Here is a 115,343-nt window from a genome sequence, read left to right on the forward strand (position 1 = left end):
TGTACGTAGACCAATCATCTCATCAGCGCGGTAACCAAGCAGGCGTTCAGCGCCCCGATTGAAGATCGTGATCAGACCATGAGGGTCGGTTGCGATGATGGAGATTTCGGTGGCCGAATCGAGCACGCTGCGCAACAGGCCACTGGTACTGCGTAGGGCTTCTTCAGCCTGTTTACGCGTTGTAATGTCCATATGGGTGCCTGACATCTGCAGTGGACGCGCAGTGGTTGTCCAGCGGTTGACCTTACCGCGGGCCAGTACCCAGATCCATGCGCCATTCTTGTGGCGCATGCGCATTTCGCATTCGTAGTCGGGCTGAACGCCATTGAAATGCAGATTCAACTGCTCTTCCGCTAATGGCAGGTCTTCGGGGTGAATCAACGCCTTCCAGATATCTATATTGAGCGGGGACGGCTCATCTTTGTTGTAGCCAAGGATCTCGGACCAGCGATCATTGATGACAACATCCCCGCTTGGAACATGCCATTCCCACGTTCCGGCACTGGTGCCGGCGAGGATGGCATCCAGGCGTTCTCGCTTTGTCGCAAGAGCCTGCTCAACATCTTTGATACTGGACTGGTCGAGCATATAGCCACGCAGGCCGAGCAGGTTGCCCAAGTCATCACGATCCGCGGTATTGAAGTCATAAAACCATCGATAGCTGCCATCCTTACAACGGAGGCGATAACTCAGTTCGATATGGCTCTGGTTACTGGCAACAAATTGCGTGATGGCGGACTGTACTTGTTCGGCTTCCTCTGGGTGCAGGAGCGTGGCAAATCGAAATCCCTCCGCGGTGATTTCATCTGTGGCATAACCCAGCACAGTGACCGCATTGCGGGATACGTATTCAATAGGCCAACCGGTACTTGGTTGCCAGATGCGTACCAGTACCGGCCCACCGGCAAACAGGTCGCGCTCACGTTGTACTTCTTCTGCCGCCAGTTTCTGTTGGGTGATATCTTGAATCTGGACCACGAAGTAGAGCACCTCGTCAGCCCTGTCGCGTACTGCGGATGCGGATAGTTTCACCCAGACCAACTCACCGTTCTTACAGATGTAGCGGTTGTCCAGATGATGACTGCCGCGTTTACCGTTCAGGATATCTTCCAGCAATGCTTGATTGGCTGGCAGATCGTCATGGTGGGTAATGCTGCAGAAAGTGAGATGACTAATTTCCTCGATGCTGTAGCCAACGATATCAGCCAGCGCTTGGTTGGACTGAATGATGCAACCCTCTCTGCTGACCAATGCCATGCCGATGGCAGCGCCATCGAAGGAGGACCGGAAACGTTCTTCCGCTTCCCGTAGCAGATCGGCGGCTTTGCGTTCTTCTGTGACATCTTCATTGGTGCCCACCATTCGTACGGGTTGACCTTGTTCATCCATGATCAGTTGCCCATGCGATTGCACAATGCGCAATTGACCATCGTTGTAACGCTTCATCCGGAAGGTGGCATTAAAGGGGTGTTTGCCCGCGATGGCAGACGCCAGGGCGGCTTCGGCTTCGGCAACGTCTTCAGGTGGAACCAATCGTTCCCACATTGCATAGTTTGCATATGCGGGATCTTTGGGCAGGCCGTATAGCTGGTACATGTTTTCATCCCACTGCGACTCGCGGGTGATCAGGTCATACTCCCATACGGCTACACCGGCAGCCTCGGTTGCCAGCTGTAAGCGCGCTGCACTTTGCTGCAGGGTATCGGCGGCTTGTTTCTGTATGCTGATATCTCGAAATACCATGACCCAGCTATAGGTATGTGCTGCCCCCTGATTGGCGGTACAACTGATGCTGACCGGCAGACGTTTACCCATCGCTACCGGTAACCATGTGTCCGGTAGTTCGCGGATTTCTCCTTCGTAGGGTTCTGGGCGTAACAACTGCGTCAGAGTTGGCTGCCCTGATTGTTCGAGTCGGGTAAAGAGGCTCTCCTTATCGAGACTATCCTCTGTCCATCCGGTCAGCTTTTTAGCTGCTGCGTTGATGTAGCTGGTTCTACCCGCGGCATCGAAATAAATCACCCCTTCATTGGCAATGTCGAGAATACGGCGATGATTTGCCCTGAGGTTAGTGAATTGGCGGCGACGGCGTTGAAGCAGGATCAGGCTTCCCACCATCAAGCAGGTAAGCAGCAGATACAACAGTACTTGTGATCGTAAGCTGTCATACCAGGGCATCAGTATGGTCGACTGGAGATGGCTTACCGCGATAACCAGCGGTTTGTTCATCTGTAAATCGGGTGGCGAGACAGTGTACTGGGCGACCTGCCGCCACTCGCCAGTCATATAAAGTTTTCCGCTCATCAAAGACTCTTGTTTGCCTCGGTTGCGATGAAGCGTGAAGAGGCTGCTCGGTACTGCAAGGTTCTTCCCTAGCAGGCTGGTTTTCTGGGACGGTGTCATCAGGAAGATGAGGCCATCACCATGTGCTATGGCGCTCCACATATCGGATGTGAAGAGCACCGATGACATCAATGTTTGGAAGTAGTGACGGTCCAGTGTCGCCATGACCACACCATTAAACTCGCCTTGTGGTCCCGATATGATTCGCGACAGGCTAAGTGCATAGCTATAACCGCTGTCGCTACGAAACGGTGGGGAAACGTATAGGTTATTGGTATTGCGTTCGCGGCGTGGAACAGAGAAATACGAATAGCTGGCAAGTTCTCTGCCCATGAGTTTTGGACTGCTGGTTGCCTTGACTATGCCATTACGGTCCAGCACTGAAATGTTATGGATGCCTGGTTGTGCGTTGGCCAGGATGGGCAAGTACAAACCGATATGCGACCAGTCTGCCCCGTCTTTCATTTGGGAGAGCCGAATGCTGAGGTCTTTTAACAGCTTATCAGTGGTATGCAGTTGGGCGTCCATATTCTGGGCGATTACCCTTGCCTGATTCTGTAGACGTGCGCCTGCGCGGCTTTCAACTGCTTGTTTGTCCAGGTAGAGTCCGGCACCCATGCTTATGCCCAGCAGCAGCAGGCATAGCAGTACCAAAAGCCACTGCATGCGGAATGGGGACATAGAAGTCATATCGTTGGTCTGGTCCTGCTTGGGAAGAAAGTACGCCTGGAATCTGTGCAAGGTTTGTCGAGCGAAGGCGTTACGGCGTTGGAAAGGAACCTGTTCACGATCTTACTGTGCGGCAGTGATCAGGGTTTACTGTGCTGCTCTGCACTCCGCTGACAGCAGTTCGTGATAGATCTGGGGCAGGTTCTAAGACATTGACGCGTTGATACCCATAAGTTGAGAGAGAATGATTGCCGTACTGTCTAACTTGCGCTGATGGGCTGTATATGGATACTTGCGTGTTCTCTCGTAATACATAGTCCAAGGAACACTATGAAACCTGTTGTTTCCCGTATGGAATCGTTCATTTTTGCAAGCCGTTGGCTGCAAGCACCGCTGTACCTGGGCCTGATCGTTGCGCAGGCTGTGTATGTATTTAAGTTTATGCGCGAGCTCATGCATCTGGTTACTGCCGCCAACAGTATGGATGAGACGGCGATCATGCTGATCGTACTGGGCTTGATCGATGTTGTGATGATCGCCAATCTGCTGATCATGGTTGTGATTGGTGGCTACGAGACCTTCGTATCCAAGATTGATTCCTTGGAAAAACACGAAGATCGGCCCGAATGGCTTTCGCATGTGAATGCGGGTGTGCTCAAAACCAAGTTGGCGCTTGCGTTGATCAGTATTTCCTCTATTCATTTGCTCAAGACTTTCATCGGATTGAGCCTTCCAAATGTCACTCATCCTGCGGACTACCACAGTAATGTCATGTGGCAGGTGCTGATCCATTGCACTTTCCTTATCTCGGCAGTGGTCATGGCGTTTACTGATAGGTTGATGCAGCCTAAGGGACACTAAGAATCTGTCTAAAGTCTGCTGTGCGTCAGCAATACGGCGTTGAAAACACCCTCGGAATGCTCATTTACCACGCGTAAGCTCCGCTTCCTCGGCTGTTTTCGTCTTGTCTTGCTCTAGCTCGCGAGACTTTAGATAGGTTCTAAGAGCCTATTTACGATCTTACTGCGCAGCTGTGATCAGGGCTTATATGCTTCTGCGCCCTGCTGGCAGCTGCTCGTGATAGACCGTAAACAGGTGCTAAGGACCTAGACACTTTCGACAAGTTTGGGGAAAGGTCAGTTTGTTACTCGGAATGTTCTGCAAAGGCGCAGCTGACAATATGGCGCGCTTGCTGAGCGTGCATTTGGCCTTGAGCGCTGCTGTATTTGAACACCTCATCTCAGCCACGATGGGCAGCAAATAGGTGCCAAGTAGGAATAGACGGGAGGATGTTCTTTTTGTTTCAAACTTCTGCGCGGCGTAACCAACCTGTTACCGACCAACGAGGGCGTGTTGCAGGTTGGACTGCGTGCCAGAAGCGCTCTGAAGTGAACAGCACCAGGCGTCCAGCCTGAGGGGCGATATCCCGGTATTCCGCTTGGCCTTCGGCATCAAGCCATAAGCGCAGGTGACCGCCATCTGTGTCCTGCCAGTCTTCGTTCAGATAGAACACGCAGGAAATCACGCGCGCAGAATTATCGCGGAACCGATCGAGATGGCGTTGGTAAAAGCCCCCGGCAGGGTAATGAGCATAATGAAATTCGCCCTCATGAATTCCCAGATACAAACTGCGGTTCAGCTCGGTCTGCAAGGCTTCAATATTTGCCCAGTATGGTAACTCGGCGGGTTGGCGGTCGATCGGGTCCAGCCAGCGTACCGCATCGCTCCGGATATCATCCCGAATCTGTTGTTGGGTAGCCCGGCCGATACCGGCACGGTGAAATTCTCCGGCAGCGTAACGTCGCTCACCCTCGACTCTCAAAGCGGTGATCTGGGCGGGTGTCAGGAATCCGTCCACCACAACCCATCCTTGTTCAGCAAGCGCATCGATAATGGCTGGCAGGCGGTGAGTGAGTTCAGTCATGGTGTAGAGATCAATTAGAAAAACAAACAGCTGCTACAGGTTGCTTTGTTACTGTCGTTCGAAGCGAACCAACGCCAGGCTGCCAAGTAGATTGGGCAGGAAGGTAATGCGGCGTCCTTGATGCATCACGATCTGGCTGGTAATACGCGCACCATGCTTGGCCAGAAGGGCGTCAAAGTCATTCAAGGTACATAGGTGAATATTGGGTGTGTTGTACCACTGGTAGGGAATGGTCTCGGAGACTGGCATGCGGCCAAGCGCCAATTGATATCGGTTTTCCCAGTAGCCGAAGTTGGGAAAGGTGACGATCCCAGTCCGACCAACACGCAGCATTTCGTCGATGATGGCCTCTACATGCTTCATCGACTGAATGGTCAGTGAGAGTACGACATAGTCAAAGCTGTTGGCCTCAAAGCCCGCCAAGCCTGATTCGAGGTCGCGCTGGATGACGTTTACACCGCGTGTGGTGCAGCCAATTACTCCCGCCATATCGATTTCGATGCCGTAGCCACTTGCCTGCTTATTGGTATGCAGGTGTGCCAGTAGCTCGCCATCGCCGCAGCCAAGGTCCAGGACGCGGGTACCTGGGGCGATCCAGCTTGCGATGCGCGCAAGGTCTGGCCGGAGTTCGCTGATGGTATTCATGCGTGCACCTCATCCGCTACACGATTAAGGTAGGCATGCATCAGTTGCATATAGGGCTCGTCAGTCATCAGGAAGGCATCATGGCCGTGAACTGATTCAATTTCCGCATAACTGACAGATTTCTTCGCATCAAGCAGGGCTTTGACCGTTTCACGCGAACGTTCTGGCGAAAAGCGCCAGTCGGTAGTGAAGCTGATCACCAGAAATTTGGCATCGGTAGCGGCCAGCGCGGCAGAAAGGCTGCCACCAAAGTGGCGGGCAGGGTCGAAGTAGTCCAACGCTTTGGTCATCAATAAATAAGTGTTGGCATCGAAGACGTCGGCAAAGCGATCGCCCTGGTAGCGCAGATAGCTTTCAATCTCGAATTCGGTTTCGTAGCTGAACTGGTACCCATCACTTTTCAACTGGCGCCCGAACTTACCTCCCATGCCTTCATTCGAAAGGTAGGTGATATGGCCCAGCATCCGCGCCAGCCGTAGACCACGACGCGGTACCACACCATGTTGGTAGTAGTCCCCACCATAAAATTCCGGGTCCGTAAGAATGGCATTACGGGCAACATCGTTAAAGGCAATGTTCTGTGCCGTGAGCTTGGGGGCCGAGGCGATGTTGATACAATGCCGTACGCGATGTGGGAAGGTGACTGTCCAACGTAATGCCTGCATGCCACCGAGGCTGCCGCCAATCACTGCAGCCCATTTATCGATGCCGAGCCTGTCAGCGAGTTTGGCCTGCGATTGCACCCAATCATTGACCACGACGACAGGAAATACTGCTCCCCAAGGCTTGCCTGTTGCCGGGTTGATGCTGACCGGCCCGGTTGAGCCATGACAGCCGCCCAGATTATTCAAGCCCACCACGAAGAAACGATTGGTATCAATCGGTTTGCCGGGGCCGACCATGGTGTCCCACCAGCCTGGGTATTTGTCATCTTCGGCATAGCGGCCTGCCACATGATGGTTACCCGACAACGCGTGGCAAATCAGCACGGCATTTGATCTGTTCGCATTGAGGGTGCCGTAGGTTTCATACATCAGCTGGAAACCAGGCAGGACAGCCCCCCCTTGTAGTGGGAAGGGGTCATCAAAAACAGCACATTGGGCGGTAACGAGGTTGAGGGAGCGAGCGTCTTGGTTCATGGAGTGCTACGTTACAGCAGCCAACGTCACAATGCTTGCTTTACCGCAGCGATAACAGTTTGTACATCAGCGTCGCTCATAGTTGGGCCGATGGGTAGGCTCAATACTTCAGCATGGATCCGCTCGGCGATGGGTAGGCTGCCGGCAGTAAATCCGAGCTCTGCGTAGGCTGGCTGCAAGTGTGGTGGCGTTGGGTAATGGATGACAGTGCCAATACCCAGCTCAGTGAGTTTCGCCTGTAAGCGATCGCGATTTGGATGTCGGATGACAAAGAGATGCCAGACGGGCTCCATGCTATCAGGGACAACCGGGAGCGCAATCGGGAGGCCAGCTAATCCAGCCATATACTGGCTGGCAATGTCGCGCCGTCTTGCGTTATCCGTATCCATGAAGGGCAATTTGACGCCCAACAAAGCGGCTTGCAACTCATCCAGGCGGCAGTTGAAGCCTTTTACCTCGTTCACATACTTGGTTCGCGACCCGTAATTGAGCAAGACGCGAACCTGCTCGTCCAGCGTTGCGTCATTGGTGGTAATGGCGCCGGCATCACCCAATGCGCCCAGGTTTTTGCCCGGGTAGAAGCTGAATCCGGCTGCGTCGCCCAGTTTGCCTACCCTCCGGCCCTTGTAATAAGCACCATGCGCTTGTGCGGCATCTTCAATCACCTTCAGGCCATGCTTTGCCGCAATTGCCATGATGGGGTCCATATCGGCAGGTTGGCCGTACAGATGCACGGCCATGATCGCCTTGGTACGGGGCGTGATTGCGGCTTCAATCAAAGCAGGGTCAAGATTATAGGTGGCTTCGATGGGTTCGACCGGTACAGGAGTCGCTCCTGCATAGGTTACGGCCAGCCAGCTGGCGATGTAAGTATTGGATGGGACGATTACTTCATCTCCTGCACCAATGCCGTACGCCCTTAAGATCAAATGCAAGGCATCCAAACCGTTGCTTACGCCCACCGCATGCTGACTGCCACAGTAAGCCGCAAAATCTGCTTCAAACCGCTTTACTTCCGCACCCAGGATATACCAACCAGAGTCGAGCACACGGGCAAAGGCGGCCTTCAATGCGTCGGATTGGCGTTGGTTGATGGATTTGATGTCGAGGAAAGGAATGGACATAACAATACTTACTAAAAAATTACAAAGTTCGCACTACACGGGCCGGGTTGCCGATGACTACCGAACGAGGCGGTACATCACGGGTGACAACGCTTCCCGCACCTACCATGGCTTCTTCACCGATAGTGATGCCGGGGAGGATCGTCGCATTTGCACCGATTGAGGCGCCTCTCTGTACCAGAGTACGGGGAAAGCTCTCCGGATATTGGCGGGAGCGAGGGAATGGGTCATTGCTGAATGTGGCATTAGGTCCTACAAAGACATCGTCTTCCAGCGTTATACCATCCCATAGCTGTACGCCAGACTTCACCGTGACACGGTCACCGACGACGACATCGTTCTCGATCAGACAATGTGCGCAGATGTTTGAGTCTTGCCCGATGCGAGCACCAGCAAGAATGACCACATACTGCCATATGCGGGTGCCTTCACCGATGGCTTGAGTTTGAACATCGCTAAGCGGGTGAATCATAATTGGTTTGCCGGCTTTGTCATTGCCAGGAACTCGGCCTTATCACGGACGTAGTCGCTCTCATCGTAGAGTGAGTCTGCCAGTACCATCAGCACACAGTCCTCGGAAAAGTCATACATTTCTCGCCAGACCATCGCCTCAAGCAATAGACCTTGTGCGGGATTGTCCAGAAAAAGCTCAATTTGTTCGTTGCCATCATCGAGCAGGAAACGGCAGCTGCCACGGACGGCGATAACCAATTGCTTAAGGTTCTTGTGCGCATGAAAGCCACGCCGAACCCCTTCCTTGGTTTCGAACATGTAATACACCCGACGTACAGTAAAGGGGACATTTCTGCCCTCCTCTAGCGCAATCAGTGAGCCGCGATCATCGCCGTGTTTTTGAAGTGGTAAGAGTTTGATGTTCAATTTGGTATATTGGGCTGAAAACTAGATTAGGGCGTGGGTAAGATACTGTCCCATGTTAACCGCCAGAAGACTAAGAACCTGTTCAAAGTCTGCTGTGTGTCAGCAAATACGGCATTGAACACACCCTCAGAACGCTCATTTACCATTCGTAAACTCCGCTTCCTAGGTCATTTCTGCCTTGTCTTGCTTTAGCTTATGAGACTTTGAGCAGCTTCTAAGAGTTTAAATCAAAGTTAATTAATGCTTCTCGAATGTGGGCGCCATCAATAGTGTAGTTTCTATGATAAAGGTCATGACTTGATTTTGCCCCGGTATGAAAAGTAAGGTATCGCATATCTACGCCGCTAATTTTAGCTAGTGTAGAGAAAGCTGAAAAGTCAGCATATTCCTCAGCCATCCAGCAGAGTGCTTTCGTGCCTTCCTGGCAGAATAGGATGTTTGACCAAGCTGCACCTGTTGGTCCTGCAATAACCTCAGCGCTTTGCATAAGCGCTACTTGCTCTGGGAAGCTAAGCTCCTCAGTAAAAACCTTTTCAAACCCGAAGCCGGCTAGAATAGAAAAAACTTCATCCTGATTGTAGTTCCTGCGATTCCCTTTGCGGCATAGAAAAACCCTTCTTCCTACACCGGGATTGGCAGCTTGAGTTTGCAAGCTGGCTACTGCTGTGTTTCTTAAGGCTTCTATCGTCGTCGGGTTAATAAAGAAATCCCCAGCTTCTAGATTAATGCCTTCTTCCAGATTGAATGGCAGGATGTTGGCAGAGTTTATGTAGATTAATTCTGTGATGACATAGCTGTGTTTAGGATCCAGAAAAGTAATACTTTTTTTCTGAGAAAATAACGCCAGGCTCTGTTGAAAACTCGGGAAATTAAGGGCTTCAGCACTTATTAATAAAGGATGGTCTTTATATTCTTGAGGTATCAGGTCAAGGAAAATCAATTTTGGTAGTATTTCTACTAGCCAGTGGTAATAGTTGGCTGCGCCATTTCCAGCAAGAAATATCCCCTTGTCGATGTAATCAATTCTCCCTATACGGACTTTAGCAACTTGCTTGTTATGACTAACCAGGTTTCCAGCTTCATAGATATAAGAAGCTAGGTTAGGACCCAATGGCCGCTCAATGATTACTTGACCTGTACTTGTTAGTATTGAAGAGGAATCTGCCTCAATACAAACGCGTTGGAAAAAATAGGCGTATACAGCAGGCAGCTGGACAGGCACAACCTCCTGACGTTGGGCTCCATGGCGGTATGGGCCATATGCCATGCCAGATGAAGCGGCGAGCAATGGTATCTTTTTGACACCAGTAAGCTCATCCAGCCAAGTAATTGTTGCTATTACGCGAATTTTCCTGTTTGCCAGCAGAAAGAGAAGTTTGATAAAACGTTTCTGGGTTTCGTTGCAATGCAGTGCAAAGCGCATGACCCTAGCTAAAAGCTGGTTCTTCAATGAATGGATGTTGAGAGTATCTTTTGGCATTCAATAATTCATTTAATATAAATATATTACTTGCTGCAGTAATTGAAAGCAGTCTAATAACGGCCAAAGGCGGCGGCAATCGCCTTCTGGTATCGCCAGTACCATGGAAGTCCGGAATGCTGTGCTGCTGTTCTTAGCAAAGATAAAAGACTACTCTGGTTGTTCAAGTCCAATAAGAAGGTTTTTCTACGTAGAGGGATTTGATAACAGGCTTGTACTAATGCCTCATGGCCAGCTATGCGAGCATCGTGCAGTACTTGCTGGGCTTCGATAATTTCCAGGCGAAGCTTTTTATTTTTCCAGCGTCGTTTTTCATCCATGGTTAAGCGTTGTGGTTTGCTGGAAATTCCACCCTCTCGGTAGTGCACGAGCGCTTTATCCAAGGTGATTGCCCCGCCAAGGCAGAGGGCCCTGAATACGGTGACCTGATCTTCATTCACCATTCCCGGGATGAAAGGTCCAAAGTGCTGATGCAATCGTCGGGTGAATGCATGTGTCGCACCAACTATATGTGGTTGTTTTGCTAGCCACTCAGTTGGTGTCATGCCATCAAGCTTATCTGTGTGAATCTGTGGTCCCAAACGACCGTCGTAATACATATGAATACATTGGCTGGTGATCAGGTCAGCACGTTGCTGAGTATTCTCCCAAGCTTCAATTAGACTGCGGGCTCGATTAGGTAGAGAGATATCATCGCCTGCGGATGCAATCAGCAAATCACAGGAACTCGCGGCGATCAAGGTATTCCAATGCTCACCGATCCCAAGGTTTTTCTCATTGCGGCGGACAGTAAGACGATGTGGTCCTTTATAGGTGGTGGCTACAGCCTGCAGTACGGCGAATGTGTCGTCAGTTGAAGCGTCGTCGGAGAACACGATATCCAGGGGTTCCGAGTCTTGCGCCAATGCAGCCAAGGCGGACTCTTTCACTAATCCTGCTTGGTTGTAAGCCAATAAGAGAAATGCAACCCGCGGTTGAGTCATGTACGAGAAATTCCTGCGTTTATCAAAATTCGAACTTGCTTGGTGAGTATTGCATTACAGACAACTAAGCATTCAGTATGAAAACTAGTTGCGCATAAGGTATGCATGGCCTCTTAGAGCCGGTTCAATAGTCTGCTTGCGTCAGTGTTGAAAACAACTTCGGAGTGCTCATTTGTCGCTTGTAAGCTCTGCGTCCTCAGTTGTTTTCGCCTTGCCTTTCCCGGGTGAGAGGTGCTGAACAAGCGCTTAAGTAACCAGTTGTGAGATAGACGCAGCTAAGGTAGAGCACCAAAAAAATGCAGAGTTTACGAAGAGTAAATGTGCATTCCGAGGACGTTTAAATACTGTGTCGTTAATGCGCAGTAGATTTTGATCAAGTCCCGAGATGTTGTATTGAAGTCTGTCTTGGTGATTGCGAGAGATCGCGTTATAGCCGGCTCCGTATGACCTGGCTGAGTCTAATGAAAATCCTTCTCGGGTTGGTTCAGGTATAACTTTGCATATACCCCGCTGCGAGCAAGTAGTTCCGCATGATTGCCGATTTCCGCAATCTTTCCGCCTTGCATCGCCACAATCCGGTTGGCATTTTCAATCGTGGAAAGACGGTGCGCGATGATGATCGTGGTGCGGCCTTTCATCAGCACATCCAGCGCTGCCTGCACTTGGCGCTCCGATTCGCTGTCGAGTGCGCTGGTGGCTTCATCCAGAATCAGAATGGGTGCGTCTTTGTACAGTGCGCGGGCAATGGCCAAGCGTTGGCGCTGGCCACCGGATAGCCGTACACCGTTTTCACCAACCTGAGTCTGGTAACCCTTGGGCATGGCTTCGATAAATTCGGCTGCATATGCGGCTTTTGCGGCGGCTTCAACGCGCGCCATATCGATGTTACTGCCCGAGCCATAAGCGATGTTGGCGGCCAGTGTGTCATTGAACAGCACAACATCCTGGCTCACCATCGCGATCTGTTGGCGTAGGTTGGACAACTTATAGTCTCGCAAATCGATGCCATCGAGCTTCACCGCACCTTCCACTGGATCGTAAAAGCGGGGCAGCAATGTAGCTGTCGTGGTTTTACCGCCACCAGAACTGCCCACGAGTGCCACGACTTCACCTGGTGCAATCGTCAGGTCGATGCCATCGAGTGCCCAGCGTTCTGACTGAGCATAACGAAAACGCACCTGCTCGAATCGAATCTCGCCTTGGGCGCGTGCAATGGTATGTTGACCATTGTCGGGCTCGATTGGTCGATCAATCAAACCGAAAACGGTCTCCGCTGCAGCCAAGCCGCGCTGCAGCTGTTCATTGACTTTGGTCAGGCTCTTGATGGGCTGCTGTAGCTGCATCATCTGCATGATGAACATAATAAAGGCGCCGGCAGTCAGCACCGCGGCCTGGCTGCGCAGTGAGGCAAAGTAGATGATGGCTGCCAATACGGTAGCCACTATCAGCATCACAACGCCTGAGTTCAGCGCAGAGGTGGTATCGAGTTTCACCACCGCATGCCGAACATGCTTGGCGGCACGGTCGAAGCGTTCCTCCTCGTATCTCTGCCCACCAAAAACCTTGACGATGCGTTGGCCGCCCAGTGATTCGTCCAGGATGCGCACCAGTTCTGCCACAGCGCTTTGGCCAAACAAGCTCAGGCGGCGCATACGTTTACCCATCAAAGAAACACAAATGGCGATGGCTGGGATAACCGCAAAGCAGAGTAGGGTGAGTTGCCAGTCGATAATAAACAAGGATGCCAGCAAGAAAATAACCGTCAGACTGTCTTTGAAAAGGACGGTCAGTATCTGGGTATTGGCCTGGGTGATGGCGCCTACGTCGTTGGCTACCCGCGAAAGCAATACGCCAGCGGATTCATGGTCATATGTCGCAACCGGCAGACGCATCAGCCGGGAAAACATTAAGCCGCGCAAGTCGTGTTGTACTCGGGCTGCCAGCCATGATGAGGAGTAGGCATTCGCATAGTTGGCAATAAAGCGTAGGAAAGCCACGATCAGTAAGGCAACTGGTACTCCCCACAACGGCCAGTGCTGAGACATGTTGATTGGCAATATCTTGCCAATCAACGGTAATTCTCCGGCCTTGCCACCGAAATTATGGTCGATCAGGGGTTGAATCAGCCAGCCAAAACTTGCTTCGGTTAGGGCTACTAATCCTAACGACACCATTGAGATGACCAGGGGCCATTTGTATATCAGGGTGTGGCGGAGAATGCGGAAATAGAGTTCGCGGCTGCTTGGCACAGATGAGGATTGGGCAATTGAAATCACCCCGCATTGTAACCGCGTTCGCTGGAAAAGCTGATAGCGTGATTCGAACGCTTGTCAATCACTACGAAGAGCGGGGAGGTCAGTAACTAATGTTGATCTGCTTCTGGGCAGATTATGCGGGTTGTTCAGTTAGCCAGGTATGTAAGGCTTCATATACTTTTGGATGCTTAAGTAAACCCATATGGCCAATGCCGGCCAGCTGCACTACAGCTACGTCGCCATCAAGGCCAGGATCGCTGGCGCTGGGCAGTGGTACCATGCCATCGCCAAGTATTTGTGCTGTTGGGTGTTGCAGGCTGGGTAGCAGGCTGCTGGCAACAAATCGGTAAGGTACGCCAGGTAGTATCGGTTGGGTTCGACCGCTCTCGGGGTCGAGCAGGCCGTCGTGTAGATCCTGTACGCCTTGGCTACGTTGTTGGGCAAGTGCAGCGAAAGGTGTGCTGATCTGATTAAGCTGCATCGCCACTGTTAATAGTCGGCCAATTCTCTCTAGTGGTGCACCGCGATGTGGTGCGCCAAGACAGACCACCATATGTAGTGCCTGTAGCCAGCCCATCCCTGCTTCTGCGGCGTGGTAGACAGCACTGCGTGCCAATAGCCCCCCCATGCTGTGCCCAACCAGAAGCAGATCGTTCAGATAGGGTAGATTGGCATAGCATTCATGCAGGCAAATTGCCAGGGCTGCAGCATTGGTCTGTATCGATCGTCCGCTGTTGTAGCGCAGATAAATCGGCGCATAGCCGAAGTCTGCGCTCAGTCGTTGGCCAAAATCGGCTTCACCCTGCCAGCAGTGTTCATCAAGCCCTAGACCGTGGATAAACACACATAGGCGGCCGCCGCTTGCAACGACCTTCTGAGCCAAGGCTATTTGATCCAATGGCGATTTGGAACCCGCTTCGTAAAAGCTCATCTCGTAGGCTAAAGGGTTGGCGCCAGCCTCCAATGTGTCGCCAAATGCGCCATTGAGTATGCTTTGCAAGCGGCTTACTCCTGGTGGTGGGGAACTGGGCCGTAATGCTAGCCCGACTAATGAGAGCAACCCTACGCCACCTAGTCGTACAGCGCTATAGGCTTTGCCCAGCATGGCGTTATGTATTTGATGTACTGCTCGCACAGGTAGTTTCAGTAATGGAAACCGTAGCAGGGGTTCGAAAGAGGTTTCCGCAATCAACAGATGTACAGTCTCCACCTGTTTGGCGGTGTGGATAAAGGCAGCCTTGGCTGCCGGTAGATAGCCCGCGCTGGGCGTTGAGGAGTGTAACGACCTGGGCATGGGCATCCTTTGCGGCAGAGCCAGCTGTTACCAAGCGCTATCAACTGTGGTGTGGCGATTCTGAGAACCTATTCACGATCTTACTGCGCAGCGGTGATCAGGGATTATGTGCTGCTCAAAATCCTCATGTACCCCATGTACATTCCGGTTTTTGCGCTGCTCTGCACCCTGCTGACAGCTGTTCGTGACAGATATTGAACGGGTTCTGAGGTCGGCGAATCCCGCTAAACCAACCAATTACTATATGTAGCCTAGACTTACTATCTGGCAAAAACGCTAACTAACCAAACCCGATTATTCATTCGCTTCCTACCTTTCTAGCCGACATGATCCTCGACTTCGAAATCTCACCATCTGACGATGCCCGCAAGGAAATCGCGGCTGTTCTCACCCGTATCGATAAGTTTCTGCAAGACCGCGAAAACGGTTTGGCCCATGCCAGTAAGCAAGATCTGGAAGCGTATTTGAAACAGATGTTCAATTTCTCCACCGACGTGATCAGCATGGTGGTGCACAAGGAAAGCTACGAGTTGACCCTTGAGCTGGGTTACGTGAAGGTGGATTGCAAACTCAAGCGGTATTGATACTTAGCTAATGACTACTTCTTCATGAAGTTGGGGGCTGAAGATACAGAACCGATTGATTCAGTGAACTTTCTCTACACTTGAGTGGACAAAGAATACGCCTCTCATTGCCACACCCCGACGATATCCCTCTCGTACCCCGCTGCGTCTTTTGGCCAGCTCGTGTGTCGCGCTACACTGCTAGGCTTCTCCAATAACAACAATCATTTAATAGAGGAATCCCGTGTTTAGCTGGTTTGAATCACGCGTCAATGTTTATCCTGACGCCCCCCCGGCTCAGCCTCCAAAGGGCTTTTTGCCATTCTTATGGGCCGGTACGCAAGGAATGCGTGGGCTGATTTTCTGGCTCATTGTTTTGACTTCCGCTATCGGTGCCTTCGAAGCATTGCTATTCAGCATGCTTGGTTCGGTAGTCGATTGGCTCAGTTCTGTCCGGCCTGATCAATTGTGGGAGAAGGAAAAGACCCACTTATTAATACTTGCGGGTATTTTGCTCGCCAGTCCGTTGTTGATTGCCCTTCAAGCCTTATGTAAATACCAAGGCTTGGCGGGTAATTTCGCCATGCTGCTGCGCTGGGATTACCACCGCCATCTGCTTGGCCAGAGCATGGGCTTTTACCAGGACGAGTTCGCTGGCCGTGTTTCGGCCAAGGTGATGCAGACCGCATTGGCGGTACGGGAAACCGTGATGATCGTCTGCGACATCATGGTTTTCATCGGTATCTACTTCATCACCATGATCGCGGTTGTCGGTAGTTTCGACGTGACACTGTTATGGCCTTTCCTGGCGTGGTTGGTTGCGTATATCGGTACCTTGTATTTCTTTGTGCCACGGCTTGGGAGGGTGGCGCAGCAGCAGGCCGATGCTCGTAGCCTGATGACGGGGCGCATTACGGATGCCTATACCAATATCGCCACGGTAAAGTTGTTCAGCCATACCCAGCGCGAAGCCCAGTTTGCCAAGAGCGCAATGCAGGACTTCATGCAAACCGCTTATGCACAGATGCGTTTGGTGAGTGCGTTTGAAATCATCAACCACATCCTCAGCATGGCGCTGGTTGCAAGTACAGCAGGTGTAACCTTGTGGTTATGGATGGAGGGCCAGGTAGGCGTAGGGGCCGTTGCTGCCGCTACAGCCATGGCGTTGCGCCTCAATGGTATTTCGCACTGGATCATGTGGGAAATGGCCAGCTTGTTTGAAAACGTTGGTACCGTGCAGGATGGTATCAATACCCTGTCTCGCCCGATCACGGTGAAAGATGCGCCGGACGCCAAGCCGTTGGTAGTCAGTCAGGGGCAGGTGCGTTTTGATAACGTTACCTTTGCCTATGGAGGCGAGCAGCCGGTGATCGATAACCTCAATCTCACTATTAAGCCAGGTGAAAAGATTGGGCTTATTGGTCGATCCGGTGCGGGGAAAAGCACACTGGTCAACCTGTTGTTGCGGTTTTACGATCTTGAGCAAGGCCGCATCTATATCGACGACCAGGACATTGCCCACGTCACACAAGACAGCTTGCGCTGGAAAGTCGGTATGGTGACGCAGGATACAAGCCTGTTGCATCGTTCAGTACGGGACAATCTGCTTTATGGCCGCCCCGATGCTACGGATGAGGAGATGGTCGCTGCCGCTAGGCGCGCTGAGGCTTACGATTTTATCCAAACCCTTACCGACCCTAAAGGTCGCAAGGGGTTTGAAGCCCATGTCGGTGAGCGCGGTGTGAAGCTCAGTGGTGGGCAACGCCAGCGAGTTGCCATTGCCCGCGTCATGCTTAAGGATGCGCCCATCCTGCTGTTGGATGAAGCCACCAGTGCTTTAGATAGCGAAGTTGAAGCTGCAATCCAAAGCAGTCTGTATAGCTTGATGGAAGGCAAGACCGTGGTCGCGATTGCCCATCGTCTATCAACTATTGCTGCGATGGACAGGTTGATCGTGATGGATGGCGGCAGGATTGTGGAAGAGGGTACCCATGCTGATCTGCTGGAAAAAGGCGGTCTCTATGCGCGGTTGTGGGCGCATCAGAGTGGTGGGTTCTTGGGTGAGGAAGCCAATTAACGTTAAGAACCCGCTTACAAGAGATCTTGAACAGGTTCTTAGTTAACAGTGGCCCATATCGAGTTTCTTGATATGGGCCACTGCCATATGTGACATTGGTGCTTATCGTGGAAGGGACTGAGCTACTTCCACATAAGGCGCCATGATGCTGCATAGTGACCGTTTACGGTTTTCCAATGACCACGAGATTTCATGGTCGGTCTGTTCTTCTTCGAGGTGAGGGATGAGCTTCATTACCTCGGCGTGTAATACCGGCAGGCTATACCACGGCGCCCAAGGGAAAGCATGATGAGCAGTATGCAGATTGAAGTTCAGCAGCACATACTTGGACCATATAGGTAGACTTTTGCATGAATGCGTTACCTTATGTTGTTCCCAATAAGGCAAGGCTTTGTCTGTCTGGCCAATAAGTGGCTTTTCAGCATGGTGAGGTAGATTTGCAAGCTCTTCTAAAAAGAAAAGTATGAAGAGTGCCAAGAAATAGGTGCCCAGAAAATGGAGCAAGATGCCTTGTTGTATGAGCAGGGCTATGCATGCGATATATCCGGCCGCATATGTATAGACAAATTGAATTTCCTTTTTAATTCTTGGTGAAGCATTTCCCTTTTGTCTTTCCTGGAATGCATCTTTCCAGAGCCCTACTCTGTCATTCAGCGTGAACAGCGGCATCCAACTACTCCAGATGCGCTCCAGGTTTCTGGTTTTCTTCTGTGTGATGGTAGAAAAGAACTTGATAAGCCGTTTATTGGCTGGGTCGCCTTCTGGGTGCCCTGTCCACGCATGGTGTAGTAGATGAGATCTTTTCCGGGCAAGAAAAGGCATGATAATAATCCACCCACAAATATGGCCAATCAGGTCATTAAGAAATTTGGAGTGTGAAACTGCAGAGTGTGTTGCTTCATGTAGTAGTAAGTAAAAGTGAAGAAACACGATGCTTAGCAGAAGTACACCGGGTACTGTATATAGCTTCCCAATCAAGATTAGGTAAGTAGCGGCGAACAGTAAGAAAATATCCAGCCCGATTATGCCAAACGTACGCCAGCGTTTCTCAGTATTGCGAAATTGGGCATTGCAACGACTCCATTCCTGTTTGTTCATGGTCAATTTGCCTCTGCCGTATCTTCGCGATATAAATCATCTTCCAATGCGGTGACGGCATTCTTTTGATGCCATGCGACAATGGTTTCGAACCTGGCATCAGGAAAGGGGAAAGGAGGAATACTCATCTCTCTGGTAAAGCCTAATGGTTCACCGAGATGTTTAAAGGTACGAATCTGGGTAGTGCCCACCACACCAGAAAACCCCTGGGTATAACATTCTAAGACAGCTCGAGCCATAATCTCTTTTGCCAGAGTACGTCCGGAATATTCGGCAGCAACCCATAAGCCCCGCAATTCACAAATATTGGGCTCTACTCGGATAATGTCTCGATATTCCTCCGGCAGAAAACTTTCTTCTGATTCCAGGGGCAGGCAATGGTTCTCACTTCTGGTATAGATCCTCATCCCCCCTATCATCTCACCTGTGGTGCTTAGAGATGCGGTTACGGCATACATACCAGGAATGATTTCCAGATCTTCCTGTTTTACTATCGCGTCCTTCAAACCAAATCTGTGCAAAGAAAGTCTTTGTCTTTCCAGTAATTCATGTAGCAATTCATTGCTATTCAGATCTTTGACAGAAATATGCCAATCCACTTTTTTCTCCTTATTGTGGAATTTGCAAAGAGGATCTTATGATCTGCTTGTATAGTCGTGCGGGTGCCATAGCCAGAATTAGCATTGGTGTGAATCTTCTAATGGTTATCCGAGAGTGTGTGCACAATAACTCGACCAGTATTTACTGGCAAGTTATTCAGAAGGATTTAATTCGTTGTTATTCTATATTAACAATTTAATGATTAAGTGATTATTTGTGAGTTAATTCTTGTATCTAAAGATAGAATATTGGCTTTAATTTTTTTCCAAATCTGTTTGGTGGGTTGTAAATGTCTTTGTTTGAATAAGAAGCATAATCAACTGGACATATATCGATTGTTAGCCGGCGCTTCTTTGTACTGGCTAAACTGAGAGAAACGGATACTTATGAGTGTCAGAACAGTTGATTAACAACCAAGTCGAGTGCATGGCTGGCCTCAACTCGGTACTGTAGATGAGCGCGCTTGGCAAAAGTATCTTTTGTAGGTTGTATGGGGTTTGAGCTTGTCATGGGTTGCTCACCAACCTTCAAGACAGTGACCTGATGAGTGTCCTCAAAGCCAGATCACGGTTGTGTCGCAAGAGTGTGGTTCTCACCGACTTGTGATGGTTTCTAGGAGAAGTGTCATGTACCGCCTGCTTTTATTTATTACGCTTTGTCTTGGCGTGGTGGTACATGCTGAGACACTGGAGGCAGGCTTCTTCAAGATTTCGCCCTGGGCATTTGTTGGTGATGATGGCAAGGCGAAAGGTGTGCTGGTGGATTTCTTTGACCAGGAGGTGGCACCCAGGGCAGGGGTTCAATTTGTATGGAACCAGCCGGTTACACCTCCTCGCCTAGTTGAGAATCTGCGTACGGGCACGCTTCATTTCGCACCAATTTTGAATCGAGAAGGTGAGGAGCGAATTCGCTCAATACGCTTTGGTCAGAACGAGGTAGTAAGTTTTCATCCTAGTTTGGTGGTAAATGCCAATTCGGTATTGAAGAATGTTGATAGGCCTCAGGACTTGGCGGGTATGACGGTCGCGTGGGTACTGGGCGCCAATTACACCGATTTCCTGGAGCACCCTGATATTCGTGTAGATAGGACAGGAGTGCCCGATTGGGAAGAAATCAATCTAGGGAAGTTGCGGCTTGGACGGGCTGATGCAGCCCTTTTTTCTAATCCTTATACACCCAGATATGTCGCCGGTAACAATATCAATCAGTTTCGGTTGCTGATGTTGCCAGTACCGCCTATTAAGCTTTTTTCGGTCTTCTCACCCAAACTGGACCCAGCTGTAGTTGCACGCGTTGACAAGGCTATAGGTGCTGCGGTTGCAAACGGGCGGTTGACATACTACTTGGCGAAATACGTGTCGGTGCGCTAGATACCGCTCATATCAGTATTCATCTGATTCATGGTTCAGCTGTCTGCTTTTATTGTGTACAAATCTTATTTGCTGGCTTTGACTTCAACCGGCTTTAAAGAAACGCTGTCTGTGGTTGGCAGACCTTCCTGTTGCCAGCGATCAAACTCCGCCATGACGGTTTTGTAAGTATCTTCACTAATCTGTGGCAATTGGCCGCCCAATTCTTCGCGCGCGGCATCAAAGCCTGCTTGTACGGCTGAACGGACTTTATCCAGTTTGCCTGCATCACCCCCGGCGGTGAACAGGGCAAAGTTCAGGATGCGTTCGGCAGTCTTGCGTACTCCCCATTCTCCATCTTCAGCAATGGCTTGCTTGGCGGCATAAATTTCTTCGGCACTTGCGGTCAGCTTTTGTTCGCCACTGAATACCTTGTTCCAGCTCAACCCTTGCTCATTGATGATGCCGCGTAGTTGGGACATAAAACGGGCAACCTCTTTTTCCGACTCTTCCAACATAGTGGCGAGGTCGGGCCGAGCTGTGCGAAGCAGGCTGCGAGGGTCCGAATAAGTTTGTGAGACATCATCAGTATTGCCATCGCCAAGGCTGACTTTATCGGTCGACGGCGGTGTGGCTGTATCACTTGTTGCCGGGGTTGCTGTTTGTGCACGTATGCGTGCTTGACTGGCATAGGAGGCGTTGCTGGCTACGGTTGAGATGGTATTGGACATTTTGTCTCTCCTGTCGCGCTGGTTCACCACAATCTATCGTCATTGGTGTCATCTGCTTTAGCCCGTCTGGCGGGAAAATGACGAGAGGGGCTTATTGCTTATGGGAGCAGAAACTACCAACGCAACATATGATTTCTAGAAGGACCTGTCCGTGATCTTTCACGAGCATTAGCGAGGACATCATCATCTGTCGGGATTTTCCGATAGATCACGAAGGAGAGAGCTGAATGCCTTCAATCTGTTTCTTAGGATCTGTTTCAGGGCTGATTACTCGTACGCTATCGGTACATAGGTTCTTAACTGCCATATTCTTACTATGTACCTGGCCGTGTGAAGCAGCATCTACAGTGATCTACCCTGCCCCGGATTCGCCTAGCGATACAAGGCATGCAGATAAGCTGGAATTTCTGAAGGCCGCACTTGAGCGCACCGTACCCCGCTATGGCGCATACGAGCTAAAGCCGGCCACGGTACCCATGAATAAGGTACGACAGCTGGCAGCTATACAAAAGGGTGATGAGTTGACCCTGATCTGGGGAAGCACTTCACCTGATCTGGAGCAGGATTTATTGCCTGTTCGTATCTGCTTACGTAAAGGCTTGATGGGTTACCGTATTGCATTGATTGCCAGGGAGAGGCAACCGGAGTTCGATAAGGTCCAGAATGTTGAAATGTTGAAGAAGTATCTGATCGGCCAGGGCAATGGTTGGGGGGATGTCCCAGTGCTGCGGCGTGCAGGGTTGAATGTACTGACGGGCAACTATCCCAATCTATTCCGCATGGTGGCAGCCAACCGCATCGATCTATTTCCGCGTGGGGTGACCGAAGTATTCAATGAGTGGGAGGCTAATCATACGGAACTCCCGAATCTGGCTATCGAGAAAGGATTGCTGATTCATTATCCCAGCCCGTATTACTTTTTTGTCAGCAAGCAGAATATGGCGTTGGCAGGCAGGTTGGAAGAGGGGCTTCGTATGATGTTGAAGGATGGCAGCTTTGACGAGATATTCATGCGTTACAACGGTGAGAGCATCATGAAAGCCAAGTTCAATGAACGCCGGATTATTCGGCTGGAGAACCCAACCTTATCACCCGAAACGCCACTGAAAGAGAAAGCATTGTGGTTTGACCCTGCCAGCGTAAAAGGTAAGTAACCATTGCAGGCTTGCTCTACTTGGCGCATTGCTATCAAAGGGCCGGTAAAAGCCGGCCCCACAAATCTAGGGCAATTATTTTTGTTTGTTGGTATCAGCTGGCTTGGTTTGAGCAAGGAAAGAGCCTGCCGGTGAAGTAGCTGGTTTTTCTTTTTTGGGTTTCTTTGCTTCCTTATTGCTTCGCATTTGACCTTTGGCCATGGTGTGTTCTCCTTACAGCGTGGGTTGGGAATCTGCAGTGATACAGAAGGAGTTTTTCGCAGGTACTTGTGGAATGTCACGATGGGTAATCTGCGCTGTTTGATCATAGATGTATGCAGGGAAGAGCGTTAGCTCTAGAGCTTGCCGGGTAGTGACGTGATACGACTTGAGCGCATTTTATGTGCGGTGAACAGCAGCAAAAAAGGGCGCAATATCGCGCCCTTTTTTCAGTTTACAACGTGCTGACTTATTGCTTCTGGAGGCGATACGGAGTCAATGTCATGGTGACATTGCTGCCTGCGCCAGCCCAGTCCGTGTAGGTACGGTTCTTCTCGAGCGTGTAGAAGCTATCGACATAGTCGTCACTGTTCTCAAACCACTTCGATGGCATGGCTTGGATGATCGCGCTGGCTACTGTGGCAATCACAGCGTATTCCGGTTTGAAAACGCCCAGAATTTTCTCTACGCCGGAAGTAACGGCCACCACCAAATCCTTGTAGTTGGTATTGTCATCGTGTTCAAAGAACTGGATATTGGCTGCCGCAAAGCGGTAGTTGCTCCAGAAGAACAAGATTTGATTCGGTGTATAGGTCTGGCCGCTGTAGTCGAGGTAAGGCATCTCGATCAGTTCGATTTGAGCTTTGGACTGATCTGGCTGGACACCGGAGACCATGGCATAGATTTCGGCAGCACCGGAAATCCAGGGTTCCATATCGTCTTTCAGCTGAATGCGGTCCAGTTTGGCTGTCTCGATATAGTTATGGCTGTTGCGATTGCTGGCTGCAGCGTTTACCCCTGAGCGTGTGTTACTGACTCCGGGTAGATCACTGACTCCTGGCTCGGTAAGTGCACTGTTTGCAACTTGCTTGCTTTGCATGCCGCGCTCTACCAGGGTGCGGTTGGCAAGCTGCAAGCCGGCGCGCAGGTCCTCGCGGCTATCGATGTCTGCTACCAATACAGGCACTTGCGGCGCAACGCGGGCGTCGAAAGTATGGACTTTGCCATTGCGATCGTAGGCTTCCACCACGCGCCATTGCTTTTCGTTACCTGCTGGTTCGAACGCAACCAATGTCTGGCTCAGGTCGACAGGTACAGTAGTTTTCTGGTTGGCGGGCTGATAAAGCCGTACTTGCAGTAAACCGTTGCTGAGGCCGGAAAGGCCTTTGGACTGCAGAACGGATTTTTCCAACTGGCGTAGTCCGGCGTCGGTGCTTTTCCCTTTAACCATGCCTGTAGCGAGTTGGCTTTGTTGGAAGTCATCCAACACGCTGCTTAATTTGGCGGCTTGTTCCCGACCTACTTTGGGGCTTGTGTTGAGCTGTTTGCTGAGGCTGGCGGCAAACAGGGGGTCGGCCAGCATGCGAGAGATCTGCTTCGCAGCTTGGCGTTTTGCGGTGTCGATGGCAGTGGGCTGAACAAGTATGCCGTTAAGCATTTCAGCGGAGAACTCAGGCCGGATTTCTTCGGCCTGGCTGGTGAAGGCAGCAAAACACAGTGCGCCGATGCTCAGTTGGCGCCATACAGCAGTGAATTTCATAACAGCTCCCCAAACATAGTCTCTTTATTGATCGTCCGTTGTTGGCTGGACGTGAAAGCCAGGCAGACAAGCGCTTGGCAGGGACTAAGCTAGAGGTAGTTACGAAGGCTGGCAATGACAATCGCATTTGCATGAAGAATATTTGCACTAATGCGACGGATTATTAAACTTTCATCGCTTTATCTTCTCGATTCGCATCGGAATGCGGCTTGTCGATAAGTCGGCGGTATGCAGATGAAATCATGCGAATCTGTTTCGGGACGTATGGCTAGGAATGTGCGCCATTGAATTATGCGCAATGAATAGACGCAAGTACCCAATGCCGCGGCTTGTGATGGAAGCTTGGGGAAATGCTGAGGGTGAAGGCTTTTGGGCATGCTAAGTTTAAGCATGCGTGTTGGAACCTGCTTACGATCTGTCGCGAGCAGCTGTGCTTAGAATCTGTCCACGATAGAGATGAACATACTCCGAGGCGTTGGTTTCCAGGCAGAGAGACGATGCGTGTACTGCGTAATTGGTTGTTAAAACCGGTTCACGGTACCGTTGTACGCCTCTTATCGAGGTGCGCATGGTGCTTGAAAGTTGCTACCAGTGGGGCACTGGGCAGCTATGTCTTTACCTGCCAGGAGATTCCCAACCTGATGTTTCACAAGTGTACTTGTTTCAATGGCTTGTTCCGCCTGGCTAAGGTGTGTTCGTTGCCGGCTTTGAGCAGGTTCTTGATCTGCATACTGTTGCAAATGCCGCTGGTTTGGTCGGCTGATCACATCCGATTGGCGAACGGTGAATGGGCACCGTATCTCTCGGAGAAGTTACCGCATGCTGGTTATGCCTCTCATATCGTGACAGAGGCATTCAAGGCTGTTGGTGTGGAGGTGCAATATGAGTTTTACCCTTGGGCGCGCGCTCAGGAGTTGGTCAAGGCGGGCGCAATTGATGGGTCATTGGTGTGGTCGATATCGGCAGAGCGTGAGAAATTCGCCCTGTTTAGTGACCCAGTCATAGTGGATGACGAAGTTGTGTTCTATCTACGTGCCAAACCTTTGGTATGGCAGCGGGTGGAGGACTTGAACGGACTAGTCATGGGTATTCCGCTGGGGTCCAAGCTGGGTGTGTGGGAAGCACAGGTGAAGAGTGGTGCAATACGCCGTGAATTAACTATCGATGTGCATTCTGGTTTCTTGCAGCTACTGGCTCGCCGGATCGACTTTTTTCCCTTGGTAAAGTCTGTTGGTTTGCATCTGTTACGTAATAAATTCCCTCCCGATGTGGCGGAGCGAATTACCTACTCTTCAATTGTGACGGAGCGCCGTGAGTACCGATTAATGTTAAGCCGTCAATTGCCAAGAAATGCAGAACTGGTAAAGCGATTTAATGAAGGTCTGGCTAAGTTGCAAAGTAATGGCAAGCTGGCCAAGATGGAAAAAGATTACTACGCAGGCCGGTACGATAACTAGGCATTTTAATACCCAGTATATATCGTGAACGATATAAATTTCTTAGTGTTATTCTAGCTAAGACTGATGTGCCTAGCTGATAGGTGATTGATTTACGGTGCCGTTACTCTAGAGATAGGCATATTACCTCAAAATGCCTATCTCCTTTGACTGTGACCAAACTATGCTGATTTCCCAAGTAGTTGTTGTTTAAGGGATTTATCGGCTGGTTTTTCTCCAAGCCATACTTTCAACAAGGCTGCATAAAAATTATTGTCCGGTAATGGCTCGCCCAGTCTTTTACCATTCAGTTGAATAACGGTACCTGTGCCGGGTATCCAATCCAAGGTCATGACATCGTTAGGTTTTATGTAGCGATGCGTTCCAAAAATCTCTCCTATTGCTAGCATCTGGTTAAATAGGCGAGCCTTCTCTTCGCTCGTACAATTGTTATTCAGGCCATCTAATAATGCTTGGCTCAGTGTATCGGCACTGACCTCGCGCAACATGGTAATGGAAAGACGTTTAGGGCCTGTAGTAGTGATTACTTCGGCAGTAGTGGATTTGCGGTCGCTTTGATATAGCGCGGCTACATACACTTTAAAAAATGCTTTAGTACGAACACCTGCGCCGTTTAGTTTCAGCTCGGTGTTGGCGACCTTCACACTATCCTCCACCATAATGCCGGAGACTTCGGTATTTGCCATGGCGGATAGGTTGAGGACTGATAGACAGCCAATCAACGCTAGCCACTTTCTAGTATAACTACTCATTATTTACGGTTCCTTCCTTAGATTCACTCATCCAGCAGAGCGCATTGTTGTGTAGGGCTCAATGTTCCGCTCCTGGCTAAGGATCTGCTCAAAGTAACCTGCGAGTCAGCAATACGACGTCAGAAACAACTTCGGAATGCTCATTTACAACTTGTAAACTCTGCTTCCTCAGCTGTCTGAGCTTTGTTTCGCAAGGCTTTGAACAAGTTCTAAGAGGGGGTGGAACAATTACTCTATGATGCCTGAGTTACTGAGAATTAAACAAGCAAGCGCTTGAATAATTATAAGAGAGTTGCGTAACGAGGGTATACCTGTCGGTATTGCACAACAGCTACGTTACAGGACAGGGGATGACTTACCCGAGATCATCCCCCGTTCTGAAGCATCACAAGAATTAGTTAGCGCTTCAAACAGATTTCACCTACGTAGCTACCCTTTTTATTAATGCCGATGAAATCGCCAAAAGCATAAATATGGCCAGTTGCGCCAGCAAAGTAACCTCTTCCGTCCACGATGATGGCTTGCTCTGTTGAACCGACCCCACTCATTGCACCAGCTTCCGCGCTAAAAATCTTCCCGTAAGGGGTGTTCAGTACGGTTCGGCCAGTAAACATTTGCCGTGTTTGTGTCGCCTTGGCGCTGGGAATCGGGGGGATGTCTTTCTCCTCCAGCGTGCTGGGTGTTGCGGTTTGTACTCTATCTATGCCGAGTACGGGTTCTATGGTGAGGCCAGAGAAGCCAGTTCCTAAGCCACTGGCGATTGTTTTGAAACAAACGGGAGGAGCTGCTGGATCCTTATTTTCTTTGGATCCTAAATAATTATTGCCTGGATAGGCTGTAATAATTTGGCACTGTGGATCAGGAATTAACTGAATTGTTCCAAATACAGGAAAGCATCTTCCCGTCGCTTGTGCAAGCATAGGAAGGTTAGCTAATACAATAGCAAGAATAGCGGTCGATTTTTTCATTTTTATTTCTCAAGTGGTGAATGATGTATACAGAGTGCCCCAGTCTTTAAATACAAACATCCTTCAAACGAGGGATATTAGGTTACGTATTTCAGATAATATTCACAATGCCTATGTATAAAATAGTGTGCGCTATGCCTTTATCTGGTTAATTAAATTAATATTAATATGCAGATTGATTAAAAGCGCTACTTATTATTCAAACATCGCTGTGTAGGCAGTCCTGGTAGCCGGATGAGCAGGTGGCGTAGCAAGAGCAAAATATTTTGCTCAACGGGTGTGGCAAATCGTGCGTGGGTAGGCTTAGATGAAACCAGCCTTTAACAAGGAGTTCACACCATGCAATTCGATGAAGTCAAAGCCCAGCATTTCTCCTCACTATCTCGCGATCCTTTCCCGCATGTGCTCATCGAGCGTGCGTTACAGCAGATTGCGGGGGGGGATGCTGATGGGGCACAGTTCCGTAAAGATGTTCTGGCCGCAGCAGGCTGGACGCATAGTGCACTGATTACCTTCGGCAAGTACCCTGACCAAGCCGCTGCGGCGCTTAACCGTATACGCTTGGTGCTTCAAGAGAGCGAAGATCCGGCAACGATTCTGGCTAAGCTCAAGCAATCGAAGTGAGGGCGTATCACAAGCGGTGGTGCGGTACCTGCCCACCGCTTGATAGCAGACCGAATAGGCAAAACAAATACTTAGCGACAATGCTACAAGGCTTGTGTTAAAGTGCGCGCCGTTGGCTGGTTTACTTCGGCCAAAGCTCCTGTACAGTTTTCAAGCTTTTCGTTCCTCCGGTAGTCCTTTCGCACTTCTGCGAATTCTCTTCCCCTGATACCCAAGCTTGCTGCAGAACAGCGCTATCCCTTGCGCTTTGTCTGCTTACTGTCTGAGGCTTCGCGCCAAGACAAAGCATTTGCGCTGGCAGTGCGCCTTTTCCGTTTTGTCCTGGTTTTTTGATTGGCATGGTGAACGCCATGCCTGCGGTGCATGCACAGGGACACTTGACTGTTAGACACAGATTTGTGGTCTGAGTGGTTCCTTTTCATGCTGCTTGCTCGGAACTTGAGCCTTTTGTGTTTGACAAACCTGTCGACACTGGTAGGTTTCAAGCTCGCCAGGCAACGCAGCTTGTGATGCTGCAGGCCCCGCAATAAAAATAACTAAAGGAAAATGCATGATTATTCGAGATCTGAAAGCAGGTGACTACTTCACCCAGGAAATCCATGGTGAGCAGATTCAGTTCAAGGTACTGGCAGTCGAGCCTATCGGCCGGCAAGTGCAGGTTGAACTGGAGTCGCGCCTTGGACGTGCTACAGCTCGCTATATGAGCTATGCGTACTTGCCCGGTACTCGGACACGTAGCGCACGTAGCAACAGTGTGAACTAGGATCTACTGCAGGTTCAGCTTCCACCTTTGATGTTTGCATCAATCGACCTCAATGCTGAGGCCGTTGTGTTTGGGTGGGAAGCTGATCTTGATTTAACGATGAAAAAGAAGGCTGTCTGTTTTTGCATGTCAGCCTTTTTGTTTCTCTCAGAGTCTGTGCATTTTAGGCAGCTTAATGCCTGTTTCTTTGTTCCCGCCGTTAGATTCTGCTTACGGTCCTGCTGCACAGCAGTGATCAGGATTTGCCGGGATATGGATGTTGTGGCCGGGTGCTGATAGGCGCTATAAAGCTTGCGCTGAATACTTAAATGGATTGGTATGAGTCATAGTCATCTCGGGCCATTGTTATGCCTGCGGCGCATTGTGTCCGTTTGCTTTAACATCGCCGCATTCGATTGCCGGATAACACGATGAATAGACCCAAACCTTTTTCCATGATCCGCGAGTTTCACCTGGCTGATTGGTTTACGCTCTCCAACGCTTTTTGTGGCGTGGGCGCGCTATTCGCAGTGATGACCTACCTGCAGACGAATATGGAGCTTCATCTCTATTTCGCATGTGGCCTGATTCCGTTTGCATTGTTGTTCGATGTATTGGATGGGCGTATTGCGCGTTGGCGTCAGCAAAGTTCCGCCATGGGGCGCGAACTGGATTCGCTGGCTGATGTGATTTCTTTTGGTGTTGCACCGGCAGTAATTGCTTATGGCTGCGGCATGCAGGGTTTGTTTGATCGCATTGTGCTGCTGTTCTTTGTGGCCGCAGGTGTTTCGCGCTTAGCCCGGTACAACGTTACCGCGGAGAAGTTGGCGGATGCTGGCGACAAGGTGAAGTACTTCGAAGGCACGCCTATTCCTACTTCATTGTTGCTTGTTGGAATATTGGCATACGCAGTATCGCAGGATGCAATTGGTGAACAGATGTGGTTCGGTGTGATCTATATCGGCGGCTTCCAATTCCACCCTCTTGTATTGATGTTCGCGGTGTCGGGCTCACTAATGATCAGCCGGATAAAGATCCCGAAACTGTAGTGCCAATTTGATCCCCAATAAAAAACGACCGCAGTATCAAGCGGTCGTTTTTTATTCGTAAACAGTATGTGGGTACGATAAGTCTTAGTCCTCTAAGATCATGAATAGGTTCTAAGCGTTGTAAGCAAGGTTGGGTGCCAAATCTCGCTCTGCCTGCTCGACACTGACACCGCGGCGGTTGGCATAGTCTTCAACCTGGTCTTTCTCCAGCTTGCCGATTGCAAAATACTGCGATTGCGGATGGCTGAAATAAAGTCCGCTGACCGCAGCGGTAGGCAACATGGCATAACCCTCGGTCAATTGCATACCGATGCTTTCTGCGCCTAGTACGCGGAACATATCGGTCTTGGTTGTATGGTCCGGACAGGCTGGGTAGCCGGGCGCGGGGCGGATGCCGCGGTAGCGCTCTTCAGTAAGGTCATCCACTGTCAGATCCTGTTCTGTCGCATATCCCCATATCTCACGTCGCACTTTGGCGTGCATCAACTCGGCAAAGGCTTCTGCAAGCCGGTCGGCCAGCGCTTTGACCATGATGGCGCTGTAGTCGTCGTTTGCATCTTCGAATCGCTTTACATGCGGGTCGATATTTAACCCGCCCGTCACAGCAAACAGCCCGACATAGTCAGCCTTGCCCGTGGTTTTGGGTGCGACGAAATCAGCAAGACACCAGTTGGGTTTGCCTTCGGATTTGCGGTTCTGCTGACGTAGGCAGTGCATGCTCATCAGCTTCTCGCCGCTAGCAGGGTTGTAAAGTTCAATGTCATCGCCAACACTGTTGGCTGGAAATAAACCGATCACGCCATTGGCTTGCACCCAGTTGTTCTCGACTATCTGCTTGAGCATGGTTTGGCCGTCTGCAAAAAGTGCACGGGCTGATTCGCCCACGACAGCATCGCCGAGAATCTTCGGGTACTTGCCGAACAACTCCCAGGCATTGAAGAACGGACTCCAATCGATGTATTCGGCAATTTCCGCCAGCGGGTAATTTTCGAACTTGATCAGCCCCAGCTGCTTTGGCTTTGGCGGGTTGTAAATAGCCCAGTCGTATTCACCGGTAGCTTGGAACCGGTTGGCGCGTGCATCTGCCAACTTGAGCAGATCAAGCTTTCCGCGACCCGCATGTATCGTACGGATATTCTCGTACTCGTTGGCTACCCGGCCAACATAATCAGTTCTCAGTTCTTCCGAGAGCAGGTTGGAGCACACGCCAACGGCACGTGAAGCGTCGGGTACGTAGATAACCGGTTGGGGATAATTTGGCGCGATTTTGACTGCGGTATGTACTTTGGAGGTGGTAGCGCCTCCAATCAGCAAGGGAATACTGAAGCCCTGGCGCTGCATTTCCTTGCCTACATGGGCCATTTCTTCGAGGGATGGCGTGATCAAACCACTCAGCCCGATGATATCGGCTTTGGTTTCGCGTGCGGTATCCAGAATCTTCTGCGCAGGCACCATCACACCAAGGTCGATTACCTCGTAGTTGTTACAGCGCAGCACCACGCCGACAATGTTCTTGCCGATATCATGGACATCTCCCTTTACGGTTGCCATCACTATCCGGCCCTTGGCGGAGGTGTCAGCCAAGCCCAGCCGTTGTTTTTCCTCTTCAATGAAGGGTTCGAGATAAGCAACAGCGGCTTTCATCACCCTGGCTGATTTGACCACTTGCGGGAGAAACATCTTGCCTGACCCAAATAGATCCCCAACGTGATTCATGCCATTCATCAACGGGCCTTCGATAACGTTGATGGGGCGCGGCAGACTTTGGCGGGCTTCTTCGGTGTCTTCAACGATATAGGTGGTGATGCCCTTGACGAGAGCGTGGGTGATGCGGTCTTGCAGTGTACCGTTACGCCAGCTTAGATCTTCACCCTTCTGGGCATTCGTATCACCCTTGAAACGCTCGGCCAGCGCGATTAACTTTTCGGTGGCATCTATACCGTCCGCCGTGGGGCGGTTGAGCACTACATCTTCAATAGCATCACGCAACTCAGCATCGACTTCCTCATACACCTCAAGCGCGCTGGTATTGACGATGCCCATGCTCATACCGCGCTGGATTGCGTGGTACAGAAAAACTGCATGTATGGCTTCGCGCACCTTGTTGTTACCGCGGAAACTGAAGGAGACATTGGATACCCCGCCGGAAATCTTGGCGTGCGGCAGGTTCTGTTTGATCCAACCAGTGGCTTCAATGAAGTCGAGGCCGTATTTGGCGTGCTCTTCGATACCGGTGGCAACAGCAAAGATATTGGGGTCAAAAATGATATCGGCAGGGTCGAACCCTACTTGGTCAACGAGGATGTGGTAGCTCTTCTGGCAGATTTCGATCTTGCGCTCAAATGTATCGGCTTGGCCAACTTCATCGAATGCCATGACGATGACAGCTGCACCATAACGTCTGCACAGTTGAGCATGCTTGATGAATTCTTGTACGCCTTCCTTCATCGAGATCGAATTGACGATGCATTTGCCCTGCACGCATTTCAGGCCAGCTTCGATGACGCTCCATTTGGAGGAGTCGATCATCACCGGTACGCGTGAAATATCCGGCTCGGATGCAATCAGGTTAAGGAAGGTGACCATGGCTTTTTCGGCATCCAGCATGCCTTCATCCATATTTATATCAATGACCTGGGCACCTGCCACAACTTGCTGGCGAGCCACTTCGAGCGCAGCTGGGTAATCACCTGCCAGAATTAGCTTCGCGAATGCGCGCGAGCCCGTGACGTTTGTCCGCTCGCCCACATTCACGAACAGGTCGTTATCGCCAATATTGAAGGGCTCAAGGCCCGACAGCCTTGACATCGGCGTGAGCTGTAGCAACCGCCGTGGCGGCATGCTGGCCAGTGTATCAGCCATGGCTTTGATGTGATCTGGCGTGGTGCCGCAGCAGCCACCGACAATATTGACGAGGCCAGTAGCGGCCCACTCGCGAACATGCTCGGCCATCACCTCGGCGGATAAATCGTAGCCACCAAAGGCATTGGGTAAGCCGGCATTGGCGTGAACTGATACATAGCTTTCCGAAACACGCGCCATCTCTTCCACATAGGGGCGAAGCAGATCTGGGCCTAAAGCGCAGTTAAGGCCATAGCTGATGGCATCGGCATGGCGCAGCGAGTTGTAGAAGGCTTCGGTGGTCTGCCCTGTCAGCGTACGGCCCGACTGATCGGTAATGGTGCCGGAGATCATCACCGGAAGGCGCTCAATATCGGGGCGATCATCAAAATACTTGTGGATGGCGAATACAGCTGCTTTGGCATTCAAGGTGTCGAAAATTGTTTCGACCAGCAGCAGGTCTGCACCGCCAATCACTAGGCCATCAATGGCTTCGGTGTAGCTTTCCACCAGCGCATCGAAGGTGACATTGCGAAAGCCCGGGTCATTCACATCGGGGCTGATTGAGCAGGTTCGGTTGGTCGGGCCCAATACCCCGGCACAGAAACGCGGCTTGTGCGGCGTCTTGGCGGTTTGCGCCACGCACAGTTTTTTTACCAGTTTGGCTGCTTCGACATTCAGCTCGTGAACCAGCGATTCCATGTCGTAATCGGCCATGGCAATGCTGCTAGCGTTGAAGCTGTTTGTTTCGATGATGTCCGCGCCAGCATCAAGATAGGCTTGGTGGATGCCGGCGATGATGTCCGGTTGGGTCAATACCAACAGGTCATTATTACCCTTCAGGTCGCTAGGCCAATCCTTGAAACGTTCGCCACGGTAATCCATTTCCCCCAATGCATGCCGCTGAATCATGGTACCCATGCCGCCATCGAGAATCAGGATGCGGTTTTTCAGCAGGGTGGAAATCTGGTCACGGCGCGAGGTCATGGTAGGTGCCTGATATTGCGGGGAAAGTGCGCAATTTTACCACGTGCAATGTTTCCACCCGGCTATGGAGGGCATTGTGTACATGAATGGTTCTCATGCAGCACGGTCCTATGATCTTCAAGACCTGTTGAAGTGATTTGACTTCCCTTGCCTCATTTGTCGAGTTTCTTCTGCACTTAGAACCTGTTTACGATCTGTCGCGTGCAGCTGTCAGCAGGGCGCAGAGCAGCACATAAGTCCTGATCACGGCTGCGCAGCAAGATCATGGACAGGTTCTTAGAGTCGCTAACAAAACTCAGCGAAGTGATTCTGGCTAGGCGTGCAAGCGTAGGCAGTACGTGGGTACGACAAGCTTGCGCAACAACGCCAGAAGGGTTTTGTTAGCGGCTCTTAGAGGGCTCTGTGCATGAACAGGCTTAATGGGTCTGGTCGATAGTCGCCAAACGGATCACACTCGGTAAAGCCGTAATGCCGATATAGCGCGATGGCTTCGGGCTGGTGTATTCCAGTCTCCAGCTTAAGGGCTACGAGGCCCCGTTGCTGCGCGGCGGATTCCAATCTGGTCATCAACGCCTTGGCGACACCTTGGCCTCTGCATGTAGGTTCGACATACATACGCTTGATTTCAGCATAACCGGGTTTGGCGACGATGGCGGCGCAGCCGACAGCTTTGTCACCCAGCCAGGCCAGCTGAAAATCCACCTCCGGTTGGGCCAGTGCTTCGATACTGAGAAGGTGATTAGATTCCGCAGGGTAAAGGGATCGTTGATATTCATCGAGGGCGCTGATGAGGCGTCGAGCTTCTGGCAATAGCGGTGAAGCAGATTCAATTCGCAGCATGGTTTTTATTCCCCACCTATTTCCCGTTCCAGGTCCAGTTCCTGAATCTTGCGTGTCAGGGTATTTCGCCCAAGGCCAAGCCGCTCAGCCGCTTCGATACGTTTGCCACCGGTTGCAGCCAATGCCCGGAGTATCAACGTCCGTTCGAATTGTTCAGTCAGTACTTCGATAAAGCCGCGCTCCCCTTCGCGTAAGCGACGGTCCGCTTCGTTGGCAAGCTGGGTTACCCAGTCACCGCTGGCATTGGAAAGACCGGCTTCGCCTTTGAGTTCTGGCGGTAGATCAACAGGGCCAACGGCCTGACCGGGCGCCATGACGGTAATCCAATGGCACAGGTTTTCGAGCTGGCGCACGTTGCCAGGAAAATCGAAGCTGGCCAGTATGCGCATTGCCTCGTCGGTCAACCGTTTGGGGTCGGTACCCAGGCTGCGCGCAGAGGTGACCAGAAAGTGACGGGCCAGAAGCGGAATATCTTCGCGGCGTTCGCGTAAAGGCGGTAGGCGTAAGCGGATTACATTCAGGCGGTGGAAAAGGTCTTCGCGGAACAAGCCGTTTTTTACCCTTTCCTCCAGTGCTTGATGGGTGGCGGCAATAACCCGCACATTGGCCTTGATAGGAATATGGCCACCTACCCGGTAGAAATAGCCGTCGCTCAATACCCGCAATAGACGGGTCTGCAACTCTGGTGGCATATCGCCGATTTCATCAAGGAAGAGCGTGCCGCCTTCTGCTTGTTCAAAGCGGCCGGTGCGTTGATTCTGTGCGCCAGTAAAGGCGCCACGTTCGTGGCCAAACAGCTCGGATTCAAGCAGATCCTTGGGAATGGCAGCAGTGTTGATGGCAACCAATGGCTTGGCGCTACGCGGGCTATGTCGATGCAGTGCACGGGCCACCAGCTCCTTACCAGACCCCGATTCGCCGGTAATCATCACCGTAGCGGCACTTTGGCTTAGCCGGCCGATGGCACGGAATACATCCTGCATGGCAGGAGCCTGGCCTAGCATCTCTGGCGTTTCTTCCGGTATAGGCTCGACGACTTCCTGCTTGAGGCTTTCATCAAGCGCCCGGCGGATCAGCTCCACCGCATGGTCTACATCGAAAGGTTTGGGCAGGTATTCGAATGCGCCCCCCTGGAATGCGGCAACCGCACTTTCCAGGTCGGAGTGGGCAGTCATGATGATGACGGGCAAGCGCGGGAAACGTGTTTTCAGCTCTGCAAGCAGGTCGAGCCCCGACTCGCCCGGCATGCGGATGTCGCTGACTACCACGGCGGGCATTTCCAGTTTCAGAGCATCCAATGCGGCGGATGCCGAGGCGAATGCCTGGTGGGCGATGCCTTCCCGGGCTAAGGCTTTTTCAAATACCCAACGGATTGAACGGTCGTCGTCAATAACCCAGACAGATTTCATAGGCAGGAATCTTCGCTTTATTTATTGTTATTGCCGTCGATCGGTGTCCAACCATTCAGCGGCAGGGTGATGGTAAAGCTGGTGCGGCCAGTCTCGCTCTCGAAGGCGATCATGCCGTTGTGTTGCTGTATGAAGGTGTGCGCAAGGTGTAACCCGATGCCTGTACCACCCGGCCGTGCTGAAATCAGCGGATAGAACAATGTGTCGCGAATATGCTCGGGTATGCCAGGGCCGTTGTCGGTAATTTCCAGGGTAAGGCCGAGTGGGAAGCGACGCCGGTTCAACGTTACCTGCCGGGCTACACGGGTTTTAAGCACGATCTGGCCGGCGCCATGCATGGCTTGCGCAGCGTTGCGGACGATATTCAACACGGCTTGGATCAACTGTTCCTTGTCGCCGAAAAGATCAGGAGCACTGGTGTCATAGTCTCGCCGCACAGCCAACCCATTGGGAAATTCGGCCAGTAATACGGTGCGTACCCGTTCCAGGACTTCGTGGATATTCACTTCCCCGACCTGGGGCAGTCGATGGGGCGTCAGCAGTTGGTCCAGCAGGCTTTGCAGGCGGTCTGCCTCGTCCACGATCACCTGTGTGTATTCGGTCAAAGCAGGGTCAGGCAGTTCTTTCTTCAAGAGCTGTGCTGCACCGCGAATACCGCCAAGTGGATTTTTAATTTCGTGCGCCAGATTGCGGATCAGCTGGCGATTCGCCACTTGTTGGGCTGCCAGTCGCTCTTCATTGGCGATCTTGCGTTGCTGATCGGTCTGGCGAAATTCCAATACGGTGTACGCAGGCGATTCGATATCCCGTACGGTGAAGCCGACATGGATGGTGTATCCCAGCCTGACAGCCAAGGCGACATCATGCTCGGTCACGCTGGCGTTTTGTTTCTCCGCTGCTTCCAGCGCAGCCAGGATCTCGCCCGGTTCTGAAAAGCAGGCCGATAAGGGGCGCCCGATGGTTTCGCGTGCCGACAGCTCGAACAGGTTTTCCGCTGCGGGATTAAGGTGGCAGACAGTCTGTGCTGTATCGAGAACGATGACAGCAGTTTCGATTAATTCCAGGCCAGCAAAAGTGGTGTGGGTCATAGACGTTGCCGGAGCGTGGGTTGAGCTTGTGTCGAAGCCTGTTCATGATCTGTCGCGAGCAACTATGCTCAGGGCTCAGGTGCCGCATTACTGTGCTGTGCGCTGAGCACGACTTCTCGCAACAGACCGTAAGCAGGCCTTTAGCAAATTGCGGGCCACGATAAAGCGAGTTTCGACCGCTTTGAAATCAGCAACTTGTCGTGATTTTAAGTGTTAGAAACAGAGTTGCGCCATTTTGGGGCGCACGCATGCGGCATTTGTGCACCATTGTAGTGCAATACATGCGAAAGACTGTGAGGAACGAACTGAGCTACAGCGAAGTAGGTGCTGGTAATGCAGCAGGCTGGGATGGATGAGGCTTACTGAACGCGTGCAATTTCTTTCTGCAGCGTTTCAATGTTCTTTTCATGGAACAACTTCTTATCGCGCAGTTTGGCGTCCTGCGGCGCTGCATTCAGGCGCTGGCGGCTATCGTCTAACAACTTTTGTTCACTGGCCATCTCGTCTAACAGAATCTGCCTGCGGCCTTCATCGCGGGTCTTTTGGGTAGCGCTATCCACACGGGGGAAATTGCCGGGCGTTGGTGTACTGGCGGCACGAGACTGGCGCGGGGCAGGCACACTGTTGGGTAACGGGTCCAACTCCATGCGCTTCGCCCCTTTGATGGGGATATTCGAATAAGTGACCTGGCCGTCCTTATCGACATGCTTATAGATGTCTGCAACGGCAGGTAGAACAAAGCAGGTAATAAGTAGAGGGCGCAGCAGCATGACAATGTGGTGAAAAGCGATGGACGAATCTTAGCATGCCAAAGAATCAGATATGGCGTGAGAACCTGTTCAAAGTCATCTGCGCGTTAGCAATACGGAATTGAAAACCGCCTTGGGATGCTCATTTACCATGAGTAAACTCCGCCTCCTCGGTTGTTTCCGCCTTGTCTTGCTTTGGCTCGCGAGACTTTGAACTGCTTCTGAGTTGGTCTAATCACCATCGCAGTTTATTAGTTTTACCGGTGCTGGTTCGTTGACAGCTAACCAATCCAGTGCTCTTACGGTCTCGGCAGAGCTGGGATTCGCTACAATCATCCTCCATGCGCAAACATATTCTGTTGATTGAAGACGAAGCCGCCATTGCCGATACGGTGGTCTATGCGTTGGAGCGGGAGGGCTATTCGGTCAAGTGGTGCGCGCTGGGCCGCGATGGCTTGGCTGCCTTTGCGGAACAGCAACCCGATCTTCTGATACTCGATGTTGGCTTACCCGACCAAAGCGGTTTTGATGTTTGCCGTAGTGTACGTCAGCAGTCCCAGTTACCCATTATTTTCCTTACTGCGCGTGCCGATGAGATTGATCGGGTGGTGGGGTTTGAGCTCGGTGCGGATGACTATGTGCCCAAACCCTTCAGCCCACGTGAGTTGGTGGCCCGGGTAAGGGCAATTCTACGGCGGGGTCAACCACAGCCAGCGGTACCTGCCCACGGTCTGCGCCACGATATAGCGCGCGCGCAGATCAGCCTGGACGGCAAAGTACTGGACCTTACCCGTTACGAATATCGCCTGTTGGCGGTGCTACTGGCAGAGCCGGAACGGGTATTCAGCCGTGCGCAGCTGATGGATAAAGCTTGGGATGAACCGGAGGCCAGCTTCGAACGCACAGTCGATGCCCATATCAAGAGCCTGCGTGCCAAGTTACGGGAGTTGAGCCCCGATTGCGATCCGATCCGCACCCACCGGGGCTTGGGGTACAGCTTCAGCTGGGATAGGCAATGAGGATCGGTGTCCGCATTTTTCTGGGCTACTTCCTCGTGGTGGGTTTGGCGGCGTTCTTTTTGCTTGATACTGCACACGACAAGCTTGAGCCCGCATTGCGCCAGTCCATGGAAGACACGCTGGTGGACACGGCCAACTTGCTGGCTGAATTCGTACAGCCAGAGCTGCAGGCGGGTACCGTGGCCAATGGGGAGTTTGCCAAGCGGCTTGAGGAGTTCGCTGGCCGCCGTTTGAATGCCATGATTTGGGGAGTCCCAAAGAACCTCCCTAATCACCGTATCTATGTGACAGATACTAAGGGGATGGTGGTGTACGACTCCGATCATCTGGCTGTTGGACAGGACTATTCCCGCTGGAATGATGTACTTCGCACTTTACGGGGCGAGTATGGCGCACGTACCACGCGTGGCGACCCCGATGACCCGGAAACCTCGGTGATGTATGTGGCCGCGCCGGTATATGGCGATGGCGGCAAATTGATTGGCGTTGTCACCGTTGCAAAGCCATCACGTAGTGTAGAGCCCTTTTTTGCCCAGGCATTTGGCAGTCTGGCGCGTGCAGGAGTAGTCGTTCTCGTAGCTGGGTTGCTGATAGGGTTGTTGTTGTCGTGGTGGTTGACCCGTTCACTCAGCAAACTGGTGGGGTATGCCAGTGCGGTTGGCAGGGGGGAGCGTGTGATATTGCCTGAACTGGGTAGTGGCGAGGTCGGCTTGCTCGGTCGTGCGCTCGACAGCATGCGCAGCCAGCTCGAAGGCAAGCAATATGTCGAACATTACGTGCACAGCCTGACGCACGAACTCAAAAGCCCGCTAGCTGCTATCCGTGGCGCTGCCGAGTTGATTGAGCCGGATATGCCGTTTGACCAACAGACGCGATTTCTTGGCAATATCCGCCGCGAATCCCAGCGTATGACGGAAATTATCGATCGCCTGCTGGAACTGGCTCGCCTGGAAAGCCGGACTACGCTGCCAACACTTTCTGAAATCACAGCAGCAGACTTATTGTCGTTTGCGGTGGAATGTAAGGTTGAACAGGCTAAGGTGCGGGGAGTGACATTGAAACAGCAGGTCGAGGCAGGTCTGACTGTGCGTGGTGAGCGATTTCTGCTGAACCAGGCGCTCAGCAATCTGCTCGATAACGCACTCGCATTTTCCAGCTCAGGCAGCACGATAGAGATTGGTGCTGAGCGGCGTGACAGTAAGTTGATCATCAGCGTACGGGATTACGGCTCAGGCCTGCCTGACTACGCACAGGAACGGGTGTTCGAGCGTTTCTATTCCCTTCCCCGTCCTGATGGAGCGCCCAAGTCGACGGGCCTGGGTTTGCCGTTTGTGCGAGAGGTTGCGAATCTGCACGGTGGGGATGTCCAACTTACCAATCACCCTGACGGCGGTGTATTGGCCCAGCTTTCGTTACCGGATTGACCGCCATGCTGTTTTGGTTGAAGAAGCTGATTGCTTCCCTGCTGCTACCCCCTACCTTTCCATTGCTATTGGGTGTGCTGGGTCTCTACCTGCTTAAGCGTCGCCCACGAACAGGCCGTGTGCTGATCGGTATGGGATTGTTTGCAGTCTGGTTCTTCAGCACACCTGTTACTGTGAACTGGATGGCAGCACCGTTGGAGCAGGTTCAGCCACCCGATTCAGCGGCATTGCAGACAGCTCAGGCTATCGTGGTGCTGGGTGGGGGCCGAGACCCAGTCGCGCCAGAATATGGCGGTGAAAGTGTCAGTCAATACACGTTGGCGCGTCTGCGCTATGCCGCCCGTTTGGCACGCCAGACCCACTTGCCGCTTCTGCTTACAGGTGGGGCGCCCTCGGGGGGGCGTCCAGAAGCCGAATTGATGGCGGAATCGTTGCAGTTGGATTTTGGACTGCAAGCTCGCTGGGTCGAGGATGCTTCTTTGGATACGCGTGATAACGCAGTGTTCAGTGCTGCCTTGCTTAAGTCGGCCCGTGTGCAGCGTATTCTGCTGGTCAGTGACGCCAGCCATTTGCCTCGGGCCCGCGTGGAGTTCGAGCGGCTTGGGTTTGCTGTGATCGATGCCCCTACCCGTTATCTGGCTGGCAACCTGGGCACCCGTTTTACCTGGCTGCCAAGTGCTGGGGCTGCCCAGGCTGGCAGGTTGGTAGCCCACGAGTGGCTGGGTCTTTTGGCGCTACAGCTTCGTCCTGGTGAATAGGCCACTTCACACAGCTTCACATTCAACGCATCGTCAGCGCACATAGCCTAGGCAGACTGTTCCCATCTAATTCCTGGGAGAGGTGAGATGTCGAGAGCGTTGATGTGGAAGATTGCCGCGATTGGCGGACTGATTATTCTGTTGCTGATTCCGCTGGGTATGGTCGATGGCCTAGTCAGTGGACGGCAGCATTATCGTGAGCAAGCCATCGCGTCGATTGCCGATGGCACTGCTGGCAGCCAGACATTGGCAGGCCCTGTGTGGGTATTGCCGTACAAGCAGCTGGTGCTGGAGCCAATTGAAGGTAAACCTGATCAGCACCGCGAAGTATGGCGCGATCGTGCTGCACAACTTTTGCCCGATAAGCTTGCGATTTCTGGGCGGCTTAAAACAGAGACCCGGCAGAGAGGTATCTACCGCACACAGGTCTACAACACCGAGCTTACGGTAACCGGCCATTTCCAATTACCCGTGCGCGCGGGAATTGCGGCCGATGCACAGGTGCGCTGGGGCCGGCCTTATCTGAGTGTTGGCATTTCCGATGTCAGGGGTATCAAAGCCAGCCCAAATGCAAATTGGGGCAGCAGCAGGGTGGAGTTTGCACCGGGTGCCAAGCTCAAGGCATTAGGAGGCGGCATCCATGCCAGCTTGGCGGAGTACGATGGTGCTGCAACCAGCGTTCCTTTCAACTTCAAGCTTAGTCTTGATGGCATGGGTGACTTGAATGTCCTGCCTTTAGGGCGTGACAGTGAAGTCAGCTTGCAGTCGGATTGGCGTCATCCCAGTTTCAGCGGGCGCTTCCTGCCGGAAAGCCGCAATATCAGCAAGGAGGGCTTTGTAGCGCGATGGCGTACCAGTTGGTTCTCGACCAACCTCAATGAGCTTTTTGAACAGTGTGCTGCCGGTGGTCAATGTGAACCCTTTCAGAATGCCCGCCTGGGTGTGAGGTTGATTGAGCCGGTGGATGTCTACCTGCAGACCGATCGTGCGGTGAAGTATGGCTTCCTGTTCGTTTTCCTCACGTTTTCCAGTTTCTTCCTGACTGAAGTCCTCAAGCGCATTGCGATCCATCCGGTGCAATACGCCTTGGTCGGTCTGTCCTTGGCGGTGTTCTTCCTCTTGCTGCTGTCGATTGCCGAGCAATGGGCGTTTGGTCCGGCATATCTGGTGGCTGCGCTCGCCTGTGTGGCCCAGAACGCCTTCTACGCCAGCCATGCACTGGGCAGTCTTTGGCGTGGGCTTGGATTCGCCAGCTTGTTATCCGCACTGTATGGCCTCCTGTATGTGCTCTTACGTTCCGAAGACCATGCGCTGCTCCTGGGGTCGCTGCTTCTGTTCGGACTTCTGACTGTTGTGATGGTGCTGACACGGAAACTGGATTGGTATGACTTAGGCAGTCCAACCAAGTCCAACCACGCAGAGGAAGCCTAAGTGTCCATGCCCGGCAAGCGCCAGAACCTGCGCCCCTTGATTTGCGCCACACAATGGTGCGGTCTGATACCCATGATTTTGGGCAGCATCATCTTTCTGCTCTGGGTGTGGTCGGCCAGCACACTGCTGCCCTTGCTGGGCCTGTTGAATATGGTGCTGGGTTTATGCCTGTTCGGTACCGGTATGGGTTTGCTGTATGCCTTGCGATTACGGGCAGGTGATCGGTGGTTGCCCGGTACAGCGATGGCGGCAGTACTTCTACTGGGTAATTTCCCCTTGGCGTTGACTTACGGTGGGCTTGGTTCGCAGATAGAACTTGCCCGCCAGCGTGAAGCCGCTTGTCGGGCTATGCAATCCAACCCTGTATTTACAGGCGCTGCAGATGCCCGCCGTCCCTGTTGAACAGGATGCTGCAGACAAAGTCAGATGGATGTGACGTCGAGATCAGCCCTCTGAACTTGCCTGTAACAAAGCAGATTTGAATCTAGGAGTCCCCATGACCTTCGATAACCTTTTATTTCTTATTGTTATTGGCCTGCTTGCCGCTTTTTCACTTTGGCGCAGTTTCGTCAGTAAGACCTACGGACGATCCTGGCTAATTTGCACGGTGTTGCTGCTTTGCGGCTTGTTCAGCGATTTCGTCGTTCAAACAACGACGTATGTCGATGCGAATGGCGTTTTGCATGAATTATGGCCGTTGCCCGTGGTGACCGGACTACTGCTATTAGGGGCTGCGCTCAATATCGCGGTTTTGGTTATTTTGCAGGGCTATCTTTATGTGAAGCGGCGCTGGTGGATATCCCGTTCTTGAATGCCCGATGTCTTCTAAACCAGCTTCGTATGAAAGAAAGCGAGTAGTCATGTATTACGATGAAACTACTATGGGGGTCGTTACCTTTGTTGCGGTTATCGGCGCGCTAACCAGTTTTTCTATTTATTGCAGCCGTACAACTAGGATTTATCGCCGTACTTGGCAAGTATGTTCAGTACTGCTGCTGAGTGAGGTACTAAATGGGGTATTGGTGTATCTGGGTTGTTTGATGGGTATCCGTTGGCTCATACCAGTTGGTCTTCTGCTGTTTTGCGGCATATTCACCCTGGTGACGATGGGTCTGATGCATAGCTATCGCAGCTACCGTTTTGCCAGTCATTTGTGTCAACGGCATGTTCATCAGTTACAGACGGAGATGGGGCAATGATTTTCAATTCATTTACCATCGGGTTCGGCATGCTTATCGCCTTTGCGATATGGCGTAGTTTTTCCAGCAGGGCTTATCGTCGACCCTGGCAAGTCTGTGCAACGTTACTGATAGGGGGCCTATTGGGGTTCATCGCTGCCGATAGCAATACGTTTATTGATCAGCAAGGCGTTGTGCATGAACCATGGCCTTTAATAGCACTAGCGACCTATTTGTTTTTGGGTGGTCTGCTTACTATGGCAGTGCTGGGCATCCTGCATACTTATCGCTATGCCAAGGATTATCAGCAGCGGCTAAGGTCAAGGTGATTACAGTATGGTTCTTGGCCAGACAGGCTTTGCTATTCAGGCTTTGTGCGCGACTACTGAATTCGCCAGCTGTTTCGCCGCGCAATTTGGCGTGGCATATTTCGCCAGATCCCGTTCGATATGGTGTTGCGACACGTTGACCAGCCCGTGAATGGTAGCCAGCATGGCTAGAGCAACGCCGCTGGCGACACTTAGACGGATGATCAGGTCATGGATTTGATAGGTTTTCATGGTATTGCTCCCTGGAGGTATCACTACATTGGTGGGTCTTATTGGTTCGTATATTGACCAAACCCACGTGGCGAAACCTCCCCTGCGCGACGGTTTGAACAAAGTGCAGGATGGGCGACAGATTTGTGCGATGAAATACAAAAGGGGCGGCACGAGGCCACCCCTTTTTACTTATCAACGAGTATTAAGTACATGTTTTACAAAACATAACGCGCCAAATCTTCCGATTCGGCCAGCTCACCCAAACGGTTGTCGACGAAAGCGGCATCAATGCTGACCTGGCCCGCCAAGGCACTGAACGCGACATCCTCCAGCAGGCGTTCCATCACGGTATAAAGCCTGCGTGCACCGATGTTCTCGGTTTTCTCATTCACCTGATACGCAATCTCGGCCAAGCGACGTATGCCATCGGGTGTGAAGTCCAGCTTTACATTTTCGGTAGCGAGCAATGCTTCGTATTGCTTGGTCAGGCAGGCATCAGTACCGGTCAGTATCTCTTCAAAGTCCGCCACGCTGAGTGACTCCAACTCCACACGAATAGGGAAACGGCCCTGGAGTTCGGGAATCAAATCGCTGGGTTTGGCCAGATGGAAAGCACCCGATGCAATGAAGAGGATGTGATCGGTCTTGATCATGCCGTACTTTGTGGACACGGTTGTTCCTTCGACCAGCGGCAGCAGGTCGCGCTGAACGCCCTGGCGCGATACTTCGCCGCCGCCTTGGCCTTCACCTCTGCTGGTGACCTTGTCGATCTCGTCGATGAAGACGATGCCGTTCTGTTCCACGGCTGCCAGCGCCTCGGTCTTGAGCTCATCCTGGTTTACCAGTCGATTGGCTTCCTCTTCGATCAAGCATCTCATGGCTTCTGGCACCTTCAGCTTGCGTGCCTTGCGCTTTTGCTGAGCCATACCCTGGAACATGTTCTGGATCTGGCTGCTCAGCTCTTCCATCCCCGGAGGGGCGAAGATCTCCGCACTCATCTGGGTCTCTGCCAGTTCGATCTCGATTTCCTTGTCGTCGAACTTACCCTCCCGCAGCATCTTGCGGAATTTCTGCCGGGTTTCGCTGGATTCGCTATTTGCTGCTGGCTGCATGCCAAACGGTGTATGCGGAGGTGGCAACAATGCATCCAGGATGCGCTCTTCGGCGGCATCTTCGGCCTGTGCCCGAACCCGCTTGGTGGCAAGGTCACGGGTCTGCTTCAGCGCCATTTCCACCAGGTCGCGGATGATGCTGTCCACATCACGGCCGACATAACCGACTTCAGTAAACTTGGTGGCTTCTACCTTGATGAATGGCGCATTTGAGAGGCGCGCCAAGCGGCGGGCGATCTCGGTCTTGCCAACACCGGTTGGACCGATCATCAGAATATTCTTGGGGGTGATCTCATTACGAAGTGGTTCGGCTACCTGCTGTCTGCGCCAGCGGTTACGCAAGGCGACGGCCACCGCCCGTTTGGCTTTGTGTTGGCCGACGATATGCTTGTCCAATGCGTGGACGATTTCCTGGGGAGTCATCTGAGTCATTTCATTCCTTTACGGGTAGGCGCACCCGTGGCCGACGTCGGTACGTCGCTTTCGGACGTAAGGCCGGTTATAAGGTTTCGATTACGTGGTTGTGATTGGTATAGATGCAGATATCGCCAGCTATCTCCAGCGACTTCTTGACCATGGAGACCGGGTCGAGCTCCGTGTTTTCGAAGAGTGCTTTAGCGGCAGCTTGTGCAAATGCACCACCTGAGCCGATGGCGGCAATTCCTTGCTCGGGTTCGAGTACATCGCCATTACCGGTAATGACCAGTGTGGCGGTTTTGTCCGCTACGATCAGCATGGCTTCAAGGCGGCGCAACATGCGGTCGGTACGCCAATCCTTGGCGAGCTCCACGGCGCTGCGCAAGAGGTGGCCCTGATGCTTCTCCAGCTTGGCTTCGAAGCGCTCGAACAGTGTAAAAGCATCGGCAGTGCCGCCAGCGAAGCCAACCAGCACCTTGTCGTGATAAAGCTTGCGCACTTTGCGGGCTGTCGCCTTGATGACCACGTTACCCAAGGTGACTTGGCCATCACCACCCAGTGCAACGCTATCGCCACGGCGAACTGAGACGATGGTGGTGCCGTCGAATTGCTGCATATGGAGATTTCCGAATTAAAAGAAACGATATTCTGAAAATGGGCCCAAATCGATGGAATACAAGCGCGTGGAGGTGACTTGGTCTACCGGCGGGCGATAGGCGAGTTTTGGGCGGATATCAGCAAAACGGCCTGCATATGTATGCAGGCCGTTCTAAAAGGTCATCCTAACAGCGTGAAGGTGAGGGCTACTTCTTACGGACAATGGTGGTGATGTCTGCAATGCCCATGATGCGGAACAGCGCGACAACCAGCTCATTCGCCCCCATGATGATGATGGGCTTGCCCTGCACGGTAATACCGACCAACGTGTTCATCAGCATGCCGGCACTGACGAAGTCGACACGACCGACGCGTGAGAAGTCGATGCGTATGCCGCCGCTATGCTCATCGGCATAAGCCTGCAGATCGGTAAACGATGCTTCAGTAGCGGTCACAATCGGACCGGTGAAGCTGTAGGCATCCAGAACCGGCTCGGGCGGGGGGGCTTCGGCGCGCAGGCGGGCTTCTTCCTGCACCACTTCGGCGGCGGTCTTGGTCTTGGCAGTTGCATCCCAGGATGGCGGGGACACCTCGAAAGTCACGGCGAAATCCACGGCCATGTTTTCAAAGTCATCATGCAAGCCAAGCTGCTGGTAGATTTCCAGCAGCAGCAGCCAGTAAGGCATCTCGTCTTCAACGCGACGCATGACTTCGATTTTGGTCTTCAGCTTGTCCGCAAGGCTTGGGCCACCGCTTGATTGCAGCTTGGCCTTCTTCTTCTTCATCTTGGTCCAACGGGCCACGATGGCTGCGGCAGCACCGGGTTCAATCTGGTCGATCCGGCTGAAATCCACCCGTACCTGACCACCACCTGTGGTCAGCTTTTCCAACTGGTCGAGCTGTTCCTCAATACCCTCGGAAAGCAGCTTTTGCGGAAACATGAAGTAGGGACTGCCTGACTTGCCTTGCGACGCGGCTGCCGGCTTATTGCCGCTCTTTTGTTGCCAGACCGGGGCGCTGCGCTCGAACTCCACCACGAACTTCAGCGCCAATTCGTCGAATTCCGGCCGCATATTTCGCATCTGGTACAGATCGAAAAGCATCAGCCAGGTATCGAGCGCATGCCGGCCTTCCACGCTCGCGAGTTCCCCTGTCAGCACGCTGATAGCGTCCTCAACCTGGTCATTCGCGAAGGCGATGGCTGCTTGCTCCATGGCAGGCGACAACACATCGCTGCTATCAAGCAGTGCAATACCCGCCCCATCTGGGCCTACCGACCCGATGGTCGAGAAGTCCATTACCGAATCGAGTACTGGAATCTCCCGCTGGGAGTCCGCCTCTGCCGGGGGCTGGCCTGGTTTATTTGGTTGAACGATGCGCGGTTGCTTCGGCTGCGATGCATCCGGCTCGGCATCCTTTTTCTTGAAGAAGGAAAACACCACGATCTTGTCCCGATAATCAGTGTCAGTCGAACAATATTGCCTCAGATTCTACTGCCGAAGACCTATGTCGCGCACGCCAGAATTTGTATCGAAACGTTAACTGTGGCGGGCCGGCGATAGCCTAAATCTGTGAGCCCGCTTATTTACTGCCGATACCTCGTACCTGGAACTGTACGCTATCGGCCGCTTTGTTGGTCTGATTTTGCAGACTGAGCCGATGCTGGCCAGGGCTGGGTTGCCAAGCGAAAGGCGCATCGGCAGGGCCCAGCTTTTGCCCGTCCATCCACCAATGCATCCCCTTTGCCTGGCTGGCGCGTAGCCATAGGCGCTGACGGTCGGTTGGGATATCTGGGTCGAGTGCGACAATCATCTCCTTAATAGGATAGACGATGGATGGACCGATGTGGCGATTGGAAAGCTCGAACTGGCTTTGTTCTGTCCCGGCGATAAAGTATTCCTGTCTTGGCGCTTCGACGGCAGGCAGGTAGCTGATCGAGAGCTTGGTAATACCGGCAGGCATGATGGGCTCGGCCGCGTCACCGCCCAATAAACCAACTATCGCCCGCCATGCAGGGGCGGCGCCGCTTACACCTGATACATCCCACATCGCCTCGCCATCGGCATTGCCCATCCATACGCCGACGACGTGCCGACTGGTAAATCCCATGGCCCAGTTGTCCCGCATGTCTTTACTGGTTCCGGTCTTGGCGGCAGACCAAACCGAGGTGGCCAGTGGGTTATCCAAGCCAAAGGCTGGGGAGCGGGCAAGCCGATCAGACAGGATGTCGGTCGTCAACCAACTGGCGGCGGTATCCATTACGGGCTTAGGGGTGCTGGCTGAGCTGCTTTGTTGCAGTCGCCACGGGCTTAGCTGTCCGCCATTGGCAAGGGCGCGATAGGCATTGGTTAGTTGGATCAACTGTACCTCAGCACCGCCCAGCGCTAAACCATAGCCATAATAGGCAGAAGGCTGGGGCAGCTTTAGCCCCAATGCATTCAGGCGGGTGTGAAAGTCATCCAGCCCTACCAGTAGCAAGGTCCGTACGGCGGGGATGTTCAGTGAAGATGCTAGAGAGGTCCGAACACTGACGGGCCCACGGAAACTGCGGTCGTAGTTTTGTGGGATGTATTGCCCCGCAGAGGTGGGTAGTGAGACAGGGCTGTCATCCAGTAAGGATGCGGGTGTCAACAACCTGCGTTCGAACGCCAGCTCGTAAAGGAAAGGCTTGAGCGTAGACCCTGCTTGCCTTGGGGCCACTACACCGTCAACAAACCGGGCGCTGGCGCCTGCGCCGATCTGGCCTACCCAGGCCAGCACTTCACCACTTTGTCTGTCGATCACGACGGCGGCAGCGTCGCGTACATTACGGCCTTCCAGTTGTGCCAACTGTTCCTGCAGGATGGCGCGCACCCGTGTCTGTAAGCGGGCATCGATAGTAGTGCGCAAGGCTTGGCCGGCTGAAGGCTTGAGCTGCGAAACGAGTTCGGGAGCAGTGTTCGGCCCTGACAATGTGGCATGGGGCGCATTCAGCCGGGCGAGTGTCTGTGCACGTATGGCCATGCAGCTGGGGGGCTGGCTGGTGTGGAGGGCCAAAGCGCAGGCTCGGCGGGCCACCCGTTCCGGTAGTGCGTTTGGCGCACGTAGCAGACTGGCCAGAATCAACGACTCGCGTTGGTCCAGTCCCTGGGGTGCCTTACCAAACAAGAGCCGGCTGGCAGCGTCGATGCCGATCAATTCACCGCGAAAGGACGCGAGGTTCAGATAGGCCTCGGCAATGTCAGTTTTGCTCCATTGCTGCTCAAGTGAATAGGCCGCGCGGATCTGCCCAAGTTTCTGCCATAGACTGCGTTGACCATCGGCGCTACGTAAATCGGGGTCCAACAGACCCGCGAGCTGCATGCTCAGTGTACTAGCCCCTCGTACATCACCGCTGGCGCTATCGAATGCTGCTGACGCCATGGCTCGCCAATCGACACCACCGTGGTCGTAAAAACGCCGGTCTTCGGCAGCCAAGATGGCAGGTAGAAGCGTGGGGGATAGGTTCGTCAGTTTGACCCAGGCCAATCGCCGCTGCTGTTTGTCGACACGGGTGCTTTGCAAGGCAACACCATGGCGGTCCAGCAGCAAAGCTTCGGAAGAACGCCAGCCAGTGCGGACTGCGGCTGGGTTTGGTGGTGCACTGCAAGCGGCTAATAGGCCCGTAAATATGGCAATTTTTAGAAAATTTGTTGCGTTGCGGAACTTACTGGAAGAAGGGGCGTCTGACTTGGCATGAGGTGTGTAGGCCTCATGTTTTGTTGCATTGTATCTCCCTTGAATCCTGTCTCCCCAACAGGAAACTAAGCGGCGCAGCCCCCCCGGCTGCGCCTTTTTTTTCGCTGCATCGGGCATGCTTAATGGCTGTGGCGCACGAATCGTGAAGAGATCAAACACTGAGGGGAAACTAGAGGGTAGCTAGGAAGAACAACATAGGGCGAAGCCATCAGTTGGTGCTGAGATTCCGCCATGCAAACGTAGCGTTGAGCAGGTGTATTGCCAGATGAGTATCAATACCGCGCCATTGCTGGGTCTATCTCACTGGCCCAGGCAGCAACACCGCCGTTCAGGTTGTACACATCGTCAAACCCGGCTCGCTCAAGAAAACTGCCCACCTGGTAGGAGCGCATGCCATGGTGACAGATCACCACGGTGGGATGTGCAGCATCCATCTGGTTTACGCTTGTCCGAATCGTATCCATTGGCCTGTTTTCGGCACCAGCAATCTGGCAAGTCTCGAACTCCCAGGGCTCACGGACATCCAGAAGGAGTGGTTTGGCTCGGCTGTCGTCGGCCAGCCAAGCGGCCAGTTCAGTTGGACTGAGGTGTTTCATACTGTCTACTCCGTCTTGTTGTAGTGAATCGATTACTGAGTCGCCCTATGCAGATACAGCAAATGTTTACGTCAAATCGTTAAGAGCCGCTAACAAAACCCTTCTAGCGTTGTTGCGCAAGCTTGCCGTACCCACGTACTGTCTACGCTTGTGCGCCTAGCTAGAATCGCTTCGCTGGGTTTTGTTAGCGACTCTAAGCAGTATGTGATGGCCCGATGCGGGGTAAAGCCAAGCCATCACTGGCACTAGAACTAGTCATTGGCACCGCAACACTTCTTATACTTCTTCCCACTCCCGCAAGGGCATGGATCATTGCGTCCTACCTTGGGAGCCTCTCGCTTGATGGGCGTTTGGGGTTCCCCTGCACCATCTTCATCTTCCTCATCTTCGTGGAAACACGCCCAGCGACCGATTTCGCTGATCAGATCCCGTGGGTAACCCCAGCCGTGGTCCAGTTCTTCAGCCACGCAGGTCTGCCAGTCACGCGCCAAGCGCTTTTTCGATTCGTTGATGCAGAGGAATGCGTTATCGATCAACCCATCTTCAAACCATTTTGCAACTAATGGCGTCAGCTCAACAGCACCGATTTCCTCCATGGAAACGACGAGTTCGCAAAGATAGTCAGTATCGGTACCTTGTTCCGGCTTCAGGCCTGCTTCCATCATCCGCGTGGCTTCACGTGCTCCTTCGACCTGCAGCCAGTTCAACAGTTGCTCGCGCGGATAATCACCTTCCAGGCTGCGCAAAGCCAAAGCGCGCAGCGCGGCCGAGCGGCTCCAGAAGTAGGCGGTATGATCACCCGCCAGCACCTGCAGAGCAGCTTCATCACCCGGGCAGGTAGCCGCCAGTGCCCGTGGCGCGCCTTCCGTCAGGTGATCGCCGAACAAATTCTCCAATATCTCGCCATCAAGGCGCATCAGCTGCATAAGCGGCTCGAATGCGCGTGCCTCGCGGAATGCGGCCAATAGGTACATGGCATACAAATGCAACATCCAGGCTTCGTCGTCGCTGGCGCGCTTGGCGGTATCGGCAATGCTGTCGGTCAGCTCGGCCAACAAGTACGGGGTACAGATATCAGGTTGGTGTAGCGCGGCCTGTAGTGCCTGTTGGGGGAAGCGCTCATGAAAGCGGCCCAGTTCGGCTTCAATCTCGGGCCAGCTGTGCGGCAGTACCGCTTGTTGTTCAGACGATAAAACAGCGGACGATTGCATTCTTGAAAGCTTTCGAAAAATAAGCGCTAAGGGGGCCGGATTCCGACACTATTGTAAGCCAGTCATCCGTACTACTCATTGGCACAAACGGTGAGACATGTGAAAAAGTGTGACGAAGCCGGATTGCGGTAGACGGCAGAACGGTCGGGTGTGTTCTTTGCCATACAATAGCGGCCTTTCTTCACCCTTATGTTTGCGCTATGTCAACCTCCCCCACCTATACCCGCCAAGAGATAGTTTCATGGCTTGGGGAGCGGACAGTCGCCAAGGGCGAACACTGCCTGGGCGGTGTTGAAAACCTGCGTTGGCACCACCAGCAACTCATGGCGGAGGTGCAAGGGACAGCACCGCATCCTTATGAGGTTGACATTGGATTTCGCCGCACGCCGTATAAGCGTTGGCAGATTTCTGCCGAGTGCAGCTGCCCGGTAGGTTATGAGTGTAAGCATGCTGCAGCAGTGCTGCTTGCTGCCTTGGCCGAGCAGGGTGATGCAGAGGCAAATCGCACAGTGAATCCTGCTGTGCTTGAGTGGGTGGCAAATTTCCAGGCTAACTCGAAAGCCGTAGCCATGGCTGAAGCGGGCCACCCTCAACAGATTTTTTATCTGTTGCGTCTGCGCGGCAGGGGTGAAGTTCGCGTCAGCTTTTGCAAGGCGCGTCGACCAGCCTCGGGTGTGTTGCGTCAACCGGGCGAGCGATGGAGCAATGTCAAAGGAGCATTGCGCCGGCCGCTTGGTTTTATCGATGCAGTGGATATCACCATCCTGAGCTTGCTGCACATCCAGCCTCCTGACATCGCTTCGATGTCGGATGAATATGTGCTGACCGGAAATATGGATGTCGACATCCTCGAGCGGATGCTTGCCACGGGGCGGCTGTATTTCAGCGATGCACAGCTTGGCTTTGTCGGCCCCTTACGTGCTGGTGCAGCTCGGCCGGCCACATTGAATTGGCAGCGTGATGGCCTGGGCAGGCGGGTTCCAAGGTTGGATATGGCGCCAGCAGGTTTAAGTCTAGCGCTAGGCAAACCGCATTATCTGGATGTCAGCACTGGCGAAGTCGGTTTACTTGAAGTGGAGGCCGATTGGCCAGTGCTGCGCCAAGTACTCACAGTGCCGCCATTGAAAGAAGTGGAATTGCCACTGGTGATGGAGGCGCTACGTACTCAGCTGCCCGAAGCTTTGTTGCCAAGTACGGTCAGGCCCATAGAGCGACGGCTGGAGCCTGTACCCATCTTGATTCTCGACAGGCTGCCGACTTTTGGCTGGCGTGAGCATCGCGATTACGATTTCCAACTGGGCCGGATGGATTACGACATCGCGGTACCCCGCTTTGATTATGGTGGCATCGTGATGGCGCCGGGTGATGCCGATAGCCTGGAATATGACAGTGATGGCCAGCTTGTATTGATACGGCGTAACGGCCCGAGCGAAGCACGTCGCATGAAGGAGTTGCAGAAGCTTGGTCTGAAGGCTGTACCTGTATCCCGCATCGTGGTCCAGCCGGATGATTTAACGGATGTGCAGGGACTGATGGGCTTGTCGCACGAGCGGGATTGGCCCCTGTTCATGAGTAAGGACCTGGAGCATCTGAAGCAGCTAGGTTGGCAGATAGAAATACGCCCGGGCTGCCGTCATCGCGTGGCGGAACCCCAAGCCTGGTTTGCCGGCATTGTGCAGGCCCAGCAAGGTTGGGCAGTCGCTATGGAGGTCGAGTTTGATGGCGAGCGGCATCCATTAGCCCCTATGTTGGCCGACTTGGTACAAAGGCAGCCAGACTGGTTGCAGGCGAATTACCGGGCGAAAGTGCAAGACGATGATGTGGTTGTGCTCCATACCCAGGTTGCCCGGAAGCTTGTAGTGCCCGCTGCCCGCATCAAGCCATTGCTGCAGATGCTGGCGGAGCTCTTTGACCATGTGGAGGAGGACAAGCTGCATGTCAGTATCTGGGATGCACCGCGTCTTGTTGATGCATTCAGTGCGTGGCAGGTTGATGGCATCGACGTTGCACGGACCATTGCCGAACGTTTGAGCGCGGCAGGCAAGGCAGTTGCGGTACGGCCACCACAAGGATTACGCCTGGAATTACGACCGTATCAACTGCAGGGACTCGCCTGGTTGCAATACCTGCGACAGCATCAGCTGGGTGGTGTGCTGGCGGATGATATGGGCCTGGGTAAAACGGCGCAGACGCTAGCCCATCTATTGTTGGAGAAAGAGTCTGGCCGGCTGGATAGACCCGCACTTATCGTCCTGCCGACCAGTCTTGTAACAAATTGGCAGCATGAAGCGCAACGTTTTGCGCCTGATTTGCGAGTACTGGCTCTGCACGGCCCACAACGCAAGGACGACTTTGCCCATATAGCCAGCCACGACCTGGTCATCACCACCTATGCGCTTGTCTGGCGTGATTTGGCGGAGTTACAGCAACATGAGTACCACCTGCTCATTCTGGATGAAGCACAGGCAGTGAAGAACGCACGTGCTCGCGCTGCTGAAGCGATACGTGCATTACAAACCCGGCATAAATTGGTGCTGACGGGTACGCCAATGGAAAATCATCTGGGTGAATTATGGGCGCAGTTCGATTTTCTGATGCCCGGCTTTCTGGGTGACGAACGTAGCTTCGGCCGCCTTTGGCGACAACCTATCGAGAAAAATGGCAATCAGGAACGGCAAGCGCTGCTGGCCCGCCGAATTCGTCCCTTCCTGCTGCGTAGGCGGAAAGACGAAGTTGCCAAGGAGCTGCCGCCGAAGACAGTGATCGTACGTAATGTGGAATTGGCTGGCGCGCAGCGTGAGCTTTACGAAACGGTGCGTGCCGCTATGGACAAGAAAGTACGGCAGGCCGTGGAAGGCAAAGGATTTGCCCGCAGCCAGATCGATATCATCGACGCATTGCTCAAGCTACGACAGGTTTGTTGTGACCCACGTCTGCTCAAGCTTGATAGCGCGCAGCAGGTGCCGGAACGCGCCAAGCTTGAACTACTGATGGACATGCTGCCCGAGCTGATTGACGAGGGACGGCGTGTATTGGTGTTCTCGCAGTTCACCAGCATGCTTGCGCTGATCGAGTCTGAACTTGAACAAGCCTGCCTGGGCTACGTCAAGCTGACTGGCTCTACCCGGGACCGTGCTACGCCGGTACAGCGTTTCCAGGCTGGTGAGGCGCCTATCTTCCTGATCAGCCTGAAAGCAGGGGGTGTGGGACTCAACCTCACTGCCGCAGATGTCGTTATCCACGTCGACCCCTGGTGGAACCCTGCTGCAGAAGACCAGGCGACTGATCGTGCCCATCGTATCGGTCAGGATAAGCCGGTTTTTGTGTATAAGCTGGTCGTGGCTGGCAGTATTGAAGAACGTATTCTTGCTATTCAGCAGCGCAAGGCGGCGTTGGCGGCAGGTGTGCTGGGAGAGGATGGGCTTGATAGCGCCAAGTTTGATGTTGAGGATATTGCGGCGTTATTCGCACCGTTGAATTAAGAACCTGTACTGATTTTCGCCTTGTCTAGCTCTAGCTCTAGCTCGTGAGACTTTGAAAGTCGCTCTCAGTAGTGTTCTCGCCGCTGGAATCTGAATATTCCACTCACGAGCAAGGCTAGATTGGCTGCGAGATTATTGCTTACCAGGTGGGTAGGTCTGTACCAAACGCAGCCCGATAGCCTGTTGCGAGGCTTGCTTTGTCGAAATGGTGGTTCTGGGCGCCTTTGCTGGCAATCTTGATGGCTCCCAGCAGTGAAGACAGTCGACCAGTGACTTCCCAATCCCAACCTTTTTCGATCCCGAACAAGAGCCCTGCACGGTAGGCATCGCCACAGCCGGTGGGGTCGACAATGGCTTTGGCCTCAGCCGAGGGAATACGAATATCTTTGCCATCGGCAAGGATATGCGAGCCATCACCGCCTAGGGTAACGACCATTGCTTTAGTCAATTGCGCCAGCTCGGCCAGAGATTTCCCTGTCTTTTGGTGAACCAGCTCGGCTTCGTAGTCATTCATGGCGACGATGGAGGAGGATGAAATGCACTCGAGCAGCTGGTCGCCACTGAAGAGCGGGGTGCCCTGGCCCGGGTCAAAGATGTAGGGAATGCCAGCTTTGGCAAGCTCCCGACAATTGTTCAGCATGCCTTCCAGCCCATCCGGGCCAACAATGGCATAGCGTAGTTCCGACCGAACAGCAGTAAAGTCGTTGTCATGGGAATGGCTCATCGCGCCGGGATGAAAAGCGTTGATCTGATTGTCGTCCAGGTCGGTGGTGATATAGCACTGCGGCGTGAAGTATTGATCGAACTGCTTTACGCAATCGCGGCGGATGCCAAGTTGGTCGAACCGTTCGGCGTATGGGGTGAAGTCCTGGCCTACCGTCGCCATCACAATCGGCTCACCACCCAGCATCTTGAGGTTGTAGGCGATATTGCCCGCACAACCGCCAAACTCACGGCGCAATTCCGGCACCAGGAAGGACACGGAAAGCATATGTACCTTGTGGGGCAGGATGTGGCGGTCGAAACGGTCAGGAAAGACCATGATGGTGTCGTAAGCGACAGAACCGCAAATCAGCGTGGGCATGGCAAGATCCGGTGGGGTGTAAGGATGAATAATATTTATTCTAGCCCGGCTGGGCGTGTGAGATAGCCCAGGATAGCTTGTTCCAACCGATTGACATTGATGTTGGGTGAAGCTTCCAACACAACGGCATGGAAATGTCGTGCAATAAACGCTCTGTCAGATTGAGAAACGCTTGGTGGTCAGTGCTGCGGCTTGGGGTCGTACTGTCGATCGATTTTCGCTGCCGTACCGTCTTTGATGATGGTATTGAGTGATTCCTGCAATTGATGAATCAATTCATCAGGTGTCTGTTTATTGCAGGCCAGATAGAGATTGGCGCGATTGAAGGTAAGAACAGGGACGACTTTGCGGGTTAGCCCCTGCCTGACAAGCAGCGTGCCGCCTTCGTAACGCCCCGATGCCCAAAGATCAATCCGGTCAGCCATCAGCTTGGCGGGGTTCAGGTTTTCATCCGGGGCAGTATCCACCTTGAAGTTCTTCCCACGCAGGTAGGTATCGCGGATATCGCCGTTATAGGTACCGATGACGTAGGGGTATGCATCCTCAAGCGTACTCAAATGCAGCTTTCTGTCGGCTTTGCCATAAAGCACCCACTCAGTAGAGGCGAGAGGGCCAATCCATTTGAATAGCGTTTCCCGATCGGGGGTGCGGGTTGTTGAAAAGACGCAGGTCACCTTCTGCGCCAAAGCCATCTCGTAGGCACGCTTCCAGGGCAGCAGATCCAGACGGTAGCGCAAGCCGGCTCTTTTCATCAGCTCCCGTACCTTGTCCGTTGCAATGCCGGCCACATTCTCATTTACCACCATGTTGTATGGCGGAGAATCCTCGGTGGTCAGGATAAATGTGACTGGATCTGGCGCTGCATGGGAGATGACAGCAGCCATGTATAGACCTGCAAAAATCGCATGAGTGCTTGCCATGGTCGAAATCACTGCATGGGCTATCTGACGGTGTAATCGATGTATTTGCAAAATAGGTTGGGTGCTTCGTACCTTACTGTTTTCAAAACACTTTGACCTTAATGTTGGTCTGATCTGGGCAAAACATTACCTGAGAAATACTGAGGCAAATTAAAGTGGTGAAACTGCATGCCGTTTTGGTCCTGCCATCTATTTTCTACCGAAAATCCAAAAAGTAGTTTGTTCAGTTATTTATATGAATGTTTTGATATTGAATAACTGTTTCAGTATCTTGTTGTTTTTGAATGATTTATGTAGGCATTGTATTGGCTGGGTATTTGATTTGGCTAACGGCTTACACTCGAAATTTTCTCAATCGCTTTATAATTAAATTCAAATTGAATGTATTTTTGAATTGAAATGTCTTTGTATTCCCCAATGTTGGCGGAATTCGCCCCAAGAGCCTCATTCCAATTTGTTTATACGCTATGTATTTGGACAAGTATGGGCTCGGCGCTATATCTTGCGTCCTATCGTTGACTAACCATTCCCCATCATGAGTGACTCCAACCTGCTGGCTGTCGATGTGTTTCCCATGCGCTGGGGCGACATGGATTCACTTGGGCATCTGAACAACACCCTTTACTACCGTTTTTGCGAAGAGGCCCGAGTTGGCTGGTTGGCCCGGCATGGCTGGAGTGTCGCATTGGCTGCAGGCATCGGCCCCATTCTTGCGGCCAGCAGTTGTCAGTTCCGTCAGCCACTGGTCTATCCGTGCAATATCCGCGTCGAAACGTTTGTGAAGCGTTTGGGTAATAGCAGCTTTACCCTTGGCCACAACATTTCCCGCGAGGACCAGACCGGGACATTGGCAGCTGAAGCCGAGGCGGTAATTGTGTGGTGTGACTATGCCGCCGGTATGTCGCTACCGCTACCCGATACGCTCCGTGCGCAGTTGAGCAGGGCGTAAACCATGAAGACACCGTTTACAACCCGGCAAGCCAAGCCTGGGGATGCACCTGCCTTGCATGAGCTGGTATGCGCATTGGCTGAATATGAGAAGCTGACCCACCTGTGTACGGGCAATGCTGAACAGCTGCATGAACACTTATGGGGCGCCAAACCCTATGCTGAAGCATTGATCGCAGAGGTGGACAAAGGGGATGTGCCTTACGCAGTCGGATTCGCGCTCTATTTCCACAACTATTCCAGCTTTCTCACAAAACCCGGGTTGTACTTGGAAGACTTGTTTGTACTGCCGGAATATCGGCGCAATGGGATTGGCGAGGCGCTTTTTCGTGAAGTGGCGATCAAAGCCGTGGAACGTGACTGTGGTCGGTTCGAATGGGCAGTACTGGATTGGAATGCGCCGGCGTTGAGCTTCTATCGCAAACTTGGTGCTACCGTCATGCCAGACTGGCGCATTTGTCGTGCAACGGGAAGCATCATACGGTGCATGGCTGATTTGGAGCTGTGATTAAGTATCGGTGGTCTTGCTGTGCAACTGTGGGGTGCATGTGTCCATGCCGTGTTGGCTTTGTGTGACAGCGTAATGTGTCTAGCCAGGAAGGGTTAGTGATGCATATATCACCGGACTGGCTTCCCATTGTACGAAGAACAAATTACGCATTAGTGGGTCTGATGTGGACATCACAAATATGTCAGTTTTAGGAGATTGCATGCGTTTCAAAACCTTGAGCCTGGTCCTGGCTTTGTCGTTAGGGATTGTGCTCCCCACGCAGGCGGCGGAGGCTGCTGTCGCAAGTACCAACCAGTCAGTGGCGCTTACACTGCTGGCCAGCGTGGAAGGCATAACTGAATACAAGCTGCCCAATGGTTTGCGCGTGCTCCTGGCTCCTGATGCTTCCAAGCCGACTACGACAGTCAATATCACCTATCTCGTGGGCAGCCGACACGAAAATTATGGTGAAACGGGTATGGCCCACCTGTTGGAGCACATGGTCTTCAAGGGTACGCCTAAGCTGCCGGGTAAGACGATCGTCCAGGAGTTCAGCAAGCGCGGCATGCATTTCAACGGTACAACCTGGTATGACCGCACCAACTATTTCGAGACCTTCGCCACCAGTGACGATAACCTCGACTGGGCGTTACAGATGGAAGCGGACCGCATGGTCAACAGCTTCATTGCCCGTAGCGACCTTGATTCGGAGTTTTCTGTTGTACGCAACGAGATGGAAAGGGGGGAAAACAATCCTTTCGGCATCTTGATGCAACAAATGGCTGCCAGCGCTTATCAATGGCATAACTATGGCAAGAGCACGATCGGTGCGCGGACTGATGTCGAAAACGTCAAGATTGAGAACCTGCAGGCTTTTTACCGCGCGCATTATCAACCCGATAATGCAGTGCTGACGATTACCGGTCACTTTGATCCGGCTCGTACCCTGGCGAAGGTGGCTGAATACTTTGGACCCATTCCTAAGCCTGACCGGGTATTACCTACAAGCTATACCAGGGAACCAGTTCAGGACGGTGCCCATGAAGTAACAGTAAGCCGTGTTGGCGATACGCAGCTGGTTGCTGCCCAGTACCATATATCGCCTGGTGCGCATCCCGATACGGCATTGATGTCTCTATTGGCGCAGATCATGGGCGATACCCCTACCGGCCGTTTGCATAAAGCCCTAGTGGAAAAGAAAAAGGCGGTTGGTGTCGGCGCTTTTTCGTTTGAACTGGAGGAGCCGGGATATGTGATGTTCTCGGTTGAGCTGAACAAAAAGCAATCACGCGAAGCAGCTCGCCAAGCCCTGTTGGCTACGGTGGAAGGGATTGCGAAGCAGCCCATTACGCAAGTTGAGTTGCAACGGGCCAAGACCGTGCTGCTGAACAATTTCGAGATGACGCTTACAGATCCGGTTGCCTTCGGCGTTGGACTCTCGGAAGCGATTGCTGCAGGCGACTGGCGTTTGTTGTTCCTCACACGGGACCGGATAGAAGCGGCAACCGTGGCTGATTTGCAGCGTGTAGCGAACAACTACCTGCGTGAATCGAACCGTACATTGGGTCAGTTTATCCCGACCGATAAGCCTCAGCGGGCGGAGATACCCCTTGCTCCAGATGTGAGCAAATTGGTTGCGGATTACAAGGGCCGCGCTGCTGTAGAGGCTGGAGAAAGCTTCGAGCCTACCCCTGCCAATGTGGAAGCCCGCACAACACGCAGTGTGTTGCCCAATGGCATGCAGATGGCATTGCTACCCAAAAAGACGCGCGGCAAGACGGTTAGCGGTGTGTTGACTTTGCGGATGGGCGATGAAAAGAGTCTGTTTAAGCAAATGGTCCCGGGGGATCTTGCTGCTTCAATGTTGATGCGTGGCGCCGGCAAGATGAACAGGCAGCAGCTCGCTGATCGTTTGGAACAACTGAAGGCCAAGGTGGCAATTGGCGCCAGCGGCCAGAGTTTGACGGTCAATTTTGAAACCCGCCGTGAACAACTGCCCGAGCTCTTGCCGTTGTTGAACACGATCCTGCGTCAGCCTAGCTGGTCGCCGGCAGAGTTCGAGAGCTTGAAGACCGAGGCACTGACCGGTATTGAAGACCAGATGCGTCAGCCAGAAGCTTTGGCGCAACAGGCGCTGGCCCGCTATGACAACCCCTACCCTAGAGGGGATGTTCGTTACAGCGCGAGCTTTGAAGAGCAGATCAGCGACCTGGGTTCAGTCAAGCTGGCCGACCTTAAACGCTTCCAGCAACGTTTTTATGGAACGCAGAATGCGCAACTGGCGCTCGTCGGTGATTTCGATGCCAAAGCAGCGGCAACGCAAGTGCAGACATTGTTTGGTGATTGGACTGCACGTGAGAAATATGTGCGGGTTTCAGAACCGTACCGGCCGATGAAGCCTGGGATGATCAAGCAGGAGACGCCGGATAAAGCCAACGCTGCATATTTTGGCGGTCTGCCGTTGGATATGGTGGATACCGCCCCCGATTACCCAGCATTGGCGTTGGCAAGCCGGATTCTGGGCGGTGGTGGGTTGAAGAGCCGTCTGATGGATCGTCTGCGCCAGCGTGAGGGTACCAGCTATGGTGCTGGTAGCTGGTTGCATGTAGGCAGCACAGACAATAACGGCTCATTAGGGTTGTACGCCATCTATGCGCCGAGCAATCTGGCAAAGGTGCAGGCTGCCGTTCAAGAAGAGGTGGCTAAGCTGGTTGAGACTGGCGCCAGCCAGCAAGAAATCGACGAAGCTCGTAGTGGCATCCTGCAAGAAGCTACGATTGCACGTACTCTGGATGGCAGTTTGGCAGGCAGCTTAGCGAATCAGTTGTACCTGAAGCGGACCATGGCATTTACTGAAGCATTGGAAACCCGTTTGAAGGCTGTGACGTTGGCTGAAGTGAATGCGGCAATCCGGAAATATGTTGACCCGGGCAAGCTTGTGAATGTTTATGCGGGCGACTTTGCTAACGCGAAGCCTGCCGTCATGAAGTAGTAGCAATAGAAAAACGCCCGATTCAGATCGGGCGTTTTTCATTCTATACCAAGCGCTATTTTCACCTTTTTCTGTAACTTATCTGACTACGCCAGCCCAGGCTATCAGCTCGGGTAGCATTGGTTCCCAATGCTGAAAGCTATGGTCTCCCCCCTCGATAACGGTTTGCTTACAGCCCTTGTAATAAGCCAGAGCATCGCGGTAATTCAGTGTCTCGTCGCCGGTTTCCAGCAACAGCCAATAGCGCTCTGCAGTGATGGCTGCAGGCTCCAAAGCCTTCAGTTCATCCATATGATGCGCTTCGAGTAGGTATTCCTCCCCGCTATAGGGGTTGCGCTGGAGGCCGAGGTAGGCATGCAGAAGTTGAGCAGGGCGAACTGCAGGATTGATAAGAACGGCCCGACAACCGTATTTCTCCGCCGCCCAGCTGGCAAGAAATCCCCCTAAGGAACTGCCAAATAGCGTGATTCCTTCAGGACCATGCTGCTCCATTAACTGGGTGATCAACATAGCCGCAGCTTTGGGGGTGGATGGCAAGGTCGGGCAGATAAAATGCTCGGCCAAGCTTCGTTCAGCTAACCAAGCATGGGTTTGTTGTGCTTTTTGTGAAGCAGGGCTGCTATTGAAGCCATGCAGATACAGAATTTTAGCCATTACTCGCTTTTCCTTTGGTAAGGAGGGCTGAAACCAGTGGGTCTCGTTGAAAGCTGCTGGTCAGGGGTTATGAACCAACGTTGAGTATCTCGAAGAATTACTCGGTGACAGGTGTTGGGGCAGTGTGTAAACCAGCTATATGGCTGCGTAATACAACCAGTAGTAACAAGCCGGGCAATGCCGTCAGTACTGTCGTCAAAAAGAAGTTTGGCCAACCAAATGCTTCCACCATGACGCCGGATGCGGGCCCGACATAGACTCTGCCGAAGGCGGCCAGAGCCGATAAAAGGGCGAACTGGGTGGCGGTGAACTTTGGGTTGCATAAGGCCATCAATAGAGCAACGAAAGCGGAGGTACCCATGCCACCGCATAGATTCTCCACCCCAACAGCCAGTACCATCAGGCCGTAGCTTTTGCCACTGACTGCAAGCATCCAGTACATCAGATTGGACACAGCCTGCAGTACACCAAACAGCAATAACGATTTCCATAGGCCAAGCCGCGCCATCCATAGTCCACCCACTAATGCACCGACCAGTGTGGCAATAAGGCCGAAGACCTTGTTGACCTCACCAACCTCGGTCTGGCTGAATCCTACGCCGCGAAGCAGGAATGTCGTGGTCAGGCTGCCGGCGAAGGCATCGCCCAATTTGTACAATACGATCAGGGCCAACAGCATCCAGGCGCCACGTCTGGATAGGAATTCATCCAGCGGACCTGTCAGTGCAGGGAAACCTGCAAAACGTGCCGCCCATAGCGCCAAAGCGCCGGCCAGAATAACCTCTCCTACTAGGTAGACCAATCCCCAGCCTTTACCTTCAGTCGGGACGCCGATCAGCTCCAGGCTGTAACGTGCAAGCAGAAAGCCAAAGCCCCCCCCAATCAGCATCACGATGAAACCTTTGAGTTCCAGCTTGGCTGATGATGAGGGTTTGTCGGGCTGGGCGAGTTTTGGAGACATCAAGGTGATGACAGCCATACCCGCCATAATGGCGGCGATCAGTTGGTAGGTTGCTGGCCAACCCAGCCATTTTTCGGCAATGATGAGCGCGAGTGCACCAGAGACAAGCATGGCGAGCCGGTAACCCAGAACCCCGACTGCGGCGCCCGCACCGCGTTCTTCATCGTGCAGGAGTTCAGTCCGATAAGCGTCGTAGGCGATGTCCTGGCTGGCGGATAGGAATGCAACTGCTACACCAAATGCTGCGAGTAATCCTGGCGATACTGTTGGATTCACAAGCGACATGGCAAAGATAGCCACTGCCAGCAATAGTTGGGTGATCAGCAACCAGCCCCGTCGGTGACCAAGAAAGGGCGGTTCGAATCGATCGAGCAGCGGAGACCAAAGAAACTTGTAGGTATAGGGTTGGCCAATCAGCGCGAAATAACCGATTGTCGTGATATCCAGTCCGGATACGGTTAGCCAAGCCTGCAAACTGCTCGCAGTTAGCGCGAGTGGCAAACCAGATGCGAATCCCAATCCGAGTGTCGCTGCGACCCGACGATTGCCGAAAATGGTCAGATAGTGCGCCAAAGCCATACTTAGAGCTCACCGTTGTAGTCGATGATCAAGGGGGCGTGGTCTGAGAATTTCACGTCCTTGTAGATGCTGCCGGTGTGGGCTTTGGCTGCAATACCTGGTGTGCATATCTGGTAATCGATCCGCCACCCTACGTCTTTGGCATAAGCCTGGCCACGGTTGCTCCACCACGTGTAGCCAGGCTCTTCTGGGTAGCGCGTACGCCAGACATCAACCCAGCCATGTCCGAATAGCTCTGTTAACCAGGCTCTTTCTTCAGGTAAAAAACCGGAATTTTTTTGATTACCTTTCCAGTTCTTCAAGTCGATGGGTTGGTGAGCGATGTTCCAGTCACCGCAGACCACGATTTCACGCCCCTCAGCCAGTAGCCCTCGCATATGAGTCATGAATCTCTCAAGGAAAGCGAACTTGACCTGTTGGCGCTCGTCGCTGCTGGAACCTGAGGGTTGATACAAAGAAATAATGGAAAGCGGACCAAAGTCCGCTCGAAGGTATCGTCCTTCGGCATCAATGTCGGCAATACCCAAACCTTCTGTAACACGATCCGGCTGACGCCGACTGTATATGCCTACACCGCTGTAGCCCTTCTTTTCTGCTGTATGGAAATAGCCATGATATCCAGTGGGGGATCGCATAGCGTCGCTCATATCAGACAAATGGGCCTTGAGTTCCTGAACACAGACCACATCGGCTTCGCTGGCAGCCAGCCATTCAAAGAAACCTTTGTTGGCGGCAGAACGCACACCATTCAGGTTGGCAGAAATTATTCGCATAGCAGTCGCTCGGTAAGGCAGATAAGAACCCGGAATGATATGCTATAAAGCATCGAAACCCGCATGCCGTCTCGCTTTTCAGGCCTCACTAATATGTCAAATGTTCGTACCGATTTCATCGCCTTTGCCGTTCAACAGCAAGTACTTCGCTTTGGTGAGTTTCAAACCAAAGCAGGCCGGCAGTCTCCCTATTTCTTCAATGCGGGCTTGTTTCATGATGGTGCGAGTATTGGTCGACTGGCGGGTTTTTATGCGGACACGGTAATCGCTTCTGATGTGCCGTTCGATATGTTGTTTGGGCCGGCTTACAAGGGGATATCGCTGGCAGCCACAACTGCTGTGGCCTTAGCCCAAAAAGGTCGTAATGTACCGTTTTGCTTTAATCGCAAAGAAGCCAAAGATCATGGCGAAGGTGGTACTTTGATAGGAGCCCCGCTTAAGGGTCGGGTCATGATTATCGATGATGTGATATCCGCGGGTACTTCCGTGCGCGAATCCGTTGAGCTGATCCGTGCCCAGGGGGCGGTGCCGGCAGGGGTGCTGATTGCGTTGGATCGTCAGGAACGTGGGCAAGGGGCTCAGTCAGCAGTTCAAGAAGTCCAAGCCGAGTATGGTATCCCAGTTATCGCTATAGCGAATCTTACTGACTTGATCGATTATTTGAATGGGCAACCAGAACTGGAACGAAATTTGCTCGAGGTTCGGCGTTATCGCGCCGAATACGGCGTCGTCTAAGGAAAACTGGAACTATGCGTACTCATCTGCCATTACTAGCCCTGTTGATTTGTCTGCCTGCTTCGGCCGCCATATACAAGTGGGTGGATGAAAATGGCAAGATACAGTACAGCGATAAGCCACCCCATCAACAGACGACCCAAGGCACAACCAAGCTGAATAGTCGAGGCATGGTAGTAGATAAGTCCGAAGGGCTTCTCACCCCTGAACAGAAGGCTGCAAAAGAGAAAGAGCTCGCCAAGCAGCGTGAAGCTGCTCAAAAAGAAATGGAAGCCCGTCGGCGTGACAAAGCGCTGCTTAATAGCTTTACCAGTACCAGCGAGATTGATGCACTCCTGGCTCGTAATGTGGAGCAATTGCAGGCAAGTATTCAGTCTGATAAGGGGCGGATTGAGGCGGCGCAGAAACGTTTGGACACTGTGCTAGCCAGAGCGAATAAGATCACTACAAGTAATAAACCTATCCCTGAAGACTTGCGTAATTCAATTCAGGAGCGCCAAGCGGATCTCACTAAGCTCAATGAAGATATCAAGCAAAAAGAAGCCAATATAGCCCAGCTCCGTCAGCGGGCGGAAGATGATAAGAAGCGGTTCACTGAATTACGGGGCCCCAGCTCCAAATAAAAAACGCCCGAACAGGGCGTTTTTTATTTGGATGGTAGCGCAATTATGCTGACCAAAATGGATAGTCGAAACGTTGCAGCAAGGTTACGGTTTCGGTAAGTGGGAGACCGACCACTCCGCTGAAACTACCTTGAATCTCATTAATCAGTACGGCACCCAGACCTTGAGCCCCATAACTGCCGGCCTTATCCATAGGCTCCCCACTCGCCACATAGGCAGCAATTTCTGAAGCACTTAAAGTTCGAAAGCGCACAGTGCTTCGTGAGAGCGCGTATTCGGTACGTTCGCCATTACTAATCGCCACACCTGTTAGGACCTCGTGACTGCTGCCGGATAGCTGGCCAAGCATCGCCTGCGCATCGTCTGCATCAAGTGGTTTGCCAAGTATTACATTCCCGAAAGCTACTGTTGTATCCGCCGCTAGTAGTAGTCGTTTGGGTAGGCCAGCAGCCAAGGCTGCAGCAATACCTGCTTCAGCTTTGGCGCGAGCGAGTCGTTCCACATAGGCTATGGCAGTTTCACTTGGCTTTGGCGTCTCATCGATTTCACAGCTTACCCGTTCGAACCGAATACCGATTTGTGTCAGCAATTCACGTCGCCGTGGGCTGGCGGATGCAAGGTAGATAGCTGGTCTGTGGTGCATTTGGCTGCTATTCACGGTGGTAGGGGTGGCCTTGGTTGATAGCGACAGCACGATAAAGCTGCTCCGCTAACAGTATGCGAACCATACCATGTGGGAGAGTCAGGGCTGAAAGCTGCAACAGCTCGTGGGCTTGCTGTTTGATGTCTGGATGCAGACCGTCGGCACCGCCGATAACAAACGCTACATCACCACCATTACGGTGCCAGCTCTTCAGCTTGTCGGCCAGTTTCAGTGTGGTCCAATTGGCACCACGTTCGTCCAGGACAACTTTATGGCAGCCAGGAGGGAGTGCAGCCAAGATACGGTCACGCTCAGTTTCCATGGCTTTCTCAACCGAGCTGCCCGAACGCTGCCCGGGTTTCAACTCAATCAGTTCAATCATGGCTTCCCGCGGCATGCGTTTGACGTATTCCTTGTAACCGGTCTCCACCCAGTCGGGCATTTTGTGCCCGACTGCGATGATATAGAGCTTCACGCTTTGCTGTCAGGATCGTCGTGAGCTTGGATAGCCGCTTCCCATGGGCGAGTGGGATTGAATGTTGGTTTTTGGCCGCCCCACAATTGTTCGATGTTGTAGTAGTCACGTACGGCTGGGAGCATGACGTGGATAATCAGCGGGCCTGCATCCAGCAGGACCCATTCACCTGTGGCATCACCCTCCATGCCGAGGATTTCAGCGCCGGCTTCCTTGAGTTTTTCCCGTGCGCTGTTGGCCAATGCTTTGACTTGGCGATTGGAGTTACCCGAAGCAACGACCATGCATTCAAACATGGATGTCAGTTTGGTGGTGTCGAGCACCAGAATATCTTCACCTTTGATGTCTTCCAAGGCGGTGACAGCGATATCGCGCATTTGCTCGATGGTGAGGTGTTGAGTCATGGTTATTTGTTGGCCTGATAAAGCAAATGCCGCCCGGCGTAATCGAACACGGCATGGAATTTGAAGTCACAGCTTGTTGCCCGCTGTGAAAGGGATTCCAAGAGCAGTGCAGGAAATGGCGAGCGGCGTTGTTAGCAAAAGCGGGATTGTACCTGTATCCCCAGAGGGGGTCACGCTAAGTGTTTGAATTGTCGGTGGGACTTGTTCTTCTGATGGTGTAAGAAACAGTTGTAAGTGTGTTTTGAACACGATATCGCGGGTATGTAACAGACTTTGAACGGATTCTCAGATCGACCTCTCGAAATGGGCTACCAACCCTTTCAGAGAAACAGCTGTCTGAGAGAGCCGCTCAGCAGATAATGCAACGTCCTGTGCTTCACGGTTATTGGCTTCTATGGTGTTGGCCATACGTTCGATAGTTTTTGCCACTTCTTCTGCTGCTGTGGATTGCTCGCGGAGCGTGGCGCTAATCTGGCTGGTCATTTCCACCGTATGCTCGGCAGCTTGAGCAACCGCCTCCAAATTACGATTACTGGCTTCAATAGAGGCTGTGCCATTGGCAACCTCTGCTACAGCGTCATCCATGGTCATCAGCGTGGCCTGGGTTACCAGCTGAATATTGGTGACGTTGTTGTTGATGTCCTGAGTCGACTGACTCGTACGCTCAGCCAGTTTGCGTACTTCATCTGCCACTACCGCGAAACCACGGCCTGATTCCCCAGCACGTGCTGCTTCAATAGCGGCATTCAAAGCCAGGAGATTGGTCTGATCGGCAATTTCTTTGATTGTCCCAGTCATGCTGCCAATTCTGGCGACAGCCTGGTTCAGATCATCCAATGTGGCACGCGCCTCGCCCACAACCGTAACAATGCGGTTGGTGGATGCCAGGCTGGCCTGCATATTGGCCTCACCTTCTCGTACAACTACTTTCGCTTGTTGCGCACTGGCGGTAGCTTCATGAGTGGCACGGCTGATTTCGGTGACGGATACACTCATTCTTTCAGTCGCTGCGCTAACTTTTGAAGTTTGCTCGCTTTGTATATTGGTCTGCTTGGCAAGTGCTTCGGCTGAATGATCGAGTTGATGTGACTGCGTAGCGACTTTTTGGGAGGTGGACAGGACATCGGTGATCAGAGTGTGCAGATGGGCTGAAAGTGACCTGACCGATGCGATCATTTCCCCAAATTCGTCCCCCTGTTCGATATGTGGGCTGGTACGGAAATTACCCTCCTTGATATTTATGAGTGCGGTTTCCACTTTTTGCAGTCCTTGCACCGCACGGCTTACCCACCAGCCACCACCTATCAATGCGGCTACAGCTCCACCCCCAGCAAAAGCCCACACTATGCTGGAATCCGCATTCATACTGGCGGCAAGCGCTGTTGCCAAATTCATGACCGCCAATAGTATGAATGCAAGCCAAGCGCGTTGAGCGAAGGTCAGTGTTTGCATAGGAATGCTCGCTCCTTTGATTGGAGAATTAGCGTTTCTCGTGCGTACTGGAGATGGGCCTGACCGGTGGAGGGTCAATTCGGCGTGAAACACGGCAAGTTCATTGGGCTGGCAGACGTACTTGACCGGGATAATCGGTATTTTCGTCTTTGTGGCGCATGAGTCTTTAAGTGCTCAGTACCGACGGAAGGGGCCGCCACTTTAAGTTAGCTGATCTGGTAGGTATCAACAACCACTCAGAAGTATAAAAATGTATCTGGGGCTTTACCATTGTGCGCTCGGGGATAAGAGCGCCAAGTAGATAGCAATTCGGGACCTGTTCTATGTTTGGTTGAACCCAACTATAAGGAAGTTCTGGAACACTTAGAGTTTGGTCAATATCTGTAAGAGCAGCTGTCGGGAGGACGTAGCGCAGAAACTGGCATGTACATTGTTGATACATGAGGCTTTCGAGTAGCACACAAGTCTTGATCACAATTGCGCAGTAAGATCATGAACAGGGCCTTAGCCACGTATTTGGCCGTCACCGAGTACTATCCACTTCTGACTGGTCAGCCCCTCAAGCCCGACAGGGCCTCGTGCATGGATTTTATCGGTCGAGATGCCAATTTCTGCTCCGAGGCCATATTCAAAGCCATCTGCAAATCGTGTCGAGGCATTCACCATGACGCTGGCTGAATCGACTTCCCGTAGAAAACGACGCGCCTTGCTGTAGTTTTCTGTCACGATGGCATCGGTATGGTGGCTGCCATAGTCGTTGATATGATTGATAGCAGCATCAAGGTCTGCTACGACACGAATGGCCAGAATGGGTGCCAGGTATTCGGTACGCCAATCTTCATCTGTGGCAACCAAGGCTGTGGGTACAAGATCGCGTGTACGGGGGCAGCCACGTAGTTCCACACCTTTGGCAGCATAGATACTTGCAAGTAAAGGTAGTGCCGTCTTGGCGATATCGTCATTCACCAACAGGGTTTCCATTGTGTTGCATGTGCCGTAGCGATGGGTTTTGGCGTTGTCGGCAATCCGTACTGCTTTTTCGAGGTCAGCCTCGCTATCGATATATACGTGACAGATGCCATCCAAATGCTTGATGACAGGTACCCGGGCTTCTCTTGCAATACGCTCGGTTAGTCCCTTGCCACCTCGCGGTACGATCACGTCTACAAACTCACTCATCGTAATTAGCTCACCCACCGCTGCGCGGTCTGTGGTCTCTACGACTTGAACAACGCGCTCGGGTAGGCCTGCAATGCGTAACCCTTCCTTTACCAGCTTGGCGATGGCCTGGTTACTAAGCGTGGCTTCAGACCCCCCGCGCAAGATCGCAGCATTTCCTGATTTCAAGCAAAGTCCTGCTGCATCTGCCGTTACGTTTGGTCTGGCTTCATAAATGATGCCAATCACACCTAGTGGTACGCGCATCTTGCCTATTTGGATGCCGGAGGGGCGGTAAGCGAAATCGCTCATTTCGCCCACTGGGTCAGGAAGGTTGGCAATCTGGCGCAAGCCTTCCGCCATTGCGGCGACGCCTTTGGCGGTCAAGGTCAGGCGGTCCAGTAGCGCTGCATCAAGACCGGCAGCACGCGCGTTTGCCACGTCTGATGCATTGGCGATTAGCAATGCTTCGGCATCGCGCTCAATTGCGCTCGCCATGGCATGGAGCGCTGCGTTCTTGGCGTTGGTATCCGCCCGTGCAATCTGGCGTGAAGCGGCGCGAGCGGCTTGTCCTACTTCATTCATGTATTGCTTGATATCCATGTCCGCTGCTCCCTATACAGATGTTCAACTTGATTCTGCCAGATTCGCCAACGGCTTGTAGGGCTGATTCGGCGCGCTCAGATTTAACCCTGTTCAGACCAATAGTTCCGCTGGAAGAGCTGCGCATTCGTAATGCGGAGGTTGCGAGTTCGCTCCTTTTTCGGTCCACTTGTCATCAATGAGATCACCTCTCTAAGAGCCTGTTCAAAGTCTCCTGCGCGTCAGCAATACGGTGTTAAAAACGCCCTCGGAATGCTTATTTACCCCATGTAAACTCCGCTTCCTCAGTTGTTTTCGCCTTGTCTTGCTTTAGCTCGCGAGACTTTGAACAGGCTCTGAGGTTTTCTACCTCGGGTTACTGAGCGATCTCATCCAGAACGTGGCCGCGAGTCTGGGCATATGTCAGCTGGTCTGTTACCGAAGACAAATGTCCTGTTTTGACGTAAATGAGGCATCCCTCCACGCTAAAGGGTGTATGCATGGAAAGATGTGGGCTGCGTATCCAGGTGCCTGGCGCATAGTGGCCATGTTCGTCTTGAAAGGTGCCCTCCAGGACGAGAATTTCCTCTCCACCCCAGTGACGATGGTGATTGAAGTAGGTGTTTGGCGCCCACCGCACCAGTGCCACATGTTCAGTGCCATGTGCATGCAGAGGCAATACCGATAAGCCTTCAACCATACCTTGGTGCCAAAGTGCCTGCTTTGTATCTATCCGCGTTTGTAAGACATCGTCCTGTTCGAACTGATTTAGTTTCACGAAAAGTGTGCAGCCTATAGTACTGTAAGGCTTATGCACGCTGCCCGCAGGGTTGCGTATATAGGTACCTGCTGAGTAGTCGCCGGTTTCATCGGAAAACGTACCTTCAAGCACCAGAATTTCTTCGCCACCTGTATGGACGTGCTCGGCGAAGTAAGAGCCTGGGGCGTAGCGGACAATGGATGTGGCCCGTGCTTTCTCTCCACCTATCCTATCGAGTAATCGGCGCTCCACGCCCATTTGAGGGGAGGTGATCCAAGGTGACATAGTGGGTGAAATGACGACCCGGCGCTCAAAATCTGCATTGATGCGCATCGTGAATCTCCTGTTTATTGCAATGGGCCGAACAATCACGTTCGGCCCCGGCGTAAACTACCTCGCCAAAGCCTTCGAAGTTCACCGGCGCGGCAAGGTTGAATCAGTTGGGTGACACACACTGGAAGTTGCGATGAATTTCCTCGTACTGCTTGGTGGTGTTGTCTCCTGATTCTCTTCAGTTGTTAGTTGCGACCGGCCATCACGCCACCGTCAACGTCCCAAACAGCACCTGTTACCCAGCCCGCCTCTTCAGAGAGCAGGAAGGCAATCACGTTTGCGACATCATCGGGCGTGCCGATGCGGCCAAGTGGATGGAAACCATTGAAACCTTGCAGTGCATCGTTGACTTGCTCCTTCGGGATGAATCCTTCATAAATCGGGGTCTGTACGACGGCGGGTGAAACCGCGTTGACGCGAATACCGTAGTCAGCCAGCTCCATAGCCAAATGTTGTGTCATGGAGTGCAGGCCAGCCTTGGCCATGGAGTAAGCAGTCGAAGGCGTTGCCTTGATGGACTGTTTGGCCCACATGGAACCGATATTGACGATGGCCCCCTTGGCTTTGCGCTCAACCAGACTCTTTGCAAAAGCTTGTGTCAGAAAGAAGAATGCACGGTTGAGTACCATGTATTGGTCGTAGTCCGGACCGGTATGTTCAAGAAAGGTTTTTGGCAGGAATAGGCCGGCTGCGTTGACCAGCAAGTCTACTTTCAGGTCGTTGTGGATACGGGCGATTAAAGATTCAACATCAGCTTGCTTCGAAAAGTCGGCAACAATGCCGGATGCCGAGCCTAGTGTGCTCAATTCTGCGACCGTAGCGTCAATGGTAGGTTGGTCACGCCCGACGATGATGGCGTTACCGCCCCCCTGCAAGATTCTGCGTGCCGTTGCTTTGCCCATACCACTGGTGCCGCCAAGAACAAGAACCGTCGCCTGATTAAAGTTACTCATTTCACAACCCTTCTAATAGGTAGATTAAGATGACAAAAAAAGAAATTAATTTGTTCGAACAAAGGAATCTACAGTCCTATCAATAGCTTGCCTCAAGCTGTCAACAGGCAGTATTTCCTGAGCTACCAGCAAAACCCCTCACATCACATATTGCCAAGCTGGCAATAACTAAGTCCCATGTACCAACGGGAACAGATGAGTTCTGTTATCGAGGAGCGCTTGCTTAGTACCAATAAACCGAAATCTACCTTTTGGTAGGTTTGTTGTCAAGTGATGAATCTCAACTGCCGAAACGGTTCCTCAAAGCAACGCGACTGATTTGATCTGAGCCCATACTTGGGTGCCTGGTGCAATGCCAAGTTTATCGAGGGAGTATCGGGTAATGCGCGCCAGCATTTGGCTGCTGCCAACATCTAGGGTAATCAAAACATGGGCGGCATGACTGGCCGGGTGGATGCTGCGTACGGTTGCTGGCAGACGATTGAGGATGCTTACGTCGTTGTGAGGACCACATGAAAGGCTGATATCTCGTGCCAGGATACGAACGCGCCGTTTTGTACCATGCCGTGGAAGATCAGGTACTAGCAGCTCACCGCCACTAAATGCCAGGCGGGCCAAGTTGTAGTGTGGGTCGACGCTTAGCCGTTCGGTTTCGAGGATTACGCTGAGTTCCTCATCGAAAATACTGGGGAGGTCGGGGCGCGATAAAGTTGCAGACAGTGGGCCTTGGGCTTGTACTCTTCCTTCATGGATCAGAATCAGATGATCGGCCAGTCGGCTTACTTCATCCATTGCGTGGGTGATGTAGACCATGGGTAGATCAAGTTGCTGCTGTATCTGGGCCAGATATGGCAGGATTTCCAATTTGCGGGTTTGGTCGAGAGCAGCCAGAGGTTCATCGAGCAGCAGTAGGGAAGGCGAAGTAAGCAAGGCTCGGGCGATGGCTATGCGTTGCCGTTCGCCGCCTGAAAGTTGTGTTGGCCGGTGTGCCAGAAGCGGCGTCAGTTCCAGTAAATCTAAGGTTTGCTGCCAATCGATCTTGCGTAGGGCTGCCGGCGTACGTTGGTAGCCAAAAGCCAGATTGCCGCGGACATCCAAATGGGGAAATAGTCGAGTATCCTGGAATACCATGCCGATACCCCGTTGCCAGCAGGGTAGGAAGAACTTGCGGGTACTGTCTTGCCAGCAAACATCGCCTTGCCAGATTTCTCCACTTACCTGGGTTTCCAAGCCAGCGAGGCAGCGTAACAAGGTGGTTTTGCCAGAGCCGGAAGGGCCGAACAGCACAGTTACCCCGCGAGCTGGCAAAGAGAACTCGGCATCCAGACTAAACGCGCTGCGTTGTAATTGCAGGTTTGCACGCAGACTCATGACGTAGTTCCGCGCTTTTGCAGCAGCTGCAACCCCAGTAGGACTGCGAAGCTGAATAAGAGCATGCCACCAGCAAGCCAATGTGCCTGGGTGTATTCAAGCGCTTCGACATGGTCATACAGCTGTACCGAGATGACGCGGGTCTTGCCGGGGATATTGCCCCCTATCATCAGCACTACGCCAAACTCGCCGACTGTATGGGCAAAAGTCATCACCGTGGCGGTAATCAGCCCAGGCTTTGCCAGTGGTAGTACCACATGAAGGAAAGTGTCGATCGGTGGCGCACGTAATGTCGCTGCCGCTTCCAGTGGTGCATTGCCTATGGCTTGAAAGGCCTGTTGCAGGGGTTGGATGGCAAAGGGTAGCGAATAGAGCATTGATGCCAACAAAAGCCCGCTGAAACTGAAAGGCAGCAGACCCCAGCCAAGTGCTGTTGTCAGTTGTCCCAGTGGCCCTTGGTTGCCGAGCGCTAACAATAGGTAGAAGCCCAATACGGTGGGTGGGAGAACCAATGGCAGCGTGACAACAGCGCCGACTACCTTGCTGAGCCAGTGTGTAGAGCGGCTTAGCCACCACGCCAGAGGCATACCCAGTAACAGTAGAAGTACGGTGGTGAACGCTGCCAACTTGAGTGTCAGCCCTATAGCCGACCAGTCTTCAGGCGCTAGCAGCATGATGGCTGCCTACCAGGAATAGCCATAGCTGCTGATGATTTTCCGCGCCACATCACTGCGAAGAAATTGAATCAACGCTTTGGCGGCAGGTTGATTCTGCCCTTGTTTCAGCAAAACGGCGTCCTGGCGGATGGGCTGATACAGGTTGTCAGGTACGATCCATGCCGAGCCACTGAGCAACTTGCCCTGCGCATAGACTTGCGACATCGCCACAAAGCCCAATTCGGCATTGCCAGTGGCAACAAACTGATGGGTCTGGGCGATGCTCTCCCCGGTTACGATCCGCCCGGTTAGCTGGTTGGTCAGGCCCAAAGCCTGCAGCGTCTCCTGGGCTGCTCGGCCATAGGGAGCCAGTTTGGGGTTGGCGATGGCAAGATGCTGGAAATTGCCGGTGCGTAGAACGTCCCCTTTGGCATCAACCACCTCTGATTTGGTACTCCATAAGACCAACCGACCAATTGCGTAAGTAAAGCGGCTGTTTGGTACGGCGAGACCTTCCTGATCCAATCGTTCCGGTGTTTCATTGTCGGCTGACAGTAGGACTTCAAAGGGGGCTCCGTTGACGATCTGCGCATAAAGCTTGCCGGTTGCGCCAGCCGATACGCGGACCCGATGGCCGCTCGCTTGCTCGAAAGCTTGGGCTATCTGCTGCATTGGTTGTTGAAAATTGGCTGCCACGGCAACGTTGACTTCATCGGCATGCGCCAAGCTAACCAGACTGCAGAGCATAGTGATGCCAACAGACTTACTCATGATCATCTTCATGTATGGTTGAAAAAGTACACCTGGGTACGCCATGGCAGGCTTTGAATCTGAACTTTGCCGCAGGTTCTAAGCTGGGCGCGAGGTTAGCTGAATAGTGTAGATACCCGCAGCTGTCATGGCGAATGAGCCAAGCATATGCACTATGGCGGTCAGCAACCCCCAACCGTATTGTCCCTTGAGCAGCATGCCTACCACTTCTGCAGAAAAGGTGGAGAAGGTGGTCAATCCACCAAGAAAACCTGTGACGATAAACAATCGCCATTCGGGAGACAGACTTGTGTTCGCGCTGAAGAAAGCTAGGGCCAGACCGACAAAATATCCACCAGATAAGTTCGCAGCCAGGGTGCCCAGAGGGAGATTGGGTAGAAGAGGATTAAGCCAGAGGCTGAGTCCCCACCGGGCCAGTGCCCCAAGTGCGGCCCCTAGGGCAATGGCGACTACGGCTAACCACATAGAGAGGGCGACTCTGTTGGAGGCGTAGAGCCTGCACAAATTCTGCTGCGCGTTTGTAATCCGGCGTTAAATGCCCTTTCAGGGTGCTCATTTACCATTCGTAAACCCCGTTTCCATGGGTGTTTTCGTCTTATCTCGCTATAGCTCGTGAGACCTTGAACAGGTTCTAAGGCAGCCCTGCTGATGTAAAACCAGCTTACGGCAAGCCGTAAGCTGGTTTTACAAAGCACGCTAAAAAGAGTGTCGAATTGCTACAGCACTCGCGTACTTAGAACTTGTTCAAGATCTGTCACGAGCAGTTGTCAGCAGGGTGCAGAACAGCACATAAATCCTGATCAAAGCTGCGCAGTAAGATCGTGAGCAGGTTTTTTAAGCACGAGGCCGTTTCACCACTTGCACACCCAACTGTTTGAGCTTGCGGTACAAGTGCGTACGCTCCAACCCTACCTTATCTGCCACACGGCTCATATTGCCGCCTTCCTGGCCGATATGGTGTTCGAAATAAGCCCGTTCGAACTCATCGCGTGCATCGCGTAGCGGCTGGTCGAAATTGAACTGTGGGCTGTTCAAGGAGATGGCTTGTGCCCGTGGTGGCGAGAACTGCGCCAATACCCGGCTTACTGGTACGGCATCGATATCGCTATCAGTTGATGTCATCGCCAAGCTCTTGACGATGTTATGAAGCTGCTCGTGATTCCCGGGCCAGTCATGCTGACGCAGCGCATTAAGCGCGGCCGAAGTGAAGCGGCGGGGACCGATCTTGTTGGACTCAATCACGCTTGCCAGCGTGTGCTCAGCCAGCTCCGGAATATCTTCACGGTGCTCACGCAAGGCTGGCAGCGGCACAACCAGCTGCGACAAATAGGTGAACAACGCAGGATCGAAACGGTCGATCAACTCAGGTAGGCTCTTTGACGTGGCGCAGATCAAGCGGACATTATGCTTTTCGATCTTAGACAACAGGCTGACCAATGCCGCCTGTGCACGTCGTTCATAGTGGCCGATGTCCCGCAGGAAAAGCGTGCCGTTGGCGGCCCGTGTAACCAGATCAACACCACTCTCCACCAGGGCATCCTGGCTGTCTGGTGCGACAAAGGAGGCTGTCGCCCGGGTCAGGTAGCGGGCACAAGCGACGAAGCCGCTGCCAGGCTCGCCAGTCAACAAGAGCGGCATGGCAAGGTTTTGTGCCTGATCGAGTTGCTTTTTCAGAATCAAGACCTGTGGGCTCTTACCCAATGCAGCCAGCGAATTTTCCGCCACCTTGGGCTGTACTTCGCCATGCTTGAGCGCCCGCTTGACGGTGGACAGCAGTTTTTGCAGGCCGATCGGCTTTTCCAGGAAGTCGAAAGCGCCAATCCGGGTTGCTTCGACAGCGGTATCGATGGTGGCGTGGCCAGACATCATTACCACCGGCATGGTCAATTGCCCGTTGCTGCCCCACTCCTTGAGTAACGTCACACCATCTGTGTCTGGCATCCAGATATCCAGCAATACCAGCGATGGTCGGCCTTGGTTGCGATATTGGCGGGCTTGCTTAGCATTTTCCGCTACGACAACCCGATAACCTTCGTCCTGCAGAATTTCTGACAACAACTCGCGAATACCGATTTCGTCGTCAACGATCAGAATATCGTTACTACCCACGCGTGCTCTCCCCTGATGCTATTTGCGTATTGCCTTCTGCCAATGGCAGGTCTATCCGCACGCAAGCGCCATGCGGTTCGACATTAAAAGCAGCTATCTGGCCGTGATGTTCGTCGATAATCTTTTTCACCACGGCCAGCCCAAGACCGGTGCCTTTCAGCTTGGTGGTTGCATAAGGCTCGAATATACGTTGCAAAATCGCCTCATCAAAGCCTGGACCGTTGTCTTCTACCGACAATCGTACCGCGTTCCGGCGTTGTTCGGTACGTAAGCGTATACGAACGAGCATATCGCCACTGGCAGCTTCCTGGGCATTCTTGAGCAAGTTGTGCACTACCTGACGTAGTTGCGTGACGTCGGCAAGCACCCATAACGGACCTTCGCTGAGGTCTTCGCGCTCTATCGGCGCGGTTTCGTAGAGTACTAAAACCTCTTCCAGCAAGGCTTTGACATCAACTGGCGCTAATACGGTGGAGGGTTGGCGCGCATATTCCCGGAACTCGTCCACCATGCGCTTCAACGCACCTACCTGGGACACAATGGTTTGAGTGGAACGGGTCAACACATTACGGCCAGCCTCATCCAGCTGGTCTGTCAGCTTATGTTCCAAGCGCTCTGCCGCGAGCTGGATAGGAGTAAGCGGATTACGGATTTCGTGGGCCAGGCGCTTGGCTACTTCACCCCAAGCGGCATCGCGCTGGGTACGTAGCAGGTCGGTGACATCGTCAAACACCACGACAGCGCCACTCGGTCGGCCCTCTGATTCCTGCAGTTTGGCGCCACGCGCCAGCAGAATGCGCTTGTTGCCATCAAAGTTCACTTCCAACTGGCGTTGCCACTCTCCATCACTTTCTTCGAAGGCGGCAATCAAGCCGGCTGCGAAGCCCGCCAAGTGAGGGTAGGTTTCCGGCCAATCTGGCAGCCGCATCACATCCAGGAGGCCGACTTCTGCGTGCAGACCGCTGGCCGCACTCAGGTTGGCGGCACGCAGCCGCCAGCGTTCGTCGAAAGTCAGTACGCCAGCAGTCAGGCTGCCCAGCACGGTTTCCAGGTACGCTTTGGCGGCAGTGGTTTCTCGTTGTTTCTGTTCCAATTGGTCGCGTGCTTCTGCCAACTGGCGTGTCATGCGATTGAAGCTGTGCGTAAGTGTGCCCAGCTCATCCTGGCTGACGATGGGCTGTACCTGGGAATAGTCGCCCTGGGCAACTGCACGGGTACCGGCTGCGAGCACCGTAAGCGGCGCTGCGAGTTTTTCCGACAGGAACATGCCGAGTACCACGGCTGCCAGGAGCGCCAGTAGAAGCGCAAGGGTGAGCGTCAGCCCGTAAGTGAGTTTGAGGCCGCTACGGGACAGCGACAGTCGTTTGTAGTCATTACGCACCTTTTCAACCTTTTCTGCATCATCCGCCAGCTTTTTGGGTACGGGCTGGATTAGTTGCAGGGCGCGTGTTTCAGGGCCGAAGCTGTTTCTACTGCTGTAGTTCGGATTGACCGGCACGATTACCCGCAGGCTGAGCCCATAGTCGGGTGTGGATTCCAGCGCCCGATAGGGTATCTGCGCCAAAACCTGCTTGAGGATGGCGCGCTCTGGCACCAGCGGTACCGGGTTGGCGCGTTCATCACCAACATGGGCAATGACCCTGCCTCGCGCGTTAAACAGCGTCGCTTCCTGTACGTTTGCCTGTTCACGCAGACGGGTCAGAGTAGCGAGCGCTTCTGGACCGACGTCGCCAGCCAGCTCGCCAGACAGCACTCTCGCTTTTTGCATCAGGTCGTCCAGCGAATAGTCGAGTGCTCTACTGCCCAGGCTCAGACCGCTATCGAGGGCATTGTCGACACGTACATCAAACCAGGTTTCGATCGATTTGGTCAGAAACTGTACGGATAGCGTATAGACCAGTGCACCGGGCAAAACGGCCACCAACGCGAACATCAAGGTCAATCGCCAAGCCAGCCGCGAGCCAAACAGCCTGGCTGTAACCTGCTTGCGCAAGCGCATCAGCCTTGCGACAACCAGGGCAGTAAGACCGGCTGCCATCAGCGCATTCAGGCCGACTAACCATTCGTAATACTGCCCGAAGAGCGTGGTGTTGCTGCTGGCTGTGGCAAGCAGGAACAGCAAGATGGCGGCCAGAGAACCCAGCAATACCACAGTGTTACGCATGGAGTGGATATGCCTTGCTTGCCAGGGGGAAAAAGAAAGGATGCATCGGTGGGTTTTGAATCAGATTTAGTGTTTCAAATTTACAACAATCTTTACCTGATCTGTTCGCGGCTCCTCATGGATGCGGATTCAGGTGGCAAAAATGGATCGTAAACAGGCTCGGTTTCATTTCATCACTCCGGCCTGACCGGAAGCAAAGTTGAACGAAACAGTTTCTAATGTGCTTCGTGGAATTCAATCTTGACCGGCTCTGCTTCCAGGCGCCAGTCCGCATCTCCGAGCAGGCTCAATTGCAGCGGCTTTGGCAGGCTGTCCAGATCTAGCCGCATGGTGAGTTCCCCGGCGAAGCGGCTGTCCAATTTACGTGTGACGGAGCCACGTTCCGCCACGCGCCATTCACGCATTACCCCGAGCCCCCGTAATGCCCCACTTAGCGTGTCATAACTTTGATAGAGCGTGCCAACCCCAACGCGATAGGTCCGGGTCAGGCTATGGTAGGACAGCTTGAAATCAAGACGAGCGCTGGGATCAAACCAGTCGGTAACGCGTCGCCAAGCCCAGTACCAACGCGGCTCGGTCAAGGTGAATTCGACGGCGAAGGTCAGCGGTATGCCGGAAAGCAAAGCGCTTTCGTGCACGCTGTCCAGGTTGACCTTGAAACGGGCATCTACGCTGAGCTGCCCGTCTCGCTCGAGTCCGGAACTACTTTCCAGCTCGATTGTGCTGGCTGAGGCTTGCACCATCCAGAAGCATGCAAACAGAAGCACAACCCGGCGGATAAGCTCAAGCCTTGGCGAGCAGTGCGTAGAAGAAGCCATCGTGGCGGTCGTTGGGCAACAGTTGGCCACTGGCCGGTAAATGTGACGGCAGAGGAAGCTGCCGAGCATCGGGATGTCGGTTCAGAAAGTCGGTGACATGCTCTTGATTTTCCTGCGGGAAAACCGAACAGGTCGCATAAAGCAGTGTACCACCGGCCTTTAGACAGACCCACAATGCGTCCAGCATCGTGGCTTGTTGCGTAGCAAATTGTGCAAAGTCAGCGGGGCGACGCAGCCATTTGATATCGGGATGCCGACGGGCAACGCCGGAGGCGGAACAAGGTACGTCGGCCAGGATGCGGTCAAAAGGTTGGCCATCCCACCATTCGCTTGGTTTACTCGCGTCACCGAGTTTCAGGCTTGCTTTTAGGCCCAGCCGGTCGAGATTGCTTTGCACGCGTTGAAGTCGCGTCGTATCAATGTCCAGCCCAAGCAAATCAACATTCGCCAACTCAAGCAGATGACCAGTCTTGCCCCCTGGGGCGCAGCAGGCATCCAACACGCGCATACCCGCGGTTACCCCCAACAACTGAGCTGCGTATTGCGCGCCCAGGTCTTGCACTGAACACAGCCCCTCGAAAAATCCGGGCAATTGGTCCACCGGCACCGGTTTCTCCAGCAGTATGCCGACGTCGTCAGTGGCCATGGCTTCTAGACCAGCTGCTCGCAACTGTGTCAAATAGGCTGCTTGGCTGATCTTTTGGCCATTCACGCGCAAGCTCATGGGTGGATGTTGATTGTTGGCGCGCAGCACGGCGGGCCATTCTTGCGGATAGGCGCGACGCATGGCTGCTACCCACCAGCCAGGGTGATTCCAGCGTGCTTTTTCGTCTTTAGCTGCTGCTGCCATTAGGACGTCCTTCTGCCGCAAAAAGTTGCGTAGCACGGCATTCACCATGCCTTTGGCAAAACCACCATTAAGCTGACTGGCTACCTGTACTGCGTGGTCTACAACCGCATAGGGCGCTGCCCTTCCCCAAGCCAATTGAGCGACCCCGATAGCGAGCAGACTGCGTACGGCGGGATCGGTATCCGCGCGCTTAAGCAACTTGCGCAACACGAAGTCGATCTCACCGTAGTGGCGCAAGGTGGTATAGGCGATGTCCTGCACAGAAGCGCGTTGACGCGGTTCTAGCGTTGTATTTTGCTGACGCTGTCGCATAAGAACATCAGACAGATTACGACCAGCCAGAACGGCGGCAACGGCTTCGCTGGCAAGGCGCTGACTCAAAAGCATGGTGTACCTTCTAGATTCGGTGTGGCTGAACACCCGATGGGTTCAACGGCATCGCATGCGAAAGGTGATGCCGTCTGTTTTTCTATGGAACCTGTTTACGGCTGTGTAGTAAGGCGGTGAGCAGGCTCTTGGGAATCGTTTAATGTTTCTCGAACTAAAGCGAGGCAAGACGAGAACGGCGGAAGAAGTGGAGCTTACGTGTGGTAAATAAGCGTTTTGAGCGGATCAACGCAGTACTTCGCCGATTTGGAGTTTGCCGCCCGCCAGGAAATCGCGTGCATTAAGACGCTTGGCACCAGGTCGTTGTAACTCGGTGATCCGTACGGCACCGGCACCAGCTGCAACCAATACACCTTGCGCATCTGCCGCCAATATTGTTCCTGGATTACTTTGTTCATTGCTGGTCTCTCCAGCCCAGCACTTGATAAGGGTTTCTTCGTAAAGGGTTGTACAACCGGGGAAAGGATCAAATGCGCGTAGGCGCAGTACGATTTCCTTCGCTGGTAATTGCCAATCTATGGAGGCTTCTTCCTTACGAATTTTCTCCGCATAGGTCACACCTGCCACCGGTTGTGGCGTAGCGTTCAATTGCAGCGATGTGATATCTCGCAATGCAGCTACGACGGCTTCGGCGCCGCAGGCGGCAAGTTTGTCATGCAGACTGCGGGTGGTATCTGCATGGGTGATCGGGACGGTATGTGTACTGAGCATTGCCCCAGTGTCAAGGCCTGCATCCATTTGCATGATAGTGATACCGGTTTTGGTATCACCCGCCTGGATCGCGCGCTGAATAGGGGCTGCACCGCGCCAGCGTGGTAGAAGCGAGGCGTGAATATTGAGGCAGCCTCTGGTGGGTAGATCGAGCACAGCTTGAGGCAGAATGATGCCGTAGGCTGCAACGATCATGACGTCGGCCTCGGTTGCAGCTAATGGTGCTTGTTGCTCGGCTGTACGAAGTTTTTCCGGTTGATAGACAGGGATGCCTTGGCGTTCGGCTAATTGTTTAACTGGTGACGCCACCAACTTCATGCCGCGGCCTGCAGGACGGTCCGGCTGTGTTAAAACCAATGCTATTTCATGACCTGCATCGAGTAGCGCTTGTAATGCAGAAGCAGCAAATTCGGGTGTGCCGGCAAAAATTATTTTCATAGAAAAACCTGCTTATCCAATAGGCAAAATACGAATCGCCAATAAGTAAGTCGGCCGACATTGGAGCCGGCCGACTTGCTTTACGCACTCAATTTACTACATTGTCTTTCGATGGTTTTTTTTTAGTTTGTTGAGAATACGGCTTTGTTTTAGGCGGGAAAGTTTCTCAACAAATACTTTGCCATCGAGGTGATCGATCTCGTGCTGAATACAATTGGCCAGTAAGCCCGTAGCTTCGATCTGAAAAGGTTGGCCATCTTGGTCTAGCGCTTCCACCACGATGTGCTCGGCACGATCAACCGACTCATAAATGCCGGGTACGGATAAGCAACCTTCTTCAGAAAGTACTTGGCCGTTTGCGGAAATAATCCGAGGATTAATGAAAGCACACAATCCATTTCTCTCTTCGCTGGTATCGATCACGATCACCCGCAAGTGGACATTGACCTGTGTTGCTGCGAGGCCGATGCCGGGGGCGTCATACATCGTCTCGGCCATATCTTCAACGAGGCGACGAATTTCGTCGTCGACTATTTCCACAGGGCGGGCGACTTTATGTAAACGCTCGTCGGGATAATGCAGGATATTCAGAATCGCCATATTTTCTTGCTAGCTTAAGTATTTGAATGCAGAATTTGAACAATCGGTTTAAATGCACTCGGCATAATTGCCGTGTTTAAGCTGCAGTCAAACAAGGACTTGGACAATGCCTCTGCCAGCAACTCGTACTTCGCTCATTTCCCGACTGATATCCGGCGCCATTATAGCGCTGACAATGACTTTTCCGGCCATTGCTGATGAACTGCGTCTTCAGGAGAACGCGCCTGAACGGTACGTGGTAGTCAAAGGCGATACCCTTTGGGATATTTCCGGGAAATTCCTGAAAGACCCATGGCGTTGGCCGCAGATATGGAACATGAACCGCGATGAGATCAAGAATCCTCATTGGATTTATCCCGGTGACGTGATTGTGCTTGATACCAGTGGCGGCAATCCACGCCTGCGCCTTCTGGGTAACAAGAATAACGATGGTAGGCGTGCGGACATGAAATTAGACCCACGCATTCGTATTACCCAATTCGACTCTCAAGCTGCCGCAACAATTCCGCCCCAGGCCATTGAGCCGTATTTGTCCAAGCCACAGATTGTGGACGAACAGGCTTATAAGAATGCACCGCGTGTTGCATTGGGTCCTGAAGACCGTGTGGTGATGACTACCGGCGATACGATGTACGCTGTCAATCTGACGGGCAACCCTGGTGAGACTTGGCAGGCATTCAATGGTGGGAAAGAAATTCGTGATCCAGATACCAAAGAAGTGCTTGGCTATCAGGTCAATTACGCGGCGGATGCGGATGTTGTTTCCGTAGGTGATGTCAGCACATTGAAGGTGCAGCGCGTGGTTCAGGAAGTCTCGATCAATGATCGTCTGATTCTGAAACCGCGTCGTGAATACCCGAACTATGTACCACGTGTGCCAGACACGGAAGTGCATGGCAAAGTGATATCCACCTACGGCGGTGTGAATGACGCGGGTCCTTACACTACAGTGGTGATCAACAAGGGTGAGCGTGAAGGAATCGTGCTGGGTCATGTGCTGCAGGCATTCAAGGCGCCTCGTCCTGTGAAGAAGGAAAGTCCAGGAGAAGCAACAAAGATGGCACCGGCTGAGAAGAACGGCTTTGTGTTTATCTACCAAGTGTTCCCCAAACTTGCCTATGGCTTGGTACTGAACAGCAGCAGACCTGTCAATTTACTCGACGAAGTACGCAATCCTTGATGTAACGGGTGGGGGAGTTGTATGGCAGCATCAGCTGCTTCTCCCCCATTAATCGTTGCCTGTCCACGATCTTTCCGTGCTGCCCCTCTCTGCTGACGGCTTTCACGACAGGCTTCTGACGGGTTCCAGAGGATTGAATGCGAGAGCAAGATAGCGAGGCCTGGTTAAGGCTGATGTTGGTGCATGGCATGGGGCCTGCCTATGCAGTGCGCCTGCTCTCTGCGCTTGGAACTCCGTCGCAGGTACTGGACGCCAGTGTCGCTACCCTCAGTCAATATATTCCCGCAAAGTTAGCCAAAACGCTCAAGCAAGGGCCGATGCCTGAGTTGCTTGAGGTTACATTACGCTGGTTGGATGAACTGGAGAATCGACTGCTGACTTTGTCGGACCCGGATTATCCACCTCGTCTGTTGCAAATAGCTGACCCGCCCCCGCTCTTATATTTGAAAGGCAATGCAGCCTTGCTTGGTCGATCCGGTATCGCCGTGGTGGGCAGTCGTAATGCCACGCCTCAAGGTGTTCAGAATGCGGAAGCGTTTTCGCGTGAACTCTCTTTACAAGGTTGGTGTATCACTTCCGGTTTGGCGCTGGGTATTGATGCGGCTGCCCACCGTGGTGGTTTGATGGGGCCTGGCTCCACGGTTGCGGTGGTTGGTACCGGGCTCGATATTGTCTATCCAGCCCGCAATCATGCTTTGGCGCACGAGATTGCCCGCTCGGGAGCCATCATCTCTGAATTTCCCCTTGGTACACCGGCCAAGCCCGGTCATTTTCCGCGGCGGAATCGTATTATTTCTGGGTTGGCGCGTGGTGTACTGGTGGTGGAAGCCGCCTTGCAAAGTGGTTCACTGATTACTGCCCGCGAAGCAGCAGAGCAGGGGCGAGAAGTGTTTGCAATACCTGGCTCCATCCACTCACCTGTAGCTAAAGGATGTCACTTGTTGATCAAGCAAGGCGCCAAATTGGTTGAGACTGCTGCAGATATTCTTGATGAACTGGGTAGTGATTCAGGGGGGATGGCGCAATCTTCTCACTATACTGACGAGAGGGGAGCAATTGATGCGGAAGCCGCGGCCTTGCTGGCGGTGCTGGGGTATGACCCTGTTGATATCGATACGCTGACCGACAGGGCTGGCTTGACGCCCGAGCAGAGCTACGCGATGCTGTTGACGCTGGAGTTGGATGGCCGGGTGGCCAAGCTCCCTGGTGGTCGTTACCAACGACTTGTTTGACCTGCGGCAACATATGCAGAAAAAGCTGCCTGAGGGCGGCATGTCCTACCCTGTTATCGAGGTCTTCTTCCCATGTTCGATGTGCTAGCTTTTCTCTTCGAACAATATGTCTCGCTTGACGACTATCCCGATCGTAATGCGCTTGCAAGGCAATTGTCGGCAGCCGGTTTCGATGAGGATGAAATCGATGAAGCGCTGGACTGGCTGTCTGAATTCGACCAGCTTGATCTCGCGCCTTACGCTGTGTTGGATCGGGGTACGTCGTTGCCGCGCGTTTTGCATCCTCGTGAAGCCAGTCGATTGACTGCTGAAGCGCAATCTTTGTTCCACTATTTATCGAGCTCCGGGGCGCTAAGTTCAGGCCAGCGTGAGCTTTTGATCGATCAATTGATGCAAAGTAATGCTCAATTGGTTGATGATGAGGCGGTAAAGCGTGTGGCATTGATGGTTTTATGGCGGCAGGGCAACGATTTGGCCAATCTCTTGATCGAAGAGTTATTGTTCAGTGAGTCTGATGTCGCTATGCACTAGAAAGCTATTTACGATCCTAGAGCTTGTTCCTGATCTATTGCGAGAGGCTGTCAAGTAAGCAGAAGCGCAGCGCAGAAGCCGGATGTACTGCGTACTTGATGGTTTCGAGCAACACATAGGCCCTTAAATGGCTGCTTGGTGAGAGTGGGGATTGGCTCTCTGTGGTATTCCTAGATTCGGGAAATTGGAAAATAATTTACCCGCACCTACATTGTTCCTATTGGAATCTGTTCGCAAACAACAGCTCGGCTGCTTCTGGTAGTACCTGGGGCAGATTGGTAGACGCTGTAAAGTTCGAACGTTTTCTTAAGGATAAAGTCCTGCCTGGGCAAATCTGTCCAGGCTTTTCTATGTTGAATGAAACCCGCCACTCGCGGAGCCCGCATGGCTGATAACCTACTGATCGTCGAATCGCCGTCAAAGGCGAAAACATTAAAGAAATATCTGGGCAAGGATTTTGAGATTCTTGCCTCCTATGGTCACGTCCGTGGCTTGGTCCGCAAGGATGGCTCGGTGGATGTCGACCATGATTTTGCGATGAAGTACCAGATCATCCCCAAGAATGCCAAGCATGTAGATGCCATTGTGACAGCGGCAAAGGCTGCCAAAAGCGTCTACCTCGCAACTGACCCGGACCGTGAAGGTGAAGCGATCTCCTGGCATTTGTTGGAAATTCTGAATGGCAGGAAAGCGTTGGACCATAAATTGGTCAAACGGGTGGTTTTCCACGAAATCACCGAGTCCGCAGTACTGGCTGCGGTAGCGCATCCCCGGGATGTGGATGCTCATCTTGTTAACGCCCAGCAAGCCCGTAGCGCGCTTGATTATCTGGTGGGGTTCAATCTTTCCCCGTTGCTGTGGCGGAAAGTACGATCCGGCCTGTCAGCTGGTCGAGTACAGAGCCCGGCTTTGCGGTTGATTTGTGAACGTGAAAAAGAAATTCGTGCGTTCGTTTCGCAAGAATTCTGGTCGATCCATCTCGATAGCCATAAAGGTCGGACCAAGTTTGGCGCTCGGCTGAATGAATGGCGTGGTAAGAAGCTGGAACAGTTCGATATGCCGAACGAAGCCAGCCAGGCCGAGATACTCAAGGCAATCGAGGGTAAGTCCGCTTCTGTCACCCATGTGGAGAAGAAGCGGAAAAGTCGGAACCCAACCGCGCCGTTTACTACTTCGACCATGCAGCAGGAAGCTGTACGTAAGCTGGGCATGACCACCGATAAGACCATGCGCACTGCCCAGCAGCTATACGAAGGTATCGCACTGGCAGATGGCACAGTGGGTCTGATTACCTATATGCGTACAGACTCGGTAGCGTTGGCCAACGAAGCTGTGGCGGAGATTCGCGAGTTCATCAGCAACAATTTTGATGCCGAATCACTACCTGCTCAGCCGGTAACTTATAAGAACAAGTCCAAGAATGCTCAGGAAGCGCACGAGGCGATTCGGCCTACCTCGATTTTGCGTACGCCTGCATCGGTAAAAGCCTGTCTGAGCCCCGAGCAGTTCAAGCTCTACGAAATGATCTGGAAGCGGACTTTGGCCAGCCAGATGGCGCCTGCGCGGTTTGATACCACCAGCGTTGATATTGCAGTGGGTGAGGCGATGTTCCGTGCCAGTGGTCAGGTACAGGTGTTTGCCGGGTTCCTTGCGGTGTATGAAGAAGATGTGGATGACGCGGAGGACGAAGATCACGCCAAGTTGCCACCGTTAGAGACTGGCGAGGAAGTGCCCGTCGATAAGCTGTTTGGTGAGCAGCACTTCACCCAACCGCCGCCGCGGTTCTCTGAAGCCAGTCTGGTGAAAGCGCTTGAGGAGTTTGGTATCGGCCGGCCGTCGACCTACGCCTCCATTATCAAGACCTTGAAGGACAGGGAATACGTCAACCTGGATAAAAAGCGGTTCCTGCCGACCGATACGGGTGAAGTGGTGAATAAATTCCTCACCGACCATTTTGCCCAGTATGTCGACTACCAATTCACATCCAGGCTGGAAGACAAGCTTGATGAGATTTCCAATGGCGACCGCGATTGGATACCGGTGATGCAGGAATTCTGGTCTGGTTTTTCAAGCCAGATCGAGGAAAAGAAGTCACTGAAACGTTCGGAAGTAACGCATGAAGCGTTGGATGAAGCATGTCCAAAGTGCGGAAAGCAATTGACTGTACGCTTGGGCAAACGAGGACGCTTTGTCGGTTGTACGGGTTATCCGGAGTGCGATTACACCCGTGATATGAACGAAACGGCGGAACAGAAAGCCGAAGAGGCGGTCCAGGTAATCGAAGATCGCGTCTGCCCGGACGATGGCGGGCAGCTGATCATCAAGACTGGCCGATACGGCAAGTTCATCGGCTGTGCCAATTATCCGAAGTGTAAGCACATCGAACCGCTGGAGAAGCCAAAGGATACCGGTGTAGGTTGTCCAGTATGCAAGCAAGGGATGCTGATCGAACGCAAGTCTCGTTACGGTAAGCTTTTTTACAGTTGCAATACTTATCCCAAGTGTACTTATGCCACGTGGAATCCACCCATCAATGAAACTTGCCCCAAGTGTAATTGGCCGGTGATGACCCTCAAGACGACCAAACGTCGTGGGTTGGAAAAGGTATGCCCGCAGAAGGAATGTGGACATACTGAATCGGTGATGACCCCGGAGCAGTTGGCAGCGAAAGCTGAGAGCGTGGAATAGGCACTGATATGGGCTCGGTCACCAGATCGAGCCCGTTAATTTCACGGCAGCCTCCTGCCGGATAGTGAGACCGTCGTGGCGTTGCTTCGAGAGTAAAGATGTGCTTTCCGGACTACGGAGATGAAAGACATGAAAGCTCGTCGGCCGCTCGACGAAACGCGCACCCAGCGTAATGCCACGCATGACTATCTGGAAGCATTGGATGCAGCTGGACAGCTTATCAGTGATGCCAGTCAGGAAGCGATCGAGCGGGCGCTGGTGATGATCGCGAATGCGACACGGGCGCAGGCGACTGTTCTGTATCGGCACCCTCCGGGCGCCATGACTGCCGACAGGGTCGGGATATGGACTGGCGAGGTGGAGATACCACCCCAGGTTGCCAATAGGCTCTTGCATCTTGATTACCGGTTCTATCGCGATCTGCATGAAACCCTCTCTGCCGGTTTGATACTCGAGCGCCATATCAGCGAACTCTTGCCTGCTACCCAGGTGATGTTGTCACCGCTCGGCGTATTGAATCTGTTGTGCCTCCCCCTCCTGGATGCAGGCGAGTTGATGGGTTTCTTGGCGCTGATTTATCGCAAGGTGCCGCCCAAGCGTATCGAAAGCGAATCTCGTTTTCTTTCCACGTTGGCCAATTATCTTGCCATGGCCTTGGTTCGCCAGGAGTCTGAAAGCCGTGCACGGGTCAGCGCCTTGCGGATGTCTACGCTGGTTGGCGCAACTGAAGATATGGTGTTTGAGCTCGACGGTGACGGTGTCGTTGTCAACGTATGGTCTGGGCACCCTGCCCTGCCCAGCGCGAATCTGATTGGTATGTTGCTGGACAGGGCTTTCCCGCAGGACATGGCATGGGCGTTGCGCCAAGCGCTGCCTAACGCTTTGGCGAACGAAATACCAGAGCAATTCGAGTTCACGTTGCCTAGGTTGGATGGCGCAATCTATTGCATAGGGCGTTTGCAGGGCGTACTTAACGAAACTGGCCAAGCGCGCCATGCGGTTGCATTGATCCGCGATGTGACCGAACTGATGCGCGAAGAAGCACGCCGGCGTGCCATGGTAGAAACGCTGGATGTGCTGGAAGAAGCCATCATCGAACTGACGGCAGAAGGTAACCTTGTCAGAGTCTCGGCCGCTTGGAACACAATACGTGCGCTTCCTAATGCAAACCAGGTGGATATCAATTGCCGGTTGATTGATTTGGTCCACAACGAGGACCATGCCGAGCTGAACCGTGCCTTTGCAGAGGTATTGGCCGAGGGTGCGTCGTCGACTGTGCGCTTTCGCTTGTTGCGTACCGATGCCGATCCGCATTGGTTGGAAGCTAAGCTGTTACCGGCATGGGGTACGGACGGTAAGCCAGCAGGTCTGCGTGGTGTACTACGCAATGTAACCACAGCGCATCTGCACGAAGCGCATATCCGGCATATGGCGCTTTACGACTCATTGACGGGTTTGCCGAACCGCGTGCTGCTGGATGATTTGCTGCATCAGGCTTTGGCGCGAGCAAACCGACACAACACACGCGTCGCATTGGGTTTTATCGACCTGGATCATTTCAAGCAGATCAACGATGCCTTTGGCCATCAGGCAGGTGACCAGGTATTGGCAACCCTTGCCCAGCAGATTCGTTCGGTGCTGCGGGAAGAGGACGTACTGGCGCGCTGGGGGGGGGATGAGTTCATCGTCATGCTGCCGGATTTGCCAGATCAATACACCTTGGCAACCGTGGCGGAGCGTCTGCGTGAAATCGCCCGGCAGGGTGTCGTGGTGGAAGGTATTGAGACCCGCCCTACCATCTCTATTGGCATGGCGATTTATCCGGACAATGCCAACAGTGCCGAAGCCCTGCTAAGGGCGGCCGACAGCACGATGTATCATGCCAAGGGCATGGGCCGGAATAACGTACAGTTCTATGGCGACGTGGTGCATATGAAGAGCCCGGGCCGAGAACATCTGGCGCTGCAGACGCGCCTGAACCAAGCAGTATTGAACAACGAGATGCAGGTGTTTTATCAGCCGGTTGTGAATGCACGTACGGGTGATGTGACCGAGGTAGAAGCGCTGGCGCGTTGGCATGATGACAATACCGGTTGGGTTACGCCGCAGTTGTTTATCCCCATGGCGGAAAAGATTGGCCTGATCAGTGAGTTGTCCGAACAGATGATGGTTCAGGCACTGATCAAGTTGCGGGGTTGGCGTGAGCGTGGGCTCAAACAGCGGCTGAGTTTGAACGTATCGCGCAATCTTTTGTTTTCACCACGTTTTGTCCAAAACCTGATTTCCATGGTGAGTGAGTACAACCTGCGCACCAACGACATCATCGTGGAGGTCACAGAAAGCTTGGCGTTGACTGACCAGAGCCGTCAATTCAAGCATCTGCGCAGTTTGCATGAAGCGGGGTTCAGGATCGCGATTGATGACTTCGGTACGGGGTACTCTTCTCTTTCTCAGCTCCATGACATGCCTATCGATATGATCAAGGTGGATCTAAGCTTTACCGCGCGGCTCAATACCGAAGCGGGCCGCCGTATCATGCAGGCTATAGTCCAGATGGCCCATGCGCTGGGGCTGGAGGTCATCGTTGAAGGGGTGGAGAACCTGGTGGCTGCACGCTTTTTGCAGGGCTTGGGCGTAGAAAAGATGCAGGGTTTCCATTTCAGTGAGCCTATCCCCGCCGGGGTGTGCGAGCTTCATATGCAGCTTGGTCTGGATGGCAAGATTTGACGAACGGATAGCTGCAGCATAAACGAGTTTTCAATAGCTATGATTAAACCGGCCGCCCAATATCGTGGATGTGGGGCAACTGGATTAATGCGAATTTCCCGCGGCAGAGGTGCGCCAGTTGGCAGCCCGATTTTGCAAAACGCCGCCAAGCAGCCAGAATGCTGCCCTCCTGGAAAAATTAGCGTCTGGTTTATGCTCAAATTGTTGTCCGTCTTTTACAGTGTCTATGTAGGCCTGTTGTTCGGGCTGGCCCTGGTATTGGTTTCGCTTACCTACCCCTTGGCCATGCTGCTCGCAGAGCGCCCCAAGCTGACAATGATCTATGCTATTAATCGCTATGCGATGCGGGTGTGGGGTGTGTTGACAGGTATCCGCTTGCGTGTTGAAGGCCAAGCGGCTTGGGTGCCTGCACCGGTTATAGTTGGCAATCATTGCAATATGCTCGACATGGCCATCTGCGCCATGGCTTGTGTGCAGCCGGTCAAGTTACTGGCGAAGGCAGAGTTTGCCCGTTTGCCTGTGTTGGGCTTTATGTTTCGCACTTTTGCTGTGTTGGTGGAACGAGAGTCTGCCGAAAGCCGTCGCGCAGGTGTGAAAGTGCTTAGTAGTGCGCTAAAGGCAGGTTGGCCGATTTTCATCTTTCCGGAAGGCACACGTAATCGTATCACTGCTCCATTACAGGCTTTCAAGGATGGTGCCTTCCGTACCGCGATTGCGGCGCAAGCCCCTATCCAGCCCTTTGTGCAGTTACGCATGCGGGAGGTACAGCTGCATAACCAGTTGCTGTTCCGTCCCGGCAGACCGATTTTCCGTTGGCTGCCGCCAATCTCGACAATCGGGATGACGGAAGAGGACCTGCCGGCACTTCGCGATCGGGTCTACGCCTTGATTGAAGCTGAGTTACGGCGAGATGATCCGGCCTTTGCTCTGTAGGGGGCCGTTGCTGTAAAGGAACCTGTTCACGATCTATCACGGCTGCGCAGTAAAATCGGGAACAGGTTCAATGGGCGCAGTTTGAGCGCCCATTTCTTTGTTACTCCGACTTACCTTGGCTTGCGATTACAACCTCTTTCGGGGCAATAAAGAAGCGTTGGGGCGAACGGATCAGGCGTTGGAACAGCTTACGCAGCAACGATCGTTTGTCCACAAAACGTATGCGACGCGACCTTAGCGCTACCGACAATGCCAAGCCGAAGCTGACGGCAAGATTGGTCAGGCCGATCAACAGCACCCCAATGCTGGCTGTTAGCCATATCTGCCAGGGTAAATCGAAGTTCAGGGCAACGGCAGCGTAGGCCAAGTTAGCTGATGAGAAGGTGATGTGCCGGATATCGAGCGGCAGGCCCAACAGAAAGCCCAACGTGCCCATGGAACCCAGCATGATGCCAAAGAAGAAATTCCCCGCCAGCGCCCCCAGGTTGTTCTCGATATAGGTACATGTGCGCTGCCAGCGCGCTTCGCCAAAGAGGCGACGAGGTAGTTGCAATTGCATGAGCCGGGCAGGGATGCGGTTGTAGACGGCCTTATTGTCGTAGTAACCCGAGATGAGGCCCGCCAGGAACAGACAGCAGCCGGCAATCGCAGCATGGGGAATCGCAAGGCTGTGAAGCGGATCAAGGTCGTGCAGCAGCGAATAGGCTTTATCGGCGCTGACAGGCTCGCTATCCAGGCCGTATTTCAAGCTAAGCGCAATCAACAAGGCAGTAGGGATGGCGATCAGCACATTACCCATAATGGCGATGAACTGGGTGCGCGCAACGGCTTCGATCAGGTCCACCAGACTATCCTGCTCGTCGCCGGTCTTACCCTTTTGGCGTTCAATGCTGGCCGCGATCTTGGCGGCAGTCATGGCAGGCTGCTTGGTCGCGATGGTGAAATGCAACATGTGGATCAGCATGAAACCCAGCGAGTAATTCATGCTGAAGGCAAAAGCCTCAATCAGCGGAGCGAGTTTGAGCTTGGCTGTAAGGATCTTGATCATCGCCATGAAGCCGACAATGAAGCCGGCCCCCATGGCCGATTTGGCCATGCCCAACCATTCACGCCGGTTGCTGGCGATATAGTGCTCGCCTGTGCGGCCGGCATGCTCGGTGATCTGCAGGGCAAGCAAGTCGGTATTGGTGGTGAACAGGTCACGCAGGCTGGTTTTGCGATTGTCGGCTTCCACCAGCTGCTTGAAAAAGCGGACAGCGCGTTCCGGTGTCTGGCGTGTTTGTTCCTGCTCAAGCAGATCGAGTACCAGACGCAGACGCTCCAGATGCTGAGATAGGCGAACCATCAGGTACGTCAGGCTGACGCTGACGCCTTCCTTCGCTGCTATCTTGCGCACCCGCGTTACGATTTCATCGCATTGGTCCAGGAGCACGCAAACCGCTTTGTCATCCTCGCGTGGCTTGCTCGGCTCGATCAGCTGCGCTTTATAGCTCTCCAGGTAGTCACGCAAGGCGACGTTCTGGGTCAGGAATGGGGACTCGAACTTTTCGATGGCGGGGTGATTCCGTACCAGCTCAGGTTCAAGACCAATGGCAGAAATGCGGTAGGACAATACCTGTGCGGCTTCCACCAGTTCCAGCTGGGTATTGCGCTCATCCTGCGCATGGTCCCCTTCGGTGAAATTGAGAGCCTGCCATACTTCCAGCCAGACAGAGTCGGGTACTGCGCTTACCCATTCGTAATCGTCTTTACGGTTGAACACCCGGCCGAATACGTCCCGCAGGTAATCATCGCGGTATTCGCTAGGCAGCATCTTTTCACCAAGCCGGCGCCGGAATGCACTCCAGACGCTTTCATTGGAAAGAATGCCCGCGTCGGTGTAAAGGTGCAGTTGGCGGCGGCTGCCTACCAGCTTTGTAAGGTAATGTCGCAGCCCATTGCGATAGTTGGCGTTCTGGTCAAGCAGCCACGCGAGTGAGCGTAGTGAGTTGGTGGCCAGATTGATCTGCGTCGCATCGTGAGGACGTAGCGCGGCTATCAAACCTGCCAATCCGGCGGGAGAACGGTCGGATTGGGTTGCTACGATGGTTTGCAGGGCACTTTCCAGTGTGAGATTTTGGCTCATAGGCAGTACTCGGCAATGAAAAAGTAATGGAGACTCCAGACGAGAATAAAGTTCGCCTCACCGATATGTTGGGGCTGCCTGCGCGGATTCACAGGTTAAAATTGCTGGTTTTCTCGCTGTACCTAGATTGTCCATATACGGCAATTCTTGTGCCGTAGCAATTCTAGTTCGAGAGGTTCCAGGGCCGGGTAGCAATCGATCCTGGCTTGTCGTAGTTAGCAAGCCGAAGGGGTACTGTTCAACCCATGCATATAGTGCAGGCTTTACCAGCGTGAATAGGTGTAGAGACGTGTATGTCCGACAAAGCCCGTATCGAAATCCATTACTGTACCCAATGCCGCTGGTTATTACGCGCAGCATGGTTGGCACAGGAGTTGTTATCCAGCTTTGAGCAGGAGATCGGCGAGGTTGCTCTTCAGCCAGGTACCGGGGGTGTATTCACGGTGAAGGCTGATGGTGTACTGGTATGGGAGCGTAAAGCTGACGGCGGGTTCCCCGATGCGGCGTTACTCAAGCAACGGGTGCGTGATGTGATAGCACCGCAAAAGCATCTGGGCCATAGCGATGCCAAGCCTGCCAGTGAGGACTGACAGCGCCGTGCGTCTAGTTGGGCATCGGCAGGGTGAAGAAGAAGCTGGCGCCGGCGCCAGCAGCCGATTCTCCCCAAATGCGTCCACCATGCTGGTGGACGATGCGCTGTGCAATTGCCAGTCCCATTCCGCTGCCGGGGAATTCATCTACCGCGTGGAAGCGCTGGAAGGGTCGGAACAGCCGTGTAGGTGAGCCGATATCGAAGCCTGCGCCATTGTCGCTGATATAAAAAACCTCGCCGCCCCGGGCGTCGGGTTGCACGCCGATTTCTATTTGCGCCAAGCTGCGACGGCTGGTGAATTTCCAAGCGTTGCTAATCAGTTTTTCCAATAGCGCATGAAGTAAGGCTGGGTCTGCATAAGCCGGCATGATGTCGGCGATCTTGACCTCGACTTGGCGTGCCGGTCCGCGGCGGCGTAGTTGCGTGACGATAGACTGGGCGATGTCGCTCAGATTGATCCTGGAGCGCTGTACGCAAAAGCTGGACAACTGAAACAGCGCAAGCAGGTCCTCCAGCTGTTCGTTGATACGGGCTGCTTCGCCGCTGATCCGCATGAGATAGAGCCGGGCTTCTTCAGGTATATGAGTCAGATAGTCCTTCAGCAGGATATTGCCGAACCCATTGATGGTGGTCAGTGGCTTACGTAAGTCGTGGGCGACGGCATAGGCGAACGATTCGAGATCGTGATTCATGTTTTCCAACTGCGCCGTGCGTTCCTCCACGGTACGTTCCAGGCTGCGGTAGCGCTGGGCGTTGGCCAGGGCCTGAGCGGTGATGCTTGCGAGGTGTTGCAGCAGCAGTAGCGTTTCGGCATCCGGGGTATAGGGTTGAGCCCAATAGGCCCCGATTGCGGCTTGCGGCGATGCCTGCAGTATTGGCGTCATGACCAGACTACGCGCAAACGTGGGCCGGTAGTGGGCATGCTGGACTTTAGGGTCAGCGTAAATATCCGGAACGATAATCTGGCGAGCCTGCATCATGGCCTGTCCACCCATGCAGGATGTAAACAGCTGCCGCTGGCCAAGCCACATGGGGGCAATCGCGTCTTCTTCGGCGTAGTAAGACTGGTCGCCGTCACGCATGATAAACGTGGCGCCATCCGCCAGCGCCAAGTTACGCACCGCGCTGAGGACAAGGGAAAGCACCTCATCCTGCCGCCGCGCTTGAGCGATCTGTTCGGTCAGCAACAACAAGTTGGATTGCAGGCGGTCGTGCAGGTATAGCTGCTGAATTGCTGTACTGGCTGGCGTCGAATCGAGCAATACCTTTACGGTGCGCTTTAGCGCTAAAAGATCATGCTTGGCGACAATATGGTAGTAGCCCGGTGTACTGTCGACTGCGGATGGCGAAAGATCGCCTGGGCCGGTCATCAGGATGAATGGCAGCTGAGGCTGATGCCGCTGCGCAAGCGAGTGGGCATCGTCATTGGCATTTCGTTGCGGCGGCAACTCGGAAATCAGCAAATCGTAGGTGGTGAGCTGTAATGCCTCGCCACATGTGGCTGCGGACGTGACGATATTAAGCGCCACATCCAGGCCGATGTGGGTCAGTGCTTGCTGTACCTGCTGGGCATCGACGTGATTGTCTGCGAGGTAAAGTACCTGTTTGATCATGTCGGCAGTCCTCCTACAAGCCACCCGTGCACCATACGGGGCAAGGAGGACTTGATTTGCAGCATGTGCTTCCGTTATCCGGGTTTATAGTCAATTTGCCGCGGGTAAGCTTAGCCGCATGCCGCATGCCGCATGCCGCATGCCGCATGCCGCATGCCGCATGCCGCATGCCGTATGGTGGCGTGGCGCGCTCAGAACTTGTTTACGATTTGTCGCGAGCGGCTGTCAGCAGGGTACCAGAGCAGCGCATAAGCCCTGATCACACAGGTTTGCAGTAAGATCGGAAACCGGTTCTCAGGGTTTGCCGAGCCACAGAAAAAACTCCCTGTTGCCATCCCCGCCCTCGATAGGGCTTGCGAACCAGTCTCGGCAGTGCAGCCCCAGCTGCATAGCCGCGGTTTCCACCTTGTTCTGGACATCAGCATAAAGCGCTGCATCGCGTACGATGCCGCCTTTGGCGATGCCTTCACGACCCACTTCAAACTGAGGTTTGACGAGCAGCAGGAATTGGCCGCCTGGTTTGACCAGTGGTGCGAAAGCCGGCAACACGAGCGTTAGCGAGATAAACGAGACATCGGCGACCGCGAGATCAAATGCTGTGCCGTTATTGGCCGCCAGAATAGCGGGTTGATCCAGCGAGCGCGCATTGACGCCCTCGAATTGCCGGACTCTCGGATCAGCCTGAAGACGTGGGTGCAGTTGATCGTGGCCGACTTCCACTCCAATCACATTGGCAGCCCCCGCTTGTAGCAGGCAGTCCGTAAACCCGCCTGTAGAGATGCCGATATCCAGGCAATGCCAGCCAGTGATGTCGAGGCCGGTATGGTCTAATGCGCCAGCAAGCTTGAGCCCGCCACGCGAAACAAAACGATCGGCCGGGTCGGGTTCTACTTCCAACTTTGCGTCGGGCAGAAGTTTCTGGCTGGGCTTGCCGATGGGGAGACGCTGGGTGGCTTCAATCAGATATACCCGCCCAGCGGTAATATACTGCTGGGCGGCGGTACGGGATGGGGCCAGGCCCAGTTCGGCAAGACGCACGTCGGCGCGGATCAGTTCAGTCATGCAGCGAATTTTAATGGCGATGACGGTTGCAGCGCGACAAGTCCGCAGGAAAGAGCTTAAATAAAAAGGAAAATGTCCGGGGGAGTGAGCCGTCCATGTAGCCGAGTGCATCCCGGTTTCTCTGCTGTACCTCGTATTACTGATTAAATGCAATCGATTGGTTATGAATAGGCTTGTATTTGCACCTGACGTCACTATGAAAAAATTTCTGCCAATCCGTGACTACGGGGACATGCGTCTCTCGCTCAAAGCGTTGGTTGATACCCTGGTTGCCGAAGAGCATGTGACGGCCGAGGTCGCCGAAGCGTTTCTGATCCCGGCGCGGACTTCGGCAAACGGTAAGACTCACCCCTTTACGGTGATTGCCTCGCAGGTCTGGCGTTGCGTCAAAACCGGCGAGGTGATGGATTCGGCCTGGTTAGGGCATTGGCTGGGGCAGAAGATCAAACTGCCCTACTTGCATATCGACCCGCTCAGGATCGATGTCGCGTCGGTTTCCGGTGTGGTCAGCCACGGGTATGCAAAACGCTACGGTATTCTGCCGGTGGCGGTTGATGTGATGTCGGTTACCGTAGCAACTGCCGAGCCTTTTGTGCGGGAGTGGGAGGATGAGCTGGGCCGTATCCTCAAGCGTGAGATCCGGCGTGTACTGGCCAATCCGGAGGATATCGCCCGCTATCTGCCCGAGTTCTACAACCTTTCCCGCTTCGTAAAGCAGGCTGTAGCCCAGTCTGGGCGACAGAGCCAGTTCGCCAACTTCGAGCAGCTTATCCAGCTGGGTCGTACAGGCAATGTCGATGCAAATGACCACCATATCGTCAGCTTGGTGGATTGGTTGTTTCAATATGCCTTTACCCAACGCGCTTCGGATATCCATCTCGAACCTCGCAGGGAAGCCGGCCACGTGCGTTTTCGTATCGATGGCATGTTGCACTCGGTTTACCAGGTACCGCCTGCAGTGATGAATGCCATCATCTCGCGCATCAAGGTATTGGGGCGGATGGATTTGGCTGAAAAGCGTCGGCCACAGGATGGCAGGGTGAAGACCAAGACGCCGGAAGGGCGTGAGATAGAGCTGCGCCTTTCGACTATGCCGACAGCGTTTGGCGAAAAGTTGGTGATGCGTATCTTTGACCCTGCCATTCTGGTGAAGGACTTCTCGGCACTGGGTTTTGGCGCGGAGGACGAGGCACGATGGCAGCAGTTTGTCCGGCAGGCGCATGGTATCGTCCTGGTGACTGGGCCGACAGGTTCCGGTAAGACGACGACGCTCTATACCACGCTCAAGCAGCTCGCAACAGAAGAGGTCAACGTCTGTACGGTGGAGGACCCGATCGAGATGATCGAGTCGAGCTTTAACCAAATGCAGGTACAGCACAATATCGACCTCAGCTTTGCCGAGTGTGTACGTACCCTGTTGCGTCAGGACCCGGACATCATCATGGTGGGCGAGATTCGCGATCGTGAAACTGCGGATATGGCAATTCAGGCTGCGTTGACCGGGCATCTCGTTTTGTCCACTTTGCATACCAACGATGCACCGAGCGCGATTACCCGGATGTTGGAGCTGGGTGTACCGCCATATCTGGTCAGCTCCACCGTGGTGGGGGTGATGGCTCAGCGGCTGGTAAGAACGCTTTGCCCGCATTGCAAGCAACCTGGTGCACCGCTTGAAGCTGAATGGAACGCCTTGGTCACGCCATGGAAGGCCCCGATACCAACAGGAGCCTATCGGCCGGTCGGTTGTCTGGAGTGCCGCAATACGGGTTATCTGGGGCGCCTGGGGTTGTATGAAATGCTGACCATGAGTACAGAGCTGCGTCGTTTGGTGGCCTCGGTGGCGCACCCTAGTGCGATTCGGGAGCAGGCGTTACGTGAGGGGCTTAAACCGCTCAAACTTGCAGGCGCGCAGAAAATCGCAGATGGCCTGACGACGTTAGAAGAGGTACTTAAGGTTGTACCGGCAGACCCCCAGTAGGAACCGGTCAAAGTCTGCTGCGCGTCGGCAATACAGCGTTGAAAACACCCTCGGAATGCTCATTTACTATTTGTAAACTCCGCTTCTTCGGCTTTTTCCGCCTTGTCTTGCTTTAGCTCGCGGGACTTTGACGTGACTCTAAAAGTTTGTCATCGGGGTGCCAGGAACCGGAATGTATGCTGCATTGAAATAAAATATGTGGGTCCTCAACTTAGTGCAGTTATCGGGCGTTACTCGCCGCTCGTCATGGCGCTCACGTGATGGCGAACAATATGCAGCATTGATGGCCCAAAGTCTGAATAATAACGCGCTGTACGCTTCCCCTATTTTTAACGGAACACCATGCAACGCCGCACCTTTCTGTTTGTTGTCCCTCTCTTACTGACTGCTTGTGGTATCAACAATCCGCCTCCACCCACGATTCCGCCTACTGTAATTCCTCCGCTGACACCTCCCCGGGCGCTGATTCAGCCGCGCATTGGTATTGCGCTGGGCGGTGGTGCAGCCAAAGGCTTTGCGCATGTGGGTGTGATCAAGATTCTGGAAGCGCAGAACCTGGCGCCGGTTGTGGTGGCGGGTACGAGTGCCGGTAGTGTCGTAGGTGCTTTATATGCCTCGGGCCTCGATGGTTTTGCTTTGCAGGAAAAGTCCTTTGCTTTGGATGAGACCCAGGTTCGTGACCTGACCATGAGTGGCGGTGGTTTGGTCAAGGGCGAGAAATTGCAGGATTACGTCAATCAGCTGATCAAGAATCGGCCGATCGAAAAGCTTGCCCGTCCGTTTGCGGCGGTGGCGACCAACCTGGATAGCGGCAGTCGTGTGTCGTTTACGCGTGGTAATACCGGCCAGGCGGTGCGTGCTTCGTGCAGTATCCCTGGCGTATTTCTGCCAGTCTCTATTTCCGGAAAGCGCTATGTCGACGGTGGTGTGGTAAGCCCTGTACCGGTGGATGCTACGCGTGCATTGGGTGCAGATATTGTGATTGCGGTTGATATCTCCGCCAAGGCGGAACATGGTAAGCCGGCAGATGGCATAGCATCGATTCTGAACCAGACGGTTACCATCATGGGCCAGAAGCTGGGTGGGCAGGAGCTGGCCCGGGCAGACGTCGTCATTACGCCACGTGTGGGCCGTATCGGCGCGAGCGATTTTGACCAGAAGCATGTGGCGATTCTGGAAGGAGAGCGTGCGGCATTGGCGGCGATGCCGGCTGTCCGCGCTGCCATTACCAAATGGCAGGCAGCGCAGAAATGATCGCTCAACTGGAAAAACTACTTGATGGTCCGCGGGATGGTGCGTTACTGCGTTTCTCGTTGGGTAATGAATACCTGAAAGCGGGCCAGCCAGATCGGGCAGTAGCGTTTTACCGGGATGCCATTGCACGTGATGCAAGCTATTCGGCGGCTTGGAAGGGGTTGGGCAAGGCGTTGGGTGAGGCAGGCCAGTTGGTGGAGGCGTTGCAAGCCTATCGGGAAGGCATCGAGGTTGCGACATCGCGTGGCGACAAGCAGGCAGCAAAGGAAATGACAGTTTTCGCGCGCCGTATCGAGCGGCAGCTCAATCAATCAGATACCCAAAAATGAATCAGCATACTTTTACGCTCAGTTCCGACTTCATTGAGCTGCATAATCTGCTCAAGCTTTTGGCCATTGCTCATTCTGGCGGTATGGCCAAGCAGATGGTAGCCGAGGGCTTGGTGGAAGTGGATGGAGAGATTGAATTTCGTAAGACCCGCAAGGTTTATGCCGGTAGTGTGGTGCGGGCATTCGATGAGGAGATTCATGTTGTAGCGGCTACTGGAGGCTAGTGCTCACTGAATACCTAGCCAGTCATTTCCACTGCATCTTCTTTCGTCTGGCGGGCATTACGCCTTGCTTCCAACTTGCGGAATAGCCAGCCAGCGGGCGGTTCTACGCCGGTGCGTACATAGTCGATAAGCCGGTATTGGTTAACAGTGGCCTGCTGCGCCAATCGTGCCGAGGTCCGACCGATGAACAGTATGCGGGTACCGAAATACAGTGGGGTTTCAGGTGGTGGCAGCAGAATTTCGTTATCGTTCTGGATGATCAGCAGCGGCAGGCAAGGTAGTTGATGGCGTGGTGCATGAGGATCGACCAGTAAGTGGCGAAGCTCGAGTGGGGGCGTGGGGTTGACCATCAAGGCGTACATGGCGCCCTGATGGTTTCCATTGAGCTCGACCACCCAGTTATCCGGCACTTGTGTGCCACACAAAGATTCAATTTCCCGTAGCAGCGCTCTGGCCCAGACTTCACTGCTCAGTCGAATCAGCTCCATGAAGCGGGCGAGCGTGGGGGTGGTCATGGCATTGAGGCATTCCTGCGCCACCACTTGGCTGCGTATAACAGTTACGTCAGCCTTGAAAGACTGGAACAGCAGATGGTTCATGGTCAGGTTCTGCCTGGCTACCACGAAAAGATCGGGGTTGATCTGGCGTGCAGTGGCAATGGCTGACAAATTGTTGGCATCGTGGTCTGTGCAAGCGACGATGCCAACAGCCCGCTCCAAACCCGCTGATTTCAGGGTTGCAGCATCTACGCCAATACCGACAATGTATGCGTCGCCAGGGAGGTCATCGGGGGCATGGAGGTCGATCACCATGACGGTTGACCCTTCTGCATCGAGTGCGGCACGTACAGCGTGGCCAAAGCGGCCATAGCCTACGACTACCCAATGACCGCGCGGTGGGTTTACCAATGGTGGCAATGGTTCACCTGGGAAGCTGTTCAGCACCGACCACAGGCGGCTGGTCTGTGGTGCATGCAGTGCCATGCGAAAGCGCTGGCCAACAGCATCGAACATATTGATGACCCGGTTGGTGCCGAAGCTGGCCATGTTCTCCGCAACGGCGTGGCTTTTGGCACGGCATACCGAAACCATCTGAGGTCGTAACACGTAGGAAGTGATAGCAATCGCCAGATTGGCTTGTTCGTCTCCAGTCAGCGCCAATACACCACGGCACTGTGGGTGGATGATGCCCGCGGTCTGTAACATTTCCGGGTTGGCTGCATTGCCAGCGTAGACCGGCACATCGAAACGGTAGTCGGCAAACAGCACATCGTTGATGCGATCTTCTCGCTGTTCCAGCACGACAAAACCCAGCCCTCGGGTATCCAACACCTTGCCAAGTAGCCGCCCAGTCTGGCCGTAGCCACAGATCAGGTAAAACGGTTCACCCAGGCCGCGTACTTTGTGAGCGAAACGTGCCAATTGCACTGCTTGTTGGAAGCTCTTGTCCTGCAGGATGGAAAACAAGGTGCCCAGGCCAAATGTCCAGCCGATGACTGACAGGTAAATACACACCACCACCCACATACGTTGCAGGTAGGTGAAGGGAAACGGCACCTCACCAAAACCGATAGTGGTGGCGGTATAGCTGATGAAATAAAAGGCATGGAAAAAGTCCATGCGATACGGCTGGCCTTGGTCGTCTTTGCCTGGAATCAGTACCAGACCCAGTACGGCGATGGCATAGATCAGGATCAGTGTGATCAATGGGGCGCGCATGCGCCGCAAGACTTGGAAGAAGATATTTGGCATGGCGGCTTGAGTCTAGCGGCGCACTTGCAATGTCTCGCCGATCAGCAATACGACGGACACGACATTGGCCATCAGCGCTCCGCCTGATAGTGAGACCACGCTGGATGTCACGCCGGGCGTCATGCCGACCCCGGAAACATACAGGCTGTACCCCCATAAGCTGGCAGCTGCAACTAACTGAAGGTCCGCCACCAGACTGGTAGCCAAATGCAAAGCGCCGACCTGGGTTCTATCACCAAACTTCAGTACCGTGGCAATCAGATTGACCACGATAGCGGCAAACAGCTCGAACACGTCGTGTTGATGCGCCACATCCAAGTCGCCAATGAAAAAGCCGAAGTTCAATGTGAACGCCAGCAGGATGAAGAAGGCGAAGATGACTTTCTCGAGGCTCATATTGGCTGCATACAGGGACAAGGATATTGCATTGTAGGGCAGACCAGGGTGGACAGCTCAAGACGGCGTGTACCCTAATTGGCTTAGGGCGGTTGCATCAATCTCGCGCCACTGTCCCTCCGTTAAGCCTACCAGGCAGCCTTCGTCCAGCTGTAATGTGCCCATTGCCAGACGGTGCAGCCCCTCGACCCGGTTTCCCGCTGCAGCCAGCATGCGCTTTACCTGGTGATATTTGCCCTGGTCAATGGTGAGGTCCAGCGTTGTGTCGGTCAGCTTCTCTGCGGCAAGCGCCACCAATGGCGCTGGTTCATCATGTAGCTGCACACCGGTCAGCAAGGCGGATATCTGGGCTTCGTCTACAGGATGCCGCACCGCTACCCGGTAAGTTTTTGGTACATGTCTCTTGGGTGAGGCAAGCGCGTGGTTGAAGTTTCCATCATCGGTAAGCAGCAGTAAGCCAGTGGTGTCTGCATCCAGCCTGCCAACCGGCTGTACACCACGTTCCATGAAATGGGGCGGTAAAAGGCTGAATATGCTGCTGTGGTGCTGGGGTGCGCGCGAACATTCAAACCCCGCAGGTTTGTACAGCGCCAAGTAAAGATGCCGTCGCCAAGGCCAGGAGGCGGCATTGATGGTGAACGTGAGACTGGGTGGTGTAAATAACGTATTGGCTTGCGAGCAGGGATGCCCGTTGACTTTGACCTGCCCCGTTTCAACCAACTGGCGACAAGCCTTTCGGCTACCGAACCCTTGTGATTGCAGAAGGCGCTCCAGAGGTTGAGGCTTATCGAGAGTAGGCATTGGCAGCAGAAGCAATAGAAAGAAAATGGCCCCACCCGAAGGTGGGACCTTGACCTACATGATAAGCCATCTCAGAACCTGCTTACGATCTTGCTGCGCAGCTGTAATAAGGCTCCCCGCTCTGCCCCCCCAAAAGGGCACGAATTGCTAGGGAGCTTTGTACCAAACAGTTCCTAGGTACGGAGGCAGGGCTGGTGGGCCTATTCTTCCCATTGATCGTACCGATAAAAGGAACTGCTTCGCCATTGCCGGTGTTCGTCCCGACCATCGCAGTCACAGGGGCGGTGAATCTTATATTGCCAGCCAGGCCCTGGAGGTGAGGTCTCGACGAAAATGACTCGATCACGGCGCTGTTCTGGCAAGTAGATGATCTGAGGGGGGGAATACGGACGACTCGTTCCCCGAATGTAAATCGGCGTTATTCGCTGTTCCGGCTCATTTACCCGGATTTCAAGACGGGTCTGATTTCCGACGGTGGTGCCTAAGTAGCCGCTGACGACAGGTCGAGATACAGCCCAATTCTGGCTTTCCTGCTGGAATATCTGCACAGGAGCGATGGTGTTGGTTTCTATGCTCCACGTGGTGTCAGCAAGCGCAGGCATGCCGAGCAGACAGGTGCTCGCGATCAGCAGATTGATTGACTTGCGCATGATGGTTATCCCGTAGAGATCGCCTTGTGGGCGTAGATAATGAACATTTTGCAGCTTTCTGCCTGAATCTTTACTGAACTGGATGCGGGTAGCAGGAGTCAATTAGCAATTGATGAAATAATGTCCCGCCGGTGAATGCATAGCAACACTTATAAATTTTAAACAAATAAATAGTGTAAAATTTATAAGTCATCTAATATCGTTCTTGCAGCACAACAACCATCAACCAACTGTAAGCAAAGGAAACATCATGTCCGTAACAGTGCTTTACACCGCTCAGGCTACCGCTACCGGAGGTCGTGAAGGCCAGATTGAATCATCCGATGGCGTGCTCAAAGCCAAGCTCGCCATGCCTAAAGAAATGGGTGGTGCAGGTGGTGCTGCAACGAATCCGGAACAACTGTTCGCTGCAGGATACGCAGCGTGCTTTGAAAGTGCGGTGCGCTTTGTGGCGAGGCAGCAAGGCGTCAAGATTGAAACCTTCTCTGTTACTGCCCGTGTTGGTGTTGGCCCACGCGACGCCGGTGGATTTGGCCTTACCACCGAGCTTGAATTGATCATGCCGGGTGTGGATCGGTCTATTGCCCAACAGTTGGCCGAAGTCGCCCACCGTGACATTTGCCCGTACTCGCATGCCACGCGTGGCAACGTCGACGTGAAGGTCAGCGTCCGTTAATACTGTCTGGTTCTACCTGGCCGCCGTGATTGGAAACGCAATTTTTGCAGAGCCTGGGGTGTAATCCTGGGTTCTGTGCGGTTGCTCTCCTTCAAATGGCTGTTTGCAATGGTTCGTGGACATGTCTTGAGACTTGTTTGCGAACTGTCCCGATAAGGTCTTACGTTGACTATTCGTATTAATACTGTGCGTATGGCAGCCCTATATGTCTGTTACCTCGAAAACTGAAATCATGTCCCCCGCCAACGTTTCTGCTTCACCTGATTGGTTGCGGCTCGATGCCCAGCTTTGTTTTCGTCTTTATGCCGCTTCGCGTACGGTTACCCGTTGTTATCAGCCACTGTTGACTGAGTTGGGACTGACTTATCCGCAATACCTTGTGATGCTGGTGTTGTGGGAAGAGGACGACTTGACCGTCAAGGGGCTTGGTACCCGGTTAATGCTGGACTCCGGCACCCTCACGCCCCTATTGAAGCGACTGGAAGCGACTGGGCTGATTGGCCGTGAGCGCAGACCTGAGAATGAACGCGAAGTACGATTACGGCTTACTGAGGCCGGTCGTGCGCTCCGTATCAAAGCGCAGGAGGTGCCACCAGCTTTGTTGGCGGCATTGGGTTTGAGCCTGGACGAGCTGGATGAGATGCGTCTGATGCTGGACAAGTTGCTGTCCAAGGCGGAGCCGGAGGCAGCAGAGCAGGAATAGTTAGTCCGCTGGTTGGTTACCTTAGGCTTGTTCAAAGTCTCGTAAGCTAGCGAGAGGAAAGGTGAAAACACTCAGGGAAGCGGAGTTTACTAGAGAGTAAATGAGCATCCTGGCGGTGTTTCCAATGTCTTATCGCTGACGCGCAGCAGCCATTGAACAGGTTCTGCTGTGTAGCAATTGGTGGCTGGTACCAATCAAGGCTTCGCAACAGGATGGCGGATAAGCTTTATCGCATCGCCATTTGTTTGCTCTTGAGGAGCCTCGGTGGCGATGCGATAGATGCTTTCGATCAAGTCGCTGCCGATGACTTTTGTGAATTGACGATGCACGGGCAGCATTTGTCTGCGCAGTCGTTCGCGTTCACTGGGCGGAAGCGCGTAGACCTCGGTTTTTCCTGATGCGCGAATCCGTTTCAATGCCTGATGGTTCTGCTCGACGGCTATCTTTCGTTCATAGCGTGTAGCAAGACGCAGCGCTTGTTCAAGATCTCGGCGGACATCGTTGGGGAGGTCGGACCAGTAGCGCTTATTGACCAACACAACGTAACCAAGATAGCCGTGTTGTGACAAGGTGAGGTGTTTTTGCACACGCGCCAGTTGCTGGTTTTCGAAATGTACTGCGGGGTTTTCAGTGCCATCGACCACTCCGCGCTCCAGCGCAGGGTAGATTTCAGCAAAACTGGTGGGTTGCGGTACTGCGTTCAAGGCTCGCATTTGTGCATCCAATACCCTGGAGGTTTGAATGCGCATTCGCAGACCGCGAAAGTCTTCCAGCTGGCGCAGAGGTTTGTTGGCCGAGAAATGTTTAAAGCCGCTGTCCCAGTAGGTAAGCCCTATCAAGCCTTTATTCTCCAGCTGTTGCAGCAAGCGCTGGCCAATCGGTCCATCCATTACACGGTGCAAAACAGTTTCGTTGGGGAAGAGATATGGCAGATCGAATACCTCGAACTCGCGTATGCCAAGAGAGGCTAGTTTTGATAGCGAAGGGGCAAGTATCTGAACGGCATTGATCTGTAGCGCTTCGAGTTCCTGGCGTTCTTGAATGAGCTGGCTGTCTGGGTAAACCAGTACTTTCACCCTGCCTTGGGTGATGGACTCCGCAAGCTCCTTGAATTTGATGGCCGCTCGACCTTTGGGTGAGTCAGATGCCATGGCATGACTAAACTTGATGACGATGGTATCTGCTGCCTGTGCCATGAAAGGCAATACCCATGCAGCAATAAACAGCAGATGGAACCAACGCATTCTTTTTTCCTGACAATCCGGGGTGATCCTTGCACTGCGGTGCAAGGCCAGTAATTTTGTGAAGACAATCCCGGCGAAGGTTACTGCTTTTGGGGGATTGCCCTATGCGGGAAACCCCCAGGCGGCATATACCGCTGGCTAGAATAGGGTTCTGTTGATGAAACGTAATACCAATCTCCCTCGTCCAGCCCGTTGGCTTTGGGCAATGCCCAATTTGGCACTGATATCCTTTTTGGCTGTCGGTGTGGCCTTATTGTGGTTTGTGCGTACAAACGAGCGTAATGCCCAGCGCGATGCGCTTATTGAGGATGTGCTTTGGCAGGAGCAGGTACTGCGTACTGAGTTGTCCAGCAGGCAAAGCCAGCTGGAAGGTCTTGCCCATGACCAGGTGCGGGGTGATTTGAGCGAGGGTAGTTTCTACGGCCGAGCTGCTGCGATTATGGCTAACAGCCCGGAAGTCGTGGCTATCGCTTTTGCTGATGAGTTTGGCGAAGCAGTTTGGAGTTATCCGGCTTTGTCGCTCGCTCCCCTTCATCAGGTGCCTGCTGCGCTGGAGCCGATGCAAAGAGCCGCCCGCATCGGTTTGCCTGCCAGCTCGCCACCTTTTAATTACCCTGGGGCTGGACAAGTCGTGGCGATGGCGTTTCCCGCTGTACAAGGGAACCGCACTACTGGAGCCTTCATCGCCCTGATTTCGCTGCGTGGCTTGTTGAATACCTATGTCCCCTGGTGGATAACCCAGCGTTACCAACTGGCGTTTCTTGATATCGAAGGCAACATCCTGGCTGCCCGTCCTGATCAGACCCTGGACAATGATGTCAGTCTCAACAGCTACGATATTGCTTTCGACCCTCCCGGCTATGGCCTGCGTTTGCGAGCTGTTGTTTATCAGACCGGATGGTCGTTTTGGCAGCATGCCTTGTACGGCATGCTGGCGGGCTTGTCGGCGTTGATGCTCTGGTCGCTATGGGTATTGAAGCGGCATATGCGGGAGCGACTTAGTGCAGAACGTGCCCTGCAGCGAGAGATGAATATGCGCAGGGCGATGGAGGACTCGCTCGTTTCCGGCATTCTGGCGACCGATGAAGAAGGACGTACCCTGCATGTCAATCGCGCGTTTTGCCGTATGGTGGGTTTTGAGGCGGAGTGGCTGCTGGGCTGTCGGCCTCCTTTCCCATTCTGGCCCAATGAAACGCGTGTGCATTGTGAAACGGTATTTCAGGCGATTCTGCGTGGCGAGTGCCCGGTCAATGGCGTCACCATGCGATTTATGCGCCGGAATGGCGAGCGTTTTGATGTCCGTCTCTATGCCAGCTCGCTGATCGACGGTGAGGGACGGCACACGGGCTGGGTGGCCTCCATGACGGACACCACGGAATTGAATCGGGAGCGTGAGGCGCTCAAAGCGTCGCATGTACGGTTTGTGACGGTGCTGAATGGGTTGGATGCTGCTGTAGCGGTGACGGACAGACGAAGCCATGAGCTTCTGTTGTCCAATCGTGCTTTCAACGAGGCATTCAATCTGGCGGAGGCGGATGGGCCGTTCTGCGCGCTGCCTTTGCGCGAAACCGACCCTGAGAATGAATGGTGCGATCCGATATTGGGGCGCTGGTATCACAACCATCGTCGTGAGACTATCTGGGTTGATCAGTCGCATGTCTGGCTTGATATCGCCACCGATGTGACCGAACACAAGATGGCGGAAGAGCGTGACCGCTTGCAAGCGGAGAAGCTGCAGCAAACCGCTCGCCTCGTTGCCATGGGGGAAATTGCTTCCAGCCTGGCTCATGAACTGAACCAGCCTTTGGCTGCAATTTCCAGCTACAGCACAGCTTGTCGAAATCTTGTGGGGAGTGGCCAGCTCACACCATCGGAGCTGGATGACGCCCTTGAGAAGATTGTCGAACAATCGCGCCGTGCGGGTGCCATCATCCGTGGTATCCGGGAGTTTGTGCAGAAGCGTGAACCCAAACGGTCGCCATGTCGTGTCGGTGACTTGGTCGATACGGTACTGTCATTGCTGGCTGCGCCGCTGAACAGGCATGGTGTGCGCTTGGTCGAAAAACGTCGGGCTGATGATACGGAGTTGTTCGCTGATCGCGTAATGCTTGAACAGGTGTTGTTCAATCTGTGCAAGAACGCGATTGAAGCAATGGCGGATGGCGAGCAGCCTCGCCGCATCCTAACCTTAGAAACACAGAGTCGGGATGGCTGGCTGGATATTGCTGTTGCGGATCTTGGTCCCGGTATTGCGCCGGAAGATGTGGAAAAATTGTTCATGCCGTTCTACACCACGAAAGCGGAAGGGATGGGCATGGGTTTAAATATTTGTCGTACCATCGTTGAAAATCATCAGGGGCGGCTTTGGGTAGAAGCTCGGTCGCAAGGCGGTAGTCGTTTTGTGGTCAGCCTGCCCATCAATCCGGCCCGCGTGCTTGTGTCCAAGCCGGCTGCTTCAGCTGAGCAACCGTCTGAGCCCGCTAAATAACTTAAGGAAATCAAATATGTTGTCTGACCCTCGCATCGCTCTCGTTGATGATGATGCTGCCGTTCGCGACGCCTTGAAGTGGTTGTTCGCATCACGTGGTCATCAACTCGCTTCCTTCGAATCGGCTGCTGCCTTGTTGGCGGACCGTGATGCCAGCCGTTTCGGTTGTTTGGTGCTCGATTTGCGCATGCCCGGTATGGGTGGTCTGGAACTCTTCCAGACATTAAGCAACCGTGGTTACTGCCCGCCCACTGTCTTTCTGACGGGGCATGGCGATGTGCCGCAGGCGGTGGCTGCGTTGAAGCAAGGGGCTGTGGACTTCATTGAGAAGCCCTTTGATGACAATGCGTTGGTCAGCCTGGTGGAAAACTGCCTGGCGCTCGACGGTGATCGCCGTGGGTTGTACGAGCGGCAGCGCCAGATAGAGCGCCGGCTTGGAGAATTGACCCCACGTGAACGTGAAGTGATGGCTTTGTTCCTGGAAGGCAAATTGAACAAGCAGATTGCCGATGCGCTCGATATCAGCATGAAGACCGTTGAGGTGCATCGTGCACGTGTATTGGAGAAGATGGGCGTCAAGTCCGCGGTTGAACTTGCCAATCTGCTCAAGGAAATGGGCTAGACCGCCCAGTATTGTGTCTAGTGCTAATCCCTGAAAGAAAAAGCCGCCCAGATTGGGCGGCTTTTTCTTTGGATGTAAACCCTGTTATCAGGTCAGTTTACCGTGACAATGTTTGTACTTCTGCCCGGAGCCACATGGGCAAGGATCGTTACGGCCAATCTTGTCGAATTGGCGTACCTGGGGTTGAGCCGCTGCGGGTTGTTGTTCCGGGTGGACCTTGGCCAGTGCTTCTTCATAATCCGCATGATGGTATTGCACTGCTGCGGGTTCTTCGTGCTGCTCAAGCGCCGCAACGTCTTCTTCCGAGCGAATCTGCACAGTCATCACCAACTGCACGACATCTCGGCGAATACGCATCAGCAGGCCTTCGAACAGCTCAAAAGACTCACGCTTGTATTCTTGCTTGGGGTTCTTCTGGCCATAGCTGCGCAGATGGATACCTTGGCGCAGATGGTCTAGCGCAGAAAGATGTTCGCGCCATTGCTGGTCCAGAATCTGAAGCATCAAGGCACGCTCGAAGTGGCGCATCACATCGACGCCAACACGTTCGGTCTTGGCGGCGTAGGCAGCTTCGCCTGCATCGACAACACGCTTACGCACGGTTTCGATTTCCAGTGTGGTGTCTTCCTTGAGCCATTGCGCTACGGGCACTGACAGTTGGAATTCTGACAGTGCTTTGTCCAGCCCTGCCGTGTCCCACTGCTCTTCCATACTGCCGGGCGGGAGATATTGATCAACCAGATCTCCCATCACACCTGTACGCAGATTGCTGATGGTTTCCGCAACGTCCGTGGAATCGAGCAGATCATTCCGTTGTGCATAGATGGCTTTACGCTGCTCGTTGGATACGTCGTCGTATTCCAGAAGTTGCTTACGTATATCGAAGTTACGGCCTTCTACCTTACGCTGGGCGTTTTCGATAGCGCGGGAGAGCAGGCCCGATTCGATCGCTTCACCTTCCGGCAGATTTAAGCGTTGCATCAGTGCACCGATGCGTTCGGCAGCAAAGATACGTAACAACGTATCTTCCATGCTCAGGTAAAAACGGCTGGAGCCGGCATCGCCCTGACGACCTGAGCGGCCGCGCAACTGATTGTCGATACGACGGCTTTCGTGCCGCTCGGTGCCGATAATATGTAACCCGCCGGCAGCTAACACTTTGTCGTGCAGCACTTGCCACTCGGCGCGCAGTTTGTCGATTTTCAGGCGCTTTTCGGTCTCGGACAGTGCTTCATCACTTTCGATGACCTTGATTTGCGGCTCGATATTGCCACCCAGAACGATATCGGTACCGCGCCCCGCCATGTTGGTGGCGATGGTAATCATGCCTGGCCGGCCAGCCTGGGTGACGATCTCGGCTTCGCGGGCATGCTGCTTGGCATTGAGCACGTTGTGATCGTAACCGGCAGCCTTCAGCTGGGTCGAAAGCAGTTCGGAATTCTCGATCGAGGTCGTACCGACCAGCACGGGTTGCCCACGATCCTGGCAGCCTTTGATATCGAGCACGATGGCATTGAACTTCTCAGCCGAGGTGCGGAAGACCTGGTCGTTCATATCCTTCCGAACCATGGGTCGGTTGGTTGGGATGATGACGGTTTCCAGACCGTAGATCTGTTGGAATTCGTAGGCTTCGGTATCGGCCGTACCAGTCATGCCAGAGAGCTTGCCGTACATACGGAAGTAGTTCTGGAAAGTGATCGACGCAAGGGTCTGGTTTTCCTTGTTGATCGTCACGCCTTCCTTGGCTTCAACGGCTTGGTGCAGGCCTTCTGACCAACGCCGGCCTGGCATCATCCGGCCGGTGAATTCATCGACGATGACGATTTCGTCATCCTGCACCACATAGTGTTGGTCTTTATGGAACAGCGCATAGGCACGCAATGATGCGTATAGATGGTGCATCAGGCCGATATTGCTGGTGGAATAGAGACTATCGCCTGGGGCAAATAAGCCCGCATCAGCCAGCAATTGCTCGGCATGTTCATGGCCTGCTTCGGACAGCACGACTTGGTGGGCTTTCTCGTCCACCCAATAATCGCCTTCGCCTTCCTCAGTTTTTTGCGGCACGAGCTTGGGGGCGATGAGATTCATGCGGGCGTAGACATCAAGATTGTCGTCAGCTTGGCCCGAGATGATTAGTGGAGTACGAGCCTCGTCGATCAGGATCGAGTCTACTTCATCGACGACGGCGAAGTTGAGGCCGCGCTGCACACGTTCGCTGGTCGCGAAGACCATGTTGTCACGCAGGTAATCGAAACCGAACTCGTTGTTGGTGCCGTAGGTAATATCGGCTGCGTAGGCTTCCTGCTTCGCATCGTGCGGCATTTGGCTTAGGTTGATACCAACCGTGAGGCCCAGGAAGTTATACAGCTTGGCCATCGTGGTCGCATCGCGCTGGGCCAGATAGTCGTTGACGGTTACCACATGAACGCCCTTGCCGCTTAAGGCATTCAGGTAGGCGGGCAGTGTGGCGACCAGGGTCTTGCCTTCACCGGTACGCATTTCGGCAATCTTGCCATCGTTAAGCACCATGCCGCCAATCAGCTGTACGTCGAAATGGCGCATGTTCATGACGCGACGGGATGCTTCGCGGCATACGGCAAATGCTTCCGGCAGAATAGTCTCTAGCGCTTCCCCCTTGGCGATGCGCTGCTTGAACTCCTCGGTCTTGGCTTGCAGGTCGGTGTCCGACAATGCCTGCATGCTGCTTTCCAGGGCGTTGACTTGCCGAACCGTGGCGCCGTATTGCTTGAGCAACCGATCATTACGGCTGCCGAACACTTTTTTGAGGAGAGAAGGGATCATCGTGTATCCAGGTGGGCATTCGCCCTGGTGCTTGTCGAAGTAGTGCGCCGAAACGCAAAAACAAGGCGGATCGAAACCACCGATCCGCCGTGATATCCAATCATTGCTGAATCAGCCACGCATATGGTGCTGGAAGCAGCAATTTCAATCACCTGCTGGCGACAGTGTCGCCGTTGTTGCATCGGGCCGCTTGGCCACATTCAAAAAGAACAAAGGATTCTGCGGAATGCCCTTGTAACGGATCTCGAAGTGTAGATGCGGTCCCGTTGATCGACCGGTATTGCCCAAGAGGGCGACCCGATCCCCGGTTTTTACCGTTTCGCCCTCTTTCACCAACAGGCGCGAGGTATGAGCGTAACGGCTGGTTATACCATTACCATGATCTAGCTCGACGATATTACCATATTCATTATGGTACTCCGCCCGCAGCACCCGCCCTCCTGCTGCGGCGAAAATCGGTGTACCAATGTCGCCAACAAAGTCGATGCCTTCATGGAAGGTCTGACGGCCATTGAATGGGTCGATACGCCAACCGAATACCGAAGACCTCAGCCCGGATAAGGTGGGCAGATTCGCCGGGGCTTGAAAAGTATTGAGTTTGCGCTGGGTGAGGATGACATCAATCAGACCAAAATGATCGAGACTGGTTTCAATTTGTTTGTCAGCGCCAGAAACGCTGGCCATTAGCTCCTGCAAGCTCATGAGTTTCTCTGGCAGGGATGAGGTCGCGCCACCTTGAGGTGCTTCGGTACTGCTTTGAAAGGGTTTTGGGTCGATGCCGGTCTGATCTGCAACCCGTTTGGTAAGGCCATCGAGACGTAGGAGCTGTGCCTGCATCTGCCCCAGTTTGACTGCAAGCAGGTCGATTTGATGCTGTTGCGAGATGGACGTACCAGGGATGGCTGGCAAGCGGACACCAAAGGAGCGGGTCAGGGAATAAGTCGCCCAGCTTGCCAGGGTCAAGGAACCCAGGATCGCCAAGCCGACAAATGCCCCAAACAACCACAGATGACGAGGCCCAAGCGTAATGGCTCGCGAAAGGCGATTAGAAACTAAAATGATATTCATGCTTTGCGAGTATCCTTTCGTGCACTGGCACAACCGGTTAATCGGCCAGCAATTACCTACCTCTTATGCGTGACAACACTTTTCGCCCCCTCCTGAGTTCTCCTGAACTAGCGCGGCTGCAACATCTGGTTGCAGAACAGCGGCGGTTGGAAAACCTATGGCAAGTCACCCTGCCACCGGAACTGGCCGGCATGAGCAGTGTAGTTAGCATAGAAGGGGATTGCCTACAGGTGGCAACGCGC

General features: G+C 53.4%; 101 protein-coding genes and 2 pseudogenes (2 of these 103 cut by a window edge). 39 read left to right on the forward strand and 64 right to left on the reverse strand.

All coding sequences use genetic code 11. The features are described from left to right. On the reverse strand, positions 1-3,024 hold the 5' portion of the coding sequence (locus ACUHMQ_RS00495) for a PAS domain S-box protein (RefSeq protein ID WP_445293473.1). 2,532 nt of this gene lie to the left of the window's left edge; only the first 3,024 of its 5,556 coding nucleotides appear in the window; the start codon lies at positions 3,022-3,024; the stop codon falls past the left edge of the window. A 318-nt stretch (positions 3,025-3,342) separates the two neighbouring features. On the opposite strand from ACUHMQ_RS00495, the gene ACUHMQ_RS00500 reads away from it, so the two are divergent. Then, on the forward strand, positions 3,343-3,873 hold the full coding sequence (locus tag ACUHMQ_RS00500) for a TIGR00645 family protein (protein WP_445293474.1): 531 nt from the start codon (positions 3,343-3,345) through the stop codon (positions 3,871-3,873). A 442-nt stretch (positions 3,874-4,315) separates the two neighbouring features. On the opposite strand, the gene ACUHMQ_RS00505 is transcribed toward ACUHMQ_RS00500, so the two are convergent. The 10 genes from ACUHMQ_RS00505 to ACUHMQ_RS00550 form a co-directional block, all read right to left on the reverse strand. Then, complete coding sequence (locus ACUHMQ_RS00505; protein ID WP_445293475.1) at positions 4,316-4,936, reverse strand: 2OG-Fe(II) oxygenase; 621 nt, start codon at positions 4,934-4,936, stop codon at positions 4,316-4,318. Positions 4,937-4,984: 48 nt separating this feature from the next. Then, a complete protein-coding gene (gene metW / locus ACUHMQ_RS00510; protein ID WP_445293476.1) occupies positions 4,985-5,581 on the reverse strand; it encodes a methionine biosynthesis protein MetW in 597 nt (198 codons plus the stop codon). After that, positions 5,578-6,720: a homoserine O-succinyltransferase MetX gene (gene metX, locus ACUHMQ_RS00515; RefSeq protein WP_445293477.1), complete on the reverse strand. Its 1,143-nt coding sequence runs from the start codon at positions 6,718-6,720 to the stop codon at positions 5,578-5,580. Before metX ends, metW begins: the two co-directional genes overlap by 4 nt. Before the next feature lie 26 nt (positions 6,721-6,746). Continuing rightward, a complete protein-coding gene (locus tag ACUHMQ_RS00520; RefSeq protein ID WP_445293478.1) occupies positions 6,747-7,844 on the reverse strand; it encodes a DegT/DnrJ/EryC1/StrS family aminotransferase in 1,098 nt (365 codons plus the stop codon). Between the two features lie 19 nt (positions 7,845-7,863). Next, positions 7,864-8,316 carry an acyltransferase gene (locus ACUHMQ_RS00525; RefSeq protein WP_445293479.1) on the reverse strand — a complete coding sequence of 151 codons (453 nt, stop codon included), beginning with the start codon at positions 8,314-8,316 and terminating at the stop codon, positions 7,864-7,866. Continuing rightward, entirely contained in the window at positions 8,313-8,723 is a 411-nt protein-coding gene (locus ACUHMQ_RS00530; RefSeq protein WP_445293480.1) for a sugar 3,4-ketoisomerase, read from the reverse strand. The genes ACUHMQ_RS00525 and ACUHMQ_RS00530 overlap by 4 nt, the downstream gene beginning before the upstream one ends. Positions 8,724-8,937: 214 nt before the next feature. Then, positions 8,938-10,203 (reverse strand): glycosyltransferase family 61 protein, encoded by a 1,266-nt coding sequence (locus ACUHMQ_RS00535; RefSeq protein ID WP_445293481.1) that lies wholly within the window; start codon positions 10,201-10,203, stop codon positions 8,938-8,940. A gap of 53 nt (positions 10,204-10,256) precedes the next feature. Continuing rightward, positions 10,257-11,186: a glycosyltransferase family 2 protein gene (locus tag ACUHMQ_RS00540; RefSeq protein WP_445293482.1), complete on the reverse strand. Its 930-nt coding sequence runs from the start codon at positions 11,184-11,186 to the stop codon at positions 10,257-10,259. A gap of 458 nt (positions 11,187-11,644) precedes the next feature. Continuing rightward, positions 11,645-13,462 carry a lipid A export permease/ATP-binding protein MsbA gene (gene msbA, locus ACUHMQ_RS00545; protein ID WP_445293483.1) on the reverse strand — a complete coding sequence of 606 codons (1,818 nt, stop codon included), beginning with the start codon at positions 13,460-13,462 and terminating at the stop codon, positions 11,645-11,647. Between the two features lie 112 nt (positions 13,463-13,574). Beyond that, the gene (locus ACUHMQ_RS00550; RefSeq protein ID WP_445293484.1) at positions 13,575-14,735 is read right to left on the reverse strand and encodes an alpha/beta hydrolase; all 1,161 of its coding nucleotides are present in this window, start codon (positions 14,733-14,735) and stop codon (positions 13,575-13,577) included. 326 nt (positions 14,736-15,061) lie between these two features. Here ACUHMQ_RS00550 and ACUHMQ_RS00555 point away from each other — a divergent pair, with 326 nt between their 5' ends. Both ACUHMQ_RS00555 and ACUHMQ_RS00560 read left to right on the forward strand, forming a co-directional pair. Then, positions 15,062-15,319 carry a restriction endonuclease subunit S domain-containing protein gene (locus tag ACUHMQ_RS00555; RefSeq protein WP_445293485.1) on the forward strand — a complete coding sequence of 86 codons (258 nt, stop codon included), beginning with the start codon at positions 15,062-15,064 and terminating at the stop codon, positions 15,317-15,319. A 223-nt stretch (positions 15,320-15,542) separates the two neighbouring features. Beyond that, positions 15,543-17,375: an ABC transporter ATP-binding protein gene (locus ACUHMQ_RS00560; RefSeq protein ID WP_445293486.1), complete on the forward strand. Its 1,833-nt coding sequence runs from the start codon at positions 15,543-15,545 to the stop codon at positions 17,373-17,375. Between the two features lie 102 nt (positions 17,376-17,477). On the opposite strand, the gene ACUHMQ_RS00565 is transcribed toward ACUHMQ_RS00560, so the two are convergent. Together ACUHMQ_RS00565 and ACUHMQ_RS00570 are read right to left on the reverse strand one after the other, a co-directional pair. Next, on the reverse strand, positions 17,478-18,473 hold the full coding sequence (locus ACUHMQ_RS00565; RefSeq protein ID WP_445293487.1) for a fatty acid desaturase family protein: 996 nt from the start codon (positions 18,471-18,473) through the stop codon (positions 17,478-17,480). Between the two features lie 2 nt (positions 18,474-18,475). Further along, a complete protein-coding gene (locus ACUHMQ_RS00570; protein ID WP_445293488.1) occupies positions 18,476-19,072 on the reverse strand; it encodes a GNAT family N-acetyltransferase in 597 nt (198 codons plus the stop codon). Positions 19,073-19,699: 627 nt separating this feature from the next. Between ACUHMQ_RS00570 and ACUHMQ_RS00575 the strand changes: the two genes are divergently transcribed. Continuing rightward, the gene (locus ACUHMQ_RS00575; protein ID WP_445293489.1) at positions 19,700-20,443 is read left to right on the forward strand and encodes a substrate-binding periplasmic protein; all 744 of its coding nucleotides are present in this window, start codon (positions 19,700-19,702) and stop codon (positions 20,441-20,443) included. 65 nt (positions 20,444-20,508) lie between these two features. Here ACUHMQ_RS00575 and ACUHMQ_RS00580 read toward each other — a convergent pair whose 3' ends face one another. Beyond that, positions 20,509-21,153 carry a hypothetical protein gene (locus tag ACUHMQ_RS00580; protein ID WP_445293490.1) on the reverse strand — a complete coding sequence of 215 codons (645 nt, stop codon included), beginning with the start codon at positions 21,151-21,153 and terminating at the stop codon, positions 20,509-20,511. A gap of 347 nt (positions 21,154-21,500) precedes the next feature. On the opposite strand from ACUHMQ_RS00580, the gene ACUHMQ_RS00585 reads away from it, so the two are divergent. Further along, a complete protein-coding gene (locus tag ACUHMQ_RS00585; RefSeq protein WP_445293491.1) occupies positions 21,501-22,307 on the forward strand; it encodes a substrate-binding periplasmic protein in 807 nt (268 codons plus the stop codon). 75 nt (positions 22,308-22,382) lie between these two features. Here the strand turns inward: ACUHMQ_RS00585 and ACUHMQ_RS00590 are convergent, their stop codons facing one another. Further along, a complete protein-coding gene (locus tag ACUHMQ_RS00590; protein ID WP_445293492.1) occupies positions 22,383-22,508 on the reverse strand; it encodes a hypothetical protein in 126 nt (41 codons plus the stop codon). Positions 22,509-22,755: 247 nt separating this feature from the next. Next, positions 22,756-24,045 carry a DUF3103 family protein gene (locus tag ACUHMQ_RS00595; RefSeq protein ID WP_445293493.1) on the reverse strand — a complete coding sequence of 430 codons (1,290 nt, stop codon included), beginning with the start codon at positions 24,043-24,045 and terminating at the stop codon, positions 22,756-22,758. A gap of 575 nt (positions 24,046-24,620) precedes the next feature. On the opposite strand from ACUHMQ_RS00595, the gene ACUHMQ_RS00600 reads away from it, so the two are divergent. Then, positions 24,621-25,502 (forward strand): substrate-binding periplasmic protein, encoded by an 882-nt coding sequence (locus ACUHMQ_RS00600; protein ID WP_445293494.1) that lies wholly within the window; start codon positions 24,621-24,623, stop codon positions 25,500-25,502. A gap of 161 nt (positions 25,503-25,663) precedes the next feature. Here the strand turns inward: ACUHMQ_RS00600 and ACUHMQ_RS00605 are convergent, their stop codons facing one another. Further along, positions 25,664-26,254, reverse strand: a complete 591-nt coding sequence (locus ACUHMQ_RS00605) for a chalcone isomerase family protein (RefSeq protein ID WP_445293495.1) — start codon at positions 26,252-26,254, stop codon at positions 25,664-25,666. Positions 26,255-26,652: 398 nt separating this feature from the next. Next, positions 26,653-27,222 carry a hypothetical protein gene (locus ACUHMQ_RS00610; RefSeq protein ID WP_445293496.1) on the reverse strand — a complete coding sequence of 190 codons (570 nt, stop codon included), beginning with the start codon at positions 27,220-27,222 and terminating at the stop codon, positions 26,653-26,655. A 339-nt stretch (positions 27,223-27,561) separates the two neighbouring features. On the opposite strand from ACUHMQ_RS00610, the gene ACUHMQ_RS00615 reads away from it, so the two are divergent. The 3 genes from ACUHMQ_RS00615 to ACUHMQ_RS00625 all read left to right on the forward strand — a co-directional run bounded on the left by ACUHMQ_RS00615 (position 27,562) and on the right by ACUHMQ_RS00625 (position 29,637). Then, positions 27,562-27,846, forward strand: a complete 285-nt coding sequence (locus ACUHMQ_RS00615) for a hypothetical protein (RefSeq protein WP_445293497.1) — start codon at positions 27,562-27,564, stop codon at positions 27,844-27,846. A 550-nt stretch (positions 27,847-28,396) separates the two neighbouring features. Then, positions 28,397-28,609 (forward strand): hypothetical protein, encoded by a 213-nt coding sequence (locus ACUHMQ_RS00620; protein WP_445293498.1) that lies wholly within the window; start codon positions 28,397-28,399, stop codon positions 28,607-28,609. Between the two features lie 410 nt (positions 28,610-29,019). Then, entirely contained in the window at positions 29,020-29,637 is a 618-nt protein-coding gene (locus tag ACUHMQ_RS00625; protein WP_445293499.1) for a CDP-alcohol phosphatidyltransferase family protein, read from the forward strand. 111 nt (positions 29,638-29,748) lie between these two features. Here ACUHMQ_RS00625 and metH read toward each other — a convergent pair whose 3' ends face one another. The 5 genes from metH to ACUHMQ_RS00650 all read right to left on the reverse strand — a co-directional run bounded on the left by metH (position 29,749) and on the right by ACUHMQ_RS00650 (position 37,572). Continuing rightward, positions 29,749-33,465, reverse strand: coding sequence for a methionine synthase (gene metH / locus ACUHMQ_RS00630; protein WP_445293500.1), 3,717 nt, complete (start codon positions 33,463-33,465; stop codon positions 29,749-29,751). A gap of 390 nt (positions 33,466-33,855) precedes the next feature. Then, positions 33,856-34,305 carry a GNAT family N-acetyltransferase gene (locus ACUHMQ_RS00635; protein WP_445293501.1) on the reverse strand — a complete coding sequence of 150 codons (450 nt, stop codon included), beginning with the start codon at positions 34,303-34,305 and terminating at the stop codon, positions 33,856-33,858. A 5-nt stretch (positions 34,306-34,310) separates the two neighbouring features. Next, positions 34,311-35,714 (reverse strand): nitrogen regulation protein NR(I), encoded by a 1,404-nt coding sequence (gene ntrC, locus ACUHMQ_RS00640; RefSeq protein WP_445293502.1) that lies wholly within the window; start codon positions 35,712-35,714, stop codon positions 34,311-34,313. Positions 35,715-35,731: 17 nt separating this feature from the next. After that, entirely contained in the window at positions 35,732-36,802 is a 1,071-nt protein-coding gene (glnL, locus tag ACUHMQ_RS00645) for a nitrogen regulation protein NR(II) (RefSeq protein ID WP_445293503.1), read from the reverse strand. Between the two features lie 359 nt (positions 36,803-37,161). Next, positions 37,162-37,572 (reverse strand): DUF4124 domain-containing protein, encoded by a 411-nt coding sequence (locus tag ACUHMQ_RS00650; RefSeq protein ID WP_445293504.1) that lies wholly within the window; start codon positions 37,570-37,572, stop codon positions 37,162-37,164. Positions 37,573-37,892: 320 nt separating this feature from the next. Between ACUHMQ_RS00650 and creB the strand changes: the two genes are divergently transcribed. The 8 genes from creB to ACUHMQ_RS00690 all read left to right on the forward strand — a co-directional run bounded on the left by creB (position 37,893) and on the right by ACUHMQ_RS00690 (position 43,690). After that, the gene (creB, locus tag ACUHMQ_RS00655) at positions 37,893-38,570 is read left to right on the forward strand and encodes a two-component system response regulator CreB (protein WP_445293505.1); all 678 of its coding nucleotides are present in this window, start codon (positions 37,893-37,895) and stop codon (positions 38,568-38,570) included. Next, positions 38,567-39,994: a two-component system sensor histidine kinase CreC gene (gene creC, locus ACUHMQ_RS00660; RefSeq protein ID WP_445293506.1), complete on the forward strand. Its 1,428-nt coding sequence runs from the start codon at positions 38,567-38,569 to the stop codon at positions 39,992-39,994. The genes creB and creC overlap by 4 nt, the downstream gene beginning before the upstream one ends. Positions 39,995-39,999: 5 nt before the next feature. Then, positions 40,000-40,752, forward strand: coding sequence for a YdcF family protein (locus tag ACUHMQ_RS00665; protein ID WP_445293507.1), 753 nt, complete (start codon positions 40,000-40,002; stop codon positions 40,750-40,752). Positions 40,753-40,839: 87 nt separating this feature from the next. Continuing rightward, positions 40,840-42,183 (forward strand): cell envelope integrity protein CreD, encoded by a 1,344-nt coding sequence (creD, locus tag ACUHMQ_RS00670; protein ID WP_445293508.1) that lies wholly within the window; start codon positions 40,840-40,842, stop codon positions 42,181-42,183. Beyond that, positions 42,184-42,585 carry a hypothetical protein gene (locus ACUHMQ_RS00675; RefSeq protein WP_445293509.1) on the forward strand — a complete coding sequence of 134 codons (402 nt, stop codon included), beginning with the start codon at positions 42,184-42,186 and terminating at the stop codon, positions 42,583-42,585. A 94-nt stretch (positions 42,586-42,679) separates the two neighbouring features. Further along, positions 42,680-42,994, forward strand: a complete 315-nt coding sequence (locus ACUHMQ_RS00680; protein WP_445293510.1) for a hypothetical protein — start codon at positions 42,680-42,682, stop codon at positions 42,992-42,994. Between the two features lie 49 nt (positions 42,995-43,043). Then, positions 43,044-43,382, forward strand: a complete 339-nt coding sequence (locus ACUHMQ_RS00685) for a hypothetical protein (RefSeq protein ID WP_445293511.1) — start codon at positions 43,044-43,046, stop codon at positions 43,380-43,382. Beyond that, the gene (locus tag ACUHMQ_RS00690; RefSeq protein WP_445293512.1) at positions 43,379-43,690 is read left to right on the forward strand and encodes a DUF3955 domain-containing protein; all 312 of its coding nucleotides are present in this window, start codon (positions 43,379-43,381) and stop codon (positions 43,688-43,690) included. The genes ACUHMQ_RS00685 and ACUHMQ_RS00690 overlap by 4 nt, the downstream gene beginning before the upstream one ends. Positions 43,691-43,726: 36 nt before the next feature. Here ACUHMQ_RS00690 and ACUHMQ_RS00695 read toward each other — a convergent pair whose 3' ends face one another. The 8 genes and pseudogenes from ACUHMQ_RS00695 to ACUHMQ_RS00730 all read right to left on the reverse strand — a co-directional run. Next, positions 43,727-43,921 (reverse strand): hypothetical protein, encoded by a 195-nt coding sequence (locus ACUHMQ_RS00695; protein ID WP_445293513.1) that lies wholly within the window; start codon positions 43,919-43,921, stop codon positions 43,727-43,729. Between the two features lie 197 nt (positions 43,922-44,118). Next, positions 44,119-45,447, reverse strand: a complete 1,329-nt coding sequence (hslU, locus tag ACUHMQ_RS00700; protein ID WP_445293514.1) for an ATP-dependent protease ATPase subunit HslU — start codon at positions 45,445-45,447, stop codon at positions 44,119-44,121. A 67-nt stretch (positions 45,448-45,514) separates the two neighbouring features. Next, positions 45,515-46,048 (reverse strand): ATP-dependent protease subunit HslV, encoded by a 534-nt coding sequence (hslV, locus tag ACUHMQ_RS00705; RefSeq protein ID WP_445293515.1) that lies wholly within the window; start codon positions 46,046-46,048, stop codon positions 45,515-45,517. Between the two features lie 187 nt (positions 46,049-46,235). Further along, positions 46,236-47,471 (reverse strand): STAS domain-containing protein, encoded by a 1,236-nt coding sequence (locus ACUHMQ_RS00710; protein ID WP_445293516.1) that lies wholly within the window; start codon positions 47,469-47,471, stop codon positions 46,236-46,238. 139 nt (positions 47,472-47,610) lie between these two features. After that, positions 47,611-49,863: a penicillin-binding protein 1C gene (pbpC, locus tag ACUHMQ_RS00715; protein WP_445293582.1), complete on the reverse strand. Its 2,253-nt coding sequence runs from the start codon at positions 49,861-49,863 to the stop codon at positions 47,611-47,613. Positions 49,864-50,018: 155 nt separating this feature from the next. Then, the gene (locus ACUHMQ_RS00720) at positions 50,019-50,342 is read right to left on the reverse strand and encodes a rhodanese-like domain-containing protein (RefSeq protein ID WP_445293517.1); all 324 of its coding nucleotides are present in this window, start codon (positions 50,340-50,342) and stop codon (positions 50,019-50,021) included. Between the two features lie 251 nt (positions 50,343-50,593). Beyond that, a pseudogene (locus ACUHMQ_RS00725) lies at positions 50,594-50,701 on the reverse strand (SEC-C metal-binding domain-containing protein); the annotation flags it as partial. 45 nt (positions 50,702-50,746) lie between these two features. After that, positions 50,747-51,553 (reverse strand): annotated as a pseudogene (locus ACUHMQ_RS00730) (DUF1186 domain-containing protein); the annotation flags it as partial. Positions 51,554-51,753: 200 nt separating this feature from the next. On the opposite strand from ACUHMQ_RS00730, the gene ACUHMQ_RS00735 reads away from it, so the two are divergent. Next, entirely contained in the window at positions 51,754-55,035 is a 3,282-nt protein-coding gene (locus ACUHMQ_RS00735; protein ID WP_445293518.1) for a DEAD/DEAH box helicase, read from the forward strand. 139 nt (positions 55,036-55,174) lie between these two features. Here ACUHMQ_RS00735 and ACUHMQ_RS00740 read toward each other — a convergent pair whose 3' ends face one another. Both ACUHMQ_RS00740 and ACUHMQ_RS00745 read right to left on the reverse strand, forming a co-directional pair. Beyond that, the gene (locus ACUHMQ_RS00740) at positions 55,175-56,119 is read right to left on the reverse strand and encodes a carbohydrate kinase family protein (RefSeq protein WP_445293519.1); all 945 of its coding nucleotides are present in this window, start codon (positions 56,117-56,119) and stop codon (positions 55,175-55,177) included. Positions 56,120-56,298: 179 nt separating this feature from the next. Next, the gene (locus ACUHMQ_RS00745; protein ID WP_445293520.1) at positions 56,299-57,003 is read right to left on the reverse strand and encodes a substrate-binding periplasmic protein; all 705 of its coding nucleotides are present in this window, start codon (positions 57,001-57,003) and stop codon (positions 56,299-56,301) included. 571 nt (positions 57,004-57,574) lie between these two features. Here ACUHMQ_RS00745 and ACUHMQ_RS00750 point away from each other — a divergent pair. The 3 genes from ACUHMQ_RS00750 (at position 57,575) to ACUHMQ_RS00760 (ending at position 61,469) form a co-directional block, all read left to right on the forward strand. Further along, positions 57,575-57,988 carry an acyl-CoA thioesterase gene (locus ACUHMQ_RS00750; protein ID WP_445293521.1) on the forward strand — a complete coding sequence of 138 codons (414 nt, stop codon included), beginning with the start codon at positions 57,575-57,577 and terminating at the stop codon, positions 57,986-57,988. 3 nt (positions 57,989-57,991) lie between these two features. After that, positions 57,992-58,495 carry a GNAT family N-acetyltransferase gene (locus ACUHMQ_RS00755; protein WP_445293522.1) on the forward strand — a complete coding sequence of 168 codons (504 nt, stop codon included), beginning with the start codon at positions 57,992-57,994 and terminating at the stop codon, positions 58,493-58,495. Positions 58,496-58,697: 202 nt separating this feature from the next. Next, positions 58,698-61,469 carry a M16 family metallopeptidase gene (locus tag ACUHMQ_RS00760; RefSeq protein ID WP_445293523.1) on the forward strand — a complete coding sequence of 924 codons (2,772 nt, stop codon included), beginning with the start codon at positions 58,698-58,700 and terminating at the stop codon, positions 61,467-61,469. Positions 61,470-61,547: 78 nt separating this feature from the next. On the opposite strand, the gene ACUHMQ_RS00765 is transcribed toward ACUHMQ_RS00760, so the two are convergent. The 3 genes from ACUHMQ_RS00765 to ACUHMQ_RS00775 form a co-directional block, all read right to left on the reverse strand. Beyond that, positions 61,548-62,123 carry a YqiA/YcfP family alpha/beta fold hydrolase gene (locus ACUHMQ_RS00765; protein ID WP_445293524.1) on the reverse strand — a complete coding sequence of 192 codons (576 nt, stop codon included), beginning with the start codon at positions 62,121-62,123 and terminating at the stop codon, positions 61,548-61,550. 97 nt (positions 62,124-62,220) lie between these two features. Continuing rightward, on the reverse strand, positions 62,221-63,663 hold the full coding sequence (locus ACUHMQ_RS00770) for an AmpG family muropeptide MFS transporter (protein WP_445293525.1): 1,443 nt from the start codon (positions 63,661-63,663) through the stop codon (positions 62,221-62,223). Between the two features lie 2 nt (positions 63,664-63,665). Further along, positions 63,666-64,436 carry an exodeoxyribonuclease III gene (locus ACUHMQ_RS00775; protein ID WP_445293526.1) on the reverse strand — a complete coding sequence of 257 codons (771 nt, stop codon included), beginning with the start codon at positions 64,434-64,436 and terminating at the stop codon, positions 63,666-63,668. A 93-nt stretch (positions 64,437-64,529) separates the two neighbouring features. Between ACUHMQ_RS00775 and pyrE the strand changes: the two genes are divergently transcribed. Together pyrE and ACUHMQ_RS00785 are read left to right on the forward strand one after the other, a co-directional pair. Next, the gene (gene pyrE / locus ACUHMQ_RS00780; protein ID WP_445293527.1) at positions 64,530-65,171 is read left to right on the forward strand and encodes an orotate phosphoribosyltransferase; all 642 of its coding nucleotides are present in this window, start codon (positions 64,530-64,532) and stop codon (positions 65,169-65,171) included. Between the two features lie 14 nt (positions 65,172-65,185). Next, positions 65,186-65,794: a DUF4124 domain-containing protein gene (locus ACUHMQ_RS00785; RefSeq protein WP_445293528.1), complete on the forward strand. Its 609-nt coding sequence runs from the start codon at positions 65,186-65,188 to the stop codon at positions 65,792-65,794. 43 nt (positions 65,795-65,837) lie between these two features. Here the strand turns inward: ACUHMQ_RS00785 and ACUHMQ_RS00790 are convergent, their stop codons facing one another. The 18 genes from ACUHMQ_RS00790 to def all read right to left on the reverse strand — a co-directional run bounded on the left by ACUHMQ_RS00790 (position 65,838) and on the right by def (position 83,429). After that, positions 65,838-66,437, reverse strand: a complete 600-nt coding sequence (locus ACUHMQ_RS00790) for a Maf family protein (protein ID WP_445293529.1) — start codon at positions 66,435-66,437, stop codon at positions 65,838-65,840. 7 nt (positions 66,438-66,444) lie between these two features. Next, on the reverse strand, positions 66,445-66,912 hold the full coding sequence (rlmH, locus tag ACUHMQ_RS00795; protein WP_445293530.1) for a 23S rRNA (pseudouridine(1915)-N(3))-methyltransferase RlmH: 468 nt from the start codon (positions 66,910-66,912) through the stop codon (positions 66,445-66,447). Further along, positions 66,909-67,289 (reverse strand): ribosome silencing factor, encoded by a 381-nt coding sequence (rsfS, locus tag ACUHMQ_RS00800; protein WP_445293583.1) that lies wholly within the window; start codon positions 67,287-67,289, stop codon positions 66,909-66,911. The genes rlmH and rsfS overlap by 4 nt, the downstream gene beginning before the upstream one ends. Then, the gene (locus ACUHMQ_RS00805; RefSeq protein WP_445293584.1) at positions 67,246-67,371 is read right to left on the reverse strand and encodes a hypothetical protein; all 126 of its coding nucleotides are present in this window, start codon (positions 67,369-67,371) and stop codon (positions 67,246-67,248) included. The genes rsfS and ACUHMQ_RS00805 overlap by 44 nt, the downstream gene beginning before the upstream one ends. Before the next feature lie 230 nt (positions 67,372-67,601). Beyond that, positions 67,602-68,768 (reverse strand): methyl-accepting chemotaxis protein, encoded by a 1,167-nt coding sequence (locus tag ACUHMQ_RS00810; RefSeq protein WP_445293531.1) that lies wholly within the window; start codon positions 68,766-68,768, stop codon positions 67,602-67,604. 504 nt (positions 68,769-69,272) lie between these two features. Further along, complete coding sequence (locus tag ACUHMQ_RS00815) at positions 69,273-70,529, reverse strand: glutamate-5-semialdehyde dehydrogenase (protein WP_445293532.1); 1,257 nt, start codon at positions 70,527-70,529, stop codon at positions 69,273-69,275. Between the two features lie 355 nt (positions 70,530-70,884). After that, positions 70,885-71,601 carry a cupin domain-containing protein gene (locus tag ACUHMQ_RS00820; protein WP_445293533.1) on the reverse strand — a complete coding sequence of 239 codons (717 nt, stop codon included), beginning with the start codon at positions 71,599-71,601 and terminating at the stop codon, positions 70,885-70,887. Between the two features lie 185 nt (positions 71,602-71,786). Continuing rightward, positions 71,787-72,554 carry an SDR family NAD(P)-dependent oxidoreductase gene (locus tag ACUHMQ_RS00825; RefSeq protein WP_445293534.1) on the reverse strand — a complete coding sequence of 256 codons (768 nt, stop codon included), beginning with the start codon at positions 72,552-72,554 and terminating at the stop codon, positions 71,787-71,789. A 300-nt stretch (positions 72,555-72,854) separates the two neighbouring features. Then, the gene (gene modC, locus ACUHMQ_RS00830; protein ID WP_445293535.1) at positions 72,855-73,925 is read right to left on the reverse strand and encodes a molybdenum ABC transporter ATP-binding protein; all 1,071 of its coding nucleotides are present in this window, start codon (positions 73,923-73,925) and stop codon (positions 72,855-72,857) included. After that, positions 73,922-74,599, reverse strand: a complete 678-nt coding sequence (modB, locus tag ACUHMQ_RS00835; RefSeq protein ID WP_445293536.1) for a molybdate ABC transporter permease subunit — start codon at positions 74,597-74,599, stop codon at positions 73,922-73,924. The genes modC and modB overlap by 4 nt, the downstream gene beginning before the upstream one ends. Positions 74,600-74,608: 9 nt before the next feature. Continuing rightward, positions 74,609-75,352, reverse strand: coding sequence for a molybdate ABC transporter substrate-binding protein (gene modA, locus ACUHMQ_RS00840; RefSeq protein ID WP_445293537.1), 744 nt, complete (start codon positions 75,350-75,352; stop codon positions 74,609-74,611). A 78-nt stretch (positions 75,353-75,430) separates the two neighbouring features. Then, a complete protein-coding gene (gene crcB / locus ACUHMQ_RS00845; RefSeq protein WP_445293538.1) occupies positions 75,431-75,817 on the reverse strand; it encodes a fluoride efflux transporter CrcB in 387 nt (128 codons plus the stop codon). Positions 75,818-76,186: 369 nt separating this feature from the next. Then, positions 76,187-77,461, reverse strand: a complete 1,275-nt coding sequence (locus tag ACUHMQ_RS00850) for a sigma-54-dependent transcriptional regulator (RefSeq protein WP_445293539.1) — start codon at positions 77,459-77,461, stop codon at positions 76,187-76,189. Continuing rightward, on the reverse strand, positions 77,454-79,625 hold the full coding sequence (locus ACUHMQ_RS00855) for a sensor histidine kinase (RefSeq protein ID WP_445293540.1): 2,172 nt from the start codon (positions 79,623-79,625) through the stop codon (positions 77,454-77,456). Before ACUHMQ_RS00855 ends, ACUHMQ_RS00850 begins: the two co-directional genes overlap by 8 nt. A 215-nt stretch (positions 79,626-79,840) precedes the next feature. Next, a complete protein-coding gene (locus tag ACUHMQ_RS00860; protein WP_445293541.1) occupies positions 79,841-80,368 on the reverse strand; it encodes a DUF4390 domain-containing protein in 528 nt (175 codons plus the stop codon). A 40-nt stretch (positions 80,369-80,408) separates the two neighbouring features. Then, positions 80,409-81,680, reverse strand: coding sequence for a 16S rRNA (cytosine(967)-C(5))-methyltransferase RsmB (gene rsmB / locus ACUHMQ_RS00865; protein WP_445293542.1), 1,272 nt, complete (start codon positions 81,678-81,680; stop codon positions 80,409-80,411). Between the two features lie 225 nt (positions 81,681-81,905). Continuing rightward, entirely contained in the window at positions 81,906-82,829 is a 924-nt protein-coding gene (gene fmt, locus ACUHMQ_RS00870; protein WP_445293543.1) for a methionyl-tRNA formyltransferase, read from the reverse strand. Positions 82,830-82,925: 96 nt separating this feature from the next. Continuing rightward, positions 82,926-83,429, reverse strand: a complete 504-nt coding sequence (gene def, locus ACUHMQ_RS00875; RefSeq protein WP_445293544.1) for a peptide deformylase — start codon at positions 83,427-83,429, stop codon at positions 82,926-82,928. A gap of 106 nt (positions 83,430-83,535) precedes the next feature. Here def and ACUHMQ_RS00880 point away from each other — a divergent pair, with 106 nt between their 5' ends. The 6 genes from ACUHMQ_RS00880 (at position 83,536) to ACUHMQ_RS00905 (ending at position 92,720) form a co-directional block, all read left to right on the forward strand. Continuing rightward, on the forward strand, positions 83,536-84,609 hold the full coding sequence (locus tag ACUHMQ_RS00880; protein WP_445293545.1) for a LysM peptidoglycan-binding domain-containing protein: 1,074 nt from the start codon (positions 83,536-83,538) through the stop codon (positions 84,607-84,609). Between the two features lie 137 nt (positions 84,610-84,746). Continuing rightward, complete coding sequence (gene dprA, locus ACUHMQ_RS00885) at positions 84,747-85,841, forward strand: DNA-processing protein DprA (protein ID WP_445293546.1); 1,095 nt, start codon at positions 84,747-84,749, stop codon at positions 85,839-85,841. Positions 85,842-85,913: 72 nt separating this feature from the next. Beyond that, positions 85,914-86,372, forward strand: a complete 459-nt coding sequence (locus ACUHMQ_RS00890) for a DUF494 family protein (RefSeq protein ID WP_445293547.1) — start codon at positions 85,914-85,916, stop codon at positions 86,370-86,372. A gap of 384 nt (positions 86,373-86,756) precedes the next feature. After that, the gene (topA, locus tag ACUHMQ_RS00895; RefSeq protein ID WP_445293548.1) at positions 86,757-89,060 is read left to right on the forward strand and encodes a type I DNA topoisomerase; all 2,304 of its coding nucleotides are present in this window, start codon (positions 86,757-86,759) and stop codon (positions 89,058-89,060) included. 129 nt (positions 89,061-89,189) lie between these two features. Then, the gene (locus ACUHMQ_RS00900; protein WP_445293549.1) at positions 89,190-91,787 is read left to right on the forward strand and encodes a putative bifunctional diguanylate cyclase/phosphodiesterase; all 2,598 of its coding nucleotides are present in this window, start codon (positions 89,190-89,192) and stop codon (positions 91,785-91,787) included. 87 nt (positions 91,788-91,874) lie between these two features. After that, positions 91,875-92,720 carry a lysophospholipid acyltransferase family protein gene (locus ACUHMQ_RS00905; protein ID WP_445293550.1) on the forward strand — a complete coding sequence of 282 codons (846 nt, stop codon included), beginning with the start codon at positions 91,875-91,877 and terminating at the stop codon, positions 92,718-92,720. A gap of 100 nt (positions 92,721-92,820) precedes the next feature. On the opposite strand, the gene ACUHMQ_RS00910 is transcribed toward ACUHMQ_RS00905, so the two are convergent. Next, positions 92,821-94,845 (reverse strand): site-specific recombinase, encoded by a 2,025-nt coding sequence (locus tag ACUHMQ_RS00910; protein ID WP_445293551.1) that lies wholly within the window; start codon positions 94,843-94,845, stop codon positions 92,821-92,823. Between the two features lie 293 nt (positions 94,846-95,138). Here ACUHMQ_RS00910 and ACUHMQ_RS00915 point away from each other — a divergent pair, with 293 nt between their 5' ends. Continuing rightward, entirely contained in the window at positions 95,139-95,435 is a 297-nt protein-coding gene (locus tag ACUHMQ_RS00915) for an Rdx family protein (RefSeq protein WP_445293552.1), read from the forward strand. 13 nt (positions 95,436-95,448) lie between these two features. On the opposite strand, the gene ACUHMQ_RS00920 is transcribed toward ACUHMQ_RS00915, so the two are convergent. Then, positions 95,449-97,050, reverse strand: a complete 1,602-nt coding sequence (locus tag ACUHMQ_RS00920) for a sensor histidine kinase (RefSeq protein ID WP_445293553.1) — start codon at positions 97,048-97,050, stop codon at positions 95,449-95,451. Between the two features lie 294 nt (positions 97,051-97,344). Continuing rightward, a complete protein-coding gene (locus ACUHMQ_RS00925) occupies positions 97,345-98,112 on the reverse strand; it encodes a TlyA family RNA methyltransferase (RefSeq protein WP_445293554.1) in 768 nt (255 codons plus the stop codon). Positions 98,113-98,308: 196 nt separating this feature from the next. Between ACUHMQ_RS00925 and tfpB the strand changes: the two genes are divergently transcribed. The 4 genes from tfpB to ACUHMQ_RS00945 all read left to right on the forward strand — a co-directional run bounded on the left by tfpB (position 98,309) and on the right by ACUHMQ_RS00945 (position 101,897). Beyond that, positions 98,309-100,090, forward strand: a complete 1,782-nt coding sequence (tfpB, locus tag ACUHMQ_RS00930; RefSeq protein WP_445293555.1) for a type IV pilus assembly ATPase TfpB — start codon at positions 98,309-98,311, stop codon at positions 100,088-100,090. Positions 100,091-100,432: 342 nt separating this feature from the next. Continuing rightward, positions 100,433-101,344, forward strand: a complete 912-nt coding sequence (locus ACUHMQ_RS00935; protein ID WP_445293556.1) for a patatin-like phospholipase family protein — start codon at positions 100,433-100,435, stop codon at positions 101,342-101,344. Then, a complete protein-coding gene (locus ACUHMQ_RS00940; protein ID WP_445293557.1) occupies positions 101,341-101,673 on the forward strand; it encodes a tetratricopeptide repeat protein in 333 nt (110 codons plus the stop codon). The genes ACUHMQ_RS00935 and ACUHMQ_RS00940 overlap by 4 nt, the downstream gene beginning before the upstream one ends. Continuing rightward, positions 101,670-101,897 (forward strand): RNA-binding S4 domain-containing protein, encoded by a 228-nt coding sequence (locus ACUHMQ_RS00945; RefSeq protein WP_445293558.1) that lies wholly within the window; start codon positions 101,670-101,672, stop codon positions 101,895-101,897. Before ACUHMQ_RS00940 ends, ACUHMQ_RS00945 begins: the two co-directional genes overlap by 4 nt. A gap of 14 nt (positions 101,898-101,911) precedes the next feature. Here the strand turns inward: ACUHMQ_RS00945 and ACUHMQ_RS00950 are convergent, their stop codons facing one another. From ACUHMQ_RS00950 to ACUHMQ_RS00965, 4 genes are all read right to left on the reverse strand, one after another. Next, on the reverse strand, positions 101,912-103,648 hold the full coding sequence (locus tag ACUHMQ_RS00950) for a potassium channel family protein (protein WP_445293559.1): 1,737 nt from the start codon (positions 103,646-103,648) through the stop codon (positions 101,912-101,914). Between the two features lie 12 nt (positions 103,649-103,660). Then, positions 103,661-104,044, reverse strand: coding sequence for a DUF6394 family protein (locus tag ACUHMQ_RS00955; RefSeq protein ID WP_445293560.1), 384 nt, complete (start codon positions 104,042-104,044; stop codon positions 103,661-103,663). Between the two features lie 57 nt (positions 104,045-104,101). Further along, positions 104,102-104,845 carry a pseudouridine synthase gene (locus ACUHMQ_RS00960; protein ID WP_445293561.1) on the reverse strand — a complete coding sequence of 248 codons (744 nt, stop codon included), beginning with the start codon at positions 104,843-104,845 and terminating at the stop codon, positions 104,102-104,104. A 200-nt stretch (positions 104,846-105,045) separates the two neighbouring features. Further along, entirely contained in the window at positions 105,046-105,597 is a 552-nt protein-coding gene (locus tag ACUHMQ_RS00965; protein ID WP_445293562.1) for a hypothetical protein, read from the reverse strand. Between the two features lie 148 nt (positions 105,598-105,745). On the opposite strand from ACUHMQ_RS00965, the gene ACUHMQ_RS00970 reads away from it, so the two are divergent. Both ACUHMQ_RS00970 and ACUHMQ_RS00975 read left to right on the forward strand, forming a co-directional pair. Further along, a complete protein-coding gene (locus ACUHMQ_RS00970) occupies positions 105,746-106,171 on the forward strand; it encodes an organic hydroperoxide resistance protein (protein WP_445293563.1) in 426 nt (141 codons plus the stop codon). Between the two features lie 232 nt (positions 106,172-106,403). After that, the gene (locus ACUHMQ_RS00975) at positions 106,404-106,874 is read left to right on the forward strand and encodes a MarR family winged helix-turn-helix transcriptional regulator (protein ID WP_445293564.1); all 471 of its coding nucleotides are present in this window, start codon (positions 106,404-106,406) and stop codon (positions 106,872-106,874) included. Between the two features lie 194 nt (positions 106,875-107,068). Here ACUHMQ_RS00975 and ACUHMQ_RS00980 read toward each other — a convergent pair whose 3' ends face one another. Next, complete coding sequence (locus ACUHMQ_RS00980; protein WP_445293565.1) at positions 107,069-108,118, reverse strand: DctP family TRAP transporter solute-binding subunit; 1,050 nt, start codon at positions 108,116-108,118, stop codon at positions 107,069-107,071. A gap of 157 nt (positions 108,119-108,275) precedes the next feature. Between ACUHMQ_RS00980 and ACUHMQ_RS00985 the strand changes: the two genes are divergently transcribed. Together ACUHMQ_RS00985 and ACUHMQ_RS00990 are read left to right on the forward strand one after the other, a co-directional pair. Next, positions 108,276-110,606: a PAS domain-containing sensor histidine kinase gene (locus ACUHMQ_RS00985; protein WP_445293566.1), complete on the forward strand. Its 2,331-nt coding sequence runs from the start codon at positions 108,276-108,278 to the stop codon at positions 110,604-110,606. 16 nt (positions 110,607-110,622) lie between these two features. Further along, positions 110,623-111,228: a response regulator transcription factor gene (locus ACUHMQ_RS00990; protein ID WP_445293567.1), complete on the forward strand. Its 606-nt coding sequence runs from the start codon at positions 110,623-110,625 to the stop codon at positions 111,226-111,228. 87 nt (positions 111,229-111,315) lie between these two features. Here ACUHMQ_RS00990 and secA read toward each other — a convergent pair whose 3' ends face one another. Both secA and ACUHMQ_RS01000 read right to left on the reverse strand, forming a co-directional pair. After that, positions 111,316-114,033 carry a preprotein translocase subunit SecA gene (gene secA / locus ACUHMQ_RS00995; protein WP_445293568.1) on the reverse strand — a complete coding sequence of 906 codons (2,718 nt, stop codon included), beginning with the start codon at positions 114,031-114,033 and terminating at the stop codon, positions 111,316-111,318. 144 nt (positions 114,034-114,177) lie between these two features. Beyond that, positions 114,178-115,101 carry a M23 family metallopeptidase gene (locus tag ACUHMQ_RS01000; RefSeq protein ID WP_445293569.1) on the reverse strand — a complete coding sequence of 308 codons (924 nt, stop codon included), beginning with the start codon at positions 115,099-115,101 and terminating at the stop codon, positions 114,178-114,180. A 65-nt stretch (positions 115,102-115,166) separates the two neighbouring features. Between ACUHMQ_RS01000 and ACUHMQ_RS01005 the strand changes: the two genes are divergently transcribed. Beyond that, positions 115,167-115,343, forward strand: the beginning of a protein-coding gene (locus ACUHMQ_RS01005) for a DciA family protein (RefSeq protein WP_445293570.1). It continues 264 nt past the right edge of the window; 177 of the gene's 441 nt are visible here — the first part of the coding sequence; it begins with the start codon at positions 115,167-115,169; its stop codon lies off the right edge, out of view.

This window comes from Chitinimonas violaceus (assembly GCF_052601015.1).

Coding starts and splice junctions, on each gene's coding strand:
- ACUHMQ_RS00955 (WP_445293560.1), bottom strand. CDS start 104,044: ATGAGCCTCGAGAAAGTCATCTTCGCCTTCTTCATCCTGCTGGCGTTC.
- ACUHMQ_RS00720 (WP_445293517.1), bottom strand. CDS start 50,342: ATGAAACACCTCAGTCCAACTGAACTGGCCGCTTGGCTGGCCGACGAC.
- ACUHMQ_RS00505 (WP_445293475.1), bottom strand. CDS start 4,936: ATGACTGAACTCACTCACCGCCTGCCAGCCATTATCGATGCGCTTGCT.
- modB (WP_445293536.1), bottom strand. CDS start 74,599: ATGCTGCTAGCGCCTGAAGACTGGTCGGCTATAGGGCTGACACTCAAG.
- ACUHMQ_RS00615 (WP_445293497.1), top strand. CDS start 27,562: ATGCAATTCGATGAAGTCAAAGCCCAGCATTTCTCCTCACTATCTCGC.
- ACUHMQ_RS00900 (WP_445293549.1), top strand. CDS start 89,190: ATGAAAGCTCGTCGGCCGCTCGACGAAACGCGCACCCAGCGTAATGCC.
- ACUHMQ_RS00595 (WP_445293493.1), bottom strand. CDS start 24,045: ATGAAATTCACTGCTGTATGGCGCCAACTGAGCATCGGCGCACTGTGT.
- ACUHMQ_RS00890 (WP_445293547.1), top strand. CDS start 85,914: ATGTTCGATGTGCTAGCTTTTCTCTTCGAACAATATGTCTCGCTTGAC.
- creC (WP_445293506.1), top strand. CDS start 38,567: ATGAGGATCGGTGTCCGCATTTTTCTGGGCTACTTCCTCGTGGTGGGT.
- ACUHMQ_RS00520 (WP_445293478.1), bottom strand. CDS start 7,844: ATGTCCATTCCTTTCCTCGACATCAAATCCATCAACCAACGCCAATCC.
- ACUHMQ_RS00805 (WP_445293584.1), bottom strand. CDS start 67,371: ATGCCGTGTTCGATTACGCCGGGCGGCATTTGCTTTATCAGGCCAACA.
- ACUHMQ_RS00535 (WP_445293481.1), bottom strand. CDS start 10,203: ATGCCAAAAGATACTCTCAACATCCATTCATTGAAGAACCAGCTTTTA.
- metW (WP_445293476.1), bottom strand. CDS start 5,581: ATGAATACCATCAGCGAACTCCGGCCAGACCTTGCGCGCATCGCAAGC.
- ACUHMQ_RS00695 (WP_445293513.1), bottom strand. CDS start 43,921: ATGAAAACCTATCAAATCCATGACCTGATCATCCGTCTAAGTGTCGCC.
- ACUHMQ_RS00555 (WP_445293485.1), top strand. CDS start 15,062: ATGATCCTCGACTTCGAAATCTCACCATCTGACGATGCCCGCAAGGAA.
- dprA (WP_445293546.1), top strand. CDS start 84,747: ATGCGAGAGCAAGATAGCGAGGCCTGGTTAAGGCTGATGTTGGTGCAT.
- ntrC (WP_445293502.1), bottom strand. CDS start 35,714: ATGAAATCTGTCTGGGTTATTGACGACGACCGTTCAATCCGTTGGGTA.
- hslV (WP_445293515.1), bottom strand. CDS start 46,048: ATGCAGCAATTCGACGGCACCACCATCGTCTCAGTTCGCCGTGGCGAT.
- ACUHMQ_RS00990 (WP_445293567.1), top strand. CDS start 110,623: ATGTTGTCTGACCCTCGCATCGCTCTCGTTGATGATGATGCTGCCGTT.
- ACUHMQ_RS00775 (WP_445293526.1), bottom strand. CDS start 64,436: ATGCGAATAATTTCTGCCAACCTGAATGGTGTGCGTTCTGCCGCCAAC.
- ACUHMQ_RS00680 (WP_445293510.1), top strand. CDS start 42,680: ATGACCTTCGATAACCTTTTATTTCTTATTGTTATTGGCCTGCTTGCC.
- tfpB (WP_445293555.1), top strand. CDS start 98,309: ATGAAAAAATTTCTGCCAATCCGTGACTACGGGGACATGCGTCTCTCG.
- ACUHMQ_RS00525 (WP_445293479.1), bottom strand. CDS start 8,316: ATGATTCACCCGCTTAGCGATGTTCAAACTCAAGCCATCGGTGAAGGC.
- rsmB (WP_445293542.1), bottom strand. CDS start 81,680: ATGCTTTTGAGTCAGCGCCTTGCCAGCGAAGCCGTTGCCGCCGTTCTG.
- ACUHMQ_RS00825 (WP_445293534.1), bottom strand. CDS start 72,554: ATGAGTAACTTTAATCAGGCGACGGTTCTTGTTCTTGGCGGCACCAGT.
- ACUHMQ_RS00685 (WP_445293511.1), top strand. CDS start 43,044: ATGTATTACGATGAAACTACTATGGGGGTCGTTACCTTTGTTGCGGTT.
- ACUHMQ_RS00620 (WP_445293498.1), top strand. CDS start 28,397: ATGATTATTCGAGATCTGAAAGCAGGTGACTACTTCACCCAGGAAATC.
- ACUHMQ_RS00610 (WP_445293496.1), bottom strand. CDS start 27,222: ATGAAAAAATCGACCGCTATTCTTGCTATTGTATTAGCTAACCTTCCT.
- ACUHMQ_RS00550 (WP_445293484.1), bottom strand. CDS start 14,735: ATGCCCAGGTCGTTACACTCCTCAACGCCCAGCGCGGGCTATCTACCG.
- modA (WP_445293537.1), bottom strand. CDS start 75,352: ATGAGTAAGTCTGTTGGCATCACTATGCTCTGCAGTCTGGTTAGCTTG.
- ACUHMQ_RS00935 (WP_445293556.1), top strand. CDS start 100,433: ATGCAACGCCGCACCTTTCTGTTTGTTGTCCCTCTCTTACTGACTGCT.
- ACUHMQ_RS01000 (WP_445293569.1), bottom strand. CDS start 115,101: ATGAATATCATTTTAGTTTCTAATCGCCTTTCGCGAGCCATTACGCTT.
- ACUHMQ_RS00815 (WP_445293532.1), bottom strand. CDS start 70,529: ATGGATATCAAGCAATACATGAATGAAGTAGGACAAGCCGCTCGCGCC.
- ACUHMQ_RS00590 (WP_445293492.1), bottom strand. CDS start 22,508: ATGGCCAAAGGTCAAATGCGAAGCAATAAGGAAGCAAAGAAACCCAAA.
- ACUHMQ_RS00960 (WP_445293561.1), bottom strand. CDS start 104,845: ATGCCTACTCTCGATAAGCCTCAACCTCTGGAGCGCCTTCTGCAATCA.
- pbpC (WP_445293582.1), bottom strand. CDS start 49,863: ATGCCCGATGCAGCGAAAAAAAAGGCGCAGCCGGGGGGGCTGCGCCGC.
- ACUHMQ_RS00735 (WP_445293518.1), top strand. CDS start 51,754: ATGTCAACCTCCCCCACCTATACCCGCCAAGAGATAGTTTCATGGCTT.
- ACUHMQ_RS00650 (WP_445293504.1), bottom strand. CDS start 37,572: ATGCTGCTGCGCCCTCTACTTATTACCTGCTTTGTTCTACCTGCCGTT.
- ACUHMQ_RS00940 (WP_445293557.1), top strand. CDS start 101,341: ATGATCGCTCAACTGGAAAAACTACTTGATGGTCCGCGGGATGGTGCG.
- ACUHMQ_RS00635 (WP_445293501.1), bottom strand. CDS start 34,305: ATGCTGCGAATTGAATCTGCTTCACCGCTATTGCCAGAAGCTCGACGC.
- ACUHMQ_RS00785 (WP_445293528.1), top strand. CDS start 65,186: ATGCGTACTCATCTGCCATTACTAGCCCTGTTGATTTGTCTGCCTGCT.
- ACUHMQ_RS00975 (WP_445293564.1), top strand. CDS start 106,404: ATGTCCCCCGCCAACGTTTCTGCTTCACCTGATTGGTTGCGGCTCGAT.
- ACUHMQ_RS00880 (WP_445293545.1), top strand. CDS start 83,536: ATGCCTCTGCCAGCAACTCGTACTTCGCTCATTTCCCGACTGATATCC.
- ACUHMQ_RS00750 (WP_445293521.1), top strand. CDS start 57,575: ATGAGTGACTCCAACCTGCTGGCTGTCGATGTGTTTCCCATGCGCTGG.
- fmt (WP_445293543.1), bottom strand. CDS start 82,829: ATGAAAATAATTTTTGCCGGCACACCCGAATTTGCTGCTTCTGCATTA.
- pyrE (WP_445293527.1), top strand. CDS start 64,530: ATGTCAAATGTTCGTACCGATTTCATCGCCTTTGCCGTTCAACAGCAA.
- ACUHMQ_RS00915 (WP_445293552.1), top strand. CDS start 95,139: ATGTCCGACAAAGCCCGTATCGAAATCCATTACTGTACCCAATGCCGC.
- ACUHMQ_RS00625 (WP_445293499.1), top strand. CDS start 29,020: ATGAATAGACCCAAACCTTTTTCCATGATCCGCGAGTTTCACCTGGCT.
- hslU (WP_445293514.1), bottom strand. CDS start 45,447: ATGACTCAGATGACTCCCCAGGAAATCGTCCACGCATTGGACAAGCAT.
- glnL (WP_445293503.1), bottom strand. CDS start 36,802: ATGACCCACACCACTTTTGCTGGCCTGGAATTAATCGAAACTGCTGTC.
- ACUHMQ_RS00690 (WP_445293512.1), top strand. CDS start 43,379: ATGATTTTCAATTCATTTACCATCGGGTTCGGCATGCTTATCGCCTTT.
- ACUHMQ_RS00855 (WP_445293540.1), bottom strand. CDS start 79,625: ATGCGTAACACTGTGGTATTGCTGGGTTCTCTGGCCGCCATCTTGCTG.
- metX (WP_445293477.1), bottom strand. CDS start 6,720: ATGAACCAAGACGCTCGCTCCCTCAACCTCGTTACCGCCCAATGTGCT.
- ACUHMQ_RS00760 (WP_445293523.1), top strand. CDS start 58,698: ATGCGTTTCAAAACCTTGAGCCTGGTCCTGGCTTTGTCGTTAGGGATT.
- ACUHMQ_RS00665 (WP_445293507.1), top strand. CDS start 40,000: ATGCTGTTTTGGTTGAAGAAGCTGATTGCTTCCCTGCTGCTACCCCCT.
- ACUHMQ_RS00985 (WP_445293566.1), top strand. CDS start 108,276: ATGAAACGTAATACCAATCTCCCTCGTCCAGCCCGTTGGCTTTGGGCA.
- ACUHMQ_RS00860 (WP_445293541.1), bottom strand. CDS start 80,368: ATGGTGCAAGCCTCAGCCAGCACAATCGAGCTGGAAAGTAGTTCCGGA.
- ACUHMQ_RS00540 (WP_445293482.1), bottom strand. CDS start 11,186: ATGACTCAACCGCGGGTTGCATTTCTCTTATTGGCTTACAACCAAGCA.
- ACUHMQ_RS00925 (WP_445293554.1), bottom strand. CDS start 98,112: ATGACTGAACTGATCCGCGCCGACGTGCGTCTTGCCGAACTGGGCCTG.
- ACUHMQ_RS00770 (WP_445293525.1), bottom strand. CDS start 63,663: ATGGCTTTGGCGCACTATCTGACCATTTTCGGCAATCGTCGGGTCGCA.
- ACUHMQ_RS00565 (WP_445293487.1), bottom strand. CDS start 18,473: ATGAACAAACAGGAATGGAGTCGTTGCAATGCCCAATTTCGCAATACT.
- ACUHMQ_RS00920 (WP_445293553.1), bottom strand. CDS start 97,050: ATGATCAAACAGGTACTTTACCTCGCAGACAATCACGTCGATGCCCAG.
- metH (WP_445293500.1), bottom strand. CDS start 33,465: ATGACCTCGCGCCGTGACCAGATTTCCACCCTGCTGAAAAACCGCATC.
- ACUHMQ_RS00980 (WP_445293565.1), bottom strand. CDS start 108,118: ATGCGTTGGTTCCATCTGCTGTTTATTGCTGCATGGGTATTGCCTTTC.
- ACUHMQ_RS00755 (WP_445293522.1), top strand. CDS start 57,992: ATGAAGACACCGTTTACAACCCGGCAAGCCAAGCCTGGGGATGCACCT.
- ACUHMQ_RS00580 (WP_445293490.1), bottom strand. CDS start 21,153: ATGTCCAATACCATCTCAACCGTAGCCAGCAACGCCTCCTATGCCAGT.
- ACUHMQ_RS00745 (WP_445293520.1), bottom strand. CDS start 57,003: ATGGCTGCTGTCATCTCCCATGCAGCGCCAGATCCAGTCACATTTATC.
- def (WP_445293544.1), bottom strand. CDS start 83,429: ATGGCGATTCTGAATATCCTGCATTATCCCGACGAGCGTTTACATAAA.
- modC (WP_445293535.1), bottom strand. CDS start 73,925: ATGAGTCTGCGTGCAAACCTGCAATTACAACGCAGCGCGTTTAGTCTG.
- ACUHMQ_RS00820 (WP_445293533.1), bottom strand. CDS start 71,601: ATGCGCATCAATGCAGATTTTGAGCGCCGGGTCGTCATTTCACCCACT.
- ACUHMQ_RS00790 (WP_445293529.1), bottom strand. CDS start 66,437: ATGCACCACAGACCAGCTATCTACCTTGCATCCGCCAGCCCACGGCGA.
- topA (WP_445293548.1), top strand. CDS start 86,757: ATGGCTGATAACCTACTGATCGTCGAATCGCCGTCAAAGGCGAAAACA.
- rsfS (WP_445293583.1), bottom strand. CDS start 67,289: ATGCGCGATATCGCTGTCACCGCCTTGGAAGACATCAAAGGTGAAGAT.
- ACUHMQ_RS00765 (WP_445293524.1), bottom strand. CDS start 62,123: ATGGCTAAAATTCTGTATCTGCATGGCTTCAATAGCAGCCCTGCTTCA.
- ACUHMQ_RS00970 (WP_445293563.1), top strand. CDS start 105,746: ATGTCCGTAACAGTGCTTTACACCGCTCAGGCTACCGCTACCGGAGGT.
- ACUHMQ_RS00810 (WP_445293531.1), bottom strand. CDS start 68,768: ATGCAAACACTGACCTTCGCTCAACGCGCTTGGCTTGCATTCATACTA.
- ACUHMQ_RS00500 (WP_445293474.1), top strand. CDS start 3,343: ATGAAACCTGTTGTTTCCCGTATGGAATCGTTCATTTTTGCAAGCCGT.
- crcB (WP_445293538.1), bottom strand. CDS start 75,817: ATGTGGTTAGCCGTAGTCGCCATTGCCCTAGGGGCCGCACTTGGGGCA.
- ACUHMQ_RS00605 (WP_445293495.1), bottom strand. CDS start 26,254: ATGAGTAGTTATACTAGAAAGTGGCTAGCGTTGATTGGCTGTCTATCA.
- creD (WP_445293508.1), top strand. CDS start 40,840: ATGTCGAGAGCGTTGATGTGGAAGATTGCCGCGATTGGCGGACTGATT.
- ACUHMQ_RS00740 (WP_445293519.1), bottom strand. CDS start 56,119: ATGCCCACGCTGATTTGCGGTTCTGTCGCTTACGACACCATCATGGTC.
- ACUHMQ_RS00950 (WP_445293559.1), bottom strand. CDS start 103,648: ATGCCAAATATCTTCTTCCAAGTCTTGCGGCGCATGCGCGCCCCATTG.
- secA (WP_445293568.1), bottom strand. CDS start 114,033: ATGATCCCTTCTCTCCTCAAAAAAGTGTTCGGCAGCCGTAATGATCGG.
- ACUHMQ_RS00905 (WP_445293550.1), top strand. CDS start 91,875: ATGCGAATTTCCCGCGGCAGAGGTGCGCCAGTTGGCAGCCCGATTTTG.
- creB (WP_445293505.1), top strand. CDS start 37,893: ATGCGCAAACATATTCTGTTGATTGAAGACGAAGCCGCCATTGCCGAT.
- ACUHMQ_RS00945 (WP_445293558.1), top strand. CDS start 101,670: ATGAATCAGCATACTTTTACGCTCAGTTCCGACTTCATTGAGCTGCAT.
- ACUHMQ_RS00575 (WP_445293489.1), top strand. CDS start 19,700: ATGTACCGCCTGCTTTTATTTATTACGCTTTGTCTTGGCGTGGTGGTA.
- ACUHMQ_RS00910 (WP_445293551.1), bottom strand. CDS start 94,845: ATGAGCCAAAATCTCACACTGGAAAGTGCCCTGCAAACCATCGTAGCA.